The organism is Microbacterium plantarum (assembly GCF_035231185.1).
Lineage (GTDB): Bacteria > Actinomycetota > Actinomycetes > Actinomycetales > Microbacteriaceae > Microbacterium > Microbacterium plantarum.
This window is the reverse complement of sequence record NZ_CP141117.1, coordinates 3,196,349-3,306,190: the sequence shown is the minus strand read 5'-3', so window position 1 is coordinate 3,306,190 and position 109,842 is coordinate 3,196,349. Positions and strand designations below refer to the sequence as shown.

The following is a 109,842-nucleotide window of genomic DNA, read 5'->3' as shown; positions in this document are numbered from 1 at the left end:
GACGGATGCCGGATGCAGGATGCGCGCGTACGCCTCGAAGCCCCGCGGCACGACGTCGTGGAACGTCCCCCGCCACGGATCGTCGACGCGTTCGCGCAGCCATTCGCCGGTCGAGACGTCCGCGGTCCACTCCATGCGCCCACGCTACCGGTGACCGGTCGGCGGGATCACGCGCGATCAGGTAAGCTGTTGTGGTTGTCCGACCTCGGTCGGGCACGTGCTACACACCCTCCTGCTTCCGGGAAACGCCCGGGAGCCGTTCTAGTCCGAAGGAGGTGGGTCAGTGACGCACACGTACCAGTACGAGCTCATGGTGATTCTCCAGCCCGAGATCGATGAGCGTCAGGTTGCTCCCAACCTTGACAAGTTCCTCAAGGTCATCACGAATGACGGCGGAACCATCGAGAACATCGACATCTGGGGCCGTCGCCGCCTGGCGTACGAGATCCAGAAGAAGAACGAGGGCATCTACGCCGTCGTCAACTTCACCGCGACGAGCGAGACCACGCAGGAGCTCGACCGCCAGCTGAAGCTGAGCGAGTCGATCATGCGCACCAAGGTCCTGCGCGCCGAGGAGGCCATCGCACAGGTCGCCGCCGAGAAGGCGCGCTCCGAGGCGAAGGCCGCTCGCAAGGCTGCCGCCCCCGCTAAGGCTGCGAAGGCGTAAGGCTCATGGCCGGCGAGACCGTCATCACCGTCGTGGGCAACCTCACGGCAGACCCCGAGCTGCGTTACACGCAGAACGGCCTGCCGGTGGCGAACTTCACGATCGCCTCGACTCCTCGCACCTTCGACCGTCAGGCGAACGAGTGGAAGGACGGCGAAGCGCTGTTCCTCCGCGCGTCCGTGTGGCGTGACTTCGCCGAGCACGTGGCGGGTTCGCTGACCAAGGGCATGCGGGTCGTCGCGACCGGCCGCCTGCGTCAGCGCTCCTACCAGGACCGTGAGGGCCAGAACCGCACCGCGATCGAGCTGGAGGTCGACGAGATCGGCCCCTCGCTGCGCTACGCGACCGCACAGGTCACGCGCGCCGCATCCGGCTCCGGTGGTGGTGGCGGCGGAAGCTTCGGCGGCGGTCAGCAGTCGCGCCCGCAGCAGCAGGTGCAGGAGGAGCCGTGGGCGACCCCGGGTTCTTCGGCTCCCGACGCGTGGAGCGCACCGGGTACCAGCGGCGCCTCCTACGGCGACGACACCCCGTTCTGAATCGGATTCCGGGTGCTGCGTGCAGCGGCATCCGATCATCACTCTCGTAAGGAAAAACAATGGCTGGAAAGGCAACCGGCGACCGCCGCAAGCCGCGGAAGGGCGCGAAGAACGCGGCCCCCGCGAAGGCGATCCGCGTCGGCGTCATCGACTACAAGGACGTTTCGACGCTCCGCAAGTTCATCTCGGAGCGTGGGAAGATCCGCGCCCGTCGTATCACCGGTGTCTCGGTGCAGGAGCAGCGTCTGATCGCCAAGGCGATCAAGAACGCGCGCGAAATGGCGCTCCTGCCTTACGCCGGCGCTGGCCGGTAAGGAGCACCGACATGGCAAAGCTGATTCTCACGAACGAGGTCGCCGGGCTCGGAAGCGCCGGTGACGTCATCGAGGTCAAGAACGGGTACGCCCGCAACTACCTCATCCCCCAGGGCTTCGCTGTGGCCTGGACCCGCGGTGGCGAGAAGCAGGTGGCGTCGATTCGCGCCGCTCGCGACGCCCGCGCGATCCACGACCACGAAGAGGCCGTGGCTCTCAAGAACAACCTCGAGTCGAACAAGGTCAAGCTGTCGGTCAAGGCCGGCGCCGAAGGCCGTCTGTTCGGTGCGGTCAAGCCCGCCGACGTGGCTGACGCCGTCAAGACCGCTGGTCTGGGCGACCTCGACAAGCGCAAGATCCACATCACCTCGCCGATCAAGGCCGTGGGCGAGCACGAGGCGACCATTCGCCTGCGTGACGACCTCACCGCCGTGATCACCCTGCAGGTGGTCGCCGCCAAGTAATCCCTGGCGCACCGTACGGATGCCGCGGACCTTCGGGTTCGCGGCATCCGTCGTTTTCGGGCGCGTGCCGCGGGCCGGGATGCAAGGTTTCCGGGCCGACACCCCGCGAGCGGATGCCGAGCCCCGGGGTGTCGGTGCAGATCCCTTGCATCCCGGTGCGGTGGCGTGCGCGTCGGCGAGGTGCCCCGCGGGCAGGCCGGAGCGGATGCCGCAGGCCGAGGGCCCGCGGCATCCGCTTTGTCCGAGACTGACTCCTGTCGGGATCAGACCGTGGCGCGACGGCGCAGAGCGACGAGGACGAGCCCCATCAGCGTCAGCGCCAGGGCGCCGATGCCGAGAGCCACCGGGGTCTCACCGCCCGTCTTGGCGAGCATCAGCGGGCGAGCCGACGCTGCCGAAGCCGACGTGCCGACCACAGCGGTGTCCGTCATGCTCGACGTGGTCGGAACCGCGGGGGCTTCGCCGTTGCCATCCGTGCCGGGCGTGGTGCCGGGGTCGGTTCCCGGGTCGGTTCCGGGGTCGGTTCCCGGGTCGGTTCCGGGGTCCGTGCCGGGGTCGGTTCCGGGGTCCGTGCCGGGGTCGGTGCCCGGGTCAGTGCCGGGGTCGGTGCCGGGGTCGGTTCCCGGGCCGGCCGGGGTGACGACCTCGGTGGTCGAGTCGCCGATCACCGAGATCGCGTTTCCGGTCAGCGAGATCGGGGCAGTGATCGGGAGCACCAGCTGGGTGCCGCCGAGGATGCTGTCCGAGCCGCTGGTCGACGCGCTGGGCGTGGTGCCCGTCGTGCCGCCGTTGCTGCCGGTGGTGGCGTCTCCGATGACGGAGATGGCGGTGCCGGTCAGGTCGATCGGTGCCGTCACGGGTGCGACGACCTGGGTGCCGCCGAGGATTCCGTCGGTGCCGTCGGTGGTGGCCTCGGGCGTGGTGCCCGTGGTGCCGCCGCCGTTGCCAGCGGTGTTGCTGCCGGTGGTGGTGTCGGTGGTGGCGTCTCCGATGACGGAGATGGCGGTGCCGGTGAGGTCGATCGGTGCCGTCACGGGTGCGACGACCTGGGTGCCGCCGAGGATGCCGTCGGTGCCGTCGGTGGTTGCCTCGGGCGTGGTGCCCGTGGTGCCGCCGCCGTTGCCAGCGGTGTTGTTGCCGGTGGTGGTGTCGGTGGTGGCGTCTCCGATGACGGAGATGGCGGTGCCGGTGAGGTCGATCGGTGCCGTCACGGGTGCGAGCACCTGGGTGCCGCCGAGGATTCCGTCGGTGCCGTCCGTGGTTGCCTCGGGCGCGGTGCCCGTCGTGCCGCCGTTGCCGGCCGTGTTGCCGGTGGTGGTGTCGGTGGTGGCGTCCCCGATGACGGAGACGGCGGTGCCGCTGACCTCGATCGGTGCCGTCACCGGGGCCACGACCTGGGTGCCGCCGAGGACGCTGTCCGAGCCGCCGGTCGACGCGTCAGCCGTCGAACCGCCGTTGCCAGCGCCGTTGCCGCTGGTGGTGGTGTCGCTGGTGGCGTCTCCGATGACCGAGACGGCGGTGCCGCTGACCTCGATCGGCGCCGTCACCGGAGCGACGACCTGGGTGCCGGAGGCGACGCCATCCGACCCGTCCGTTTCGGCAGCGGGTGCGGGAGCGGGCTGCGCCGGAGCGGGAGCCGACTCGGCGGGTGCGCTGCCGCTGTCCGTCGACGACGTGCTGTCGCCGACGACGGCGACGGAGGTGCCCTCGACCGTCACGGGCACGGAAACGCTGATGAGCGCCTGCGACCCCGAGCCGACGCCGTCCGAGCCGCTCGTCGAGCCGCTGGGCGCCGGTGCCGATTCCGGTGCACTCGAGCCTGACGTCGAGCTGTCCGCATCACCGAGGACGGCGACCGATGTTCCGCTGACCGTGATCGGGGCGTCGACGGAGACGATTCCTTGGGTGCCCGAGAGCAGCCCGTCCTCTCCCGTGGTGTCGGCCGCGTGGGCGACCGATGCGCCGAGGATCGTGATCCCCCCGGCGACGAGCGTGCCCCAGATGGCACGCGAGACGATGGTGTTCATGATTGTTCTCTCCTTGAGAATGACGAATGGATGGCGCTGCGCGCCGATGGTCGTGCCGCTCGAGCGCGGCCGGCCGTTCGTCAGTCAGGAGAGACGTCGGTGGGGTAGACGGGCGAGATCGGGCCCGTCGAGTTCGTGAGGCGTCCGCGGCGTCCGGGGAGCAGGAACGCTGCTCCGGCGAATGCGAACAGGGCTGCGGCGATACCGCCTCCGGCAGCGGCGGCGCCGGCCGAGGCCGCGCCCGGAGCGCTGACGGCGAGGCCACCCGACGCCGGTGCGCCCAGAGCGAGCGCATGACCCGCGACGGCGGGTGCCGCGCTGGCCGCCGCGGCGAACAGTTCGGATGAGGGCGCGAGAACCTCGGCCGACGTCGCCAGGACGCCGAAAATGCCGAATGGGCCGTCGGTCGACGTGGACGTAGCCAGGTCGCGTGCCAGACCGAGGGCGACGGCGGAAAGCGCGTCCAGCGGCGAGCTGGTGGCGATTCCGGGCTCCGGCGTCTCGCCGGGAAGCAGGGGGACGAACGGCTGCGAGCCGCCGGGTACAACGGCATCCGTGATCGGGACGATGACGGGAGTCAGCGCGTCCGTGACGGGCGCGAGGGCATCGGTCACCGGAGCGAGCACCGCCACGACGGGTGCCAGGGCGCCGTCGAGGATGCCGAGCACGGGAGTCACGGGGGCGCCGACGGCATCGGTCACCGGAGACAGTGAGCCGACGATCGGTGCGACGACAGGCGCGAGGTTCTCCGTGACGGGCGCCGCGACATCCGAAACGGGCTCGACCACGTCTGCGACCGGCTGCACAGCCGGTGCGACGACGTTCTGCGCGACGGGCTCGACCACCTCGCGGACGACCGGTTCGACGACCGGCGCGACGGCGGGAGGGGCCGACTGCACGACGGGGGCGACAGCCTGCACGACGGGATCTGCGACGCGGGCCACAGGCTGGACGACAGTGTCGAGCACCGGAGCGACGACGTCTTCGACGGCACGGTCGACCGGGTCGGTGACGGCGGAGACGATGCCCTGCAGGGGCCCAGTCTCTTCGTCGGCCGCGTAGCTCGCGGGCGCGAGTGCGAGGGAGAGCGCCGTCCAGGCGAAGGCGAGACCGACGCCGGTGCCGAGGATCGGCACCCAGCGAGGCGCACGGCGGTGCTGGGCCATGACGAGCGATCACCTCCCCCGAGAGCGTCGACATCGTTCGCACGGGAGACCCCGTGCCGTCGGGTACTGCTTGGCGAAGAAAGATACTCCTGTCTCGGGCGACTGTCTAGGGTTCCGCTGAGTTCGTCATGAGCCCGTCCTGAGGATGCCGCGCCGGGGGCGCGGAGTCGACTTGACAAGGCGGGCGTTTTACACAAGTGAGTCCCCAGATGAACAACCTTCAAGTGAGACTTCAACCACGATCTTCATCCACAGGTTGGGGAAACTTAAACCCCTGATCAACGGCTAATTACTCGTAGACTTTCCACGTATCCCCGGGCGTTTTCCACAGGACTTCTTCACAACCGTCGCGGCGTTTCCCGCATCCTCTCCACAGAGTTATCCACAGGCCGGTTTGCGGGTGTCGGATGCCCTCCATACCGTGTACTCCGGCTCGGTCACAGGCCAGGATGCGGGGGTGCGGATGTCGATCGCGGACATCTCTGACGACAGGCTCGGCGGACGGCGCGAACCCGATCGCACCCCGCCGCACGACATGCTCGCCGAGCAGAGCACGCTCGGCGGAATGCTGCTGTCGAAGGATGCCGTCGCCGACGTCATCGAGACGCTCCGGGGCACCGACTTCTACGTGCCGAAGCACGAGCTCATCTACGAGGCGCTGCTCTCGCTGTACTCCCATGGTGAGCCGACCGATGTTGTGGCCGTCACCGACGAGCTCATCAAGAACGGCGAGCTGCAGCGCGCTGGCGGGGCCGACTATCTGCACACGCTGACCTCCATCGTCCCGACCGCGGCGAACGCCGGCTACTACGCGACGATCGTCAACGAGCGCGCCCTGCTGCGCCGCCTCGTCGAGGCCGGAACCCGCATCGTCCAGATGGGCTACAACGGCCAGGGCGACGCGGTCGACCTCGTCAACAACGCACAGGCCGAGATCTACTCGGTCACCGGTGCGGAGAAGGCCGAGGACTACGTCCCCCTCGAGGTCGCCGTCACCGCTGCCATCGACGACATCGAAGCCGCACGTGGTCGCGATGGCCAGATGACCGGCATCCCGACCGGCTTCTCCGGGCTCGACCAGCTGACCAACGGCCTGCATCCCGGTCAGATGATCGTCGTCGCGGCGCGTCCCGCCATGGGTAAGTCGACGCTCGCGCTCGACTTCGCCCGCGCCGCCGCGATCAAGAACAACTCGCCCACGATCTTCTTCTCGCTCGAGATGGGGCGCAGCGAGATCGCGATGCGCCTCATGAGCGCCGAGGGCGCCGTGCCGCTGCAGTCGATGCGCAAGGGAACCCTCGACTCACGCGACTGGACCACCGTCGCCGCGACGCGTGGCCGCATCAACGACGCTCCGCTCTACATCGACGACAGCCCCAATATGACGCTCGTCGAGATCCGCGCGAAGTGCCGCCGCCTCAAGCAGCGCGTGGGCCTCAAGATGGTCGTGATCGACTACCTGCAGCTGATGACCAGCGGTAAGCGCGTCGAGTCGCGTCAGCAGGAGGTCTCGGAGTTCTCGCGTGCGCTCAAGCTGCTCGCGAAGGAGCTGCAGGTTCCCGTCATCGCGCTGTCGCAGCTGAACCGTGGTGCCGAGCAGCGTGCCGACAAGAAGCCGGCGATCAGCGACCTGCGTGAGTCGGGCTCGATCGAGCAGGATGCCGACATCGTCATCCTGCTGCACCGCGAGGCGGCCTACGAGAAGGACAGCCCCCGTGCCGGCGAGGCCGACCTCATCGTCGCGAAGCACCGCAACGGTCCGACCGACACGGTGACGGTGGCGTTCCAGGGTCACTTCTCGCGGTTCACCGACATGGCCGTGGGGATGGACTGAACGGTCAGCCGACGACCGTTATAGTCCAGTGCGCGGAATCACGCGCATCCGCCCTCGGCCCGTTGGGAGCCTGATGCCGTTCCGCAGTAAAGAGACGCTCGAGCGCTGGCTCGGCGAGTTCCACGAGCAGCGGGGAGCGGGTGAGCTCATCCGCGTCCTCGTGCAGGACGGTTCGGAGGGATCGGACACGGGGCTCGTCGTCGTGCCCCTCGCGAACTCCTCCGTGTCGGTGTTCATGGAGCCCATCGAGATCGGCGATGCCCGCTGGCGGATCACCATCGAACCGCAGCCCGACTTCACCATTCTCAGCAGCTTCCAGATGCACTCGCTCGCGGCCGAGTTCACCGTCGCCGCCGAGCTCTGCACGTTCCTCGAGGCGAAGTCGATCGGTCACGACGAAGGCGACCTCGACGAGTCGTGACACCTCGCCATCATGGCGTCCGCTGGCGCGAGCGCAGCCGGCTGGTTCGGATGCTGCGCCTGTGGCGCACCCGCAATCCGATGACGTTCCGTGAGAAGGTGCGGTACAAGATGCTGCGCGACCGCCGCAGCCTCATCGTCACCTTCGCGGACAAGGCCGCTGTGCGCGACTACGTCGCCGCGGTCATCGGCGAGCAGTACCTGCCCCGCGCCTACGCGATCATCGAAGATCCGCAGAGCCTGCTGGACCTCGACTGGCCCGATGCCTACGTCGTGAAGCCGACGCACGGGAGCGGCGCTGCGATCGTCGTGTCCGCCGCCGCCTCCGCGGATGCCCGGCTTCCGGAAGCGCGCTGGGGCTGGGTCTATCGGCACGTGCGTCCGGAGTTCGCGAACCCGCACGACCTCGCGGCGATCGCCGCGGGCTGGCTCGCCAAGCTCTACGGTCAGGGCCCGAATCGCGAGTGGGTCTACGGACAGGTGCCGCGCCGAGTCATCGTCGAGGAGTTCCTGGTCGGTGCCGACGGCGGCATCCCGGACGACTACAAGTTCTTCGTCTTCCATGGGCGATGCCACTTCATCCAGGTCGACGGCGGACGCTTCGGCGGTCGCACGCAGGACTTCTTCCGACCCGACTGGAGCCGCATCCCGATGAGTGGCGGCCCGCCCTGGGCTGATCCCGAGCGCTCGCGGCCGGCGCATCTCGACGAGATGATCAGCATCGCCGAGCGGCTCGGCGAGGGCACCGACTTCGTGCGCGTCGATCTGTACGACGTCGACGGTCGCGTGGTCTTCGGCGAGCTCACGAGCTTCCCCGCCGGCGGCGACAGCCCGTTCGATCCGGAGTCGTACAACACCGAGTTCGGCCGCCCCTGGACAGTGCCGCGGCGCTACCGCTGACGTCGTGCCTCACCCGTGCGCCGGATGCTCGCGCGCGAGGGTTCCGCCGTACGGCGGAGGCGCGGCCCACTCAGCCCGCATAGCGTCGTATCCATGAGCACTGCCCTCGCCAACCAGCCCGCCGACCGTGCGACGCGAGAGGCGTCCCGCCTGCAAACGGCGAGGACCTGGCTGCCGGTCGGATCGGCCATCGCGCTGCTGGCTCTCATCGCCTGGGCCATCGTGGCCGGCATGAGCGGGTCGCCCGCCGGGATCATCGCGTCGACGTCGGGTGCCGTGGCCGTCACGGTCGCGTGGAGCACGGGCCTCGTCGGCATCACCGCGCGCCTGCGTCAACTCGACGAAGCGCGGGCTTCGTAGCCGACGAGTGAGAGGAGGCTGCGCAGCCCGGCCTCCGTTTCCGACGCTCGTGTGCGTCTGGGCACGGAGGTGAGGCTACCGCCTCGCCCGCGGTCGGCCGCGCGGTCGGGGTCTGGGCTCATCCGCGGGTCTGCTGTCAACCCGCTACGGGTTTCGGGATTCCGCGATCTAACGTTCGCGGAATGAGCAAGACCGATACCCCCGTGCCCACTCGCCTTCGGCGAGGAATCGGCGGACCGCTGCTGTTCGCTTTCATCCTCGGTGACGTTCTGGGTGCAGGTGTCTATGCACTGATGGGGGTGCTGGCCGAGCGTGTCGGCGGAATGCTGTGGGCGCCCCTCCTCGCCGCCCTCGTGCTCGCGCTGCTCACCGCCGGGTCGTACGCCGAGCTGGTGACGAAGTACCCGCGGGCCGGCGGCGCGGCCGTCTTCGCCGAGCGCGCGTTCAAGAACAGGCTCGTGTCGTTCCTCGTCGGCTTCTGCATGCTGGCCGCGGGTGTCGTGAGCGCGGCGGGGCTGTCGATCGCCTTCGCCGGTCAGTACTTGCAGACGTTCGTCGAGGTTCCCGTGGTGCCGGTCGCCATCGTGTTCCTCGCCGTGCTCGCGGCTCTCAATGCCCGCGGCATCCGGGAGTCGATGGGCGCGAACTTCGTCATGACCGCCATCGAGGTCTCCGGGCTGGTGATCGTCGTGGTCGTGGTCGGGTTCCTCCTCGCCGGCGGTGGCGGGGATGTCTCGCGCGTCACGCAGGTGCCCGAGGGCACCGGCGTCGCGTCGGCCGTGCTCGCCGGAGCGATCATCGCGTATTACTCCTTCGTGGGCTTCGAGACGTCGGCGAACATGATCGAAGAGGTCAAGGAACCCTCGAAGATGTACCCGCGAGCGCTGTTCGCCGCTCTCGGTGCAGCCGGGCTGGTCTACGTGCTGGTCGGCCTCGCGAGCAGCATCGCTCTGCCGCCCGAAGAATTGTCGAGCTCGAGCGGCCCCCTCCTCGCTGTCGTCGAAGCGAGCGGCGTCGCCATCCCCTCGTGGCTGTTCAGCCTCATCGCGCTCATCGCCGTCGCCAACGGTGCGCTGCTGACGATGATCATGGCGAGCCGTCTCACGTATGGCATGGCAGAGCAGGGGCTGCTGCCGCGCGCTCTGTCGCGGGTGCTGCCCGGGCGGCAGACGCCGTGGGTGGCGATCCTCGCCACGACGCTCGTCGCGATGCTGCTGACGCTCGTGGGCGACCTGGCGCTGCTCGCCGAGACGGTCGTCCTGCTGCTGCTCTTCGTCTTCCTGAGCGCGAACATCTCGGTGCTCGTCCTGCGCCGCGACCGCGTCGATCACGATCACTTCCGCGTCTGGACGTTCGTTCCCGTGCTCGGCGTCGCGTCCTGCCTGTTGCTGCTGAGCCAGCAGACCCTCCGGGTATGGATCTTCGGCGCCATCCTCATCGTGGTCGGCGTCGGGCTGTACTTCCTGGCCCGGTGGGCGCGTGGTCGCGGGGAGCTTCCGTCGTGACCGCAGCAGATCTCCTCGGCTGTAAGCCGGCTCAGGCCGGATGCCGCTTGAGCAGCTTCGCCGCGACGATCATCGCGCCGCCGAGCACGGCGGGGATGCCGCCGCCCGGGTGGACCGAGGCGCCGACCCGCCAGAGCCAGGGTGCGCGGAGGTCGTGCTGCGCGGGCTGGTGCAGCGGGCCGCTCATCCACAGCGGTCGCGATGCGCCGTAGAGGGCGCCGTGGGGCTCGCCGAACGAGCCGAAGTAGCGGGGGTCGAGCACGGTCGTCTCGGTCATCGCATCGGTGAGGAGTCCGTCGAGGCCCATGGCGCGCGAGATGCGCTCGATCTCGCGCGTCACGAACGGGTGGTCGAGCGAGTAGCCCTGGCCATCGGCGGGGCTGGTCAGCAGGACGGCGAGCGTGCTGCGGTCGTTCGGGTAGATCTCGCCGGCACGGTAGTGGTTGACGAACGCCATCGTGTCGGCGGGCTCGTCGCCCGCGGCGAGACTGCGGTGCAGGGCAGCGGGCTTCGTCGGCAGGATGACGCTGTGCGCGGCGATCCGCTCGGGGAGAGGCTTCTCGAGCACACCGTAGACCGCGACGGCCGAGCACGACAGCGACGGCGAACCGGGAATGAGGCGCCGCTGCCCCAGCAGCCCGTCGAGTCGTGACGCGTCGAGACCGCTGACGACGACATCCGCCTCGTGCACATCGCGCTCGGTCGTGACCCGCCCGCGTTCGATGCGCGTGACGCGCTCGCCGGTGCGGATCTCGACGCCCGCGGCATCCGCCAGCCGCTGCAGGGCGACGACGATCTCGAACACCCCGCCACGGGGCACCCAGACCCCGTCGGCGGCCATGACGGCGGGCATGCTCGCGTACAACGCCGGGGTGCGGGAGGGGGAGACGCCGGCGTTGAGGGTGTGGATCGCGATGATCTCGCGCAGTCCCTCGGGCATCCAGGTGAGGCTGTCGAGGTAGGCGCGGGTGCTGAGGCGTCGACCGTACACGGCGAGCAACCGCTGCAGCGCGGGCAGCGACGCGCGATCGAGCGGGTCGGCGACGAGCAGCGCGGCGACGTCGCCCGCGAGGGGTGCGTGCTCGTCGCTGAATCGCTTCCATGCCGGGTACCAGGGGTGCCCTTCCGGCACGGGCAGCGACACCTCTTCGCCCCGGTAGTAGTAGCGGCCGACCTCATCGAGACGGACGAGGTCGAGCCCACCGGCATCCGTGCCCGTTCGCGGCCCGGCGCCCAACCGGCGCAGCAGCTCATCCCAGACGGACGGGAAGGTGACGAGGGATGGTCCCGTGTCGATGCGCTCGCCGTCGAGCTCGATGCGCCGGCTCTTGCCGCCGACGGTCTCGGCCGCTTCGAGCAGCGTCACGCGGTGGCCGGCGTGGGCGAGCAGGGCGGATGCCGCGAGCCCGCCGAGGCCCGCGCCGACGACGACGATGCGGCTCATGGATAGATCCCCAGGAACATGGCGGCGAGCAGCAGCCCGCTCGCGACCGATCCCGCGATGTACGGGAAGGCGACGGACAGCGGATACAGCCTGCGGCCGGTCGCGGGTGTCGGGCGCAGCAGCATCCAGGCGACGAGGGTCCCGGCGAGGGCGAGGTTGACGAGCGCGACGGGCACGCTGACGAGCGCGAAGAGCGCGGTCGAGATGAGCCACCAGGCGCCACTCCACAGGGCGGTGCCGCGCGGGCCGAGCAGTACCGCGGTGGTGGTGATGCCCGCCTCGCGGTCTTCCTCGATGTCCTGCACGGCGTCGTAGGCGTGCTTCGCGACGCTCCAGGCGAGCAGCCCGACGACGGCGGGCCAGACCGGCGGTGCCTCGAGGGCGACCGGCAGGATCAGCAGCGGCAGGCCGTAGGCGGCGTTGCTCAGCGAATCGAGGAACGGTCGCGCCTTGAACCGCAGCGGTGGGGCGGAGTAGAAGACGAACACGCCCGCGTAGAGCAGGATCAGCCCGACGGCGGCGAGCGGAAGCGCGATGACGAAATAGATCAGGAACGGGATGTTGGTGACCGCCACCGCCCATGCGATGAGCTTCACCTCGCGCGGCTCGATGCGCGCGCCCTCGATCGAACCCTTGCGCGGGTTCAGCGCATCCGTGTCCTGGTCGAAGATGTCGTTCACGCCGTAGATCAGCAAGTTGAACGGCAGCGTCAGCCAGATCAGCAGCGGGATCGCGGCGACGTCGATGAGCTGACCGGTCAGCCACATGCCGAGCGCGCCGGTGCCGATCGTGTTGATCCACAGAACGGGCCGCGAGATGTGGACGAGGCGCGCAAGCGCCGATGTCGGACGGGTGATGGCGTCGCTCCTGGGTTCGGGTGTCGTCACTATCTCACCATCGGCCGAATGGTGGTGAATCCGCCGTCGACCGGGATCACCTGGCCGGTGATGCGAGATGCGTCGGACGAGAGCAGCCAATCCATGACCGCGGCGACCTCGTCGGCAGACTGCACGCCGCCGAGCGGGTACTGCTTCTCGGCGCTCTCGCGCAGCATGGGCGCCGAGAGCATGCCGGCGGTCAGAGGGGTGTCGGTTATACCGGGTGCGACGGCGTTCACGCGGATGCCGCGAGCGGCGTAGGTCGCGGCGGCGCTGCGGACCAGCGCCTCGACGCCGCCCTTCGCCGCGGCGATCACCTCGTGGTTGGCGACGCCGATGCGGGCGACGACCGAACTGGCGAACACCGCGGCGCCCGGCGCCTTGCCCGTCGCCCCGAGCCAGGCGTGCAGCATCCAGAGGCTGCTCTCGAGGTTGACGCGCAGCACGTCGCGGGCGTCCTCGGTCTTCGTCCGGTGCAGCGGCGTGATGAGGGTGCTGCCGACCGCGTGAGCCAGGAGCGCGGGTGCCCCGCCGAGCTCGTCGCGGCACTCCGCGAACGCCCGCGCGGCACCCTCGGGTGTCGTGACGTCGGTCTCGATGTGCGCGTCGGCGTCGACGTCTGCGAGGGAGGCGGTATCCCGGCCGACGGCGGCGACACGCAGGCCGCGGGCGCGCAGGCGTGCGACGAGCGCGCGGCCCACCCCGCCTCGGGCGCCGGTGACCAGCGCGATGTCGTTCTGTGCGGCGTTCCCGTCGGTCATCGGATTCCCCCCGGTGCGGTGACGTCGCCGCGCCGGATGGCGTCGGCGCGGTCGCGGATCTGATCGATCTCGTCGTCGCCCAGGCGGCCCAGGTTCTTCACCTGCAGCGCCATGCGGTGGTTCTCGGCGAGGGGCGCCTCGTGCCGGATGAGGTAGTCCCAGTAGAGAGTGGTGAAGGGGCAGGCATCCTCGCCGATCCGCTTCGCCGGGTCGAACGGGCACGTCTTGCAGTACGGGCTCATGCGATCGATGTACTTGCCGGTCGCGGCGTACGGCTTGCTGCCCATGAGCCCGCCGTCGGCGTACTGGCTCATCCCGAGCGTGTTCGGAAGCTCGGCCCACTCGACCGCGTCGACGTAGACGGCGAGGTACCAGGCGTGCACCTCGCGCGGGTCGACACCGAGCAGCATCGCGTAGAGCCCCGTGACCATGAGGCGCTGGATGTGGTGCGCGTACCCGTTCTCGAGTGTCGTGTCGATGGCATCCTTCAGGCACGCCATCGGCGTATCGCCCGTCCAGTACCAGTCGGGCAGCGGCTCGAACGCCTCGAACGCGTTCCGCTGGATGTAGCCGGGCATCTGCGTCCAGTAGATGCCGCGCACGTACTCGCGCCAGCCGAGGATCTGCCGGATGAACCCCTCGACCGCCGCAAGAGGCGCACGTTGCGACCGGTAGGCCTCCTCGGCGGCCGCGACGACCTCGCGAGGATGCAGCAGCTTCAGGTTCATCGACGATGACAGGTGCGCGTGCCACAGCCAGGGCTCGCCCGGCCACATCGCGTCCTGCGCATCGCCGAAGCCCGGCAGCCGCTCGTCGATGAAGAGGTCGAGCGCTTCGAGCGCCTGCGCGCGAGTGACCGGCCACGCGAACGTGTCGAGCGAACCGGGGTGCTCGGCGAACTCCGTGTCGACGAGCGCGATCACCTCGCGCGTGATCTCATCGGGCGCGAAGGTCGCGCGGGGCGGCACGAGACCGGGACCCTGCTTCGGGAACGCCTTGCGGTTGTCGGCGTCGTAGTTCCATTCGCCGCCGACGGGCTGCCCGCGCCCGGTCATGAGGATGCCGTGCCGCTTGCGCATCTCGCGGTAGAAGTACTCCATCCGCAGGGTCGCCCGGCCCTCGGCGTGCTCGGCGAACTCGGCGATGGTCGAGAAGAAGTGCCGGTCGATGCGGATGTCGAGCGGGATGCCGGCGGCATCCGCCGTCTGCTGCAGCGCTTCGCGCACGCGCCACTCGCCGGGCTCGGTCATCACGAGCGCCTCGGGCTTCAGCTTCTCCAGGTCGGCGGCGAGCTGGCCGGCGAATGTGCCCGAGTTCCCCCGTGCGTCGAGCTCCGCGTAGTGCAGGGTGTGCCCGGCGTCGCGCTGGTCCTCGGCGAAGTGGCGCATCGCGGCGAGGAACACCGCGGTGCGCGGCTTCGAGCTCCAGACGTGGGTGGACTCTTCGGCGACCTCCGCCATCCAGACGGCATCCTGCGCCGGGTCGAAGTCGTCGAAGGCGCTCGCGTCGGGGTCGAGCTGGTCGCCCAGGACGATCACGAGGTTTCGGAGCACGGTGTCAGCGTAGGAAGGGCCTCGGATGCGGCCTATCGGTTGTGCGTGAGGCGGGCCTGCGCTAGTCGTGTGCTTCGCCGAGCAGTCCGCCGAGGAACCGGGCGATCTCGCCCGGCCCGGATGCGTGAGCCGAGGCCTCGACGTCGGGGTTGTAGTTCGTGTTCGTGTTGAGGTCGTAGGTGACGAGTCGCCCCTCGATCGTCTCGACGAACTCGATTCCGGCGATGCGGATGTCGACGGCGCGGAGGAAGTCGCGGTGCTGCACGACCAGGGGATGGTCGGCGGTGATCTCGTCGCGCAGCGCGAAGGGCGGATAGGCCGGGGTGGCGCCCGTGCCCGCGGCGGGGTCGACGACGCACGCATCGGCGGGGCAGAGCTCGAAGCTGCCGGCGCTCGTGTCGACGCGCACGGCGTAGACGAACTCGCCGCCGACGTACTCGGCGCGGGTGACGAACGGCTCACGGGCGAACAGGAACTCCTGGATGAGTGTGATGCCGTCGGGGGATGCCTCGAACTCGGGGCCGTCGACCCAGGCGTCGAACTCGTCGTGGGAGTCCCAGCGGCGGACGCCGAGACCCTTGCCGCCCTGGTTGTGCTTGCTGATGAACGGCACCGGGAACTCGCGTGCGCGCTCCTTCAGGTCACCGGTGCCGAAGACGGCGACGGTGTGCGGGACGTCGATGCCGCTCGTCCGCAGGGCGGCATGCTGGGCGACCTTGCTGACCTCGAACTCGAGGACGTGGCTGCCGCCGATCACCGTGCGGCCCCACGACTCGAGCCAGCGGAGCACCGCGCGGCCGTACTCCTTCGACTGCGCGTGATCGCGCGTGTGCGCCGATGCCGACAGCCGCGACCAGAAGACCCCCTGCGGCGGCTCGGCGGACAGATCGATGGATCCGTCGGTGAGCAGCCACTGCTCTGCGGGGACGTCCTCGGCGGCGAACGCGGCCGCGAAGGGCGCCCACCACTCGGGGTTCTCGTGGATCACGTACACCTTCGGCGACAACGACATCCCGTCAGGCTAAGCCGATCGGGCTGGGTCACGGGCTGCGTGACCGACGATGACGCCCCCTGCTCGGGCATCTGTCAACGGCCCGCGCCGACGTCCGGAATGCGCGCAGACTGGGCGCGTGTCCCGATCGTCCAGCCGCGCAACCGCCCCCACCCCGCCGCCGAAGACGTGCGCGTCGTGCGGTCGCGAGATGCAGTGGCGCGCGAAGTGGGCGAAGAACTGGGACGAGGTCCGCTACTGCTCGGATGCGTGCCGCCGTCGCGGCATCCGAACCGTCGACGCGCAGCTGAGCGAGAAGATCCTCGAGCTGCTGAGCGCTCGCGCCGCGGGGGCGACGATCTGCCCCTCCGAGGCGGCGCGCGCCGTCGGCGGCGAGGAGTGGCGCGACCTGATGGAACCCGCGCGCCGTGCCGCGCGGCGGCTCGTCGCCGGCGGTGAGGTCGAGATCACGCAGCGCGGTGCCGTCGTCGACCCGTCGACGGCGAAGGGGCCGATCCGCATCCGCCGCGCCCGTCGGTAGCCGCGAGGAGCGACTCGCTCTAGCCTGTCGGCATGGCGGACGTCTTCGGCTGGGGCACCATCGTGTTCGTGCTCTCGTTGCCGTTGGTCTTCATCGGCTCCGCGTTCGCGACGCGCCGCCGAGACGAGGCGGATCGGCCGTCGTCAGGAGGTTTGCTCGGTTTCGACGAGCTGTTCCACCCCGCGGCGAACAACGCCCGGCTCACCTGGGAGGTCGAGCAGGAGCTGCCGGTTCCCGCGCCATCGCCGGACAAAGGGCCTGGCGTGATCGACGCCGGGCGCCGGATCGTCATGGAGGTCGACCCGCAGCAGTGACGCCGCCGCTCCGTTAGGCGCCCGCCCGCGCCGCCCACACGTCGAGCGCCCCGTCCCGGGCGGCTTCGGCCGCTCCGGCGACGGCCCCGACCACGACGACGTCGGCGCCGAGATCGGATGCCACGAGCTCGGGCGCCGGCAGGTCGAGGTCGGTGGGGAGGAACCGGCGCGCAGCGGTGACGACTTCCTCGACGCCCGCGGAGATGCCACCCGAGACGACGACGCGCTGTGGGTCGAACATGCTGCCGAGCACGCTGACGATGCGGGCGAGCGTCATTCCGACGCGTTCCGCGATGCGCAGGGCGTCGGCGTCACCGCGGGCGGCCAGCTCGAGCACGATGCGGGCATCGAGATCGGTGGATGCGAGGTCCGAGAGCGGACTCGCGGGCGAGAGCTCGCCGCCCGCGGCGGCTTCCCTCGCCCACTGGACGGCGCGAGTGCCGAGCCCCTCCGCGTTCCCGACCCCCTCGACGTGGTCGAAGGCGACCATCTCGCCCACCCCGCCGTGTCGTCCTCGCAGCAGGTTGCCGTCGACGACGACACCCGCCCCGAGGCGCGTTCCCGCGAGCAGGGCGATGAAGTCGCGGCATCCGGCCGCGGCGCCGACGGAGCCCTCGGCGACGGCGGCCAGCGAGGCGTCGTTGTCGACTCGCACGATCGGCGCCCACGACAGCTCGGCGACGAGGCCGGGGTTCATGCGTGCCCAGAACCCGCGGGGGTGCTCAGGCGAGCGCCCGTCGCCGTCGACGGGTGCCGGCACGCCGACGCACACGGCGAGCACTTCGCCACGCGTTCGCCCGGCGGCGTCGAGTGCCGCGTCGATGACGGCGATGATCCGCCGGGCGCGGGTCCTGGCATCGTCGCCGTCGAGCACGAGAGTCGCGCGCTGCGTGGCGAGGCTGCGCGAGCGGAGGTCTGTCACGGTCGCGGTGAGGTGTACGTGCCCGGCATCCACGCCGACCAGCACGGCAGCATCGTCGCGGAGCGCGAATCGGCGGGCAGGGCGTCCCTTGCGGTAGTCCCCCGCGATGCGTGCGTTGGGGAGCTCTCGCAGCAGCCCGAGCTCGACGAGCGCGTCGAGCGCGTCGATCGTCGTTGAGCGGGTCAGCCCGGTCGCGGCGATGACGTCGGTCGCGGTGAACTCCGCCGAGGTCCAGGCGAAGGCGAGGATCGCGTCGTGGCTCGCGGGGCGCGCGGCCACCGTCGTCATCGTCGTCGACATATGTGTGTTGACCTTTCTGATCCGGCCCTGCCATACTGCCGTTCAGCAATTGATTTGGCGAGTAAATTTACTCGGCGACGATTCGAGCCGCAATGAGGCGATCGGAGGACTCAGGTGACGGAGCCGGTGTGGAACAGGGCGAGGCGAGCGAGGCGCATCGTCGCGTCGACGGCGGTGGCCGCGCTCGCCGCGACGCTGCTCGTGGGGTGCTCGGCGGACGGGCGGGAGACGATCCGCTTCACCTTCAGCAAACGCGAGGCGCTGACGTTCATGCAGGACGTGGTCTCGCAGTACAACGCCTCGCAGGACCGCGTGCGCGTCGAGATGGACACGTCGGGTGTGGATGTCGTCTCCGCCAGCTTCGTCCGGGGCAATCCTCCCGACATCATGCTGGCCAACTACAACTACGAGGTCGCCCGATTCGTCCAGCGATGCGCGCTGACGGACCTCGCCGGCACCGACGCCGCCGCGAGCACCCGCGAGGACCTGCAGCCGCTCATGGACCAGTACGGCACGTGCCCCGGACGCACGAGCGCCCTGCCCTATTCGGTCATGGCGTCGTCGGTCATCTACAACACCGCGATCTTCGAGGAACTCGGCCTCGAGGTCCCGACGACGTGGAGCGAGCTCATCGCGGTGTGCGACGCGCTGGAGGCGGCCGGGGTCACCCCGTTCTACGCGACCTTCAAGGACGACTGGACCATCGGTCAGGGCTGGTACGACTACGCCGTGGGCGGCTCGGTCGACGTCCTCGACTTCTTCGACCGGCTCGCGACGGAGGGCGCGGATGTCGGCCCTGAGTCCTCGACGTCGTTCGAGAAGGACTTCGCCGAGCCCGCAGAACGGATGCTGCAGCTGGCCGGCGCCTACGTCAGCCGTGACGCTGCGAGCCGCGGCTATGGCGACGGCAACCTGGCCTTCGCGCAGGGCGAGGCGGCGATGTACCTGCAAGGCCCGTGGGCGTTCAGCGAGATCGCGAAGACCGCCCCCGACCTCGAGCTCGGTACCTTCCCTCTGCCGATGACCGACGACCCGGCCGACCGCGCGGTGCGCGTGAACATGGACCTTGCGGCGATGATCCCCGAGGGATCGCGCCACCAGGACGCCGCCCGCGACTTCCTCGAATACCTCTTCCGACCCGAGATCATCGAGGCCTACAACGCCTCGCAGCTCGGCTTCAGCCCGACGACGGATGCCGCACCGCCGGACGATCCGCGCATCGCGGGGATGCAGGAGTTCTACGACGCCGGGCGCGTCTACCAGGGTCCCTCGGTCCTGGTGCCGAAGACCATCCCTGTCTTCGGGTATGCGCAGGCGATGGTCTTCGGCGACAGCCCGGCATCCGTCCTCCGCACGATGGACACCGACTGGGCGCGACTGGCTTTCCGCCAGCCCGCGCTTACGAACGAGGCGGAGGGCGCGCGATGACCGCGACGACGAGTTCCACGACGACGATCCTCACCGGCGGCGACCGCCGCGCCCGCCGGAGCCACCGCCGGGTCGAGCCGATCTACTACCTGTTCCTGCTGCCCAGCCTGGTGCTGTTCACGCTCGCGATCACGGTGCCCGGCCTCATCGGCATCTTCTTCAGCTTCACCGATTCGATCGGTATCGGCGAGTGGCGCTTCATCGGGCTGACGAACTACATCGCGCTCTTCAGCGACCCGGCGATCCTGCAGAGCTATCTGTTCACCGCCGGCTTCGCGATCGCGACGGTCATCGTCGTGAACGTCGTCGCGTTCCTGCTGGCCGTCGGCCTGACCGCGCGCATCCGTTTCAAGACGGGCTTGCGCACCGTCTTCGTCATCCCGATGGTGATCTCGGGCATCATCATCGCCTACGTCTTCAACTTCCTCTTCTCGAACTCGCTTCCCGCCGCGGGCACGTCGTTGGGCCTTCCCTGGCTCGAGACGAGCCTCCTGGCAAACCCCGACCTCGCGTGGGTCGCGATCGTGATCGTGACAGCGTGGCAGGCGATCCCCGGCACGCTCCTCATCTACATCGCCGGGCTGCTGTCGGTTCCGGGCGACGTCTACGAGGCGGCAGACCTCGACGGCGCATCGAAGACGCAGCAGCTGCTGCGCATCACGGTGCCGCTCGTCGCGGGATACGTCGTCATCAACGTCATCCTCGGGTTCAAGGGCTTCCTCAACGCCTACGACATCATCGTGGGCCTGACCAACGGCGGGCCCGGAACGGCGACCCGCAGCGTCGCGATGACGATCATCGCGGGCTTCAACGGCGGCGACTACGCCTACCAGATGGCGAACGCGACCATCTTCTTCATCGTCGCCGTGCTCATCTCGCTGCTCCAGCTCTCGCTCACGCGCGGAAGGAACTCGTTCTGATGTCCACCTCTCAGCCCGCGCTCGCTTTCGAGCAGGCGGATGCCGTCACCGTCGACGCCCGCCGTCGCACCCGTCCGACCCGCGCGGCACGCACCGGGAAGGGCGAGCGCATCAACTGGTCGGCGACGGTCATCCTGATCCTGTGCGCCGTCACGGTGCTGCTGCCGCTGTACGTCACGATCTCGATGGCGTTCAAGACAACCGGTCAGGCCGTCGACGGCAACGCATTCTCGCTGCCGGCGCCCTTCAGCATTGACGGGTTCGTGCAGGCGTGGAACCTCACGAGATTCCCGGTCGGAGCGGCGATCTCTTTCTTCGTCACCGCAGGCACCGTCGTCGCGACCATCATCCTCGCCGCTTTCGCGTCGTACGCGATCGTCCGCAACTGGGACCGCCGGCTGTTCCGCTACTCGTTCTTCTACCTGCTGGCGGCGATGTTCATCCCGTTTCCCGTGGTGGCCCTGCCGCAGATCCAGCTGACCGGTCGACTCGGCCTCGACAACCCGGTCGGCGTGGTGCTGCTGGCGACGATGTTCCAGCTCAGCTTCAGCGTGCTGCTGTTCACCGCCTTCCTGCGCTCGATTCCGATCGAGCTGGAGGAGAGCGCGCGCATCGACGGCGCGTCGACGTGGCAGACCTTCTGGAAGCTGATCTTCCCGCTGCTCGCGCCGATGAGCGCGACGGTCGGCATCTTCGCCTTCCTCTACGCCTGGAACGACTTCATGCTGCCGTCGCTGATCATCTCGGACCCCGCCATGCAGACCCTGCCGGTGCGGCAGAACCTGTTCCAGACCCAGTTCAGCAACAACTACAACGTCTCCTTCGCCTCGTACCTCATGGCGATGGCGCCCGCGATCCTGGCCTACCTGTTCACGCAGCGCTGGGTCATGGAAGGCGTCACCCAGGGTGCGGTCAAGGGCTGACCACGCCGACCCCACGAAAGGACACATCTCCGTGACAACCTCGCTCGACCTCGCCGCCGCCTCCGACGCCGACAGCGTCCTCGGTGATGAGACCGCCCCGTGGTGGCGGCAGGGGGTGGTCTATCAGATCTATCCCCGGAGCTTCTCCGACGCCAACGGCGATGGGCTGGGCGACCTTCCGGGCATCACGGCTCGCGTCGACTACCTGGCGGAGCTCGGGGTGAATGCCGTCTGGCTCAGCCCGTTCTATCCCTCCGAGCTCGCCGACGGTGGCTACGACGTCGCGGACTACCGCAACGTCGACCCGCGTCTCGGAACGCTCGAGGACTTCGACGCGATGCTCGCGGCGCTGCACGAGCGCGGCATCCGTGTCGTCGTCGACATCGTGCCGAATCACACCTCGGACCAGCACGTCTGGTTCCAGGAAGCGCTCGCTGCAGGCCGGGGATCCGCCGAGCGTGAGCGCTACATCTTCCGAGAGGGCACGGGCCCGGAAGGTGCCGAGCCGCCGACCGACTGGCTGTCGGTGTTCGGCGGATCGGCCTGGGAACGCGTCTCGGACGGGCAGTGGTACCTCCACAACTTCGCCCGCGAGCAGCCCGATCTGAACTGGGACCACCCCGAGGTGCGGGCCGACTTCGTCCAAACGCTGCGATTCTGGTCCGACCGCGGAGTCGACGGGTTCCGCATCGACGTGGCGCACATGCTCACGAAAGACCTCACCGAACCGCTTCCCTCGCGTGCCGAGCTCGACCTCTTCCCGCGCGACGGCAACCACCCGCTGATCGACCGGGATGACGTCCACGAGGTGTACGCGGAGTGGCGCGCCGTCTTCGACTCGTACGACCCGCCCCGCACCGCGGTCGCGGAAGCGTGGGTCGACCCGGCGCGCATCCACCTGTACGCGCGCCCGGAGAGCCTCGGCCAGGCATTCAACTTCGACCTGCTCGAAGCGGATTTCGACGCCGCGGCCTTCCGCCGGATCATCACGGACAACCTCGCTCTCGCGCGTCAGTCGGGGTCGTCGAGCACGTGGGTGCTCTCGAACCACGACGTCGTCCGGCACGCCACGAGGTATGGGCTGAAGACGCCGACCGCGGAGACGACCATGCCCTCGCGGCATGGCGGGCAGTGGCTCATCGACGGCGGCGACGAGGCGGGCCTCGACCGCGATCGAGGCCTGCGCCGAGCCGCGGCCGCGACGATGTTCATCCTCGGCCTGCCGGGGTCGACCTACATCTATCAGGGCGAAGAGCTCGGACTGCACGAGGTCGCCGACATCGCGGCACCCGATCGCCAGGACCCCACCTTCTTCCGCACCGAGGGTGCCGAGATCGGACGCGACGGATGCCGTGTGCCGTTGCCCTGGACGAAGACCGACCCGTCGTTCGGGTTCGGGGACGGCGGCTCTCACCTACCGCAGCCCGCCTGGTTCGCCGAGCATGCCGTCGCGGCTCTCGACCGCGCACCCGCGTCGACGCTGAACCTCTACCGCGAGGCACTCCGACTGCGAGCCCTCTTCCAGGCCGGGGAGGAGCTGAGGTGGATCGAGACAGGTCGCTCCGACGTGCTGCATTTCGAGCGGCCCAACGGATGGCAGGTGGTGACGACATTCGGCGAGGAGCCCTACCCGGTGCCGGATGGGGAGATCGCGCTCGCGACGCAGCCGCTCGTCGACGGCCGGCTCGCCGGCGAGGCGACCGTCTGGCTCGCGCCGGCCGGAGTTGGCCAGACCCGCGTCTGACACCACCTATCTCAAATCGGTCACGCCCGATATCATCGCTTCGTGGTGATGAATGGATCTCTCGATGCTGGTGTCCCGGTGGAGCTGGACGCGCGCGCGACCGAGGTCTACGCACATCTCTTCCAGGCGCTCGCCGACCCGACCCGGCTCGCCGTGCTGCAGCATCTGTCGTACGGCGAGCACCGTGTTCGCGATCTCGTCGAGCATGTCGGGCTCGCGCAGTCGACCGTGAGCAAGCATGTCGCCTTCCTGCTCGAGTGCGGGCTCGTCTCGGTGCGACCCGACGGGCGATCGTCCTGGTACGCCCTCGCCGAGCCGGAGGCGACCGCGCGACTCATCAATGCGGCCGAGGCGTTGCTGGGCGCGACGGGGACGAGCGCGACGCTGTGCGGGCACCTCCGGCGGCCCCGCGCGATCGCCGGCGAGGCCGAGGCCAGCTGATGGGCGCCGGACACGACCATGGCCCCGTGAACGCGGCGCAGGCGGGACAGCCCGCCGACTTCCGGGTGAGGCTTTGGATCGCCTTCGGGATCACTGCGGCGATCGTCGTGACCCAGGCGGTGGGTTCGATCGTCACAGGCAGCCTCGCGCTGCTCACCGACACCGCCCATGCCCTCACCGATGCCTCGGGTCTGCTCGTCGCGCTCGTGGCCGCGAACCTCATGATGCGGCCGGCCAACGCCCGCCGGACGTGGGGCTTCCGCCGGATCGAGGTGATCGCCGCTTTCGCCCAGGCAGCGCTGCTGCTCGTGGTGGGCGTGTACGCCGCGATCGAGGGCATCCGTCGCCTGTTCGAGCCGCCCGAGGTTCCCGCCCTGGAGCTGCTGGTGTTCGGCGTCGTCGGCCTCGTCGCGAACATCGTCGCGATCGCGGTGCTGTCCTCGAGTCGCGGCGCGAACTTCAACATGCGCGCGGCGTTCCTCGAGGTGCTCAACGACGCGCTCGGGTCCGTCGGCGTCATCGTCGCGGCGATCGTCATCGCGACGACCGGATTCGCGCAGGCGGATGCTGTCGCCGGGCTGTTCATCGCCGCCCTCATCGTGCCCCGCGCCGTGAAGCTCATGCGCGAGACGGCGTCGGTGCTGATGGAGTTCACGCCGCAGGGGCTCGATCTCGACGACGTCCGCGCGCACATCCTGCGCCTGGACCACGTGACCGATGTGCATGATCTGCATGCGTCCACGGTCGCGTCGGGGCTTCCGACCATCACGGCGCACGTCGTCGTCGAGGACCGGTGCTTCACCGACGGCCATGCGGCCGAGGTGCTGCAGGAGGTGCGCTCGTGCGTCGCGGAGCACTTCGAGGTATCGGTGCTGCACTCGACGTTCCAGATCGAGAACGAGCGCATCCGCGACGAGGAGCCCGATTCGGTGCGGCACGACTGACGTCGGGCGTGGGGACCTCAGTCGTGCGCGTCCAGCACCGTCCGCGCCAGCCGGGTCGAGCCGGCGACGGCGGCCGGCATCGCGACGACGGCCCCGAGCGGAACGAGGAAGCACAGCTGCGTAGCCACGCCGAAGCCCAGGAACCGGGCGCGGTGCGTACGGCGGAGACGGCGCCGGTCGGCGGCCAGGATGCCGCGTGCGGACAGGGCGCGCGAGGTCAGCTCATCCGCGAGCAGCCAGCCGGTGAGCGACACCGCCGTGACCGACCCCAGCACGCCGCCGACGACGGGGATGAGGCCCACGAGGGCCGCGATGACCGCCGCGAGCAGACCGCGGGCGATGAGTCCGACCGCGTCGCCGACCGAGCGCCAGAATCCGCTCTCGCTGTCGGGAACGGGACCGCCGAGGTCGGCTTCGGCGGCTCGCCAGATGCGGTCGTAGAACGGCTCACCCACCATGAGGGCGAGCGCCGTGAACGACACCGCGACGAGCACGATCGCGCCGCCGAGCACCGCGGTGCCCGCGGCGACGCGCACGAGCGTCGCCCACAGCTCGGGCCATGCGTCGGCGAACGGGGTGAGGGCGTCGACGATCTGAGACAGAAAGGCGCCGAGCGCGATGAGGCCGCCGAGCAGCACGAGCCCGACGATCGCGGCGGGGATCAGGCCGAGCGCCATGACCCCCGGCCGGCGCGACCAGAAGCCGAAGCCGCGCGCGAGGTCGGCGGCGCCGCGGAGGAACGAGCGAGCGGGGGCATCGGACATGTCTCACATCCTGCCTGTATCGGGCGCCGCCCCGTGGCAGGTGCACAATCACAGATCACGCGCCGACGCCAGGGGTTGTCGGAATTCGGGGTGAGGCGCTGAAGTGATGCGATGACCAACGACACCAGTGCGCTGATCGCCGACGATCGGCCTGGACTGAAGCGGGCCATCGGAACCCCCCTCCTGTTCGCCTTCATCGTGGGCGACACCCTCGGCGCCGGCATCTACACGCTCGTCGGAACGATGGCGACGGACGTCGGCGGTGTGATCTGGCTGCCGCTGCTGATCGCGCTCGTCGTCGCGCTGCTCACCGCCGGCACCTACGCGGAGCTGATCACGAAATACCCGCACGCGGGCGGCGCCGCCCGTTACGTCGACAAGGCGTTCGGCATCCCGTTCCTGTCGTTCCTCGTGGGCTTCCTCATGATGGCGTCGGGCATCACGACGGCGGCGGCGCTCGCGAACGCGTTCGCGGGCGACTACTTCGCCGCGCTCTTCGACATCCCGCCGATCCCCGTGGCGATCGCCTTCATCGCGGTACTCACCCTCATCAACCTGCGGGGGGTGCGCGAGTCGCTCGCCACGAACTTCGTGGCGTCGATCATCGAGGTCTCGGGCCTGGTCATCGTCATCTTCGTCGCGGCGATGGTCTTCGCCGGGGGCGGTGGCGAGCCGGCGCGCATCTTCGAGTTCGCCCCGGATGTGCCTCCGCTGCAGGGGGCGTTCGCGGCATCCATCGTCGCCTTCTTCTCGTTCCTCGGCTTCGAGGCGGCGGCCAATATGGCGGAAGAGGTGAAGAACCCGTCGAAGTCGTACCCGCGAGCCCTCTTCGGCGCCATCATCACCGCGGCGGTCGTCTACCTGCTCATCGCGATCGGCGCCGTCATCGTCGTGCCGCCGGCCGAGCTCGCCGAGTCGACCGGCCCGTTGCTGGATGTCGTGACCGCGAGCGGCGTCGCCATCCCGCCGTGGCTGTTCAGCCTCATCGCCCTTGTGGCCATCGCCAACGGTGCCCTGCTGTTCATGGTCATGGCCAGCCGCGTGGGCTACGGTCTCGCCGAGTCGGGTCTGCTGCCGCACGCCTTCGGCCGTGTGCTGTCGAAGCGCCGCACGCCGTGGGTCTCGATCCTCGTCGTCGCCGGTGCCACGATGCTCCTCACGGTCCTCGGCGACATCGGAACGCTGGCCGAGACGACGGTGCTGCTGCTCCTGCTGGTCTTCCTGTCGGCGAACATCAGCGTCCTGGTGCTGAAGAAGGACAAGGTCGAGCACAAGCACTTCTCGGTGCCCCGGGTCGTGCCCGTGCTCGCGATCATCGCCAGCGTCGTGCTGCTCACCCAGCAGACGGGGCCGGTGTGGCTGGGCACCGCCGGTTACATCGTGGTCGGGACGATCCTGTTCTTCATCGCGCGGGCGGGGCGTCGCCGCTCGGACCGCAAGGCTCAGGCCGGGCCCTGATAGCCGAGGCCCGAGCTGATGCGGTCGGCGGTTTCGACGACCGTGCGGCCCAGCTCCGCGCCGCGGGCCTCGAGATCGATCGCCGTGAGCGGACCGGAGATGGATACGGCCGCGACGATCTTCCCGCTGCGGTCGAGGATCGGCGCGGCGGTCGAGGCCCGTCCGAGCACGAACTCCTCGACCTCGATCGCGTAGCCGCGTCTCGCGGTCAGCGCGACCTCGCGGTCGAGCGCTTCGTGCGTCGTGATGGTCGCCTCGGTGAAGCCGGGCAGCTCCGGCAGCAGTCGCAGGCGCTTCTCGCGATTCGTGCCGATGAGCGTGGCCTTGCCGATGCTGGTCGCATGCAGCGGCACGCGCTGCCCCATCAGCGTGTGCGACTTCGGTGACAGCGGCCCTTCGAAGTTGCAGAGGTAGACCAGCTCCGCGCCGCGGAGGAGGGCGATGTTGACGCCGAGACCGATCTCTCCGGCGAGGCTCTGCGCGATCTGACGGCCGACTCGGTGTACCCGGTTCTGATTGATCGCGATGCCCGCGAGGGTTATGAGCTCGGCGCCGAGGAAGTACAGCGACGTCTGCGGATCGCGCTCGACCAGCCCGCCGGCCTCGAGAGTCGCGAGCAGGCGGGACGCGGTCGACTGACCGATCCCGGCTTCGCGCGCGACATCGCTCACGCGCATGGGTTCACCCCCCGAGAAGGTCTCGAGAACCGTGATCGCCTTCTCGACGCTCTGATTGGCGCCCTTCTCCGCAGCCATGCTTCCTCGCTTTCGCCGCCGATGTCCGTCACCCCATTATGCACATAGTGCATGACAGTTGCGCACTATGCGCACGTCGTGCACTCTGAGTTCGGCGACGCGGATAGTCGCCACCCCCGGGAGTCGCAGACGACGGCCCGGACGACGAAACGAAGGACGACGATGACCTCTTCGAGCGTGACCGCTCACGAGAGCCCCGGGCGGGGCCGACTCGGCTCGCGGCTGAGCGAGCGCACCTTCCTGGTCTTTCTGCTGCTGCCCGGGTTCGTGCTGCTCTGCGCGATCGTGCTCTACCCGCTGCTGCGGTCGCTCGTCTCGGCGTTCTTCGACGAGAATCTGCTCTATCCGGGCATGGAGTTCGTCGGGCTCGAGAACCTGTCCGCCGTCCTCGCAGATGATTTCGGTCGGCTCGTCTGGCAGACCCTCATCTTCACCGTGGGAGCGACCATCGCGCCGTTCCTGATCGGGCTCGCGCTCGCGCTCGTGCTGAATCAGCGCTTCCCGGGCCAGCGCATCCTGCGGGGCGCCTTCCTCATCCCGTGGCTGATTCCCGGCGTCGTCGTCTCGTTCCTCTGGATGTGGATCTTCGACGCCAACTACGGTGTGCTCAACGGCATCCTCATGAGCCTCGGCGCCATCGACAGTCCGGTCGCCTGGCTCTTCCAGACCGACACTGCTCGCGGCGCGCTCATCATCGCGAAGACGTGGAACACCTTCCCCTGGGTGATGGTCATGCTGCTGGCCGCACTGCAGACGGTCCCCGGCGAACTGCACGAGGCGGCCTCGATGGACGGAGCCGGAGTCGTCCGCCGATTTTTCGCCGTGACGTGGCCGCACATCCGCGGCGTCGCCGCTCTGGTCGTGCTGCTCGAGTTCATCTGGAACTTCCAGCACTTCGACACGATCTTCGTGCTGACCGGCGGCGGTCCCGCGGGCACCACCAGCACTTTCGCCACCGAGGTGTACGACACCGCTTTCCGCGGTTACGACCTGGGTCACGCCGGCGCGCTCGGCATCGTCTGGATGGCGCTGCTGACGGTGCTCGTGGTGGTGTACGTCTGGCTCTCCGAGCGCGGCGAGAAGGAAGGCTCACGATGAGCACCATCACCCCCGTTCCCACGCCCGCACCCGCGGCATCTCACTCGGCCGCCCCGGCGCAGCCGGCTCCGACCCGCCGCCGACGCGGTCGCATCCGCTGGGGCATGTGGACCGCGCTCGCGGTGATCGTCCTCTTCGGCTTCGCCCCCGTGTACTGGCTCCTCGTGACTTCGCTCACCCCGAGCGACCGCGTGTTCGCCTTCCCGCCGTCCCTCTTCCCCACACAGGTGACGTTCGAGCACTACGCGACGGTCTTCGGCAACGAGCAGATCTTCGGCTACCTCCGCAACAGCGTGATCGTGTCGGTTGTGACCGCCGTGCTGTCGGTCGTGGTGTCGATGTACATGGGATACGCCTTTTCGAAGTATCGCTTCGCGGGCCGCAAGTCGCTGATGTACTTCGTGCTGTCGAGTCAGATGTTCCCGCAGGCGCTGCTGCTCGTCACGCTCTACCTCGTCTTCGCGCAGTTCGGTCTCCTGAACACCTACCTCGCGCTCATCCTGTCGTTCACGACCTTCACCCTGCCGCTGTGCGTCTGGATGCTGAAGGGCTTCTTCGACGCGCTTCCCGACGACCTCATCGAGGCGGCGCGCATCGACGGCGCCGGTCCGTGGCGCATCTTCCACTCGGTCGTGTTCCCGCTGGCGGCGCCGGGGTTGGTCGCGGCCGGCCTGTTCGCCTTCGTCCGCGGGTGGAACGACTTCATCTTCGCGCTCACCCTCGCCGGGCCCGATCGGCAGACGCTGCCGCCCGGCCTCGTGAACACCTTCATCTCCGAGGCCAGCACCTCGTGGCCCGCGCTCATGGCGGCATCCCTCGTGGTGTCGGTGCCCGTGTGCGTCGCGTTCATCCTGCTCCAGCGCTTCCTCGTCGGCGGCATCACCGCCGGCGCGGTCAAGGGCTGATCCACCCACCCGATTCGAAGGAGAATTCATGGTCCAGGACATCTCGCGGCGCACGCTGCTGCGGTACTCGGTGTTCGGCATCGGCGGCGCCGCCGTGCTCGGGCTCGCCGGCTGCGCCCCGGGAGATTCCGGTGCGCCTGCCGCGACACCCGGCGGCGGCACCGCCACCGACTTCACATTCTCGTCGTGGAGCCTGTCGGAGGAAGCGGCGAAGCCGGCGATCGAATCCGCCCTGTCGAGCTTCCGGCAGGCCGAGGGCATCGAGATCGACACGGTCGCCTATCCGTACAACGATTACCTCAATCAGCTGACGCTGCAGGTGCGAGGCGGTCAGTTCGCCGGTGCCGCGCAGCTCGACGTCGCCTGGCTGTCGGCGCTCGCCGCACTCGGGAAGCTCACCGACCTGTCCGCGTTCACGCAGGGCAAGGGGTACACCGACGCCGCACTGGGGGCGGGCAAGTCGGACGGCAAGCAGCTCGGACTGCCCTGGACGATCGGCGCCGTCGGCCTCATCGGCAACGCCGAGCTGTTCGACCGTGCCGGGGCGTCGCTCACCCCCGCCACGATCGAGGAGTTCGAGGAGGGCCTGCGTGCGCTCAAGGGGATCGGGGTGATCCCCTACGCGGCGAGCACGAAGGCCGCGCAGCTCAAGGACATCGTCGTGTGGATGCAGACCTTCGGATCGCCGATCGTCGACGGCGACGAGTCTGCGATCGGAGACGAGGCGTCGATCAAGGCCGTCGAGTGGTATAAGAAGCTCTACGACGAGGGGCTCATCGCCCCCGACGTCGACCGTGCCGCGGCGCGAACCCTCTTCGCCCAGGGATCTACCGCGATTTACGACGATGCCCCCGTGGGCAAATCCGCCGTGCTCTCGCAGTCGCCCGATGCTTCGCTCGGCGACAAGATGACCCCGATCGCGCGGCCGGTTCTCAAAGCCGGTCAGACCCCGCAGCATGTCCTCTGGGGACACCTGGTCGTCGTCGTCGACGGCGACGGGGCGCAGACCGCCGCCGACTTCGCGTCGTGGCTCACCAGCGACACCGCGCAGAGCGAGACGTACTTCACGGCGCTCGGTCTGCCGCCGACGACGGATGCCGCTCTTTCGTCGGACGCGGTCACCTCGAACGCGTTCGTCGAGGCGTTCACGTCATCGATCACCGCGACGGCGAAGCCCAGCCCGCTGTGGAAGTACCCGGCGTACGGACAGATGGAGACCGCGATCGCCGAACAGGTGCAGGCGGTCCTCATCGGCCAGGCCCAGCCTGGGGCGGCGATGAAGAGCGCGGGGGAGGCGATCTCCCGCCTGCTCTGAGCCCGTCCGTCCCACCGCTCGACCAGACCGTCGTCCGACCGGCGGGAGCCGTCTCGCTCCCGCCGGTGATCCCCCCTGCCCTGAAGGAACCATGCGCACTCAGAACATCGAATCCGACATCACCGTCGTCGGCGGCGGCCTCGCCGGCGTCTGCGCGGCGATCAGCGCCGCGCGGCTGGGGAAGCAGGTGGCGCTCATCGGCAACCGGCCGGTGCTGGGCGGCAACTCGTCGTCGGAGGTGCGGGTATGGGTCGTCGGCGCGACGTCGCACGGAATCCAGCGGTTCGCCCGCGAGAGCGGCGTGATCGGCGAGCTCTACGTCGAGAACCAGTACCGCAACCCGGAGGGGAACCCCATCATCTGGGACGAGGTCGTGCTCGACGCGGTGCGGGCCGAGCCCAACATCCGGTTGTTCCTCAACACGGATGTGCGCGAGATCGACACCGACGACGTCGACGGCGAGCGGGTCGTGACCGCCGTCCATGGGTGGACGATGGGCTCGGAGATCGCCACGACGTTCCGGAGCCCGTACGTCCTCGACTGCACCGGCGACGGTCTCATCGGGTACCTGGCCGGCGCCGACTTCCGGATCGGTCGCGAGGCCCGCGGCGAGTTCGGTGAGGCGTGGGCGCCCGAGACGGCCGATGACGAACTCCTCGGTTCGACGATCCTCTTCTACACGAAGGATGTGGGACGACCGGTCGACTTCGTCGCGCCGGACTCGGCGAAGGACATCACGGCCACCCCGATCCCGACGTCGCGGATCCTGCGGTCCGGCGACTCGGGCGCGCACTACTGGTGGATCGAGTGGGGCGGCCACCTCGACACCGTGCACGACAACGAGGCGATCCGCGACGAGCTGCGCTCCGTCATCTTCGGCATCTGGGACTACATCAAGAACTCGGGCCGCTTCGACGCCGACACCCTCGATCTCGAATGGGTCGGCACGATCCCGGGCAAGCGCGAGTACCGCCGATTCCTGGGGGACCATGTGCTGACCCAGAACGACATCCTCGATCAGGTCGACCACCACGACGCGGTCGCGTTCGGCGGCTGGTCGATCGACCTGCACCCGGTCGAGGGCATGTACGCCACCGAGGCCGGGGCGCACCAGCGGTACTCGAACGGCATCTACGGCATCCCGTTCCGCAGCTACTACTCGCGCAACGTCGCGAACTTGCTGGTGGCGGGGCGCGACATCTCGGCGAGCCATGTCGCGTTCGGCTCGACCCGTGTCATGGCCACATGCGGCGCGGGCGGCGAGGCGGCGGGAACCGGAGCCGCGCTCGCGCTCGACCTCGGGGTGCGTCCGCGCGCGCTGGCTGCCGACCACGCCGACGAGCTGCGTCAGGTGCTCCTGCGCCAGGATGCCTCGGTGTTCGGCGTGCGCAACACCGATCCGGCCGACCTGGCGCGGCAGGCCCGCGTATCGGCGTCATCGGTGGCGACCACGCTCGACCCCGTCGAACTCGTGCCGGATGCCGCTGTCGCCGAGCACCCGCTCGACTCCGACCTCGGCGTGCTCGTCCCGGTGGACCCGCAGCTCGACGGCGTCGACGTTCTGCTGAAGGTGGCCCGCGCTGCCACCCTCACCGCCGGGCTGTGGACCACCGGGCGGCGGCAGAACGCGGTTCCCATCGACGAACGGATGCGGGTCTCGGTCGACGTGAGGGCAGCCGCCGACCCGCAGTGGGTGCGGTTGCCGCTCGTGTGGACTCCGGATGAGCCCGAGAACGTCGTCGTGGTCCTGGGCGCCGATCCCGATGTGAGCGTCGTCCTCGCCGAGGCGCAGGTGCCGGGAGTGCTGACCCTGCCGCACCGACCTCAGGCCGACGGTGATCAGAACGTCGCCGTCGACGAGTCCGAGAGCGTCATCGCGTGGCCGGCGATCCCGATGCGAGGACGCACGCCGCGCGTGCGCCTGCATCCCCAGACGTCGGCCTTCGCGGCCCAGCAGGCGGTCGGCGGCTATCAGCGGTTCTTCGGCGGTCCGAACCTGTGGATGTCGCGTCCCGACGACGCGGCGCCGCACCTCGCCCTCGCCTGGGATGACGAGCAGTCGATCACGGCCGTGCGACTGGTGTTCGATGACGACACCGACGTCGAGCTCAACACGCTGCATCACCACCGCACGCCCGACCGCGTGTTCCCCGAGCTGGTTCGCGACTACGTCGTGGAGACCTGCGGCGCCGACGGCGTCTGGGTCGAACGGGTCAGCGTGACGGCGAACCGCCGACGACAGCGTGTTCACGACGTCGAGGTCGACGGGGTCAGGGGCCTGCGGGTGCGGGTGACGGCCACGAACGGTGCCGCGCAGGCGCGGATCGTGTCGCTGCGCGTGATGTGAACACCGAAGACCCCGACGAAAGGTACGACATGAAGAATCGATGGAGATTCTCGCTCGCTGTGATCGGAGTCGTCGCGCTCGCGATACCGGCTCTGCCCGCGGTCGCCGCTGCGGCCCCGTCCGCGACGATCGAGGACGGGTTCGACGAGCTGACTCCCGACTGGCTGCCCGCAGCCGGAACATGGGAGGCGGCGGACGGCGTCGCCAGAGTCGTGCAGCCGGGGGCGTCACGCGGGTCGATCCTGGCGCTGACCGGCCGCGGCCTCGACGGGGAGGCGACGGCGACGGTGACCTTCGCCTCTGCGGGCGGGGGAGCCAGCGCGTGGGCGGGCTTCACGGTGCGGCGCACCGGCACGGCCGATGACTACACGCAGTCCGGTTACACCGTTTTCGTCCGCAACAGCGGCGAGCTGGCGGTCATCCGCGCCGCCGGCGACGGGCAGGTCGCCGTGCTCGGCACAGCGCAGACCGATGCCCGCCCCGGGTCCGGCCCGGTCACGGTCACGGCGTCGCTCGACGGCGAGCGGATTCGGGTCGGCCTCGGCGACGTCGGCGAGGCGACGACGCTGATCGATGTCACGGACGCCGCCTTCTCGGGTAGCGGGTTCGCGCTCGCGGCGCATCGCGACGTCCGGATGTCGGTCGACTCCGTGCAGCTGTCGGGCGTCATCGACCGCGCTGAGCCAGTGCCGACCGACTGCGTCGGCTGGTCGGGTGCACCGGTGACGGATGCGGGTCGCGGCGAGGTGCTCGTCAGCGACGCACGCATCGAGGCGGTGTCGGCGCGCATCGCGGCGGGGGAGCAGCCGCAGACGTCTGCGTACGCGCGTCTGCTCACGGCCGCCGACGCGGGTCTCGAGCGAGCACCTGCTCCTCCGACGACCTTCTTCGTGCCGTTCTTCTACAACGATCCGACCGCGCACCGTGCGGCGCGGGACGGGCTGCAGAACGACGCGAACACCGCCTACGAGCTCGCATTGGCGTATCGCCTGTCGGGTGATGCCCGCTACGGCGCGCACGCCGCGCAGTTCATCGATTCCTGGACCACGACGGTCGAATGCGTTCGCACCCGTGAGGACTCCGCGCTCGCCTTCAGCTACCACTTCCCGGCCTTCGTTCACGCCGCGGAGCTGCTGCGCGGCACGTCGGTGTGGAGCGCGGCGTCCGAGGCCGTGTTCGCCGGCTTCCTGCGTGAGACGGCGACGCCGGTCGCGGCGTCGATCCTGCATCGGACGAACAACTGGGGCAGCTGGGCCCTCGAGACGACGACCGCCGTCGCGGCCTACCTTGACGACGAGGCGGAGCTCGCCGCTGCGAACGCGCGCGCCGTCGAGCTGCTCGAGCACCAGATCGACGAGAACGGGCACCTTCCGGAGGAGGTCGACCGGAACAACGGCGTCGGCGATTACGGCATCTGGTACACGCACTTCTCCCTGCTGCCGCTCTTCCTCGTCGCCGAGACGCTGTCGGCGCACGGTCTGGACGTGCTCGATCACGTCAATGCGAACGGGCGCGGGCTCGCGGATGCCGCGGACGCCGCGACGGGATGGGTCGCCGACCCGGCATCCTTCCCCTACTACACGGGCGACCCAGCGAAGCTCGCGAACGTGCGCACGATCGATTACCTGCGTGACGCGGGGTTCACGGCGCACAGCATGAGCTACTTCGAGCTCGCGCAGAACCACTTCCCGACCGACGAGCGCGCAGCGCTGCTGGCCGAGGAGGGGCCCATGACGACGATCCACTCGGCGCCGTACCTGAGCCTCACCCACGGTGGACTCGCCGACGTCACGGCGGCTCCCGGCGAGGGTGAGCCGGGCGCGGGTGAGCCGGGTGCGGGAGAACCAGGAGGGGGAACCCCCGGCGACACGGGTTCGCCGGGAGGCTCGTCGGGAGGGTCGTCGGGCACCGGTCCGGCCGGGGCGCCGGGCGGTAGCTCGGATGCCCGGGCGGTCGGCTCGCTCGCGGCATCCGGTGGTGAGGTCTCGCCCGCGCCGCTGGCGCTCGCGGCAGGGCTGAGCCTCGTCGGCCTGCTCCTCATCGTCGCCCGGGTGCGCCGGCGAGCGGTCACGACGCGGCGCTGAGCCAGGTCTGCCGCGGTCCCGCATGCAAGGGATCGCGGCAGACGCGCCGTGCCGGCGGCATCCTCGACGGCGTGTCGGATCGGATGCCGTGCATCCCGGTACCGGTCAGAGCGTGAGCAGCACCTTCGTCGCGCGGCGCTCGTCCATGGCCCGGTAGCCTTCGGCGGCGTCGTCGAGGGGCAGGGTCAGGTCGAACACGGCACCCGGGTCGATCGTCCCCGACATGATGAGGTCGATCAGTTCGGGCAGGTACTGCCGCACCGGGGCGGGGCCGCCGTGCAGGTGCACGCCCGATCCGAAGAGCTCGGCGCCGGGCAGCTCGACGTCGTGCGAGACGCCGACGTAGCCGACGTGGCCGCCGGCGCGGGTGGAGCGGATCGCCTGCATCATCGATTCCTGGGTTCCGACCGCCTCGATGACGGAGTGCGCGCCGAGGCCGTCGGTGAGCTCCTTGATTCGCGCGACGCCGTCGGCGCCCCGCTCTTCGACGATGTCGGTGGCGCCGAAGCGGCGGGCGAGGGCCTGGCGGTCGGCGTGACGCGACATCGCGATGATGCGCTCGGCCCCGAGCTGCTTGGCCGACAGGATGCCGAGAAGTCCGACGGCGCCATCGCCGACGACCGCGACGGTCTTGCCGGGGCCGGCCTCTGCGGCGACGGCGGCGAACCAGCCGGTGCCGAGCACGTCGGATGCCGCCAGGAGGCCGCGGATCTGGTCGTCGGTGGGCTCGCCCGGGACGACGACGAGGGTGCCGTCGGCGAGGGGCACGCGCAGGCGCTCGGCCTGCGAGCCGAGGCGGCCCATGGGAACGCGGTCGACGCAGTGCGACTGGTAGCCGTCGCGGCAGATCTCGCACGTGTTGTCCGAGGCGATGAACGAGCCGACGACGAAGTCGCCGACCGAGAGCCCGCTGACGTCGTCCCCGATCTGCTCGACGACGCCGACGTACTCGTGCCCCATCGGGATGGGACGCTCGATGGGGTCCTCGCCGCGATAGGGCCACAGGTCGGAGCCGCAGATGCAGGCCGCGGCCACCCGGATGACGGCATCCGTGGGCTTCTCGATCGTCGGGTCGTCGCGTTCCTCGACGCGGACGTCGCCGGGGGCGTGCATGATGACTCCGCGCATGGTGGCTGTCCTTCCGTAGCGGTTCTCCCATTCCACCTCATGCGACGGCTGCCGGGGTGCTTCTGGCCTCCGGTGCGGCATGCTGGCATGATGCGGGCGCTCGCGGTGATCGAACGGCACCAAGCGGCGATGTTCCTGGTGGCGCTGGTCGTGGGCGGGGTCGTGGGGCTCGCGATGCCGCGCTTCGCTGAGGCGATCGAACCGGCGCTCACCCCCGTGCTGGGCGTCCTGCTGTTCCTCACGTTCCTCTCGATCCCGCTCGTCGGGCTGCGGGAGGCCGTCCGTGACGCACGGTTCATCGGGGCCGTGATGGTCGCGAACTTCGTCGCGGTCCCGGTGGTCGTGTGGCTGCTGTCGCGGTTCGTCGCCCATGACGCGGCGCTTCTGCTGGGCGTGCTGCTGGTGCTGTTGACACCCTGCGTGGACTACGTCGTCGTCTTCGCGGGCCTCGCTGGAGGATCGCGTGAGCGGCTGCTGGCGGCGACGCCGCTGCTCATGATCACGCAGCTGCTGCTTCTGCCCGCGTACGTGTGGGCGATGGCCGGGGGCGAGGCTGTCGCAGTCATCGATCCGCGCCCGTTCGCCGAAGCGTTCGTTCTGCTCATCGTCGTTCCGCTTGCGCTCGCCGCCGTCGCGCAGGCGGCAACGCGCCGTTCGCCGCGCGTCGGGTCGGTGTCGTCCGGGCTGCTGCGTGCCATGGTGCCGGTGATGATGCTGACGCTATTCGTCGCGGTCGCCTCGCAGACGGCCGCGGTCGGGGATGCGATGGTGTCGCTGGCGCCCGTCGTGCCGATCTTCGTCGCGTTCGTGCCGTGCGCAGTGATGGTGGGGATTGTCGCGGGCCGTCTGGCCGGACTCGATGTCTCGCGCCGGCGGGCGGTGGTCTTCAGCACTGTGACGCGCAACTCTCTCGTCGTCCTGCCGCTCGCACTCGCCCTGCCTGCGTCATTCGCGTTGACTCCGCTCGTAGTGGTCACGCAGACGCTCGTCGAGCTCGTCGCGATGGTTGTGCTGGTCGCGGTCGTGCCCCGGCTCATGCGCGGCCGCGGCGCGCAACGGTCAGGGTCGGCGGGGTGAGACCCCGCCCGGAGCGGCGCCCGCCGCGGGGGTCGTCGTCGTGTCGACTCGAGCGGTGAGCGAGACGACGTATCCGGATGTCGTGTCGCCGGTGACGGTGGCCAGCTGGAGGGCGCCTGCATCGTCGCCGAACACGTTGTCGGAGGCGAGCGAGACCTGCGCAAGATTGCGCGCGGAACCGCTGTAGGCGGGGAGCGCGTAGACGGTGCTGCAGACGTCCCCGGGGAGGGCGACCTGTGACGTCGCGATGGCATTCGCGGCGTCGGTCATCGCCGCCGCGTCCGGGTAGACCTCGAAGTGGATGTGCGGCCACCGGCCCGTGTAGCAGGCGGGAATGATCGAGGTGAAGGTGACGACGCCGGACGCGTCGGAGACCTGCACCCCTCGCAGGTAGGTCTCGTTCTCGATCCCGTTCGAGTACATCGAGTACCCGCCGTCGGCGTCGCAATGCCACACGTAGACGGCGGCCCCGGCGAACGGCACATCACCTCGGGCGGTGTCGAGGATCGTGAGCCGGAGGGTCATCGGCACGCCGTCCGCGGTCGCGCCGCCCTCCAGGGACGATCGGATGTCGCTGCGGACGATGCCGGAGCGCTCGAGGACGTCAGGCCCGTTCGAGCCGTCGCCGGGGTAGGGGCCGGCGGTCTCGTCAGGGATCTCGCCGGCGGGCAGGCCCGAGTTCGCGACGGCTGTCGCGGACGGTGTTGCGGTGGGTGTCGCGGTCGGTGTCGCCGTGGGTGATGCGGCGGGCGAGGCCGTCGCCGTGGGAGTGCAGGCCGCGAGAGCCGCGGCGCCCAAGCCGAGGCCGGCGAGGCTCAGCATGGAACGCCGGGTCATCAGCGTGCGGATGTCGAACGGGGCGCCCTGATCGACGACCTCGTCGTCGGCGCGGTCGAGCAGGCGGCCCTCGTAGGCCGGTCCCGCAGGCGTGTGATCGGGTTCGGGGATGCGGCTCACGTCTGACTCCTCGGTCGGTTGTGCACCGAGCATCGCCCGCCAGCCCATCCGTATCGTTGGATAGACCTATGCGCCGGATATGAGACCCACGCGAGACGGCCGCGCTGTCAGAAGGGTGGTCTCTCCGGTGGTCCACCCGTGTCGATGGTGAAGCAGACGGCCGGTATGGGAACGTCTTCGCGATACACCCGGCCGAGGGGTGAGGTCCATTCGAGAACGCCTCCGCCGAGCTGTCGGACTTCCCATTTCGTGAATTGCTTCATGGAGTGGTGTCGCTGGCACAGATGGGCGAGATTGAAGATGTGGGTATGCCCACCCAGGGCGTAATCGATCGTGTGGTCGAGCTCGCAGCGGATCGCGGCCCGGCGGCATCCCGGGAACCGGCAGTGCTGATCCCGCGCCACCAGGAGCTTCTTCATCGAAGCCGCGGGCCGGTAGGTGTCGATCTCGACCGGGGTACGGGTGACCGGGTCGATGAACAACCGGTCCCACTCGCTGACCTGCCCGGCGAGCTCGCGCGCCGTATCAGCATCGATCAGCGCAGCGCCCACCGCTTCGGCGGGGTTCTCGTCCTTGCCTATCAACGTCTCCGCGGTGACGGCGACCTGAACGCGGGCGCGGATCGCGCCGAGCCCACCAGCTCGGTCGGTTCCGTAGGTCGGGTCGACCACGGGCGCCCCGCCGAGGACGAGGTCACCGAGGATGTCGGCCCGCAGCTGATCCATCGACCGTGTGTCTGCGGAATCACTCTCCGCCCGGGCGTCCTTCACCGACTGCCCCATCTGCGTCAGCCGGTCGAGCATCCCGGCGGCGATGACCGTCGGGAGGTTGGCGACGAGGTTCGACATCCCGTCCGTGCCGTGGAACACGCGCACGCACCGCTCCGCCGCCGCGGCCTTGTGCCGCTCGGTGAAGTTCTGCGTATGCAACCGGGCCGCCAACGCGTCCAGCGCACCGCGCACGCGGGAGGGCACATCCCGCTCGCACACCGCGATCGCGGCCTCCGCGAACGACCCCCGGACCTCCGCAGGCACTCCGGCACCGACCCGCACGACCACATCCACGTGTCCGCGTTCGATCCGCCGCTGCACCCACGCCTCGAACACCGCGGGGTAGTCGTCGATGACGGTCATCGCGTGGTCGATCTCGCCCTGCAGGCGCCGGTCCGTCAACCGCGCCATCCCCGCCGCTTCGGCTGCCACCGACCGCAGCTCCATGTCCGACGCCATGCCTCGCACGCTGTCACGGCGCGCCTCACGCAGAGCCGACCGCCCCAGCTCCGCCAACGCCCGCATCCGCGCGACATCCCCGACGTGAAAGAGGTCGAGGGCCTCAGCGAAACCCGCGAAAGCCGCGGCGTGCGACGATCCACCCGGTACGCCGCCGCGCCCGAATTCCCGATCGTCGTTCGATGTCATGTTCCCATAATGTCAGCATCCTCCGACATCCGCATCGGATATTTGTTCCACGGTGGATAAGTCGCTGAGCAAGCGAATTGTGCAGGGAACGCCCAACCTGCCGACGACAAAAACCACGAAAAGGCGGCATAAACGCGCTGACTCATCGTGCTGTCAAGAGGATGCGGCCGGGCAGACGCCGCGGGCACCATCGCACCATGAGCGACGACGACGACCAGACGCGGCACGACTTCCGCGACGCTGTGAACATGAGCCCCGCCGAGCTCGAGAAATGGCTCGAGACCGACGAGTCGAAGGAGGTCGGTCAGAAGGACGGCGGCGGTGAATCGACGGGCCACCAGTCGGGGCGGCGCATCGTCGACCTCCTGCGGACGAAGAAGGACGACCTCACCGAATCGGACCTGAAGCACATGCGCAAGGTCGTCGGCTACGTCAACCGGCACCTCGCACAGCGCCCCTCGGGCGACATCACCGAGACCGCCTGGCGCTACTCACTCATGAACTGGGGCCACGACCCCGCGAAGAAGTGACCGCCTCCGCCGAGCAGGCCTCCGCCGAGCAGGAGAATGGAACCGTGAGCATCCCCGCGTCCTCCGGTCTGACCGAGCTGCCCGAACCGCGATTCGTCCTCGTGGGCGAGGACGGCCACCGCATCGCCACCTACTCGTGGGGAGAGGACGACCTTCCGACGGTGGTCGTCGTGCACGGCTTCGCGTCGAACACGAAGGACAACTGGGTCTCGACCGGTTGGGTGCGCGACTTGCAGCGCGCCGGTTTCCGCGTCCTTGGCCTCGATCAGCGAGGACACGGTGCAAGCGACAAGCCGCATCGTGCCGCCGACTACGACCTGCACCAGCTCGCCTCCGACGTCGAGGCGGTGCTCGACACCTACCTCGTCGACACGGCGATGTACGTCGGATACTCCCTGGGAGCGCGCGTGGGCTGGGAGGTGCTGCAGGACTTCTCCGCGCGCATCACCCGCGGCGTGCTGGGCGGCGTGCCCGACGGCATCCCGCTCGCCCGCCTCGACATCGATCAGGTGCGAGCGCTCGTCGAGAACGGTACCGAGGTGACCGATCCGGTCACGCAGAACTACGTGCGGCTCACCGAGCGCGTTCCCGGCAACGACCTGCGCGCGCTGCTCGCGATCGCCGGCGGGATGCGCGCCTCGGGCACGGTGGACCCCGACCCCGCCAACGCGCCGGAGCAGCCCGTGCTGTTCGCCACAGGTTCTCGTGACGCGATCATCGAGGGATCGAAGGCCCTCGCCGCCGCCACCCCGCAGGGACGCTTCGTCGAGATCCCCGATCGGCATCACTTCAATGCGCCCGGCTCGCGGGTGTTCCGTCAGACCGCGATCGAGTTCCTCACCGGAGGATGACGCGGCGGCGGACGTCGCCTCACGACGACGCCCGTCGGTAGGCGTCGCCGAGCCAGCGGTCGTAGGCCAGCCACGGCTCGGATGCCGCTGCCCGCAGCGTCTCGATGTGCGCGGTCAACGGACCGGTGAGCGTGAACCACTCGCCGCCCTCTCGCAGTGCCGCGAACTCGCGGTGTCGCTGCTGTTCGAGGGGCCGACCGCCGCGCTCGAATGCGAGGAGCTCGTCATGTCGGATGGCGGCGAGCCGCTGCCGTGGCCGCTCGCTCGTACCGATCTTCACGCGGGCGCCGAATCGCAGGTAGTAGACGACGGCCACGACCGGGCGGGGCAGGTCGGCATCGAAAGCGTCGCCGAGTCGCCACCCGCAGCGCCCGCAGATCCAGTGGTCCGTCGCGGTGCTGATCTCGCCCACGCGCCCGCCGCAGACGCGGCACGGAAACGGCATCTCGGATATCGAGGAGGCGGGCACGACTCCAGGATCGCGCCCGCCTCCGACATCCACGCCCGTCAGACCGTGACGACGATCTTGCCGCGGGTGTGCCCCTCTTCCAGACGCGCGTACGCCGCCGCGGCGTCGTCGAGCGGGAAGGTCTCGGCGACCTCGACCCGCAGCGAGCCGTCGGCCGCAAGACGCGCGAGCTCGGCGAGCTGGGAGGCATCCGGGCGCACCCAGATGTAGTTGCCGCCGAACTCGGATGCCGCGCGCGGGTCGGCGATCGAGGTGACGACGCCGCCCTCGCGCAGCAGGTCGTTCGTGGAGTCGAGCGAGCTTCCGCCGGCGAAATCGAGCACGACGTCGACGCCCTCGGGAGCGATCTCGCGCACCCGGTCGGCGAGGCCGTCGCCGTAGACCACGGGCTCGGCGCCGAGCTCGCGGAGGTAGTCGTGGTTGCGCTCCGACGCGGTGCCGATCACGCGCGCGCCGCGCAGGCGCGCGAGCTGCACGCCGAACGAGCCCACGCCGCCGGCCGCGCCGTGGATGAGCACGGTCGACCCCTCGCCGACGGCCGACCGCTCGATCGCCTGCAGCGCGGTCAGGCCGGTGAGGGGGATCGCGGCGGCCGCGGTGAACTCGAGACCCTCCGGCTTGCGCGTGGCGGTGCGCACGGGAACAGCCATGTATTCGGCGACCGATCCGCCGCTCACGACATCGGCGCGCGCGTAGGCCAGCACCGGGTCGCCGACCTGGAACTCGGGAGTGTCCAGTCCCACCTTCTCCACGACGCCCGCGACATCCCAGCCCGGCACCGCCGGCAGCTGAACGTCGAGCAGGCCCTGGAGGTATCCCTCACGCACCTTGTAGTCGACGGGGTTCAGGCCCGCGGCCACCACGCGCACCACGAGGGTGTCGGGTCCGATGTGGGGCATCTCCCGATCGGTGATCTCGAAGCGGTCGTTGCCGCCGAACTCGTTGTACGTCAGTGCCTTCATGCGCAGGACAAACGCCGGGGCGGCCGGCAGGATTCCCGACGGGATGCCGCTGACGGGCGCTCTCTCGGGGCGGACGCGTAGAATCGGGGGCATCCCGTTCTGAAACGCGAGAGTCCGCCGTGTCTGCAGCATCCGCCGCCCGCACCTTCGAGGTGCGGCATGTCCAGCTCGCGCGCGCCCTTTTCGCGGCCGTCGCCGCCGTCATGATCACGTTCTCGCCCGATCACTCCGCCGCCGTGGGCATGTCGGTGTTCGGCGGGTTCGCCACCGCGACGGCGATCGTCTTCTTCGTCGGAGCGTGGCTGACGCGCCGCGCGGGCCGCCGTGCGCTGCCGATCGCCCTCGGGGCGGTCACCCTCGTCGCCGCGATCCTCGCCGGCATCCCGCCGTTGCGGACGACGACCGGCTTCTTCGTCATCGTCATCTCGTGGGCCGCGATCACGGGGGCCATAGAGCTGATCGGCGGCATCCGCGGTCGCCGCTCCGGAGCTCCGGCCGCGCGCGACGAGGTGCTCATCGGTGCGATCACCCTCCTGCTGGTGGTCGGCCTGCTGCTGGTCAACCCGGCCTACCGCCTCGATTACGTCATCGAGGAGGCCGGCGCCTTCACGCTCACCGGCATCACCATCGGCGTCGGGCTGTTCGGCGGCTACGCCGCGATCGTGGCGGTCTTCCTCGGAATCGCCGGCTTCTCGCCGCGGCGCGAGGAGCTCGCGCCCGCGGCATCCGTCCCGTCATCCCCCTCGTCCGATCCGGAGGTCGCATCGTGAGCGGCGAACACCCCACCCGCCGCGAGATCATGCGTCCGGTCCAGCTGCTGGGCCTCGCGTTCGTCGCGGCGATCTTCTCGGGTGTCATCACCCTCGTGTCGATGGGCGCGTTCCAGGCGCTCCCGCGCGAGTCCGTCGAGCGTGCCGTGGTCGTCGCCCTGATCGTGGCGGGGATCGCCTTCATCGCGACGCTCGTGATCATCGCGCTGCTGATGCTCGCCGTCGATCCTGCTCAGGTGAGCAAGCGCGTCGACCGCCCCGTGCTGTACCCCGACGAGTCGGAGACCCCCGACGACTCGGCGTCCGGCTCGTCGCCCCGGCGCTGATTCAGCCGCCGAGCGCGTACCGTTCACACGAAAACGCACCGCCCCCCCGAGCGTTCTCGGCGGGGCGGCGCGTTTTCGGCGTCAACCGAGGCGTGAGACCAGGTCGTCGGCGAGGCCGGCGTAGCCGGCGGGGGTCAGGGCGAGCAGGCGCTCCTTGGCGGCATCGCCGATGTCGAGGCCGCGCACGAACTCGGCGAGCTCCGGTCCGCCGACGCGGCGACCGCGGGTCAGGTCCTTGAGGAGCGCGTACGGGTCGGTGATCCGCGAGCGACCGGCGGCGATCTCGGCGCGGACGACGGTCTGGATCGCCTCGGCCAGCACCTCCCAGTTGGCGTCGAGATCGGCCAGCAGCACGTCGCGCGACAGCGAGATCTCGGTGAGCCCGCGCTGCAAGTTGTCGAGGGCGAGCAGCGAGTGGCCGAAGGCGACGCCGATGTTGCGCTGCGTCGTCGAGTCGGTCAGGTCGCGCTGCATCCGGCTCGTGACGAGCGTCTGCGCGAGCGTCGAGAACAGACCGCCGGAGATCTCGAGGTTCGCCTCGGCGTTCTCGAACCGGATGGGGTTGATCTTGTGCGGCATCGTCGACGACCCGGTCGCGCCGGCGACGGGGATCTGCGCGAAGAAGCCGAGCGAGATGTAGGTCCAGACGTCCGTGGCGAGGTTGTGCAGGATGCCGCCGGCGTGCCGCACCCGGTCGTAGAGCTCGACCTGCCAGTCGTGCGACTCGATCTGGGTGGTCAGGACGTTGAAGTCGATGCCCAGTCCCTCGATGAACGAGCGCGAGAGCTCGGGCCAGTCGACGTCGGGCTCGGCCGCGAGGTGCGCGGACCAGGTGCCGGTCGCGCCCGAGAACTTCGCGAGGTACTCGCCGCCCTCGATCTGCTTCGCGACGCGGGCGAGGCGCCACGCGAACACGGCGATCTCCTTGCCCATCGTCGAGGGGGTGGCGGGCTGGCCGTGCGTACGCGAGAGCATCGGGGCGTCGCGGTGCTCGCGGGCGAGGTCGCCCAGTGCGTCGATGACGGCATGCAGCTTCGGCAGCCAGACGTTCTCGACGGCGCGCTTGACGGTGAGGGCGTAGGAGGCCGAGTTGATGTCCTCGCTCGTGCACGCGAAGTGCGTCAGCTCGGCGATCGCGTCGAGGCCGAGGGTCGACAGCCGGTCGCGGACGAGGTACTCGACGGCCTTCACGTCATGGCGGGTGACGGCCTCCTTGGCGGCGAGCCAGTCGATCTCGGCCTGACCGAAGTCGCGGTAGAGCCCACGGAGCTGGGTTTTCTGCTCATCAGAGAGCGGTGAGCTGCCGAACAGGCTCCGGTCGGTGAGGGCGATGATCCACTCGACCTCCACCTCGACGCGGGCGCGGTTGAGACCGGCTTCCGAGAGGTAGTCGGCGAGGGATCCGACGGCGGCGGCATACCGGCCGTCGAGCGGGCTCAGGGGCTGCGGGGGCAGAGAGGTCACGAGGCTCCATTCAGTGTGAACGGGCGCTCAGGACGTGGTGCGGATCGCGGGTTCGAGCTGCCGGAAGAGCGCCCGGCTCGCGCTCTCGATCATAGCGAGCACCTCGTCGAACATTCCGGCGTCGCCGTAGTAGGGGTCGGGGACGTCCAGATCGCCTCCCGCTTGCGCGTCGAACGACATCAGCAACCCGAGCTTGTCGGTGTCGGCCGTCGTGCGCGCCCAGTTCGACAGCACGCGCTCGTGCGACCGGTCGAGCGCGACGATCAGGTCGGAGCGATCGAAATCCGTCAGCGTGAAGCGACGGGCCCGATGCCCCCGCCCGTCGTAGCCGCGGCGTTCGAGCGCCTCGAGCGTGCGTCCGTCGGCGGGCTCGCCGACGTGCCAGTCGCCCGTTCCCGAGCTCGCCGACACGACGCGGTCGCCGAGCCCGGACTGGTCGATGAACCAGCGGAAGACCACGTCGGCCATGGGGGAGCGGCAGATGTTCCCCGTGCAGACGAACATGACGCGGAAGGGCTCGGCGCGTCGGGTCACCGTCCCATTCTGGAGGATCGAGCCTTTCCTGCACAGACGTATCGGCGCACGCGCTCGTCCCCGGTGGCGTCGAATGAGGATGCCGCGTCCGCGCGGGCGGGCATCGTGGCGGGATGACCTCGCCTCTCGTCCTCTCCTCCGGTCTCGGACGCGAGTCCGCCGCAGCGCGGACCCTCGAGATGATCGCGTCGTTGCGGGCACGGCTTCCCGCTCTGCGCGACGAGCTCGACGTGATCCGTCGCGGCGCGGCGGATCTCGACCACGACACCGCCTGGCGCGCCCGCGCGGCCCGCGGCTACCGTGACCGCCTCGCCGACTGGCGCGCGCGAACGGATGACGCCTCCGCTCGAATCGAACGCCTCGACGACGAACTGCGCCACGTGCAGGCTCGCCTCGTGATGGGTGGCCCGTGAGCGATGACTCCCTCGACATCCGCGATGGCGGGGTCATCGCGGTCGACACGGAGCGGCTCCGGATGGCGGCCGCCGTGCTCGTGAGCCTGTCGACGGGCTGCGGTGGACTGGGCCGCGCCTTCGAGACCACGACACGCGAGCTCACCGCGCACGAGGCGACCGCGTGGCCCGCGGCGGCGCTCGGCGCCGACCTCGCACGACTCCTCGACGAGCTCTCGGCCGAGGCATCCGCCCTCGCCGGAAAACTGCGGGATGCCGCAGACGTCTATGACATCGTCGAGCTCGAGGCGGCGCGTCGGGCCGCTGCCGGCGGTGACCGGCGGGTGACGGATTCGCTCGACCGGCGCATCGATGAGGCGCGCGAGCGTTCGTCCGGGGCGGCCGCACGCGCCGACCTGCTGTTGACGACGTGGCCCCTGCTGCGGCACGGTGAGCTCCAACGCCAGATCGGCGGCGCTGTCGTGCCGCTCGGGCTGCTGGGCGGGGCCGCCGTCGCGGGTAGCGGCCTCGCGTTGACGGCGCTCGGCGCCCTGGGCCTGGGGCGTGCGACGCCCGACCGGGGCGGGAACGCGTCGCCGCCGGTCGTCGAGGTCACGCGATCAGCGGCGCCCGTGGCGGGGGCGGCTCCGACCACGCTCGCTGCTCTCGCTGCTCGCATCCCTCAGGAAGGCGACCAGATCCGTGTCGAGCGCTACGGAGGTGACGGAAGTGAGCGCCGCTTCGCCGTCTACGTCGCGGGGACCCGATCGCCGCTCGGGTTCGGCGGCCGCGAGCCCTTCGACATGTCATCGAACGTGCAGCTCTACGCGGGCCGCAGCTCGGCGTCGTATGAATCGGTCGTCAGCGCCCTCCGCGCAGCCGGCGCACGGCCGGGAGACGCCGTGCTCGCCGTCGGGTACTCGCAGGGCGGCGCGATCACGTCACGGCTCAGCGTCGGCGGACCTTTCCGCGTCGTCGGCAACGTGACCTTCGGCTCTCCCGTGCAGGCGGATCCCGGCGACGCCACGCTGCAGGTCACGGTGCGGCACACCGACGATCTCGTCCCGGCCCTGCAGTCGGGCGGCCACCCCGATCGTGCCGGCGCGGCGGGCAGCATCGTCGTCGAACGGGTCGCCGATCCGCCGCCCGGCATGGCGGACGTCGCGCTCGGCGCTCACTCGATCGACGCCTACGGCGACACCGCCGCCCTCGCCGACGCCTCGGGCGATCCCCGCGTCGATGACGTCCAGGAGCGCATCGCGGCCTTCGGGGGCGACGAGTCCGCCGAGGTCACGACCTACCGCGTGCGGAGGCCCGACTGATGGTGCGTGCGTGCGGGCGTCAGCGGCGGTCGCGGTCGCGACGAGGACGGAACAGGATGCCGGCGACCCAGTTGATCAGTGCGATGACGATGGCCGCGAGCACCGCGAGCCAGAAGCCGCCGATGCGCAGGCCCCAGTCCCAGCCCGAGGTGACCCAGCCGGTGAGCCACAGCAGGAAGCCGTTGATGATGAACGAGATCAAACCGAGGGTGAGGATGTACAGCGGGAACGCCAGCACCTTCAACACGGTGCCGACGATCGCGTTGACGAGTCCGAAGATGAGCGCGATCAGCAGCAGCGTGAGGACGAGCTGCAGGTCGCCGCCCGGCGGGAACGCCACGACCGACACCTCCAGCGCCGGGATCAGCGTCACGATCCAGACCGCGAAGGCGTTGACGATCAGGCGGATGATGAGGCTCATAGTGCCGACAGTCTCCCACGGGGCCTTCGATCCGTCATCCGGCGGAGGTGGCGGCATCCGTAGACTCGCATCGTGACCGACCTGCCCGTGCGCATCCGACCCGAGATCGCGGCGCTGCCCGCATACCGCCAGGGCCGTCAGGCCTCCGCCGACGCCTTCAAGCTGTCGAGCAACGAGAACCCGTTCGACCCGCTGCCCGGCGTCGTCGAGGCCGTGCGCGCGGCGACGACCTTCAACCGCTACCCCGACGCCTCGGCGGGTCGGTTGCGCGCGCGGCTCGCGGATCGCTACGCGGTCGCGCCCGACGGCGTGCACGTCGCCGCCGGTTCGGTGTCGATCCTCTACCAGCTCGCTTCGGCGACGAGCGGCCCGGGCGACGAGATCATGTTCGCCTGGCGATCGTTCGAGGCCTATCCCGGGCTCGCCGCCGTCGCCGGGGCAACCGCCGTCGCGGTGCCGCTGACCGCCGACGCCGGGCACGATCTCGACGCGATGGCGGATGCCGTCACCGACCGCACGCGGATGATCATCGTCTGCAGCCCCAACAACCCCACCGGTCCCGTCGTGAGCCAGGCGGCGTTCGATGCGTTCGTGGCGCGCGTCCGCTCCGACGTCCTCATCGTCCTCGACGAGGCCTACGCCGAATTCGTGACCGATCCGGATGCCGTGACCGGCGCTGCCGTGCTCGCCGCGGGCCACGCCAACGTGGTGGTCCTGCGCACGTTCTCGAAGGCATACGGTCTTGCCGGACTGCGCGTCGGGTACGCCATCGGCGACCACCGCATCCTCGATGCGGCGCGCAGCACCGGCATCCCGCTCTCGGTCACGGCCCAGGCTGAGGAAGCCGCGCTCGCGAGCCTCGACGCCGAGGACGAGCTGCTCGAGCGGGTGCGCCACATCGCCGTGCGACGCGATGCGCTCGCCGACCGGTTGCGCGAGGCGGGGTGGGACATCCCAGTCGCGCAGGGCAACTTCGTGTGGCTGCCCGCGGGCGAGCGAGCCCTCGAGATCGCCGAGGCTTTCGATGCGGCCGGACTGATCGTGCGAGCGTTCGCCGGCGACGGAGTGCGCATCTCGATCGGCGAGGAGGAGTCGATCGAGCGGATCGTCGCGGCCGCGGCATCCGTCGTCGGCTGATCAGCGCGGCGCGGCCGCGGCTCGCTAACGCCCGGTACGGCCGCCTCGGCTCAAGGCGCTGAGGTAGCGCGTTCGCACGATCACCTGCACGACGCGGACCGCCGGATAAGCGAGCCGCCAGAACCAGGTCGGCGCCGGCCGCGAGAGTGATCGCAGCGTGAAGAGCACCTCGTCGCCGCGCCGGGTGATGAGGAACGTCTCCTCGCCTTCGAGCGGGTGGCCGGGCAGCGCGAGGTAGACGTACCCGACTCGATCCGGCTCGTCGACGAATGCGACGACCTCGACCGGCTCGCGGAGTGTGAGAGGCCCGTATCCGACCTCGAGCCAGTGCCGCCCGCCGACCACGGCAGGAACGTCGGGCACCACCCGGAATCCGCTGCGGGTCTTGACGCGCCAAGCCAGGAGGTCGGCCCGGGCCTGCCGCCACGCGGCATCCCCCGATCCCACGCGCACGGTTCTCTCGAATCGACGGAAGCCTCGCGGGCCGGCGTTCCACTCATCGCGGTGCGACAGGCTCATGCGACCAGCATCCCACCCCACGCCCCCGGCGCCTGTGCGCGGATGCAAGACCCCGCCGGCGACACCCGGATCCGGATGCCGTGGCGGCGGGGTGTCGGTCAGGATCCCTTGCGACGGGGCACGCGCGCGACGCGGGTGCGCAGAGCCCCGGGTCAGCCGGACAGCGTCGTCGCGAGATGCTCGGCCCGCCGGGTGAGGAGCCGGCGCAGATAGGGCACCAGCACGAGGCGTTCGGCGAGTCGGCCGAGGACGGGCGACGCGAGGGTGACCCGGTCGGTCATGACCGTCATCCCGTCGCGCTCGACGTAGAGGTGCTCGTGCCGGAAGAGGCGGAACGGGCCGGCGATCTGCTCGTCGACGAAGCGGTGCGGACGGTCGAGCGCGGTGACCCGCGACGTCATCCGGAACGGGATGCCGAAGTGCCACGCGCGCCACGTCACCGTCTCGCCCAGGCCGATCAGGCCGCTCGTCACCCCATCGACCGCGCGCTCGCCGGTGCCGCGCATCGAGGCGACGTGGGCCCCGATGTCACGCGATGCGTCGAACAGCGCCTCCGCGGGCACCGCGGCGCGGGTCACGATCTCGAACGACGACGTCATCCGCCGATCCTCCCACCCGTGCCCGGATGCTCTGAATCTGGCGTGACACCCCGGTGCGGATGCCGCCGCCTCGAGGTGTCGTTCACGATCCCTTGCATCCCGGCACGGCAGTCGGACCGAGCGGAGACGGCGTCCGGGGTCAGTCGTCGAGCTCGGTGCGGAGGACCGAGCCGTCGGTGCCGACGGTGACGTCGACGACGCCGCGGTCGGCGGTGAGCACCGAGACGTCGAAGGGTGAGCGGGGGTCGTCGTCCGCGTCGACGTCGATGATGCGGCCGTCGGCCTCGCTCAGTGCCGCTTCGATCACGGTGCGCAGCGTCGCGACGTCGAGGACGTTCTCCGCCGCGGTGTCGTCGGCCTCGGCTGACTCGGTCGCCGTGACCGTCACGATGCCGTCGACGTCGACGCGGACGTCCGTTTCGGAGCCGTCTGCTGCGACGAGCTGCACGTCCCACGTGCCGTCGCGGTCCGCATCGAGTGACACGACGTCGCCGTCGGCGGCCGCGCGCGCCGCGTCGGCGATGGCGGTGAGCTCGTCCGCGGATGCCGCACCGTAGGCCTCGGTCGAGATGGACCCGGCCTCGCCGCCCGTCGGCGCGTCGTCGCGGTCACCGTCCGCGCGAGCGCCGGCGAGGCCGTCCGACGATGACAGGCTGGCCGCTCGGTCCTCGTCGTCATCGTCGTCGGCGATCGCCGCCCCCACGGCCGCACCGCCTCCGACGAGCAGCGCTGCCGCGACGACGGCTCCGCCGGCGAGCAGCGCTGTGCGGCGACCGCGCCGACGCGGCTCGGCAGGCACCGCGGCAGGCCCAGCGGCAGGCGCAGCGGAGGGCGCGTCAGCGGGCGCGGCGTCGGACGGCGAGAGGGGGAGGGTCGGTGCGTCGGCGGGGATCGGCTGGTCCTGGGGGGTGCGCTCGTTGTCGTTCATGCCTCGATGGTGTCGGCCGACCGCTGAAGCACGGCTGAAGCGACCTGAAGCCGCGTTCAGGGAACCTCGTGCTCCGCGCTCCGCGCTCCGCGCTCCTCGCTCCGCGCTCAGTCGCCCGCGCGCAGGATCACAGTGAACCGCGCGCCTCCGAGCGGTGATGCGGAGACCGTTACGGAACCGCCCGAGGCCTCCGCGATGCCGCGGACGATCGCGAGCCCGAGGCCGCTGCCGCCGGCATCCCGCGCGCGGGCCTCGTCCAGACGGACGAAGCGTTCGAACACCCGCTCGCGTTCCTCCGGCGCGATACCGGCGCCGTCGTCGTCGACGTGCAGCACGGCGTGACCGGCGTCGACATCGACGACCGTGGTCAGCGCGATCCGCGAGCGTGCGTGTCGCACGGCGTTGTCGGCGAGATTGCGCACCAGGCGCGCCAGCAGGCGGGGGTCGCCCATCGCGCGCGCTGCGCCGATCCCCGACGTGTCGACCGAGATCGCGTCCGCCCGGTCCCTCGCGGATGCCGCGCGGAGGCGCGCAGCCTCCGACAGGGCGAGGTCGTCGAGGTCGATGCCCTCGCGACGGGTCGGTGCGTGCTCGTCCAACCTCGCGAGCAGCAGCAGGCCGTCGACGAGATCCTGCATGCGGAGGCCTTCGGCCGAGACGACTTCCGCGAGATCGTCGAGTGACGTGGCCGCGGGGTGCGCTCGCGCGAGTTCGGCATGCTGGCGCATCGTCGCGAGTGGTGACCTGAGCTCGTGCGAGGCGTCGGAGACGAAGCGACGCTGCGCGGCAGCCGCGTCGTCGAGGCGCGCCAGCATCCGGTTCATCGTGCCCGCCAGGGCCGCGATCTCGTCGCCCGATGCCGGCTCGGCGATGCGCCGGTCGAGCCGGTCGGCGGTGATCTCGTCGACCTCGGCGCGGATGCGCGCGACGGGACGGAGCGCCCGACCGACGACCCACCACGTGACGCCGGCGACCAGGGCGATGACGAGGACGGTCGACGCCGCTAGCAGCGCGGCGACCGTCGCGAGGGTCTCGGCCGCGTCATCCGCGGGAACCGCCAACACGAGCCGGCGTCCGTCGTCGAGCTCCTCGGTCGCGATCAGCACCCGGTCGCCGTCGTACCTCGCTTCCTCCCCGTCGCGGTCTGCGGCGGGGAGCGGCCCGTCGTCGGCGTCGCTCGAGGCTACGACGACGCCCTCGGCATCCTGCAGCTGCACGATCTCGTCGTCGAGGGAGCGGACGGCTGCGGGTCCCTCGGCCTCGACACGTGCGGCAATCTCCTCGACGCGCACCTCCGCCGCACGATCCGCGGCGGCGTGGATGCTGGCGTTCAGCACGGCGTGGAAGGCGATCGAGCCGAGCACCATCACGAGCGCGACCGTCGCCGTCGCGAGCAGTGTGATGCGTCCCCGCAGTCCGCGAGGCCGGCGCCGCCCTGCGTCGGACACCGTCAGCCCCCGTCCGCCGCGAGTCGGTAGCCGGCGCCGCGGACGGTCTCGATCGCCTCGCGCCCGAACGGTCGGTCGAGTTTGCGCCGCAGGTGTGCGACGTAGACCTCGACGATGTTGGGGTCGCCCGCGAAGTCGTCATCCCACACACCCGCGATCAGGTCGCGCTTGGAGATCACCTGACCGCGGTGCCGGATGAGGTGATGCAGCACGGCGAACTCGCGAGAAGTCAACTCGACCTCCGTCTCTCCCCTCCAGACGCGGCGCGACGCGGGGTCGAGGCGCAGGTCGCCCGCCTCGAGTGCCACAGGCCGCGCTACCCCGCCCCGGCGGATGAGGGCACGCAGCCGGGCGACCAGCACGGGATACGAGAACGGCTTCGTGACGTAGTCGTCGGCGCCGGCCTCGAGCGCCTCGACCTGATCCCACTCGCCGTCCTTCGCGGTGAGCATGAGCACGGGCGTCCAGTTCTCCTCGGCCCGCAGCGTCTCGCACACCTTCCAACCGCTCATCCCCGGCATCATCAGGTCGAGGACGACCGCGTCGTACCGCGTCTCTCGCGCGCGCCAGAGTCCATCGACCCCGTTATGGGCGACGTCGACGGCGAAGCCCTCGGCCTCGAGACCCCGACGGATCCCGTCGGCGAGGCGGACTTCGTCATCGACCACCAGCACGCGCATCGCTCCCAGTGTGACGCGTCTCTGCTGAAGCGGGCCTGAAGCGAGCTCGAAGCGGGATCGAAGCGGGATGAAACGGTTTCGAAGCCGACCGGCAGCGCCGCGACGTCCCTGATGGGCCGCCCGGCTTGTGCCGCGCCCACCGCGAATCGCGGCATCCGTTGTCGACCGCATGCAGATGGGGCCATACCGGGGGCGTTAGCGTGGGAGGGTGACCGACGCAGAACTCGATCCCGCTCTCGTCCGCGTCCTCGCGGCCGACGGCTCACTCGACCCGTCGCCCGAAGCCGAACGCTACCTGCCGGTGATCGAGGCGCTCTCCGAGGCCGAGCTCGAGACGTTCTACCGCGACATGGTGACGGTGCGGGCCTTCGACCGCCAGGCGACGAACCTGCAGCGCCAGGGGCAGCTCGCCCTCTGGCCGCCGTCCTTCGGGCAGGAGGCCGCTCAGGTCGGCTCCGCGCGTGCGGCCCGACCCCAGGACCACCTCTTCCCGTCGTACCGCGAGCACGTCGTGTGCACGATCCGCGGCGTCGATCCGATCGACATCATCCGGCTCATGCGCGGCCTCACGCACGGCGGGTGGGACCCGACAGACCCCAAGAACGGCAACACCCACATCTACACGCTGGTGCTCGGCTCGCAGACGCTGCACGCATCCGGCTACGGCATGGGCATGGTCTTCGACGGACGCACCGGCACGGGCGACCCCGAGCGCGACGAAGCGGTCATCGTCTACTACGGCGACGGCGCGTCGAGCCAGGGCGACGTGCACGAGGCGATGGTCTTCGCCACGAGCTACAACACCCCGCAGGTCTTCTTCCTGCAGAACAACCACTGGGCGATCTCGGTGCCCGTCTCGACGCAGTCGAAGGTCCCGCTGGTGCGGCGCGGCGCCGGATACGGGATGCCGTCGATCCGCGTCGATGGCAACGACGTGCTCGCCAGCTACGCCGTCACCAAGCTCGCCCTCGACGAGGCCCGCTCCGGCGAGGGGCCGCGCGCGATCGAAGCGCTGACCTATCGCATGGGCGCGCACACGACGAGCGACGACCCGACGAAGTACCGCACGAGCGACGAAGAGGCCTTCTGGGCGCAGCGCGACCCCATCGCCCGCATGCGCGCCTATCTCGAGGGCCGCGGCGCGTCGGCATCCTTCTTCGACGACGTGGATGCCGCGGCCGCGGCCTACGCCGACGATGTCCGGGTCCGGACGAACCAGCTCACCGCTCCCGAGGCCGACAGCATGTTCGCGCACGTCTACAGCGAGCAGCATCCGCTCGTCGACCGGCAGCGGAAGTGGCTCGCCGACTACGAGGCATCCTTCGAGGAGGGACGCGCATGAGCGTCGAGACGCTGCCGTTCAGCAAGGCGCTCAATGCGGGCATGCGCGCCGCGATGCAGCAGGACGACCACGTCCTCATGATGGGCGAGGACATCGGCCGCCTCGGCGGCGTGTTCCGCGTCACGGAGGGGCTGCAGGCCGAGTTCGGCGACCGTCGCGTGCTCGACACGCCCCTCGCCGAGTCGGGCATCGTCGGCACCGCGATCGGCCTCGCGATGGCCGGCTTCCGCCCGGTGTGCGAGATCCAGTTCGACGGGTTCGTCTTCCCCGCGTTCGACCAGATCACGACGCAGCTCGCGAAGCTCACCAACCGGCACGACGGACGGATGTCGTTCCCCGTCGTCATCCGCATTCCCTACGGCGGTCACATCGGCGCCGTCGAGCACCATCAGGAGAGCCCGGAGGCGTACTTCACGCACACCGCGGGCCTGCGGGTCGTGTCGCCGTCGACGCCGAACGATGCCTACTGGATGATCCAGGACGCCATCGCCTCGAACGACCCGATCGTGTTCCTCGAGCCCAAGTCGCGCTACTGGTCCAAGGGCGAGGTCGACCTCATCGCACGCGCAGTGCCGCTGCACGCCTCGCGCGTGGTCCGGCGGGGCACCGACGTCACGCTCGTCGGGCACGGCGCGATGGTGAACGTGCTGCTGCAGGCCGCCGCGCTCGCCGAGGGCGAGGGCGTGTCGTGCGAGGTCGTCGACCTGCGGTCGCTGTCGCCGGTCGACTACGGCCCGATCGTCGAGTCGGTGCGCCGCACGGGGCGGATGGTCTACGGGCAGGAGGCCCCCGGCTTCACCTCGCTGGGGTCCGAGATCGCCGCGACCGTCACGGAGCAGGCGTTCTTCTCGCTCGAGGCTCCCGTGCTGCGGGTGTCGGGCTTCGACGTCCCGTTCCCGGCGGCGAAACTCGAGGGCGCCTACCTGCCCGATGCCGACCGCATCCTCGAGGCCGTCGACCGCGCCCTCGCCTACTGACCATCCGACGCGCCTGCGAGAGGATTCCCTCATGAGCACCCAGACCTTCCACCTGCCGGACGTCGGCGAAGGCCTCACCGAGGCCGAGATCGTGCAGTGGCGCGTGGCCCCGGGCGACGAGGTCGCGGTCAACGACGTCCTCGTCGAGATCGAGACCGCGAAGTCGCTCGTCGAGCTGCCGTCGCCGTTCTCGGGAACCGTCGGCGAGCTGCTCGTCGACGAGGGGACGACCGTCGAGGTCGGGGCCGCGATCATCACGATCGCCCCGGGGGGTGGGTCTGGAGGAGCGGATGCCGCGAGCAGCCCGGCCGTCCCTGCCGAGAAGCCTGCGGCAGCCGGCGACGCCTCGGAGGAGAACGGGTCGGTGCTCGTCGGATACGGCGGAGCCGGACAGGTGCAGTCGCGCCGCCGCAAGCCCGCCGAGCCCCCCGTGCGCGCGGCCGTGGGCGTCGTGGCGAAGCCCCCGATCCGCAAGCTGGCACGCGACCTCGGCGTCGATCTCGCCTCGGTCACGCCGTCGGGTGCCGCGGGCGAGGTGACGCGCGAGGACGTCGTGAACCACGCGTCGCAGGCATCCGTCTTCCGGAACCTCCAGACGCCCGCCCGACCCGAGGTGCGCGAGCAGACGATCCCCGTCCCGCCGGCCGTCATCTCGGCCGAGCCGGCCGACGACCGCGAGGAGACGATCCCCGTCAAGGGTGTCCGGAAGGTCACGGCCAAGCACATGGTCGACTCCGCGCACACCGCACCGCACGTGTCGGTGTGGACCGACGTCGACGCGACCCGCACGATGGAGGTCGTCAAGCGGATGAAGGCGTCGCCCGACTTCGCCGACATCAAGGTCTCGCCGCTGCTGATCATGGCGCGCGCGGTCGTGTGGGCGGTGCGCCGGACGCCGATGGTGAACGCCGCGTGGGTCGATACCGAGAACGGCGCCGAGATCCGGGTGCGCCACTACGTCAACCTCGGCATCGCCGCCGCGACCCCGCGCGGCCTTCTCGTGCCGAACATCAAGGACGCGCAGGACCTCAACATGCGCGGCCTGGCCCGCGCTCTCGAGAAGCTGACCCTCACTGCCCGCGAGGGCAAGACCGCGCCCGCCGAGCAGCAGGGCGGCACGATCACGATCACGAACATCGGCGTGTTCGGCATGGATGCCGGTACCCCGATCATCAACCCCGGCGAGTCGGGCATCGTCGCGATGGGAACCATCCGGCAGAAGCCGTGGGTCGTCGACGGCGAGGTGCGTCCCCGCTACGTGACGACCGTGTCGGGCTCGTTCGACCACCGCGTCGTGGACGGCGACGGCATGAGCCGGTTCATCGCCGACGTGGCATCCGTCCTGGAGGAGCCCGCGCTGCTGCTCGACTGAGCTGGATGCGCTCGAGAACGGTATGTTCTCGGCGGTGGGCGGGGGAGTAGCCTCGGCGCATGAGTGAGAAGGGGCCGGCGTCGTACTTCCCGAGCATCGAGAAGAACTACGGACTGCCGATTCAGCACTGGCTCGACATCGCGGCCGACCAGCTCTCGGCGGGGACGCCGCACATGCAGGTCGTCAAGTCGCTCAAGACCGAGCACGGACTCGGCCACGGACACGCGAACGCGGTCGTCGCGTACGCGAAGGCGAAGCTCGCCGGCTGAGCCGCGGCATCCCTCCTTCGGAGAATGTCGCGAAGCTCGGACTGCTCGCGCGTACGGATCCGAGGTACGCGCGATTCTCCGAGGCCCGCGAGCGCGAGCCGCGAGACTAGCCGGCGACCAGGTGCTCGATGAGGATCTGGGTGCCGATGCCGATGAGGACGATGCCGCCGATGATCTCGGCGGGCTTGCGCCACCGCGTGCCGATGCGGTGGCCGATCAGCACGGCGACGAACGACAGGGCGAACGTGACGAGGCCGATCGAGACGACCGCGATCCACAGCGGCACGTCGAGGAAGGCGAAGGACAGCCCGACGGCGAGGGCGTCGATGCTCGTCGCGAGAGCGAGCAGGATGATCTCGCGCGCCGACAGGCCGGATGCCGCGTCCGCGTCGTCATCGTCGGGGCGGAACGCCTCCCACAGCATCTTCGCGCCGATGGCGGCGAGCAGGACGAAGGCGATCCAGTGGTCGAACGGGGCGATGGCCTCCGCGAAGGTGCTGCCGAGCAGCCAGCCGATCAGCGGCATCACCGCCTGCGCGAGGCCGAAGGCGCCGGCGATGAGGAGTGCGCCGCGCACGACGTGAGCCCGCAGCTGCAGGCCTTTCCCGAGAGCCACGGCGAAGGCGTCGGCCGAGACGCCGACGGCCAGGATGAAGAGCGCCCAGGGCGACATGGCTCCTCCTCGAAGCGGGATGACGGGATGGCGGGCGATCGTCCCGGGCACCGTCGAACGGAGATCGGCCGCTCTCGAGCTTGCCAGCCGCAGGCCGTCGAAAATGACGAAAAGCCCTGATTGACAGCATTTCGGGCGAGCGAATCCTTCGGTCGCCCGAAATCACGCGCGCCTCCTCCGGCCGTCAGATCACCCGGTCGTTGCCTCCGTCGACGCTCAGGTGCGCGCCGGTCGTCGCCGGCAGCCGCTCGCAGAAGACGGCGACGGCCTCGGCCACCATGGCGCTCGTGACCTCGACGCGCAGGAGGTTCCGCGTGCGGTACTCCTCGACGGTCAGCCCGTAGCTGGCGGCGCGTTCCGCGAGCAGCTCGGGCGTCCAGATCGCCGTGTCGAAGACCGCATCCGGCTCGACCTGGTTCACGCGGATGCCGTCGGCGGCCCACTCGAGGGCGGCGACCCGGGCGAGCTGTGCCGCCGCCGTCTTGCTCGCCGAATACGAGGCGACGCCCGGCCCGGGCGCCGCGACGTTCTTCGTCGACACGAGGACGACTCGGCCGCCCCGCGGCGAAACCGCGAGGTGGGGATGGGCCGCCCGCATCAGGCGCAGCGGCGCGGTGGCGTTGACGCGCAGGGCGCGCTCCCACGTCGCGTCGTCGACGTCGGCGATGGCCTCACTGCGCGGGAAGATCCCCGCGGCGACGACGAGCATGTCGACACCGCCGTAGGTGCGGACCGCCTCGTCGAGGATGCGCTCGATGACCGCCGGGTCGGCGACGTCGCCGACGACACCGCGCCAGGCGTCACCGGCGAAGGTGCGCCGCACGCCCGGGTCGAGGTCGACCCCGACGACGGCGGCGCCGTCGGCGAGCAGTCGTTCGGCGGTGGCCCGGCCGATGCCCGAGGCGGCGCCCGTGACGATGGCGACCTCGCCCGCGAGCGGCGCACGCCGGCGGCCCGCGAGCTTGGCCTGCTCGAGCGACCAGTACTCGATGTCGAACGTCTGCGCCTCGTCCAGCGACCGGTAGCCGCCCATCGCGTCGGCCGCTTCGATGACGGCCATCGTGTGCTCCGCGATATCGGCCGCGATCCCGACATCCCGCACGGTGTCGCCCGCCGTCAGCATCCCGAGCCCCGGGTCGAGCACGACGCGGGGAGCGGGGTCGAGGGGAGTCACCGGCCCGTCCTGGCGGTGACGGTTGCGCTCGACGTAGGCCCGGTAGGCGCTCGCGTAGGCGGCGACATCGCGCCCGACGAGCGGATGACGCTTGGTGTAGATGACGTGCTCGGGGGTCGCGGTTCCACGAGTCGTCACTGCCTCGAGGTCGGGGCGCGCAGCGAACGCTGCGGCGCGCTGCGATCGGCTCTGCCGCAGCAGCATGGGCCGGCCGGCGGCCCGCGCGATATCGGCGCGCAGGCCCGCGATGGTCGTGAGGGCGCCCCGAAGCGGGATGCCGCCCTCGCCGGCATCCGGTTGCTCGGCATCCGCCCGGCCGGGGGCGACGATCCTCGAGAGCTCGACCGCCCGGGCGACGAGCCCCCGGTGGCGGGCGAGCACGGCGTCGGCGTCGTCGCCGAAGGTGAACAGGCCGTGGTTGCGCAGGACGAGCGCATCCGCGTCGCCCAGGTCGGTGTCGGCCACGAGGCGCGCCAGCGGGAACCCGGGCATGACGTAGGGCAGCACGGCGACCCGCGGGCCGAGCGCCGCGGCGATCTCGTCGTCGGGCACGTCGCGATCGGTCACGGCGACGATCGCGTCGGCGTGAGAGTGGAGCGCGACGCGACCGGGGAGGTGCGCGTGCAGCAACGCCTCGATCGAGGCCGTCGGAGCCGATGCGTCGAGGGAGGCCTGGCGCAGCTCGTTCACCATCGTCGGGTCGTCGAGGTGCGGCAGGCGCAGCAGGCGCTCGAGCCGGTCGCGACGCAGTGGCGCGAATCCCGCGGGCTCGATCGTGGCGAGGTCCCACCCGCTGCCCTTGACGAGGACGAGGTCGACGGGCTCGCCCGTGACGTCCTCGCCCCGCGCGGTGATCGACGTGTTCCCGCCGCCGTGGAGGACGAAGGAGGGATCGCCGCCGAGCGCCCGGCTGACGCGCACGATGTCGTCGAGCGCAGCCGACGCCTCCGCTGACGGGGTCATGCGTAGGCCTCCCAGACGCTCGTCATCGACGAGACGACGCGGTCGAAGCGGGCGGCCTGCTGCTGGTACGCCGTGCGGCAGATGCCCGGCTGAACGACCAGCGCGGGGTCGGGCTCGACGCCCCACGGGGTCATGTCGATCCCGACGCCCCGTGCCGCGAGCGAGGCCACGCCGCGGGCGCCCAGCTCGGTGCCGAGCTGCCGGCGCATCGCGTGCCCGATGACGTCGGCGAACATCTGGGCCCACTGCGGGTTCTTCGCCCCTCCGCCGGCGAGGGTCCACGGCGCGTCGGTGACGACAGCGCCCGTCGCGACGACCTTCTCGAGCTGCACGCGGTGGTACTGCGTGATGCCTTCGGCGACCGCGCGGGCGACGTGCGGGTAGCCGTGGCTGCCCTTGATCCCGACGAACGTTCCGGAGGCGCCAAGGTGCTCGGGTGCGCCGTGGATGAACGGCAGGAAGAGCAGCCCGTCCGCCAGCGGCGGTGCGCCGTGCGCGGCCTCGAGCAGATCGCGCGGTGTCAGCGGAAGAGTGGCGCGCGCGCCGAGCAGTCCCGACGCCCACTCGATGCTCGCCGCGGACGTCGGTGCGACCTCCATGGCCAGCATGAGGCGGGGATCGGGGAGCAGCGCGTTGATCGTGACGCGCGGGGGGACGGCATCCGTCGGCACCACCACCGCGTTGATCGCCCACGTGCCCACGATCACCGTGACATCGCCGAGGTCGGTGGAGCCTGCCCCGAGCGGGCTCGCGACGCAGTCCATGCACCCGGCGACGACGGGCGTGCCTTCGGCCAGGCCGGAGCGTGCGGCGGCGTCGGCGCTGATCGTCCCGACGACCTCGTCGCTCGCGTGCAGCGGCGGCAGGATGCGCTGGAGGTCGCGCGGCAGACCGAGCATGTCGAAGACCTCGGGCTCGTACTCCCGCTCGCGAAGGTTGACCAGGCCGCACCCCGACGAGTCCGACGTGTCGGCGCTCGCGACGCTGGTCAGGCACGCGGTGATCCAGTCTTTGCAGGTCAGCGCCCAGCGGGCCCGGCCGAGCGATTCCGGTTCGTTGTCGAGCAGCCACCGCAGCAGCACGCCCGGCTGCGCTGCCCACGGGAGCGATCCGGTGAGCAGCCGCATGCGCTCGACCGCCGCGGGGTCGAGCGCGGCGACGACGTGCTCGGCCCGGCTGTCGGTCGAGGCGATGGCGGGCCGCACCGGCCGCAGCTGCTCGTCGACGAGGTACAGGCCGTTGCCGTGACCCGTCGCGCCGACGGCCGAGACGGTCCATCCGTCGGCCGCGAGCCACGCGGTCAGGTCGCCCAGGACGTCGGCCACGACGTCCCACAGCGTGTCCATCGCGATCTCCTGCCGCTCGCGCGAGACCGCGACGCGGGGGTTCGGCGCCGAGACCGTGCGGATCTCCCGCCCGGCGTCGTCGAACGCCGCTGCTTTGGCAGACGTGAGGCCCACGTCGATGCCGATGACGCAGATCTTCATCGATCCTCGTTTCTCGCTCAGGCGGCCGTCGGCTGAGCTGATGCCGGGCGCAGGGTTCGGGGTGCGAAGCGCCGAGCGGCTTCACGGTATCGCGCCAGCTCGGCTTCCGCGCGCTCGGCGCTCCAGTCGCCGTGCGCGACGAGCACGTCCGCCGCACGGGGCGCGCAGCCGAGGCCGACGTCGCTGTTCAGCGCGATCGCGGTGCGGCGGATGAGGACGTCCTCGAGCGTGTGGGCGCCTTCCTCGCGGACGGCGTACACGACTTCCGCCGCGATCGCGCCGCTGTCGTCGTCGATGACCTCCGCCAGCGACGGATCGGATGCCGCGAGCATCTCGATCGGGCGGCTGAGGGTGCCGTACAGGTCGGCGAGACGGCGGGCGCTGCGCTCGGGGAGGGCGCTGCGGGCGACGGTGTCGGCGATGAAGCGTCCGTGATCGCCGGCCGGCGCGCCGGGGAACCGGGCGGTGCGGGTCGCGGAGCGCCGGTGACCGAGCCCGAGCGCGGTCTCGATCCGGCGCAGCGCCTGCTCGCCTAGGGCGCGGTGGGTCGTGTACTTCCCGCCGATGACGGTGAGGAGCCCCGCGGTCTCGCCCGTGTGCACGACGATCTCGCTGTCGCGGCTGACCGAGGCGGGGTCGCTGAGATCGGCGACGTAGGGGAGGGGACGCACCCCCGAGAACGACCAGAGCACGGCGTCGCGGCGCAGCCCGGCTGCGGGGATGAGGCCGTTGACGGCCCGGAGCAGATAGTCGACCTCGTCGTCGTCGACGACGATCTCGTCGATCGACCCGTCGTAGGGCAGGTCGGTGGTGCCGATCATGTACTTGCCGTCCCACCAGGGCAGCACGAACATGGGCCGACCGTCGTCGGGCGACTCGAAGAAGATGCACGTGTCGGGTGCGCCGGGGAACGCGTCGACGACGAGGTGGCTTCCCTTCGTCGGCCCGATGCGGCGGGGGTGCTCGCCCTGCAGGTCGAGCACCGCATCGACCCAGGGGCCGGCGCAGTTGACGACGACCGGGGCGCGGAGCGCCCGCTCGCGCCCGTCCTCGCGGTCGAGGTAGCGGACGCCCGCGATGCGTCCGTTCTCGCGGACCAGGTCGGTGACAGGGGTGTGGGTGAGCACCGTGGCGCCGTGGTTCGCCGCATCGATGGCGAGCTCGATGCCGAAGCGCTCGGTCACCGGAACGTGCGCGTCCTGGAAGAGCCCGCCCCACTTCACGCCGCCCGCGGCCACCGACGGCCACTCGCGAGACAGGCGGCCCGAGAAGACGATGCGGTTGCGGGGCAGCTTCTTGCCGAACGAGAGGATGTCGTGCAGCAGCAGGCCGCAGGAGAGTAGCCATCCCGGCCGCGAGGCGCCCCTCGAGAAGGGGATGAGCATGGGGTAGGGGCGCACGAGATGCGGGGCCGCGCGCAGCAGGATGTTGCGCTCACGGATCGACTCGAGCACGAGCGGGATCTCCACACGCTCGAGGTACTTCAGACCGCCGTGGATCAGGCGAGTCGAGATCGCCGACGTGCGCGCGGCGATGTCGTCCCGGTCGATGACGACGACGTGGAGGCCGCGGCTGGCAGCCTCACGGGCGATGGCGAGGCCGTTGATCCCGGCGCCGATGACGACGACGTCGGCCGAGGTCGGCTCGGCATGGGTACGAAGCGAGGGCATGCTGCATCCTTCTGGTCTCGGGGCGCCCGGGGGCGCCCCGAGAGGGTTCAGTGGGAGAGGGTCTGGAAGAGGTCGAAGGCGTCGTCCGCGCTGAGGCCGTCGTGGACGACCCCGCGGACGGCCGCGAGCATGGCGGCCGGGTGCTCCGACTGGAAGACGTTGCGTCCCATGTCGACGCCCGCCGCGCCTTCCGCCATGGCGCGTGACGCCACGCGCAGGGCTTCGCGCTCCTCGACCTTCTTGCCACCGGCGATGACGATCGGGACGGGGCATGCGCTCGTGATCGTCTCGAAGCCCTCCTCGACGTAGTAGGTCTTCACGAATGCGGCGCCGAGCTCGGCGCTGATGCGGGTGGCGAGCCGGAAGTAGCGGGCGTCGCGCACCATGTCGCGGCCGACCGCGGTGACGGCCAGGACCGGGATGCCGGTGGCCTGGCCCGCGTCGACGAGGGTGGTCATGTTGCGAACGGACTTCGTCTCGTTGTCGCCGCCGATGAAGACCTGCACCGCGAGGGCGGCGGCATCCAGTCGCACGGCGTCGTCGATCGAGACGGCGACCTCCTCGTTGGAGAGCTCCTTGAGCACGCTCGGTCCGCCCGAGGCGCGCAGGACGATGCCCTTCGCGGAGTGCGGCGGGATGGTCGTGCGCAGGGCGCCGCGCGTGCACATCAGTGCATCGGCCTGGGGGACCAGCGGGAGGATCGAGCGATCAAGCCGCTCGAGACCCGAGGTCGGCCCCTGGAAGTAGCCGTGATCGAACGCGAGCATCACGGTCTTGCCGTCGCGGGGGTCGAACACGCGCGACATCCGCGCGCGCATCCCCCAGTCCTGGCCTGCTTGGCCCTTGATGGGGTAGCCGGTGCCGGCCGCCGCGGGGCCGGAGTAGTCGGTTCCCTCACGCAGGTCGTCGAGGTCAGCCATGGATGTTCTCCTTGTTCTTCGGGGTGGGGTCGGTGTCGGCTCGTCGGGCCGAGGGAGCGGGGGCGGGGCGCTGCAGGCTCGCCCGGAGCCGGTGCAGAGAGCTGCGGCCGGTTCCGGTGGCGGCCGATGCGATCACGACGACGAGGACGACGAGCACACCCTTGAGGACGTTCTGGGCGCCGACCGACCACCCCACGAGGTTGAGCAGTCCCGACAGCAGCACGAAGAAGAGGGCGCCGGTCCAGGCGCCGGCCGGTACGGGGCGGCCGCCCGAGATGAGGGTGCCGCCGATCACGACGACGGCGATCGAGTCGAGCATGTACGAGCTGCCGAGCACGGTGCTGGGAGAGATGAAGGCGGCGAGCAGGCCGCCGACGAGTCCCGCGAGTCCCGCCGACACGAGGTAGGCGGTGACGGTCACGCCCGCCACCGGAAGGCCCGCCCGCTCGGCCGCGCGAGCGCTCTGACCGACGGCGATGACGGCCACGCCGACACGGGTCCGCGTGAGGGCGAGCCACACGATCACGGTCATGGCCGCGACGACGAGCGCGATGACGGGGATGCCGAACGCCTTGGCCGTGACGAAGGCTCGCAGGCCCGCGTCGGCGCCACCGCGCGCGGCATCCGCCAGCAGGAGCGTCGCGGAGGTGACGATGAGGCTCGTCGCCAGCGTCGCGATGATTGGCGGCACCCGCAGGAGGAGGATCGCGGCGACGCTGACCGCGCCGGCGGCGAGCCCGGAGCCGACGCCGGCCGCGAGCCCGATCACCGGCCCCGCCGTCGCGCCCACGCCGACCGAGACGTACGAGGCCATCGAGATGACGGTGCCGACCGAGACGTCGATGTTGCCGGGGCCGAGGGTGATGACGAGCATCTGCCCGAGGGCGACCAGCACGAGGAACGGAGCGAGCGAGAGCGCCTGGGCCATCGGGTCGAGGGGTGATCCGGGCCGCACGGCGATGATGACGGCCCACACGGCGAGTACGCCGAGGAGCGACCAGCCCCAGGCCGGCCAGGCGGGGCCGCGGCGGACGGCGGGGAGCGGGATGGAGGCGGAGGTCATCGCGCGATCCTCTCGGTGATCATGCGGCCCGCGAGCACGGCGATGACGATGACGCCTTGTGCGGCCGATTGCAGGGCGGACGGGAGGTTGATGAGGCTGAGCAGGACGGTGATGAGGCCGAGGGTGATCGCGCCGAGCGTCGTCCCGATCGGCAGCGCCCGGCCACCCGAGAACGTGCCGCCGCCGAGGATCACCGCGGCGATCGTCATGAGGGTGTACTCGCCGGCGGCGTTGATGTCGCCCGACCAGGTCTGCGAAGCGAGCAGCAGGCCCGAGACGACGAGCAGCGCGGCTGCGGCGACGTACGCGGTCGCGCGGGTCGCCACGAGCGAGGCGCCCGTCTTCTCGAGGGTCGCGGCCTGCGAGCCCAGCGCCCGCATGCGGGCGCCGGCGAGCGAGCGCCGTGTGATCCACCAGCCCAGCGCCGTCGCCGCGGCGATGAAGATGAGCGGTGCCGGGAACCACGTCGGCCGCCAGGTCGACAGCGCCGAGAGCCAGTCGGGGGTCTGTCCGCCGGGGGTCGGCCGGATCTGCAGGCCGATCCCCAGCCACACGAACGACATGCCCAGCGTCAGGATGATCGAGGGCACCCCGCGGCGCTGCACCACCCAGGCGAGCAGGGCGTAGACGGCGAGGACGCCGGCGATCATGGCGACCGCGAGGGCCGGGGTCTCCCGCAGCAGCGTCGCGGCGATCACCGTGATGAGCCCGACGAGGTAGCCGACGCTCAGGTCGATGTCACCGACGGCCATCATGATCATCTGCGCCTGGGCGGCCAGCACGAGCGGGACCGACGACATCAGCATGAGGGTGAGGCCGGGAACGCTCAGGATGCCGGGCTGCAGCACCGCGGTCAGCGCGAAGATGGCGATGAGCGCGACGAGGGCGAGGAGCGCGGGCGACCCGTTGACAGCAGAGGCGCGCAGGCGCTGCGGCGCGGTGGGCGGGGCGAGCACGTCGGTGGTCATCGGTCCTCCTGGACTGTCTCGGCGTCGACTCCGAAGGAGTCGGCGATGATGCGCTCGTCGGTGATGTCGTCGCCGGAGAGTTCGCTCACGACGCGTCCCGAGCGGAAGACGTAGACGCGGTCGCAGTGGGCCATCTCGCCGTTCTCGGTGGAGTACCAGACGATGGAGCGGCCGCGTGCCGCCTCGACGCGCATGAGGGCGTAGAGCTCGTTCTTCGTGGTGACGTCCACGCCGCGGAAGGGGTCGTCGAGCAGCACGAGGGGCGCATCGGTCGCGAACGCCCGCGCCACGATCACCTTCTGCTGGTTCCCGCCCGACAGCGACGTGATCGGGGCCCGAGCGCCGCCCTTGACGTTCAGCCGTTGCACCCATTCCTCGGCGAGCCGTCGCCGTCGCGACGGCGGAACGATTCCCGCCGTCGTGAGATGGCGCGTGGCGGAGACGGTGAGGTTGTCGGCGACATTCCAGAGCGAGAAGATCCCGCTGGTCTGCCGGTCGCCGGGAACGTAGGCGCGCCCCCGGACGACTCGGACGCCGCGCGCGTTCGACCAGAGCCGGCGCAGCAGCTCGTCCTGACCGTGTCCGGCGAGGCCCGCGAGGCCCACGATCTCACCCGGCGAGACCGAGAACGGCACGTCGCCCCCGTCGATCCGGGCGACGGTGCCGGGGGCGTCGATCTCCGGCGGAGCGCCCGCGGCGCTGACCCGGCGCACCGTCGCGGTGTCGGCGTGGACTTCGCCGCCCATGGCCGCGAGCAGCGCGTCCTCGTCGGTCTGACTCGCCGAGACCACCTCGACCACGCGCCCGTCCTTCATGACGGCGATCCGGTCGGCGTGGGCCAGCACCTCCTGCATCCGGTGGGAGATGAGGACCATTCCGACGCCCTCGGCGGCGAGGTCGCGAAGGGCGGCGTAGAGCTGGCGAGTCGCGTTGATGCTGAGCGATTCGGTCGGCTCGTCGAGGATGAGCAGCGACAGCGACGGCGTGCACAGGGCGCGCACGATCTCGACCATCTGCCGCTGCGCCATCGTGAGGTCGCCGGCCCGCCGCAGTACCGAGACGCCGTGTCCGGGGAAGACCTCGTCGAGTCTCCGTGACACGCGTCGCTCGGCGCGACGGTTCCAGCCCGCTCCGCGAGTGCTGGCGTCGGAGAGGGCGATGTTCTCCGCGACCGTGAGATCGGGGCAGAGGGCGAGCTCCTGGTAGATCATCCGGACACCGGGCTGCTCGGTGCCGGGCTTCGCGGTGGCGGCGCCGGTCTGCCAGCGGATGCTGCCGGCGTCGGGCTGCTCGCGACCGGCGAGCACCCGCATGAGGGTGCTCTTGCCGGCGCCGTTGTGGCCGACCAGGCCAAGGATCTCGCCCGCGGCGACCGAGATGTCGATCCCGGCCAGAGCCGTCGTGTTTCCGTACCGTTTGGCGACGGCCTCGGCCGTGACGAGCGCCACGTCCGAGGGGTTGGTCGCGGGGGTGTGCGACAGGGTTGTCATCGGGTCTCCTGGTTCGAGCTGGTCGGCCACGGTGTCACCGGGCGTCAGGGCAGCGCGGGCACGGCGACGTCGTCGCCGGCGAGCAGAGCCGCGATCGCGGCGTCGGTGGTCTCCTCGTCCCAGGCGTTCGCGGCGTATTCATCGGTGCCGAGGGCGTCGACCCAGTAGTCGAGGTTCTCCTGCGTGACCTGCACGAGCGGCAGGACCACCTCGTCCGGAACCTCGTCGCCGCGCAGCTTCGCGATGGCGGCGTAGAGGGCGGCGACGATCTGTCCGGGGTCGGTCAGCGCGGCGAACGAGCCGTTGTCGATGCCGCTCTCCTTCCAGAACGACAGCGACTTGCCGTCGGTGTCGAAGACGACGACCGGGATGTCGCGCCCGGCCGACTGGAACGCCTGCACGACGCCCATACCGCCGATGCATCCGGGGACCGCGGCGATCGTCGGCATGGAGCCGAGGATCGCGACGATCTCCTTCTGCGCCGTCGCCGCGTCGCAGAATCCGTTCACCTCGGCAGCGACCTTCACATCGGGGTAGTCGGCGAGGATCTCCTGCTGGCGGGCGTAGAACGCCTCGTCGGGCTGCGAACCGATGACTCCGCGGTTGAGAATGATGTCGCCCTTCCCGTCGATCGCGTCGAGTGCGGGCTGAAGCGAGTCGGCGCCCCACTGCCCGTAGTCGTTGCGCACGACGATGCCGCAGCTGGTGTCCATGTCGGCGTCGACGATCACGACCGTGATGCCGGCGGCGCAGGCCTCCTCGACGACGGGGACGAGCGCGCTCGAGGACGCCGGGATGACCATCAGCACATCGGGGTTCTGCAGCATGAGGCTGCGGATCTGAGATGCCTGCTCGGTCGCGCTGTTCTCCCCCGGAGCGTTGACGACGCTGTAGTCCGAGACGACACCGTTTTCCTTGAGCTTCGCGGCCTCCGTCTCGAATTTGTCGATCAGGGTCAGGCGCCAACCGTTGACGAACCCGTTCGACAGGGCGACCTTCAGGCCCTGGGGTTCACCCCCGGCAGCGGTGTTGTCGGTCGGGCTGCCGGCGCAGCCGGCGAGCACGAGAGCGGAGATCGCTGTCGCGGCCGCTGCGGCGAGCATGCGGCGGGTGGTCGAGAACGTCATCGTTGTGCCTCCTGGTGTCGCATCGTTGCGAGGTGCCGATGTCACGAGGGCGTGCGGGCTGCCAAACTCGTAACAACCAACCTGTCATGACAAGTTGGTGATGACTAAGATAGGGAGCGGGCCGCCGGGTGTCAACACGGCGCCGATACGCTCGCCGTGACGGCCCGATCGAGGAGGCTCCCATGACCGCAGCGACGACGCTCGACCGCTCGTCCGATCTCCCGCTGTGGCAGCAGCTGTCGCTCGCGCTGCGCGGGGAGATCGAGTCGGGGCGCCTCCGGCCGGACCAGGCGCTCCCCTCCGAGTCGGAGCTGATCGATCGGTTCGGGGTCTCGCGCACCGTCGTCCGCGAGGCACTGGCCGACATGGTGCGCGCCGGTCTGATCTACAAGGTGCGTGCCCGCGGGTCGTTCGTCTCGCCGCAGCGCCCGGATCTCAGGTTCGTGGGCTCGATGGCCGGCTCGTCGGACGACCTGGCCGGAACCGGCCGGGTGGTCACGACGCGCGTGCTCGACTTCGCCGTCGGAACCGCGGATGCCGCGGACGCCGAGGCTCTCCGCATCCCGGTCGGGGCGCCCGTGGTGCGGCTGCGTCGCCTGCGGCGGGTCGACGAGACGCCCTGGCTGCTCGTCGACACGGTGCTGCCCCACGACCGGTTCCCCACGCTCGCGCGCGCCAACCTCGAGAACCGGTCGCTCTACGAGCACCTCCGGCGCAACTTCGGGGTTCAGCCCAGCGGCGCCGATCGCTGGCTCAGCGCGGTCGTCCCCGGGCCGGCGGACGCCGAGCTCCTCGAGCTCGCCCCGGGGCAGCCGGTGCTGTCGATCGAGTCGATCGCGTGGGATGCCGAGGGGCAGCCGTTCGAGCGTTACCTGGCCCTTCACCGCAGTGACGAATCGCGCTTCTACGTGGGAATCCGTTGATCTCCCGCTCCGGCGGTCGAGAGAACGATTATCAGTAACGTACAATCGACGGCATGACCCGTCGACTCCTCCCTGCCGCCGCGCTCGTGGCAGCGGCATCCCTCGCTCTCGCCGGCTGCGCCGGCACCTCGTCGCCGGCCGCGAGCGGTTCGGACGACGGCAAGATCAGCGTCGTCGCCTCGACCAACGTGTACGGCTCACTGGCCGCCGAGGTGGGCGGCGACGCCGTCGAGGTGACCTCGATCGTGACCTCACTCGCGCAGGACCCGCACTCGTACGAGGCGTCGGCGCGCGACCAGCTGACGGTGTCGCAGGCCGACCTCATCATCGAGAACGGCGGGGGCTACGACTCGTTCCTCGACGGGCTCGTCGAGTCGAGCGGCAGCACGGCTCCGGTGCTCACGGCGGTCGAGTTCTCGCACGACTTCCCCGGCGCCGAGGGCCACGACGACCACGCCGACGAGCACGCCGCGGATGAGCACGCCGCGGACGAGAGCGCCGAGGCCGAGCACGACCACGAGCACGACCATGAGGGTCACGACCACATCGAGGGCTTCAACGAGCACGTCTGGTACGACCCGCACACGATCGCTCACCTCGTCGAAGACATCGCGCACGAGCTCGGTGAGCTCGACGCGGCCCAGGCCGACACGTTCGAGGCGAACGCGAAGGCGCTCATCGAGCGGATCGACGGCCTCGAGACATCCCTCGACACCATCTCGGCGGCGCACCAGGGCGAGAAGATCTTCGTGACCGAGCCGGTGCCGCTGTATCTCGCCGCTGCGGCGGGTCTGGAGAACGCGACTCCGGAGGCGTTCAGCGAAGCCGTCGAAGAGGGGCAGGACGTGCCTCCCGCGACCCTCCTCGAGGCGCAGCAGATCCTGCGTTCGGGCGAGGTGCGCATCGTGATCGTCAACGCGCAGACGGGCGGCGCTGAGACCACGGAGATCACGAAGGTCGCCGGAGAGCTGAACATCCCCGTGCTCGAGTTCACCGAGCTCATGCCCGACGGCGTCGACTACGTCGGCTGGATGCAGCAGAACATCGACGAGATCTCGGGCGCCCTCGCGGGCTGACCCGCCGCCGTCATCCCTCTCAGTCCGCCGTCGGGGCCCCGCCCTGGCGGCGGACGAGTGCGTTCAGGAGCGCCGCCTGGTCGTCTGCGGACGTGCGGGCGGCCGAGACGTTCTCGGTCTCGACGGCCGCCACGATCTCGGCGCGCTGGATGCGGGTCGACCGCGGCGCTTCGATGCCGAGCCGGATGCTGTCGCCCTTGACCTCGAGCACCGTGAGCTCGATGTCGTCGCCGATGAGCACCTTCTCACCGACTCGTCTCGTCAACACCAGCACTCGATCACCCTACTTTCCGGAAGCCGTGCCCGCCCCGCGCGCTCGACGCGAGTCTCACGCGGGCGTGATGGCATGCGCGTCGCCGATCGTGTCTCGGACGACGCCCACCGTGTCGATCGCCAGGCCCCCGGCCGTCGCCTCGGTGTACGACAGCACCGGCAGCCCGTCGGTCTGCGACGAGATGAGGCGCCGCACGGCGGAACGCAGCGACGGCGCACACACGAGCACGGGCTCGGGGCCCGGGCCGGCCGCTTCGAGGGCGGCGCGAGCCGAGGCCACGACCGCCTCGAGCCGGTGCGGGTCCAGGGCGATGTGCGGACCGTCCTCGCTCGGTCGCATCGCCTCGAGCATCGACTGCTCGAGCAGCGGGTCGATCATGACGATGCGTAGCCGCCCCTGTTCGGCGAAGCGCGTCGCCACGGCGGGACCGAGCGCGAGACGTGCCGCCTCGATCAGGGCGTCGGGGTCGGTCGTCGTCTTGGCGCGCAGCGCGAGCGCCTCGTAGATCCGTGTGAGGTCGTTGATCGGGATGCGCTCGGCGAGCAGGCCCTGCAGCACGCGCTGCACCTCCGCCAGCGAGAGCAGCGCCGGCGTGAGCTCCTCGACCGCTGCCGGGCTGGACTGGCGCAGCGTCTCGGTGAGCTGACGCACGTCCTCTCGGCTGAGCAGCCGGGCGGCGTGGGCCTGGATGACCGCGGACAGGTGGGTGATGATGACGCTCGCGCGGTCGACGACGGTCGCTCCGGCGAGCTCGGCGCTGTGCCGCATCTCGAGGGGAACCCACTTCCCGTCGATGCCGAACACGGGGTCGGGCGACGCCCGCCCGGGCAGGGTCTCGAGGCCCGAGCCGAGCGCGAGGAGCGAGGCGCGGGGCGCGACGCCGCGACCCGCCTCGATCCCCGCGACCCGGATGACGTAGGTCGAGGGCGGCAGCTCGATGCTGTCGCGCGTGCGCACGGGCGGAACGATGAGTCCGAGCTCGAGCGCGGTCTTGCGCCGCAGCGACCGCACGCGTCCGAGCAGGTCGTCGGGACCGCCGGTGACGAGGTCGACGATGTCTGGAGCGAGCAGGATCTCGAGCGCGTGGACCCGCATCCGCTCGGCCAGCTCCTCGGGGGTGTCGACGGCGCCGCGCGGGTCGACAGCGGGGGCGTCCTCGGCCGCCTGCGTCTGCTCGCGCCGGCCGACCCGCTGCGCGATGAGCAGCAGGGTCGCGCCGATGACGAGGAAGGGCAGCATCGGCATCCCGGGGATGAACGACATCACGATCGCCGCGCCACCCGCGATCGACAGGGCGTTGCGCGACTGCGTCAGCTGCGCCGCGGCGGCCGAGCCCATGTCGGACTCCGCCCCCGACCGGGTGACGATCATGCCCGTCGCGACCGCCATCAGCAGCGCGGGGATCTGCGTGACGAGGCCGTCGCCGATCGTCAGGAGGGCGTAGGTGTTGAGGGCCTCGCCCGCCTCCATGCCCTTCGAGAGCATGCCGATCGCGACGCCGCCGACGAGGTTGATGATGATGATGACGAGTCCGGCGATCGCGTCGCCCTTGACGAACTTCGAGGCGCCGTCCATCGCGCCGTAGAAGTCGGCCTCCGCCGCGATCTCGGCGCGCCGGCGCCGCGCTTCGGCGTCGCTGATGAGGCCGGCGTTGAGGTCGGCGTCGATCGCCATCTGCTTGCCGGGCATGGCGTCGAGGGTGAACCGGGCGCCCACCTCGGCGACGCGCTCGGCGCCCTTCGTCACGACGACGAACTGGATGACGATGAGGATCAGGAACACCACGATGCCGATGACGAGCGATCCGCCCACGGCGATCGCGGCGAACGCGTCGATGACCTGCCCCGCGTGCGCCTCGCCCAGCACGAGCTTCGTCGAGGCGACGTTCAGGCCGAGCCGGAACAGCGTCGCCACCAGCAGCAGCGAGGGGAAGACCGCGAAATCGAGCGGCCGCTTCACGAACATCGCCGTCAGCAGGATGAGCAGGGCGAACAGGATGTTGGTGATGATCAGGACGTCGAGGATCGGCGGCGGCACCGGCACGATCAGCAGCATGATGATGCCGACGACCCCGATCGGCACGAGCGACCTTCTCAGGATGTTCATCGGGGTGCCTTCCTCTCGGGAACGGTGTGGACGCCGCGCGCCGCGCCGCGGCGCTTGAGCCCGTCGACGAAGACGAGCACGCGGGCGACGGCGGTGTAGAGATCGCCGGGGATCTCCTGGCCGAGCTCGCACGCGCCGTGCAGGGCGCGTGCGAGCGGGATGTCGCGGACGAGCGGGACGCCGGCCTCGTGCGCCCGCTCGCGGATGCGCTCGGCGATGAGGCCCTGCCCCTTCGCGACGACGCGCGGCGCCGACTTGCCCGGCTCGTAGCGCAGGGCGACGGCGATGTGCGTGGGGTTCACGAGCACGACATCCGCATCTCCGACGGCGGCGATCATGCGGTTGCGGCTCATCGCCATCTGCCGGGCGCGGCGCTGGCTGCGGATGAGCGGGTCGCCCTCGGAGTTCTTGTGCTCGTCGCGCGCTTCCTTCTTGGTGACGCGGGTGTGCTTGCGGTTGCGCCGCATGACGACGAGGACGTCGATCGCGGCCAGCAGCACGCCGACGGCGACCGCGGTGATGAGCAGCGCGGTCACGACGTTCGAGGCGATCTCGAGCAGCCGGGTGATCGGGTGGGCACCGCTCATCGTCAGCACGGGCATGAGCCCGGCGACGACGAACCACAGGGCGAGGCCGATCGCGGCGGTCTTGAGCAGCGCTTTCGCGCCCTCCCACAGTGCCTGCACGCCGAACAGCCGTTTGACGCCGTTCAGCACGTTGAACTGCTCGAAGCGCGCCGGCACGCCGCGCAGATGGATGCCGCCCTGGGCGACCGACCCGACGATCGCGACGATCGCGACGGCGAGCAGCGCCGTGCCCAGGATGGCCGGGATGCTGCCGAGCGCCGACGACAGGACGGCGACGGCGTGCTCGGGGTCGGGGTGGCGGATGACGGCGGCGATCTCGACGAACTGCGCGGCCCCGGCATCCGCACCCGCTCCGATCATGGCGGGGAGGACCAGCGCGACCGTGCCGATCGCGAGCCAGGCGGACAGGTCCTGGCTGCGCGACAGCTTGCCCTTGCGGTGTGCCTCGCGCAGCTGCCGGCGGCTGGCCTGCTCGGTGCGTTCCCCGCTGTCGCTGCTCATGACGCGCCGCCGTTCATCGGGTTCCGCCGATCAGCAGCCCGGTCGCCTGGTCGGTGAGCGCCCCGACGACGGCGGGCAGGGCGAGGATGACGCTTCCCGCGAGGAGGAAGGTCAGGATGATCTTCAGGGGGAAGCCGAGCGCGAACGCGTTGAGGGCGGGGGCGACGCGGCTGACGAGCCCGAGCGCGATGTCGGCGAGGAAGAGGACGAGCAGCAGGGGACCGGCGATCTGCAGCGCGGCGACGAGCAGCTGCGACGCGGTGTCGACCAGCAACTCGGCCGGGCGGGCGAGGTCGAGGACCCCATCGACGGGGATCGCCGTGAAGCTCCGGGCGAGCCCCGCGAGGATGAGCTGGTAGCCGTTGCTCGCGAAGAGCAGGGCGAGGGCGATCATCTGGAACAGGCGCGTGAACTGGGCGCCGTTGACGTTCATCTGCGGATCGAAGGCCTGCGCGAGCTGAAAGCCGCCGAAGACGTCGATCAGCCCGCCGGCCGACTGCACGACGGCGAAGCACGTCATCACGAGGAATCCGAGCAGCGCCCCCGTGACGACCTGAGCGGTCAGGGCGAGGAAGAACGGGCCGGTGCCGAGGCTCTGGTAGCCCGGCGCCACCGTGCCGCTGAGAGCGAGGGCGACGCCGATCGCGACCATCGCCTTGATGCGCGCGGGGAAGGCGCCGTACGAGAAGGGTGGGGCGGTGAAGACGAAGGCGGTCGTGCGGACCGCGGCGAGTCCGGTGGCCTCGATCCAGGCGAAGTCGAGCAGCAGCTGCATCTCAACCGCCCGAGAGCAGGTGCGGGATGCGGTCGAACATGGTGTGGGTGAAGGCGATCGCCTCGGCGATCATCCAGTGCCCGCACACGACGAGTGCGATCGCGACGGCGACGGCCTTCGGCACGAACGAGAGCGTGACCTCCTGGATCTGCGTGATCGACTGCAGGAGCGAGATGGCGAAGCCGACCACGAGTGCCGTGATGAGCAGCGGAGCGGCGAGCTTCGCGGCGAGCACGACGCCCTCCATGCCGATGTCGAGGACGGCCTCAGGGTTCACGCGTACCCCCGGTCATCCGCCCGCTCCGTAGCTCTCCATCAGGGTGCGGAGGATGAGTCCCCACCCGTCGACGAGCACGAACAGCAGGATCTTGAAGGGAAGCGAGATCATCACCGGCGGGAGCATCATCATGCCCATCGACATCAGCGCTGCGGCGACGACGAGGTCGATGACGAGGAACGGCACGAAGATGACGAAGCCGATGATGAAGGCCGCGCGCAGCTCCGAGATCATGAACGCCGGGATGAGGGTGATCATCGGGACGCTCGCCGGGTCCTCGGGGTTCTCGGCGCCCGCGAACCGGGTCATGAGCGCGAGATCCTCCTCGCGCGTGAACGACAGCATCCAGGTGCGCAGTGGGTCGGCGCCGACGCCCACGGCATCGGTGAACGTGATCGAGCCGTCGACGTAGGGCTGGACGGCGACCGTGTTGATCTCGGTCAGCACCGGCCACATCACGAAGAGGGTGAGGAACAGGGCGAGGCCGGCGAGCACCTGGTTGGGCGGGATCGTGGGCAGCGAGAGGGCGTTCCGGGTCATCGCCAGCACCACGAAGATCTTCGTGAACGACGACATCATGAGCAGCAGTGCCGGGGCCACCGACAGCAGCGTGATGCCGATGAGGGTCAGGACCGACGACGAGGGTGTGCCGTCGATGCCGTTGATGTCGACGGAGATGCCGCCGTTCGGCGGGGGCGTCGAGGCGGCGACGAGCACGAGCGCGCCGAGCGCGCCGCCGGAGATCACGCGCCCAGGGCCCGGCGCAGCACCTGTGCGGCATCACGCGCGGTCATGGTCGCCGGGCGGGTGGTGCGGGCAGTGCGTTCGGCGCGGGCCTGCGCACGGAGCAGGGGCACGGGCGGTGCGAGGGGCGCGTCGTCCGCGACATCCCGCAGGACCGGGCGCGCCGTGTCGTCGCCGTGCGCGGCATCCGCTGTCGCGTGGGGCCCCGTCGTGGTGCCCGGCGTCGAGTCGATGCGGTCGAGCATCGACACCCCGCCCTCGGTGATGCCGAGCACGTAACGGGCCCCATCGATCTCGACCACGGCGACCTGGGCCTTCGGCCCGATGCCGCGCTTGGCGACGACGGTGATGTCGGCGACGGCATCCGTACGTGTCGACTTGAGGCCTCGCGGGCGGTTCGCGCGTGCTCCGTTAGCGCTGCCGCGAGAGAAGCGACGCTGCAGCACCCACACGATCGCGAGCACGACGCCGAGGGAGACGACGACGCGCAGCGCGAGCAGCAGATCGTCGATCTCAGGCCTCCGCGTTCTCGATGATGCGCGTGATGCGCACCGCGTAGTCCTGGTCGACGACGACGATCTCGCCATGGGCGATCAGCCGCCCGTTGAGCTTGACGTCGGCGGGGGCGCCGGCCGAGCGGTCGAGCTCGATGATGCGCCCGGGCTCGAGATCGAGCACGTCGCGGACGGTCATGCGGGTGCGACCGACCTCGACGGTCAGCTCCATCTCGACGCCGGCGATGCGCTGCAGGCGGCGCGGCGAGGCCGCGGCGGGGTGCGACACGCGCACGGCGAGGCGTCCGATCACGCGGGCATCCTCGTCGACGAGGTCGAACACCTGCGCGGCGGGGTGCGCGAAGAGCGCCGAGGCGTCTCCGATCGTCGCCTCGCCGAGCACGCTCGGGCCGAAGGCGGTCGCCGCGGCGTCGAGCGCGTCACGGAGTCGTTCGGGCAGCGGCAGGGCGGCGTCCGCGCCGAGGAGCGCCGACTCATCGAGGACCACGACCGCGAGCGCGGCGCTCGTGTCGCCGACCGACGAGACGATGACCGCGTCGCCGGTCTCGCCCGCGCTCGTCCCGGGGCGGGCGGTGATGCGCGAGGCGGTGGGCAGCCGGTCGGCGAACGCGGCTGCGGCTGCGGCCTCGTGGGTGGTGGTGCTGGTCATGGCGACTCCTCGGACAGTGCGGGGGAGAGATCGGATGCCGTCACGACGCACGCGAGCCGCGCGCCATGAGATCCCACGGCGGCGGAAGCGACGACCTGCTCGTCGACGGTGAGATCGAGGGGGCGGTCGGCGGCGTGCGCGAGCGAGATGACATCGCCGACGGCGAGGTCGAGCACCTCGGCGGGGCGGACGGCACGCGGCGCGAGCCGCAGCGTCACTTCGACGGGCGTCTGCTCGACGTGCCGGCGGACGAGGCCCGGGTCGTTCGTCGCCCGCGGCGCCGAGGCGCTGTCGGACAGGCGCTCGAGCAGCGTCGCGGCGGGGAGGGCGATCGTCGCGGTCTCGGTGCGGTCGGCCAGACGCATCGAGAAGCGGGCCACGACCACGAGGTCCTGACCGCCGACGACCTGAGCGAAGGCCGCGTTGTACTGCACCGCGCCGACGCTCAGCTCGCGAGGCAGGAGGGAGCCGAGGGCTGTGCGCAGGTGGCCGAGGGTCTCGTCCATCAGCGACCGGATGAGCGCCTGCTCGATCGCCGTGAGGGCGCGGGCCTCGGGGCGCTGCGAGCCGTCGCCGCCGAGCATCTTCACGATCCACGACAGGGCCGACGGCAGCGGGAACTCGATGACCGCACGATCGTCCGAGGTCGCATCCGAGCACAGCACGAGCGTCGTGGTCGGCGGGATCGTCGCGACGTACTCGTCGTAGGTCTCGAGGCTCACCCGTTCGAGGGCGATGTGCGCGCGCACGCGGGCCTTCGCGGCGAGGAGCATCGCCCACTGGCGCGCGAACGCGTCGAAGGCCCCCGCCAGAGCGCGCGTGTGCTCACGGGACAGTGCCGCGGGTCGCCCAAAGTCGTAGCGTTCCGGGGCCGCGGTCGCGGCATCCTCGGTTCGCACGCTCGGGGCGATCGGCACGGTCTGCACGCCACGGACTATCGGTCGCGTGTCGCCCGCGGTTAGGCCCGGGCCTCGCGGGTGGGTGTGAGCTCAGGTTGGGTTGGCAGTTTGTGCCCACTCAGGGCTGGGGATGGGGCGGGAACTGCCAGGTGGGTCCTGGCGGTGACGTGAGCTCAGGTTGGGTTGGCAGTTTGTGCCCACTCAGGGCTGGGGATGGGGCGAGTTCCGCCAGGTGAGACCCCGGGTGGGCGCGGGCTCAGGTTGGGTTGGCAGGTTGTGCCCACTCAGCGCACGGGATGGGGCGGGGGCTGCCAGGTGGGCCGAGCCCGGAGTCAGCCGTCGGCGGCGGCGAGAGCGGGGAGCTCGCCGCGCACCTGGGCGTCGGCGTCCGAGAGCACGACGATGTCGACGCGACGGTTCTGCGCGAGGGCCTCGGCGCTCGAGCCCTCCGCGAGCGGTCGCGACGACCCGAACCCGACGGAGCTGATGCGCTCCCTCGCGACCCCGCGTGCCTCGACGAGGTAGCCGAGCACACCGTTGGCCCGCGCGGTCGAGAGCTCCCAGTTGTCGGCGAACGGCGCGATGGCGGGGCGGGCGTCGGCGTGGCCCTCGACCGAGATGAGGTGCGCGTCGGCGGCGAGGACGGACCCGGCGGCGTCGAGCACGGCCCGGGCACGGTCGCTCAGGTCGGTGCTGTTGGTGTCGAAGAACGTCTCGGCGCTCACGAGACCGATGGTGAGGCCCCGGTCGTCGATCGTGAAGGTCGCGGCGTCACCGAGGCCCTGCTCGGCGAGAGCGCCCTCGAGGCGTGAGCGCAGGTCGTCGAGCGAGCTGTACTCCTGCTCGGCCGGGGTCGGGGCGGTCGGGGTCTCGACGAATCCCTCGCCCTCCTCCTCGACCAGCTCGGGCGGCACGACGACGCCCTCCGAGACGTCGCGGGTCTCGGAGATCTCCGAACCGAACCCGGTCGCGAGCGAAGCGCGCAGCTGCTCGAACTTCTCCTGGTCGACGTTGGACATCGCGAACATGACGATGAACATGCACATCATCACGGTGATCATGTCGAGGTACGACGCCATCCAGCGCTCGTCGGGGCCCTCGTGCGAGGACTCCATGACCCGGCGGCGACGAGGCGCGCTCATACTCCGGCGTCCGCGGGCTCGTCGGCCGACGCCTTCGCGCGGCCGCGCCCGGGCTTGGTCTCGGGGGCGAGCGCCCGCAGACGCTCGGCGACGAGCATCGGCGGGTTGCCCGCCTGGACGGCGAGCATCCCCTCGGTCACGAGCGTCATGCGGTCGACCTCGATCTCGGCGAGGCGCTGCAGCCGCGTGCCGATCGGCAGCCAGATGAAGTTCGCCGACAGGAGGCCCCACAGGGTCGCGACGAAGGCGGCGGCGATGAGGGGCCCGAGCTGGTCGGGCTTGTCGAGGTACTCGAGCACGTGGGTGAGCGAGACGACCGTGCCGACGATGCCGACCGTCGGGGCGTACCCGCCGAGGGCCGAGTAGAAGCGCGAGGCCGTGCGACGCTCGGCGGCGACGGTGGCGACGCGGTCTTCGAGGACGACGCGCAGGTCTTCGGCATCCGTTCCGTCGGCGATGCTCTGCAGGGCATGGCGAAGCAGCGGGTCCTTCTCGTCTGCCACGGCGCTCTCGAGCGCGAGCAGCCCCTCGGCGCGCGCCTTCTCGGCGTATCCCACGACGGTGTCGATGAGCGCCTCGGTGGATCCCTTGATGCCGACGAAGGCCCGCGGCAGCGCGCGCACGGCGCCCGCGGCATCCCGCAGCGTGCCGCCGGCGATGCCGATCGCGATCGTCGCGCCGAAGACCAGCACCATCGGCGCGGGCAGGAGCAGGGCGTTGAGGCTGGCCCCCTCCAGCTGGATCATCGCCCACAGGCCGCCGAAGGCCAGCAGGATGCCGATGAGGAGTGACGGATCCATCAGCGCTGACCCTCCGGCGCGGCGGCGGCCGTGGAGCCCGACTGGGATGCGGACTCGGATGCCGCCGCATGGCCGAGCGCCGTCGCCAGCACGCGGGCGCGGAACTCGACGATGCTCTGGATGACGGCATCCATCGTCTCGGCGACGACGAACGTCGCCCCGTCGACCAGTGTGAGCGTCGTGTCGGGGCTCGCCTGGATGCGTTCGACGAGGTCGGGGTTCACGGCGAACCGGTGACGGTTCAATCGTGTGAGAACGATCATGTCGCCCTTCTCGTCGGTCAGCGCGCGGGGGAAAGGGTCGTCGCGGGTACGGCGGCTCCGAGGAGACTGTCGGCAGCGGGGGGCGGTCGGTTAGCGTTGCGCTCGTGTCAGCGTCGTCATCGGAGCCGTCGTTCTTCCGACCCGTCGAGCCGCGGGAGATCCCCGGCGACGACCATCCGCCGCTCGACATGCCGGCGTGGATGGGGCCGCCCTGGCATGTCGCTCCGGCGATCGTGGCGCTCGACCGGGAGGTGGGTCGCTCGTCCGACACGGTCGTGTCGCTGGAGCTCGCGCGCGTGTACCGCGAGGGCGTCGTGCTGCGGTTGGCGGTGCGCGTGGCCGAGACCGGCCGGGTCGCGCGGCAACGGATCTGGGGATACCTCGATCGTGCGCACGGCCGGGGGCAGCTCGATGACCGGTTCGATCCGACGGGCCTGCGCTGGGGCGTCCGCTTCGCCGATGGGCGGACGATCACGACGCAGGACGATTCGCCGTGGGCACGGGGAGACGTGACCGACGCGCAGGTCGAGGGGCCGGTGATCGAGGGGCTCGGCCGCCCGCAGGGTTATGCCGACAGCTGGGCGCGCGAGTTCTGGGTCTGGCCGACACCCCCGGTGCCGAGGTTCGAGGTCGGCGTCGAATGGCCGGCCCGCGGCATCCCCGAGACGGTGACGGCGCTCGACGCCGCTGCGCTCCGCAAGGCCACAGCGCGAGCGCTCCCGCTGTGGCCCTGACCGGCCGCGCACAACTCCTCAGAAACCGTCGTGACCGGCGCCGCGCGCGGGCCGCGAGGCCGAACCAGCGGGGATTCTGAGGAGTTGCGGGCCGCGCCCGCGATCAGCGCTTGAGGTTGGTCAGCTCTTGCAGCACCTCGTCGCTCGTGGTGATGATGCGGGCGTTCGCCTGGAAGCCCCGCTGAGCGACGATCAGGTTCGTGAACTCCTGCGAGAGGTCGACGTTCGACATCTCCAGAGCCCCGCTGACGAGCCCGCCGCGGTCGTCGGTGCCCGCGGTGCCGACGGCGGCCGCGCCCGAGTTGGCGCCGGCGCGGTACTGCGACGACCCGGCCTTCTCGAGCCCCTCGGGGTTGTCGAACGATGCGAGGGCGATCTGCGCGAGCACCGATGTCGCTCCGTTGCTGAAGGCGCCGACGAGGCTGCCGTCGGCCGACAGCGTGTACGACACGAGGCTTCCGGGCGCGCGGCCGTCCTGACCGCCGAGCTTGACGGTGCTGAGGTCGGCGTAGCCGGTGATGGCCGAAAGGTCGACTGCGACACCGCCCGAGGCGATCGTCGCGGGCGTCGTCGTCAGGCGTCCGTCGGCGAAGGCGAGCTGCGTCGTCGTGGCGCCGTCGGTGACGTCCCAGCCGCCCGCGGTGCGGGTGAAGGTGAGTGCGAGCTGGCGGGACTCGCCCTGCGCGTCGTAGACGGTGACGTCGCGGACGAGCTTCTCGCCGACCGCGGCGCCCGAGGGCAGGTTGCCGGTCACCGCGGCGGACGTCGTCGCGCGCCCGGGCGAGGTCGCGCCCACCGGGAGCGCGATGTTGCCGACCGGCCCGCCCGTCGGCACGACACCGTCGACGGCGGTCCAGCCCTGCACGAGCGCGCCGTCCTTGGTGGTCAGGCGACCCGCGGAGTCGAAGCCGAACGAGCCGTTGCGCGTGTAGAGCGTCTCGGCGCCGTTGCGGACGACGAAGAAGCCGTCGCCCGCGATCATGAGGTCGGTGGGCACGCCGGTGGCCTGCTGCGATCCCTGCGTGAAGTTCGTGCGGACCGCCGCGACCTGGGTGCCCAGACCCACCTGCGCGGCGTTCGTGCCTCCGGCGTCCGCCTGAGCGGCGCGGGAGTTCTGGACGATCTGCGAGAGCGTGTCCTGGAACTGCACCGAGCCCGCCTTGAACCCGACGGTGTTGACGTTGGCGATGTTGTTGCCCGTGACGTCGAGCATGGTCTGGTGTGAGCGGAGACCGGAGATTCCGGCGTAGAGCGAACGAAGCATGGGGTGTCCTTCGGTGAGGGGCTGACGTGGTCGTGGGGTAGCCGGAGTGGCCGTGGCTCAGGATGCGGATGCCGCGGGCGGCGCCGTCGCGGCATCCGACACCGCGATGCCCGAGACGACGTCGAGGGGGACCGCGGTGCCGCCGATCGTCACGAGCGGCACGCCCTTCTCGAACGACACCTGGGTCACGCGACCGCTGCGGGTCGTGCCGTCGGCGTCGACGTACGAGGCCTGCTGGCCGACGAGCGCGGCGGCGGTCTGGCGCATCGTGAGGGCGAAGTGCTCCGACGAGGTGGTGGTGAGCGCGACGAGCTGCTCCATCATGGCGAGCTGCGTCGTCTGCGCCATCATCTCGTTGGTGTCGAGCGGCGAGCTCGGGTCCTGGTTCTTCATCTGCGCGACGAGCAGCTGCAGGAAGACCTCGGAATCGAGGGTCTGCTTCGGCGCGGGCGGCGGGGCGGCTGCCGTGGGCGTGGCACCCACGACGCCGACGGGCGGAATGCTGCTCATGGTGGTTCTCCGATTCAGGCGTAGAGGTCGATGCGACCGGCCTCGAGAGGCGCGGGATGGGCTGGGTCGTCCGTGCGGTCCGCGGGAGCGGCAGGCCACGCGGGCCCGTGACCGGGGCGCCCGCCGCGGCCCGGATCGTCGGCGGTCTGCTGCGGCGTCCGGCCGGATGCGCCGCCGTCCGATGGGTGGCCGCCCGACCCGCCTGCTCCGCCCGCCGCCGCATGCTGTGCCAGGGCCGGGAGCGACGACGACGCCCGTGACGGATCGTCGCCCGGGGTCAGGCTCACGGAGGAGAAGGGCGCGAGCGCGGCGAGCTCGCGGCGCAGGTCGCCGAGGACCGCCCGGATCGCGTCGTGCGCCGCCGCCGTGCCCGAGCTCAGCTCGACGGTGATGGAGGACCCGGAGATGTGCGCCGTGACGGTGATCGGTCCGAGGCTCTCGGGCGAGACCCGCAGCACCATGGTGTGGCGGCCGGGCTCGGCGGCGACGAGCGAGAGGACGGGGCCGCGCAGCTGAGGCGCGAGGGCCGGCGCGGATTGCGCATGAGCGCCTTGCGTGGGTGTGGGCGCAGGCGCGGACTGAGCCGGGCCGGGCTGAACGGACGCGGGCTGCGAACCGGGCGACGGCGTCACGGATGCCGTTGCGGACACGTCCGCGGATCCCGGCACGGGCTCCGGTGCGGTCCGCGCGGTCGGCGCGGCCACGGCGGGGATCGTGCTCGCTGCGTCCGGCGGTGACGCGCTCATCGCTGCGGGTGTCGCCCCGGCGGACGTCGTCTCTCGTGCTGGTGTTCTCTCGGGTGCCGTCGCCGTCGCCGTCGCAGTCGCGGCAGCCGTCACCGTCGCCGTCGCGGTTGCCGTCTCCGCCGTCGCTGCCGTCTCCGGCGCTGTCGGCGCCCCTGCCGCCGGCGCGCCCCTCGTTCCTACCAGCGCTCCTCCTGCCAGCGCTCCTCCGGCCAGCGGTGTCGCGCGATCGGCGGCGACCGGCACAGTCGCGGTCGACGTCAGCGTCTCGGTACCGAGTTCTCTGCTCGTCATCCCCGCAGCCGGACCCGCATCATCCGAGACCCCGGTGCCCGACATTCCGCTCGTGGGCCGGCCGCCTGTGCCCGTACTGATGACGGCGAGCAGCGCTGCCGCATCGCCCGTTGCCGCGTCCGCGTCGTCATCGAGTGCTGCAGCCTCCGCCGCGTCGGACGAGCCGGAGCCCGAACCCTGCTGTGCGCCCGTGTACGGGTCGATGCCGAATGCCCCGCCGCCCGCTCCGACGCCGGCCCCGGCAGCGTCCACTCCGCCCACGGGCACCACGACCGCGGCCTGCCCGGCGAGCACGAGCGCGAAGGCATCCGATGCCGTCGCGCCGTCGCCCCCGTCGTTCGAGGCTCCGCCGCCCCGCGGACGCACCGCAGCGCTCGTCGTTCCGAGTGCGAGACCCCACAGACTCATGACGCCCCCTCTGTCCGGTCCGGCGCGTCCGGTGCGCCCGACGTCCCGCTCGCCGAGCGCAGCGCGATCTCGTCGAGAACGGCCTGCTCGGCGGCATCCCGTCTCGCGCGTTCCCGTTCGTGGAAGGCATCGGCCAGCCGCTCGATGCCTCGCTCGGCCCGGCGGGCGTCGTCGAGGCCCGCGCGAGCCGCGTCGACTTCCGCGCGCTGCGCTCGCCGGAGCGTGTCGAGGTCGGTCAGCAGGCTGCGCGCGGCCACACGGCTGGCGGCGAGGGCCGCGAGCGTGCGGATGTCGCCGGGCGTCTCGGCCGACGTCGTCAGGGCCGCGCGCAGCTGCCGATCGCGCGCCTCGGTGCGCTGCTCCTCCATCGCGGCGCGCGAGAGGTGCGCTGCCGCGGCACGCTGCTGGATGCCGCGGATGCGCAGCAGCCCGGCCAGGGGGAAGCCCCGCTTCATGAGACGTCCCCGAACGATGCGACGAGCTCCCCGAGGCGGCGCCACGACTCGGCTGCGGGGGAGCGGTCGTCGAGGTCTTGCCGGAGGAAGGCGTCGATCGCCCGTGCCGAGGCGACCGCGGCGTCGACCCGCGGGTTCGCTCCCGCCTGGTAGGCGCCGACGCCGATGAGGTCCTGCGCCTCCTGGCGTGCCGCGAGCACCGAGCGCAGCGTCGTCGCGAGGCGTCGCTGATCACCGGTCGCGACCTTGCCCGCGAGCCGGGACACCGATCCGAGTACGTCGATCGCGGGGTGGTGCCCGGTGACGGCGAGCGTCCGGTCGAGTACGAGGTGTCCGTCGAGGATCGAGCGCACGGTGTCGGCGACGGGCTCGTTGTGGTCGTCTCCCTCGACGAGCACCGTGTAGATCCCCGTGATCGAGCCGTGCCGGTCGGTGCCGGCGCGCTCGAGCAGCCGCGCGAGCACGGGGAAGGTCGAGGGCGGGTAGCCGCGGGTCGCGGGCGGTTCGCCGGCGGCCAGTCCGATCTCGCGCTGCGCCATGGCAACGCGGGTCAGCGAGTCCATCATGAGCACGACGTGCTGACCGTCGTCGCGGAACGACTCGGCGATGCGCGTCGCGGTCGAGGCCGCCCGCAGGCGCGCCATGGCGGGCTGATCGGAAGTCGAGACGACGACGACCGAGCGTGCGAGCCCCTCCGGCCCGAGATCGTCCTCGAGGAACTCGCGCACCTCGCGGCCGCGCTCGCCGACGAGCGCGATGACGTTGGCCGAGGCCGACGACCCCCGCGCGATCATCGACAGCAGGGAGGACTTGCCGACGCCAGATCCGGCGAACAGCCCCACGCGCTGGCCGCGGCCGAGCGGCGTGAGGGTGTCGATCGCGCGCACGCCCGTGACGAGCGGCTCGGTGATGCGCTCGCGTCCCATCGCCGAGGGAGGCGCATGGTCGAGGTCGACGCGAGGCGCGACGAGAGGGCCGCGACCGTCGATGGGTCGGCCGAGCCCGTCGAGCACGCGCCCGAGCACGGCGGCGCCGACCGGCACGCGGGCGCGGCCGGAAAGAGCGCGGGCCGTGTCGCCGACGCGCAGTCCGTCGGTGACGCCGAGCGGCATGCAGCGCAGGATGCCGCGGTCCGCGGCGACGACTTCCGCGGGCATGCCGGCGGCCCCGCGATCGGCCGTCCCGCCGAGTTCGACCAGGTCGCCGACGGCCCCGTGCACGCCGCGGATGTCGACACCGAGCCCGACGATGCGCGAGACCGTGCCGGTCGGCAGCGGACGCGCCGCCTCGATGACCGCCGGCCAGCCCCCGCTCACGCGCTCTCCTCGAGAGCCCGGCGGGCCCGCGCGAACGCGGCGGCGATCCGCAGGTCGATCGCGCCATCGGCGAGACGGATCGTCGCGTCGCCGGGCGCGAGTCCCGGGTCGACCTCGACCTCGACCGATCGCGGCAGCGTGGCGGTCCCGCTCTCGGCGGCATTCGCGGCGCCGGTGAGGATCGCCGCGTCCGCGGGGGAGAGCCGGACCACGGGCGCCTCCGCAGCCTCGAGATCCGAAACGGCGTTCCCCACGCGTGCCGCGGTCGTGAGCGCCGCGCGCACGGGGTCGGACAGCTCGCGCTCGACGATAGCCTGCGCCAGCTCGATCGCCATCGCGTGAAGCTCGGCGACGACGGGCGCCGTCAGTTCGGTCGCGCGCGCGTCGAACCGGGCGGACGCGCGCTCGAGCGCCGCGATGGCGGCAGCCACGCGCGCCCGGGCGGCTGCGTCCGCCGCCTGCTCCTGTTCGGCACGTTCCGCTGCCTCGCGTTCGGCGTGGGCCGCGGCCTGCCGCATCCCCTCGGCGTACCCGGCGGCGTGACCGCGGGCGCGGGCCCGATCGCGTTCCTCGGTGAGAGCCGGGCCCGACAGTCGGGGGATCTCGAGGCGGGTGAAGGCGTCAGACGACATACTCCTCCTCGACCCGTTGCACTCGGATGTCGCCGGCGGCCTCGAGCTCGCGGATCGTCCGGACGATCGCCGCGCGCGCCTCCTCGACCTGCGAGACGCGCACGGTGCCGAGCAGACGCGACTCCTCCTGCAGCGCCTCGCGGTTGCGCTCGGTCATATTGCGGAGGATCACGTCGGCCACCGGGCCCGACGAGCCCTTCAGCGCCAGAGCGAGCACACGGACGTCGATGCCGCGCAGCACGCGCTGGGCGTCGCGATCGTCGAGCACGACGATGTCGGCGAAGGTGAACATGCGCGAGCGGATATCTTCGGCCAGGGCGCTGTCGCGCGCCTCGATGCTCGCGAGCAGGGCCTTCTCGACGGTCGCATCCGACCGGTTGATGATGTCGACGAGGGGCTGCACGCCGCCGAGGGTCTCGCGGGCGTCGCGAGTGGTCAGCGCCCCCGAGCGAGCGCGCAGCGCGGTGGCGACGACGGCGACGGCATCCTGTGTCGCGGTTCCCATCGTCGCGATCGCCTGCGCGACATCGGTGCGGGCGGGGTCGGCGATCTCGGCCAGGACGGCCGCGGCGCGCTCCACCGGCAGGTGCGCGATGACGAGCGCGACGGTCTGGGGCAGCTCGCCGTCGAGGATGCTCGCCACCTGGGCCGGCTCGACGGCGGTGAGGAACTCGAACGACGAGCTCGTCATCGACGACGACACCTTCGTCAGCACACCGGCGGCGCGCTCGGGGCCGAGCGAAGCCTCCAGCAGTCCCGTCGCGAGGTCTCGCCCGCCGCGGACGGGCGGCAGGTGTCCCCGCACGACCCGCTGGAAGTCGGTCAGGGCATCGCGCGTGGTCTCGAGGTCGAGGTCGCGCAGCCGGATGATCTCCGCCGCGATCGCCTCGGCCTCGTCGTCGGAGAGGTGCTTGAGGACTTCGACGGCCTGCGCCCGGTCGAGGTTCATGATGACGACGGCAGCCGTCTGGGTTCCGGTCAGCTCGCTCATGCGTCGGTCGAGTCCCGGACGAGCCGGCGCAGCAGGTCCGCGGTGCGGGCGGGATCGCGGCGGGCGAAGTCGCCGATCTCGGCGCGGCGGCGGTCGAGGGCGACCTGCACGGGCTCCGGGTCGGGCTCCGGCTCGGGGTCGATCGCCATCGCGGGCAGGGGGACGGTCGGAGCCTCGTCGAGGAGCGGCGTCGCGAGGCCCCGGGTGAGCGCGTCGAACCGGTCGAGCGGCTCGTCGACGGGGGTCAGCGTCATGACCGGCTCTTCCTCCGCCGCGGCGCGTCGGCGGCGGACGATCACGACGCCCGCGATCGTCGCTCCGATGAGGCCGAGCACGACCACGACGGCGATGATCGCGGTGCGGAGCGTCTCGGCGGCGCGCTCGGCCTCCTCCGCCTCGCGCGCGGCGTCGAGCGCCGCCTGGGCGGCCGCGGCGCCCTGATCGCTGAAGGCGACGAGCTCGACGGTCACCTGGTCGCCGCGGGCCCGGTCGATGCCGGCGGCCGAGGTGACGAGGGCTTCGAGCTGCGCGACGTCGACGACATCGGTGCCGTCGGCGTTGACCGCGACGGCGACGGTCTGCCGCGCGACGGCCCCCGCCGGCGTCGAGGTGCTCTCGACGGTCTTGTTCACGACGTTCGAGCGGTTCGTCTGGGTCGACTCGTAGGTGCCCGCACCGCCGACGCCGGTCGGAAGCTCGGTGCCCAGCACGCCGGTCTGTCCGCCGGTGCCCGTGTAGGTCTCGGTGCTCGACTCCTCGGTGGCCGGCAGGGCACCTTCGACCGGCGTGTAGGTCTCGTCGACGCGCTCGGTCGCGGCCTGCTGCATCTCGGCGGCGACCGACACGGTCGCGTTGCCGGCGCCGAGCACGGTGTCGAGCATCTGCTGGACGCTCGCCGTCATGCGGGTCTCGTACGCCCCCGCCTGCTGGTCGGCGTTGCGCGTGCCATCGCCGCCGATCGCCGACAGGGTGCGGCCTGCGGCATCCACGACCGCGACGTTCTCGGGCTTCATCCCGCTGACGGCCGCCGAGGTGAGGTGCACGATCGCCTCGACCTGCTCGGGCGGCAGCGCGACTCCGCGGGAGGTCTCGATGAAGACGGATGCCGTGGGCTCGACCTTCTGCGAGACGAACACGCTCTCCTCGGGCAGCGCGAGCTGCACCGAGGCCGTCGTCACGTTCTCGAGGGCGCCGATCGTGCGGGCGAGCTCGCCCTCGATCGCGCGCTTGTAGGTGACCGACTGCTGGAACTCCGAGCTGGTCACGCCCATCTTGTCGAAGAGCGAGTACCCCGACGACTCGGCGCTGGGAAGTCCGGCCGCGGCCGCGGCGAGGCGCTGCTCGTACACCGCGGTCTCGGGCACGAGCACGGTCGAGCCGCCGTCGGTCAGCTCGTAGGGGATCGAGCCCGAGCGCAGCTGCTCGACCACGGCGCTGGCGTCCGAGGCCGACAGACCCGAGAACAGCGGGGTGAGGGTCGGACGCGACATCCAGCTCGCCAGGGCGAACACGCCCATCGCGAGCACCGCGATGCCGATGATCGCGATCGTGCGCTGAGCCAGGGTGAACCCGGCGATGGTCGTGCGCAGGCGCGTCCAGAGCGACGTGACGGCGGCGGGCATCAGGCCTGCATCCGCATGATGTCGTTGAACGCCTCGATGCCCTTGTTGCGTACGGCGGCGACGAGCTCGAGGGTCACCGACGCGCGCGACGACGCGATCATCGCGGAGTGGATGTCGTCGAGGTCACCGGTGACGGCCGCGACGGCCAGCTCGTTCGACGTCGACTGCATCGCGCGGAGCTCGTCGACGGCGCCGGTGATGCTCGCGCCGAAGTCGGCGCCGTCGGTCTGCTGGGGCGGGCGGGTGCTCGACGTGAGGGCGGATGCGGCCGCGCCCAGGGCGTCGATGCCCGACAGCGGCGGCATCAGCGGCGTCCGATCTGGAGGGCGGCTTCGTAGGTGGTCTTCGCACGGTCGACGACCGCCGCGTTGGCCTGATAGCCGCGCTGCGCGAGGATCAGCTGGCTCATCTGCTCGCCGAGATCGATGTCGGGGTAGCGCACGTAGCCGTCGGCGTCGGCGAGCGGGTTGTTGGGCTCGTGCACGAGCCGGCCCTCCGTGCCGCCCCAGACGGCGCCCGCGACGCGCACGCCGCCGGGATCGCCGGCCGACTCGACCGCGATGTAGCGCTGGCGGAACGCGTCGTCGCCGGGCGCGACGGCGGTGTTGATGTTGGCGATGTTGTCGCTGAGCGCGTCGAGCCAGGTGCGGTGGGCCGTCAGGCCCGACCCGGCGATGCCGATGGCGTCGAAGGTCATGAGGTCCTCATCGCGGTCTGGAGCGAGCTGAAGGTGCCGCCCACGGCCTGCGCCGCGAACTGGTACCGCAGCACCGCCTCGATGTTGGCGAGCGTCTCGGTGTCGAGGTTGACGTTGTTGCCGTTGAGCCGGGTGGGGGCGGTCGACTCGCGGACGGTCGCCGTCACGGCGCCGTCGCCGCGCTCGACCGAGCGAGCCAGAGCGCTCTCGAAGCTGACGACCTTGGCCCGGTAGCCGGAGGTGTTGACGTTCGCGATGTTGTCCGCGATGGCGCGCTGGCGCTCGGCGAGGCCCGAGAGGGCGCTCGTGAGCGCGGTGGTGGTCACAGATTCGAGCACGAAGGCGTCTTCCGTCGAACGATGTGGCCGATCCCTGGCCGATGGATGAGCGATCCGTGCTCAGCATCCCCTATCGGCCGCCGCAGCGACGCCGTTAGACGGGCATCCGGCGATCCGCGCGCCCGGTCAGCCGTCGACGTCGAGGTAGACGGCGTCCGGCTGTGACTGCGGGATGCGATCGAGAGCGTCGAGGTGTCGGCGCAGGGCGTCCCGTTCGGCGCGCAACGCCCGCGCGCGATCGGCCTGCGCGCGCAGGATCGCCCGGGCCCGCTCTTCGAGGTGCGCCGGGATCGGGCCGAGATTCGCGGGCGCGTGCCACGGCTGAGCCGGGGAGGTGTCTGCAGCGAGCTCCGCCTCGAGCCCGTCGAGCAGGTCGGACCAGGTCACGCGGGCGCCGCTTCCGCCGCGCCGTGCCACGCCTCGCGCAGGGGAGCGATGAGATCGCGGCATTCGCGGGTGCGCTCGGGATCGCGGCCGATGTTGGCCCCGATGAGCGTGCGGGTGATGTAGTCGTAGACGGCCCGGAGCGCCGCCGATCCGCTCCAGCTGTCGTCGAGCGAGCCGGTCAGCTCGACGAGGATCCGCTGCGCGTGCTGCAGCTGATCGTTGGCCGTCTGCCAGTCTCCCGACCGCTGCGCCGCCTCTCCGCGTTCGACGTCGAGGAGCAGCCGGTCGAACAGGAGCGTGACGAGGCGCGACGGGCTCGCCGAGAGGATCGTCTCTTCGCGGTAGCGCTGCTGCGCGCGGAGCGCGGCGTTCACTTCTTCGCCGTTCCCGACAGGGCCGACAGCTGCGACTCGAGGTACGACGACTGGGTCTGCAGCCGCGAGAGCATCGTCTCCATTGCGGCGTACGTGCGTTCGAGGGTCTCGCGGCGCTGCTCGAGCCGCAGGTCCCAGCGCGACAGCTGCTCGCCGAGCATCTTCACCTCGGACTCCTGCCCCGTGATGCGGGCCGTGAGCAGGCCCTCGTACTTGTCGGAGTAGCGCTCGGCGACATCCTGAACCCGCGCCGCGACCCCCGCGAAGACCTGCTGCACGCCGGCAGGATCGTCGGCGAGGGCTTTCGTGAACGCCTCCTGGTCGAAGGTCAGCGCGCCCCACCGGTCGACGCTCAGGCCCATCGTCGAGGGGGCGACCCCGTCGAGCGGCAGCTGCACGGCGCCGGTGAGCGCCTGGTGGAGCGCGCGCACGGTGCTGTCACCCGTGAACACGCCGAGGGTCGTCTGCTGGCCCGGGGTCGTGGCGGCCGTGGCGGTGGACCCGCGGGCGATGCCAGCCAGCAGCGTGCCGATCTGGGTGACGAACGCCTTCGCGGCGGCCGCGCTGCCATCGGCGTCCGCGGCCACGGTGACCGAGACCGGCGTGGCCGCGGCCCGGGTCACCGTCACGTCGACGCCGGCGAACAGGGACCTGAAGGTGTTGCTCGCCGAGGTCACGGTCTGCTCGGCGGCGGTTCCCGCCCACAGACGCACCTGCGCATCCGCGCCCACCGTCACGATCGCCGATCCGGGTTCCGTGGCGAGGTCGCTCGCCGTGCCTGCCGCGACCGCTGCCGCGTCGCCGCGGAACACCTGGAACGTGTTCTCGGCGCCCGTCTCGGTCGCGGTGATCTGCAGGCGCCACAGGGCCTGGCCGTCAGCATCGACGCCCGCCGACACCGCCGACGCGGTGATGCCGGTGCCGGTCGCGCTCAGCGCGTGGGCGATGTCGGCTGCGGCGCCCGACGTCGGGCGGACCTCGACGGGCTTGCCGTCGGCGCCGAGCACCGTGAAGACGAGCGGATCGTCCGTTGCCGAGCCGAAGGCCCCCGTGACGACGCTGTGGGCGGTGGCGACGCGGTCGACGACGACGTCGGCGCGCAGGACGGGGGCCCCCGCGGATGCCGTCACCGTGAGGCTGTCGTCGGAGCTGGTCGCCGTCCGCTGCAGGAGCGCCGTCGGGCCGGCGGCATCCTTCGCCTTCGTCGCCAGGGACTGCAGCGACGCATTGAGTGACTGCAGCTGGGCGATGACGGCTTTGCGGTCGTCGGACTTGGCGCTGAGGATCGTCCGCGGCAGGCGCTCGACGTTCATGAGCGCGTCGATGATCGCCTTGGTGTCGAGTTTCGAGGCGAGGCCGTCGATCGAGATCGCCATGTGCCCGTCCTGTCGTTCGTCGGTGCGGCCGCGTGCGCGCCGTCCGTTGGCTCTATCGACCGTGCGGGCGGGATCGTTAGCCGGCGCGACGCGTCAGAGCGCGACGGATGCCGCCGGCGCCACGCCGCGGCCGCTGCGGGGCACCATCGCGGTGATGCGGGCGAAGTACGCCTCGCGCGTCTCGACCGAGACCCGTGAGATGGGTTCGGCCTGCTCCTCGGCCGCGAACCGCTCCAGGGCGTCGCGGAGCAGCCGGATGGCTTCGGCACGCTGCTGCGAGACGGCGGAGTGCGAGACGCCCAGCTCGGCCGCGATCTCCTTGACGGGGCGCTCGTCGATGTAGACAGCCTGAACGATGGTCCTCATGCGCTCGGGGAGAGCCGCCACGGCGCGCTCGAGCACGTCGCGCCGTTCGCGGAGCACGGCGGCCTCGTCGGGCAGGACCATCGGGCTCGGCACCTCGAGCGCCGTCGCGTCGTCGATGCTCGTGACCGTGCGCGCCGCGTCGTCGAGGGCTTCGACGACCGCGGCACGCGGCAGGCCCATCGTGGCCGCGATCTCGTCGACGCCGGCGACACGGCCGAGGCGAGCGGTCAGGGTGTCGCGGACGGCCGTGGTCTCCTTGATGCGCTTGCGGGTGCCGCGGGAGGCCCAGTCCATCGATCGCATCTCATCGGCGAACGCTCCGAGGATGCGGCGCCGTGCGTACGCGCCGAAGGGGACACCGAGGGCGGCGTCGAACGCGTCGGCGGCCGTCACGAGGGCGAGGGCGCCGACCGACGCCAGCTCCTCCAGCGGCACGTGCGTGGCCCGCGAGTGCAGATCCCGCGCCAGATAGCCCACGAGGGGCAGGTTCTCTTCGATGAGTCGATTGCGTTCCGCGTGACCGAGGATGTGCAAGGGGGGCCTCTTTCGTGGCGTGCACCCGCTTCCGCGGCCCGAATTCGCGGAAGCCGTCACGCCGGCTGAGGCCATCATAAGCAAAATGAGAAACATCTCATACGGAATCCTGAGCAGATGTAACGGGATCGACTCATCTGCCGATAGACGAGGATGATCGCTTCAGAACGGTTCGTCAGAAGAGCGAGTCGTTCGATGCGGTCCATGGGGGGCTGCTTAGGTAAGGGGGACACCTTGGGAGCTAACGAACTGTCGATGCAGCTGTGGCGCGAGCGCGAGCTGCTCGAGATGCTGATCTTCAAACTCGAGGAGCAGCGCCTGCTGCTCGAGGCCGGGAACACGCGCTGGATCCATCTCGCGTCACGCGAGATCGAGCGCGTCCTGGAGGAATTGCGCGAGTCGGGCCTCGGCCGTGACGTCGAGGTCGCGGCGGTCGCGCGCGAGTGGGGCGTGCCCGAGGCCGCCACGCTGTCGGAGCTGCTCGATTCGGCCCCGACCGGCACGTGGCGGGACGTCTTCGCCGAGCACCGCGCCGCACTCACCGAACGCATGGCCGAGGTCGCACAGCTGAAAGAGGCCAACGAGACGCACCTGCGCGCAGCCAGCCGCGCAGTGGATGAGACGCTCGCCGGACTCGAGTCCGGGACGGGCGAGTACACCACCGGCGGTGGGCGAGTCCGCGAGGACACCGCGCGCATCGTCGACCGGGAGATGTGAGGACGCAGATGTCGACATTCAGCGGGTTGGGGACCGCGGCGAGCGCGCTGGCCGCGGCGCGGCGCGGCATGGACCTCGCGGGGCAGAACGTCGCCAACCAGCTGACGCCCGGATACACGCGGCAGCGGCTGGAGACGTCGGCGGTCGCGCCGCCCGCGGGTGCGACGCGCTTCGGACCGGTCGCCGGTCAGGGCGTCTCCGTCGACGGGATCGCGCGGCTGGGGGATGCGGTGCTCGATGCGCGGGTCCGCGACACTCTCGCGGCATCCGGCTACTGGTCCGCCCGTGCTCAGGCCGCGGTGCGCGCCGAGGCCTCGCTCGCCGAGCCGGGCAAGAACGGCCTCGCCGACCAGCTCTCGCAGCTGTGGACCGCATGGCAGGACTTGTCGAACGCTCCCGACTCCACGGCGGCGGCCGCCGCCGTCGTGACCCGGGGTGAGACCCTCGTCGCACGGATCGCGGACGGATACCGCTCCGTCGCCGAGCAGTGGTCGTCGGCGCGCGACGCCGCCGAGCTGACGGTCGATCAGATCAACGGCGCCGCGGCCGAGATCGCCGAGCTCAACGCCGGGATCCGCGAGGTCGGCGTCGCGGGCGGCTCCGCGAATGAGCTCATCGACCGGCGGAACCTGCTCGCGCAAACGGTCTCGCGGCTCTCCGGCGCTGTCGGCACGGTGGAGTCCGACGGCACCCTCACCCTGAGGGTCGACGGGAACGCCCTCGTCTCGGGCACGCGAGCCCGTGAGCTCGAGGTCACCGGCCCCCGCTCCATCGGCGCGGACGAGCCGGTCGTGCTCTCCTGGCGGGAGCCCGGTGCGCCGCCCGTCGGGGTCTCGAGCGGCGAGCTGGCAGGCGCCCTGTCGGTGCTCGCGCCCGCCGACTCGGGGGGAGTGCTGGCCGGGCTGGCATCGTCGTACAACGATCTCGCGGCATCCCTCGCCGCCACCGTCAACGCTCAGCATCGGCTCGGGTCGACCGCGTCGGGCGCGCCGGGCGGCGACTTCTTCGCCGTCGCCGCGAACACGCCCGCTGCGCTCGCGCTCAGCGTCGTGCCCCGCGGCCGCGACGACCTGGCGATCGCCGCTCCCGGTGCCGGCGCTCTCGACGGCGGGAACGCCGACGCCCTCTCGGGCATCGGGAAACGGTCCGACGGACCCGACGCGCTGTGGAGCGATGTCGTGTCGCGCCTGGCCGTCGCCACCGCCGCCGAGTCGGGACGGGCCGCGCGCGCCGAGACGACGGCGGTCGCCGCGGCGGCCGCGCAGCAGTCGGTCGCCGGCGTCGACAACGACGAGGAGACCATGAGCCTGCTGACGTATCAGACCGCGTACCAGGCGGCCGCTCGTGTACTCACCGCCGTCGACGAAGCCCTCGACATCCTCATCAACCGCACCGGCCTCGTCGGCCGCTGACATCCGGAGCGCCATGATCAGCCGAGTCACATCGCAGACGCTCGCGCAGTCCGCCCTGCGGAACCTGCAGTCGGGCCTGAACGACCTGTCCCGCCTCCAGAACCAGGCGACCTCGCAGCGGGCGTTCGCCGCCCCGTCCGACGACCCCGCCGCCGCGTCGGCCGCTCTCGACCTCCACGCGGCCCAGCACCGGAACGCCCAGTACGCGCGCAACATCGGCGACGGCCTCACCTGGGTGACGACCGTCGACAACGCCATCTCGGCCTCGACGTCACTGCTCGGGCGTGCGCGCGACCTCACCCTGCGCGGCGCGAACTCGGGGGCACTCGACGCCAACGCGCGCGAGGCGATCGCGCTCGAGCTCGAGACCATCGCCGATGAGCTCTTCGCCCAGGCGAACACGACGCTGCTCGGACGCTCCGTCTTCGCCGGCACCACCGAGGGCAGCGCCTTCGCAGCCGACTTCACGTTCGCGGGCGTGCCGGGCAGCGAGGTGCGCCGACGCGTCGCCGACGGCGAGACGGTGCGCGTCGACGCGAGCGGCGCGGAGGTGTTCGGCTCGGGCGAGGACTCGGTCTTCGCCCTGATCGGATCGATCGTCGCCGATCTGCGCGGCGGAGCCGACATGCGCGGCCGCATCGACCAGATCGACGACCGCATGAACGCGATGCTGGGGGTGCAGGGCACGGTGGGGGCGAGGCAGAATCAGATCATGCGAGCCAAAGACGCGGCGGCCGACGCGACGGTGTCCCTCGAGGCGCAGCGCGCGGCGGTCGAGGACATAGACACCGTCGAGGTGCTCGTCGCCCTGAAGTCGCAGGAGCTCGTCTACCAGTCCGCACTCGCCGTCACCGCGCGGGTGATGCAGCCGACGCTGATGGACTTCCTCCGATGACCGCGCTCCAGTTCGTGACACCGCCCCCCGGGCTGTCGCCGCACACGTCGTTCTCCCTCGACGAGGTCGACAGCGCTGGAGGCCTCTACGCGCTGACGGCCGCCGACGACCCGGGGGTGCGGCTGTTCGCCGTCGATCCGGGGGCCGTCATCGACGACTACGCGCCGACGCTCTCCGACGCGAACGTCGCCGACCTGGGACTGTCCGAGCCGGCGGATGCCCGGGTGCTCGTGGTGGCGCGGATGACGGACGAGGGCATCGGCGTGAATCTCCTCGCCCCCGTCGTGATCAACCGGCGCACCGGCGTCGCGGCGCAGGTCATCCTCGAGGGGCAGGACCTGCCCGTTCGGGCCCTGCTGGCCTGACCCCGGCCCGGCCCGTCTCAGGCCGCGGCGCGCGCCGCGGCCGTCCGCGGAAGCGATGACGCCGACCCGGCGGCATCCGCATCGATCGCCGCGAGATAGCGCGGCTTGTGTCCCGTGCGGATCCCGGTCGCGCTCGGCTTGTTCTCGTAGACGCCCGCCGCCCAGTTGCCCTCGACGAGCACGGGGCCGGTCGGGGAGACCGCGATGTCCCAGCCGACGTAGCGCACCTGGGGCACGACGCGCGCGAGTCGGTCGACGAAATCGAGCACCTCGTCGAACATCGGCAGGCGGAAATCGGCGATGCGGATGCCGCTGTCGGGATGTGTCGGGTACACGCGGTCGTTCGAGTCGTAGCCGTCTCCCGTGGCGCGGCCGGTCTCGTCGAGCATTGCGTAGAAGCCGCCGAAGGCGTTCTGGTCGCTCACCGCGCCGCGGCCGAACTTCTGGGCCATGGCGAGCACGTGCGTCCGCTCGCCGTCGAAGTAGGTCGTCACGCGCGTCGTGTTGACGGTGCCGGGGCAGAGGGCCGCGAGCTCGTCGTGCTGGCGGATGACCTCTTCGACGAGTGTCTCGCCCCGCTCCAGCAGTCCGCGGTGGAACAGCGTCCAGTCGGTGACGTCGTGGGCGACGTAGCGATGCACGCCGAGGCCTGCGCGTCCCATCGGCTCCTTCGTGACGATCGTGCCGTGCCGCAGTGCGAAGGCGCGCACGTCGTCGACATTGTCGGCAGTCACGACCAGCCACTCGCGCTGCAGGTGCGGGGCGAAGGTGTCGTTGAAGGCGATCTTGTCGTGGAAGAGGTGCCGGTAGGCCGGATCGTCGAACCGCACTGCGAGGCGGTGCGAGACGGGGCTCGTCATGTAGGTCGCGCGCTCAGCACGGGTGAGCATGGCGAAGTCGTAGTCGATGTAGTCCTGGAACCCGACGCCCCGCGCCCCGGCCTGCCAGAGCATGTCGAGGACGACGCCGAGCGTGCTGCGGCCGTGCCGCTGTCCGGCCCGCCGCGCGCGGGCGACGAGGCTGCTCGGGTTGACGCGTCGAGCCCGCTCCCACAGGAAGGGGAGACCGGGCGTCAGGGTTCGGGGGGATGTCATCGGGTTCCTCGTGTGGTTCTCAGGCGCGTTCCCGCGGTGCGCCCGCGACGGCGATGGGTCCTGCGTCGGGCGGCGCAGGACCCACCGTCGCGAGGCTTACCGGAGCAGCTGGAGCACGCCCTGGTTGGCCTGGTTCGCCTGCGCGAGCATGGCGGTGCCCGCCTGCGACAGGATGTTCGCCGCGGTGTACTTGACCATCTCGGCCGCCATGTCGGTGTCGCGGATGCGGCTGTTGGCCGCCGACAGGTTCTCCGCCGACACGTTCAGGCTGTTGATGGCCGACTCGAAGCGGTTCTGCGCAGCACCCAGGCCCGACCGGGCGCTCGACACGCTCTTGATCTGCGTGTCGATCGTGTCGATGGCAGCAAGTGCGGTGGCAGCGCTCGTGATGCCAGTGGCCGCCGTCTCGTCGGCGAGGCTCTTGATCGTCGCCCCGAGGCCTGAAAAGTCCTGCAGGGTGACGTCGATCTGGTCTTCGGCTTGGACCGAGCCAGCACCCACCTGGAAGGTGAGGCTTGCGTTGTCGCCGTTCAACAGCTTGATGCCGTTGAAGTTGTTGCTCTCGGCGACACGCGTGAGCTCATCGCCCAGCGCGCTGATCTCGGTGCGAATCGCGTCGCGAGAAGCCGGGTTGTTCGAGTCGTTTCCGGCCTGAACAGCCAGGTCGCGCACGCGCTGGAGGATCGAGTGGACCTCCGTCAGGGCGCCTTCCGCGGTCTGGATGACCGAGATGCCGTCCTGAGCGTTGCGCGCGGCCACGTTGAGCCCGTTGACCTGAGACTTCAGGCCCTCCGAGATCGCGAGGCCGGCGGCGTCGTCCGCGGCGCGGTTGATGCGCAGACCGCTCGAGAGCTTCTCGAGCGACTTCGACACATCGTTCTGCGTGCTGGACAGGTTGCGGTAGGCGTTGAGCGCGCCCACGTTGGTGGCGATCTGCATTCCCATGGTTCATTCCTCCGTGATTGGGATGAGCGGGAGCCCGTCCTGGGCTCCCGGAGTCCGTCCGTGGACTCCTGGATGCCTCTATCGACCGCTCATCGTCATCGGTTAGGCGGGTACGCTGACCCGGTGAGCCTGCTCGATATCCGTGGTGCCGCGCTGCGGCGTTCGGGCCGCGAGCTGTGGAGCGGTCTCGACCTCACCGTCGAGCCGGGCGAGCTCATCGCGGTCCTCGGTCCGAGCGGTTCGGGCAAGACGACGCTGCTGCGCGCGATCCTCGGTCTCGAGCGTCTGAGCGAAGGGTCGATCACGGCGCTCGGCCGGCCCGTCAAGCACAAGGGCAACCGATCGATCGGCTACCTGCCGCAGGCGCGGCCCCTGCCGCGCGACACCGCGCTGCGCGCCCGCGACCTCGTCGCCCTCGGCGTCGACGGTCACCGCTTCGGTCTGCCGCTCCCGCGGAAGCGCGACCGCGAGCGCGTCGATCGCCTGCTCGACGGCGTCGGAGCGGCGTCCTTCGCCGATCGCCCCGTGGGGGTGCTGTCGGGCGGCGAGCAGCAGCGCCTGCGCGTCGGCCAGGCTCTCGCCGACGACCCGCAGCTCCTGCTGTGCGACGAGCCGCTGACGAGCCTCGACCTGGCGAACCAGCAGGCCGTCGTCGGGCTCATCGACCAGCATCGGCGCTCGGGCGCCGGGGTGCTGCTCGTGACCCACGACATCAACCCGGTGCTCGGCAAGGTCGACCGGATCCTCTACATCGCGAACGGCCGCTTCACGCTCGGCACCCCGAAGGAGGTGCTGACCTCGCCCGTGCTCACCGACCTGTACGGCGCGCCGGTCTTCGTGCTGCGGGCGGGCGACCGGCTGGTCGTCGTCGGGGCCCCCGACGCCGACGCGTCGCACCACCACCACGACCACGGAGACCACGCATGAACTGGGCCGACGTCTGGGACGCGATGTTCGGCGGCCTCCCCGTCTACGGCGACATCCTCGCGCTCGTGCAGAACTCGGTGTGGGCCGGAGCCGTCCTCGGGCTCGTCGGCGGGCTCATCGGGGTCTTCGTGCTGCAGCGCGACATGGCCTTCGCCGTCCACGGCATCAGCGAGCTCTCTTTCGCGGGAGCCGCCGCCGCGCTCCTCATCGGCGTCGATGTGGTGACGGGATCGATCGTCGGGTCGATGATCGCCGCCGCCCTCATCGGGTGGCTCGGGTCGCGCGCCCGCGATCGCAACTCGATCATCGGCGTGCTCATGCCGTTCGGTCTGGGGCTCGGCATCCTGTTCCTCTCGCTCTACGACGGCCGCAGCGCCAACCGGTTCAGCCTGCTGACCGGACAGATCGTGTCGGTGCAGTCCGGTCAGCTGGGGTGGCTCATCGGCATCGGCGCGTTCGTGCTCATAGCCCTGCTGCTGATCTGGCGTCCGCTGCGCTTCGACTCGCTCGACCCGCAGTCGGCCGCGGCGCGCGGTGTTCCGACGGTCGCCGTCTCGCTCGGGTTCATGCTGCTGCTCGGCCTCATCGTCGCCGTCGCGGTGCACATCATCGGCGCGCTCCTCGTGATGGCGCTGCTCGTCACGCCCGCCGCCGCGGCCGTGCGGGTCGCGACGGGGTCCCTCGCCGTTCCGCTGCTCGCCGCCCTGTTCGGCGTCGTCTCCGCCGTCGGCGGCATCCTGCTGGCGGTCGCGGGAACGCTGCCGGTCAGCCCCTACATCACGACCATCTCGTTCACGATCTACGTGGTGTGCCGCATCGTCGGCGCGCGCCGCGGGCGGGTGCTGCGCACCCAGCCGACCCTGAGGCGCGCCGAGTAGACTCGCCGCCATGGCTCAGCGGAACACCTGGCAGCGCGAGCGCGTGCGCACGGCGCTGTCCGACGCCCGCGGGTTCGTCTCGGCCCAGGATCTCCACGCGTCGCTGCGCGACGACAACACCGGCATCGGGTTGGCGACGGTCTACCGTGCCCTCGCGACCCTGGCCGCCTCGGGTGAGGCCGATCAGCTCCAGAGCCCCGATGGCGAGGCCATCTACCGCGCCTGCTCGAGCGACGGTCACCACCACCACCTCATCTGCCGGTCCTGCGGTCTGACCGTCGAGATCCAGGCGACGGATGTCGAGGAGTGGGCGCACCGCACCGCCGCCGCCAACGGTTTCACGCAGGCCGAGCACATCGTCGACATCTTCGGAGTCTGCGCCGCGTGCTCCGCGGCCCGAGCCGATGAGAAGCGTGGCGGGGCCTAAGACCGCACGGCTCGCGCCCTCTCCCGCGACGCGTTCCGCCGTCGCGCTCGGGATCGGTGCGGCCGTCGTCGTCGCCCTCGTCGCCCTGGCCGCGCTCACCCCCGGGCCCGCGCTGCCCACGCGTGCGCAAGACGGGGTCACCCTCGGGCTCAGCGTGCTCATCGAGTCGCTGCCGTTCGTCCTGCTCGGTGTCGCGCTATCGATCATCGTGCAGGTGTGGGTGCCGCCGGGAGTCATCGAGCGCTGGATGCCGCGCCGGGCGTGGGCTCGCCGCGCCGTGCTCTCGCTGCTGGGAATGCTCATCCCCGTCTGCGAGTGCGGCAACCTGCCATTCGCGCGCGGCCTCATGATCCGCGGTTTCTCGGTGCCCGAGACGATGACCTTCCTCATCGCGGCGCCGATCGTGAACCCCATCGTCATCATCACGACCCACCAGGCGTTCGGACTCGACGACGGCATCCTCATCGCCCGGCTTCTCGGCGGGTACGCCGTCGCGAACCTCATCGGGTGGCTGTACTCGCGGCATCCCGATCCCGACGGCCTGCTGACCGATCGGTTCCTCGCGGCCTGCGAGCTCGCGGCCGAGGACCCGGGCGGGAAGGGCCGCCGGAGCCTCGCCCAGTTCGTGGTGGAACTGCGGGCCGTGATGCCGGCGCTGATCCTCGGCTCGGCGATCGCGGGCGCCGTCCAGGTGCTGGTGCCGCGCGACACGCTGCTCGCGATCGGGTCGAACCCGGCCCTGTCGATCCTCGCGATGATCCTGCTCGCGATGATCGTGTCGATCTGCTCGAACGTCGACTCGTTCTTCGCCCTGTCGTTCGCCTCGACCTTCACGCCCGGCTCGATCGTGGCGTTCCTCCTCGTCGGCCCGCTCGTCGACGTGAAGATGCTCGCGCTGATGCGCACGACGTTCCGCTCGCGGGTGCTCGTCGCGCTCGTCGTGATCGTCGTCCTCTTCGCGATCGCCGTCGGAGGGATGGTGAACCTCCTTGCCTAAGTCATCGGCCCTACTGACCCGGCTCTTCGGCGTCGGGCTCGCCGCCGCGCTCGCCGCGATCACCGTCGCTCTCGCTGCCACGGGCCGTATCGGGCTCTACATCAACCCCGAGTCGGCCTGGTTCGCCGTCGGCATGTCGGTGCTCGGCCTCATCGGAGCCGTCGTGAGCTTCGCGCTGCCGCTCGGCGCCGAGGCCGATCACGGGCACGACCACGGCGAGCTGCACGGGCACGGACGCGAGCACTCGCACGAACACGAGCACTCGCACGAGCACGAACACATGCCGTCGGATGCGGTGCCGACCTCCCGTCGCGCCGCCCGCGCCGCGTCGCTCGCCGACGCCGCTGCTCTCGCCGGTGACACCAGTGCGCCCGGCGCCGCGGTCGCACCGGTGCGTCCGCGCCCCGACTGGCGGCTCGTGCTGGGGTCCGCGGCTGCGGGAACCGGTGGGCTGCTCGCGACCGGCATCGTCGCGGTCGTCCTCGTGACGCCGCCGGCGACCCTGTCGGCCGAGCTCGCGATATCGCGCGACACGGGGACGCCGCCGCTGTTCCAGGGCGCCGACACGGTCGCGCTCGCAACGACCGGTGACACCTCGTCGTTCGGCGTCGGCGAGTGGGCGAGCGTCTTCGCGACGGCGACGAACCCGGAGGCCTTCGAAGGCGACGAGATCAGCCTGACCGGCTTCGTGACTCCGTCGAGCGCGGGAGGCTTCGGGCTGACGCGGCTCGTGATCACCCACTGCGTCATCGACGCGCAGCCCGCCAGCATCCCCGTCGGCGAGACAGCCGACATCCCCGCGACGGGGGAGTGGGTCACCGTCACCGGCGTGATCCGCGACCGTGACGGCGCGCTCGTCGTCGAGGCCACGGGCGTGCAGTCCGTCGGCGAGCCCGAGGACCCCTATGAGTACTGATCGACGGGCCGGGGTCTCGCGCCGCGCGCGCACGCAGGAGCGCCGATCGCGGCGCTTCGTCGTCGCGATGGCGGCGGTGATCGGCGCGCTCGCGCTCGTCGGCGGAGCGAGCGGCGTGCTGACGACCGTTCAGGGGCCGCGGGCGACGGCGACGAGCGTCGACCCCCGGGCCGGGATCGAATCGGCGGGGTCGCGGCTGATCGTCACGACGACTCAGTCGCTCGAGGAGATCGATCCGGCGCAGGTGCACATCGAGCCGGCCGCGGACTTCACCGTCGACACATCGGGCCGGCAGATCGGCATCCGATTCACCCTGCCGCTGCGGGACGAGACCGACTACACCGTGCGGATCGACGGCGTGCAGGGCCTCGGCGGAGGGCCGGCGGCGACGATCGAGGAGTCGTTCTCGACGCCGGCGCTCGAGACCTACATCCTGCAGCGCGGCGGCGACGAAGACACCATCTTCCGCACCGGGATCGACGGTGAGAACGCGGTGCCGGTGTTCGCGGATCCGCATATCGAGGACTTCCGCGCCACGTCGACGCATCTCGCGATCGTGACCGCCGATGACGAGGGCGTCTCGACGCTGATCGTCACGGACCGCGACGGCGAGGGGGCGCGCGAGCTCGGCCTGCCGGGTCGCGGGTTCGTGACCAACCTGCAGACCGCCGACCGCGGCGACCTCATCGGTTATACCTACACCGACGCGGGCATCGGGTCGGCGGGCGGTCTCGAGAGCGCCCTGTTCACCGCGTCTCTCGCCGACGGTAGCGCCGACGATGAGCCCACGCAGCTGCAGTTCGCCGGCGGTGACGCGCGCGTCGACGACTGGCGCTTCGTGCCGGGGACGGATGCCGTGCTGCTGCTCGGCTTCGACGGGGCCCTGACGCTCGTTTCAGCTGCTGGAGGCGAGCCTGTCTCGCTCGGCAATGCGATCACGATCGACGGCATCGCCCGCGGCTCGACGGAAGCCATCGTGCAGCGGGCGACCGGCCTCGTCGCGATCGATCTCGCGACGGCGGAGGAGCGGCCGTTGAGCGCCGCGGATGCGGCAGCCGGCGAGACCCAGTCGGTCACGGCGTTGCCCGGCAACGCGGATGAGACGCTGCGCGTGCTCTCGCGGCTCGACGGGTTCACGGTGCTGTCGACGACGGCTGCCGTCGTCGGAGCCGACGGTGCGACCCGCGACGTGTTCACGGTCGCGCCGGATGACCTGCTGCTGCACACGTGCGTGTCGCCGAGCAGCCGGTACGCCGCGTTCCTCATCGCGCCCGACGCCGTCTCGAACTCGTATGACGCGTATGCGCTACCGCTGCCTGAACGCGTGCAGACCCACATCGTCGACCTCGGCACCGGCGAGGAGGTGTCGGCGCTCACCGGTTTCGACATCTCGTGGTGCCAGAGCGCGCCGCGGCCGTGAGCGCCGGGTTCCATCCCGCGGCCCGTGAGGAGCTCGCAGCGCTGCCCGTGCAGGTCGCGCCGCGCCTGCTCGGCGGGCTGCTCGAGGTCGCGGTCGACGGTGCGCGCGTCGTCGCGCGGCTGACGGAGGTCGAGGCGTATCACGGTCGCGATACGGGAGACCTGCCCGACCCCGGGTCGCACGCGCGCATGGGTCAGACCGCGCGCAACGCCACGATGTGGGGCGAACCCGGCCACCTGTACGTCTATCTCAGTCACGGCATCCATTCGTGCGTCAACGTCGTCTGCGGGCCGGCCGGGGTTGCCGGCGGTGTGCTGCTGCGCGCCGCGGAGATCGTGGAGGGCGCGGATGTCGCCCAGCTGCGGCGGGCTGCGGCTCGGACCCACCGGGATCTCGCTCGGGGGCCCGGGAGGCTCGGCGAGGCTGTCGGTCTGCGGCATCCTGCGCACGACGGCATCGACGCTGTTTCCGGGCTCGAGCGCGCCGGCGCCGTCGCCCGGCTGCTGCTTCGGGACGAGCCGGAGCGCGACGTTCTGACGGGCCCGCGCGTCGGGGTGGCCGGTGTCGCGGGAACGGAGGCGTTCCCGTGGCGATTCTGGATCGCGGGTGACCCGACGGTCTCACCGTTCCGCTGGGGGCGCGGCGCCGCCGAAGCAGCCGCAGAGGCCGGATCGTCCGCCCGCTGATCCCCGCGCTCTCGTGGCGCTTGCGGCGCTCGTGGCGCGCGTGGCTTTCGTGGCTCGCGTGGCTTTCGTGGCTCTCGTGGCGCGCTCGCGACTGATCGCGGACCACTGACGACCGCAGACGTAAGGGCAACGTGGGAACGCGGCTCGCGGTCGAGGCATGACCTCGAGGGGTGCGTCGCTGCAGCACGGGGTGAGGGGCGAACCCCGTCAGAACGGCGGCGCAGATCCCGGAGGCGTATCGAGGCGACCCGGTGATCGCGGTGGTGGGGAGGGCGCGCCGGGCGGTTGTTGATCGTCCCGTCCATCGGGTGGACTCGCCGCGGTGAAGGCGACCGTGAATGCGACGAGGGGTGGTGGTGCGTCTTCGCGATAGATCCGTCCGGTGGGTGAGGTCCAGATCAGCCTTCCGCCGGGGAGTTGTCGTACTCGCCATCGGGTGTGGTGTTTGACGTCGTGGTGTCTCTTGCAGAGGTTGGCGAGGTTGCACACGTGGGTGGCACCGCCGTCGGATGCGGCGATGGTGTGGTCGAGTTCGCAGCGGATGGCGGGTTGCCGGCATCCGGGGAACCGGCAGTGCCGGTCCCGGGCTCGCAGCAGCCTGACCATGGCGGCGGTGGGCCGGTAGCTGTCGCATTCGAGGACGGTTCCGGTGACCGGGTGGGTGAGAAGCCGGTCCCAGGAGGTCGCGTTGCCGGCGAGTTCGCGTGCGGTGTTCGCATCGATGGGGGAGCGCCCCGCCAGATCCGCGGGCCCCTCATCTTGACCCGTCAGCGTGAGTGCCGATACGGCGACTTGCACGTGTGCCCGGATCGCCCCGAGCGTTCCGCCGCCGTCACCGGTGCCAGTCGGGTCGAGCGCCGGCGATCCAGTCAGGAGGAGGTCGGAGAACACGTCGGCGCGGACCTGATCGATCGTGCGGGCATCGTCGACGAACGACGACCCGTCGCGAATCGTCGTGTCGGCGCCGGGCGCGCGCCGGTGGCGTCGGCTCGCGTGTCGGCTCGAGCGTCACGCAAGTCGGCTCGAGCGTCAGCGCCGCCACCCGCCCCGTCAGCCTGGGCCCGCGCATTGATGATCTCCCGCGCCTGCCGCGTGAGCCGGTCCACGATCCCGTCGGCGATCACGGTCGGCAAGGTCGCGATCAGGTCCGACATCCCATCCGCCCCGACCTGCACTCGCACGCACCGCCCCGCCGCGGCCTCCTCGTGCCGCTCGGTGAACGACCGCGGGTGCATCTGCTCCGCCAGCATCCGCAATGTCTCCAGCACCCGGTTGGGCCTCTCGCCCTCGCACCGCTCGATCGCGACCCGCTCGAACTCCGCCCGGCCCTCTGCGGGCACGAGGCATCCCGTCTCCTGAATCACCCGGACATGCCCGCGGACGATGCGCCCGGCTTCCCAGGCCGCCATCGTCACCGGGTAGTTCTCAACCAGATCGCGCGCCTCGTCGATCCGCCGTTGCAAAGTGCGGTCGGTCGTGACGAACACTCCGGCAAGTTCCGCGGCGATGCCCCGCAGCGCCATCTCGCGCGCCTTGACCTTCTCCGACGCACCCGCGGCCTGCCTCTCAGCCAGCACCCCGGCCGCGGCAAGCACCCGAACCTCACGGATCTGCGTCAACCGCCCAGCATCCGAAACGCTCTCGGCATCCGCGACGAGCTGAGCGAGGGCGTCGACATCGCTGTCGCTGCCCACCCCGCTGCCGAGCCCGCCATTCGAATGCATGTTCTAATGTTGCCACGGACCCCCGACATCGCGCCCCGACTTTCCACAGACGCGCGCGGGGCACCGAACCCGCCCGGTCAGCCCGACAATGCACCGTGCCCGAGCCCGCCACCGCGCCAAAACGTGCACCGCGCCAGAGTGCTCCACCGCGTCAGTCCCAGCGTTCGATGACGGCGAGATCTCCCGCCACCGCGCCCCCGCGACGCGCCTCTGCCAGGAGGGCGAGTGCTTCCGGGCTGTCGACGAAATGGAGCGTGCACGGACCGACGGTCCGCTGCCAATCCTCCGCGAAGGAGCGCAGACGCCCGCCGGCCATGCCGAACGACGCGGGCACGGCCAAGAACTGCGACCGGCCCTGCCCGCCACCCCCGCCGCGCGCACCGCTCCCGACACGGGCGCGCTTCAGCAGCCACCGTACGAGTGGCGACCGGCCGCCGGCATCCACCTGCAGCAGGAATCGCGGCGTGCGTATCGGCCCGAGCAGCTCCGACATCGCTTCGGCGAAGGCGTGCTGCTCCGCGAGGGTGGCATGTGTCAGGCGCAGTTCGAGGTGCTCGACGCTGCCCGCATCCGTCGGCCGCTCGACGATCACCTCCGGCGTCGCCCCGTCGCCGATGCGTCCCACGCGCTGCAATGCGGCCACGACGGTGCGCGCGATGCGTCGGTACAGCTCCGGCGCCTCTGCATGGGCTCGACGCGAGCGCCACCAGGTGCGGGCTACCGGCGCACCGCCGGCCACGGCGCCGGTCAGCGCCACCGCCCCGGCCGCGACCCCGGCCACGCCGACCGCGCCGACCACGCCGGCGACCATGAGCGCGAGCGCCGCCGCGGCGACGATGCCCGCCGTTGCCGTGCCGGCCCCGAGCACGGCATTTGCTCGGCGCCGCGTTCGGAAGGTGGGGTCGGCGGCGCGCCGGACGATCACGGTCTCCGTCGACTCCCGGTCCAGGTAGTCCGTTCCGATCTGCCATGACCCCCGCGAGAGTTCTCGCGGCTCGACGACCGTCAGGGAATCGAGCTCGTCCGCCGACGGGAGAGAATCCGGCGCGAGCAGGCGTCGCTGCTCGGCCGTCAGTGCGCCGGCGAGGCCGCGGACGATGCGGCGGGGATCGTCGCGGTGCACGCCCCACAGGCGCGCCTGCTTGCGCCGCAGTCGCGAGAGATCGGGGGCCGCGTCGATCGGCGACGACGGCGGAAGCAACGCGGTGACCGTCCAGATATGCGCGACTTTCTCGGGCCAGTCCGGGTCGAGGCGCAACGCGCGTCCGCGCAGCTGCTGCGTCGCGGGGGCTGTCGCCACCGATGACAGATCGATGAGCGTGTTCACCGCGGGACAGTCCCACCCCTCGCCGAAGAGGCCGCGGGTGCCGACGACGACGTCGAGCTGGCCGCGGCTCAGCAGGGTCGCGGCGGCACGGACGAAGCCCGCGGCACCGACGCCGGGAGCGGAGATCTCGGTCACCGCCGGATTCTCGGCGACGGCCGCGGTCGCCACCTCGACCCCCAGGGCCGCCGTCCACGCTTCAGCCAACGAACCGGCGTGGCGCGTCGCGATGCGCGTCGTCGATCCGGTGACCAGGGCACCGCGCAGGTCGGCGGTCGCGGCATCCGTCGCCAGGACGTCGAAGGTCCGCAACGCGCCCGCGCGGCTGACGAGTCCACCGTGGCGGTTGCCGTGCTCGCTGAAATCGGACACGACCAGTGCGCGCAAGCGCGTGCCCATCCGGTCGCGTTCGAGGCGGAGGATGTCGCACACCGCGCGGTCCTTCGACAGCGATGACGCCAGCATCGTGTCGATGGGGTCGCGCGTGCGGCGCAGGCCACGGTCGGTCAGCGAGAAGCCGAAGTCGGCGAGTGCCGACCGGATCCGATCCCACCGGTCTCGGGCGGCCGGGTCGGGCAGCACGCGGTCGAGCGCGAAACGGCCCAGCAGTCGCAGCGACTCCTCCGTCGTCGGCTTTCGTCGCGCTGCGGTCGGCAGGCGTGCGACGAGTGGATGGTCAGGATGGACGGTCGCGAGCATCGCCGCCGCAGCCTCGGCGCCCGCGAAATCGTCGGCGAAGGCTCGTGCGAGGCGGATGTCGGCGTCGTTCGGCGCCGCGCGTGCGGATGAGGCCGGCGGCGGGGGAGAGAGCGCCGGCCCCGGCGTCTCGGCGTCGCCTTCCGCATCCGCGCCGGCCTTGCGCTCGGCCGGAGGCTGGAGCATCCCGATGAGATGTGCGGCCCCGTCGCCGTGGGCGAAGGTCGAGCGGATGAGCACGGCGAGGCCGGTGGCGGCGCCCGACAGGAACGCGAGCTCGTCCGTCGTCGGCTCGACGAACCGCGCGTACTCGCGGTACGGGGCGAGATTGCCCTCGCGGACGACCGCAGGGATCGGCACCTCGTAGTCGACCTCGCCGAGGAGCGAGGTGTAGTTGTCGTACGCGTTGCCGTCGTCGGGCGAGGGGAGCGTCGCGGTCAGGCCGACCACGAGCGGAGACCTGCCCGCGTCGCGCAGCCGTGCCACCAGAGCCGCGACGACGAGCGCCCAGTGGTCGAGCAGGTGATGGCACTCGTCGAGGACGACGGTGTCGACGCCGTGGTCGACGAGGCTCTCGATCAGCGCGCGAGCATTGGGGTGCAGTGCGCGCGACAGGGCGCCCGGGTCCTCCTGGGCGATGCGGCGTCGCAGCGTGCGCGAGCGCCGGGCTATCCCGGCGGCGTACGCGCGGTGGTTGCCCGAGCGCAGAGCGTCGAGCCAGGCGGATGCCGCATCCGTCGACCGGCCGTCCGCCTCGAGTTCGCGCAGCCAGCGCTCGTGGGCGAGCGCTGCGAGGGGATTCTCGCCGTCGAGCACGCTCAGCGACTGGTATGTCAGCGCCGTCAGTTCGCCCGGGGCTTCGCTCGTGGTCGAGACGGCGCCGGCCTCGGGGGCCAGCCGCCGCGCCTCGGCGGCCCACTGGTCGCGAATGGTGATCGTCGGGGCGAGGACGAGGGTCCGCGTCCCGCGCCGCATCGCGAGCAGGAGCCCGAGCAGGGTCTTGCCCGAACCGGGCGGAGCGACGATGTGCAGCGGACCGGAGCCGGAGGGGTCGACCCGTTCGAGCACGTCGGCCTGATAGTGCCGCAACCGTCCGTCGAAGAGCCAGCGCCGAAGGGGAGCCTCGACCTCCGGCGACATAGCGGCAGTATGGCAGACCGTGCCGACGCGGCATCGGCGGGTCTCCTCCGGCCGCCCGCCCGGTCAAGGCGACACGCCGCCGCGTGCTAGACTGACTGTTTGTCTGCGCGCACTCCAGCACGCAGTACGTACCCACTCCCCATCACAGGCCCGAAACGGCCGGATGAGGCGCGGGTGCAGACAAGGGATCTTGGGTGGCACCGTCCGGTGTCACGGTACTAAGGAGAATCACTATGGCAGCAGTGTGCCAGGTGACC

General features: G+C 70.9%; 115 protein-coding genes (2 of these 115 only partly in view). 50 read left to right on the top strand and 65 right to left on the bottom strand.

Annotation, left to right across the window (positions count from 1 at the left end; translation table 11 throughout):
- A protein-coding gene (locus tag VC184_RS16100) for a hypothetical protein (RefSeq protein WP_323986897.1) crosses the window boundary here: on the bottom strand, positions 1 to 135 show its beginning. The gene continues 852 nt to the left of window position 1, outside the view; 135 of the gene's 987 nt are visible here — the first part of the coding sequence; its start codon is at positions 133 to 135; the stop codon falls past the left edge of the window.
- 175 nt (positions 136 to 310) lie between these two features.
- Here VC184_RS16100 and rpsF point away from each other — a divergent pair, with 175 nt between their 5' ends.
- From rpsF to rplI, 4 genes are read left to right on the top strand one after another with little or no spacing between them, the layout of a single operon-like run.
- On the top strand, positions 311 to 667 hold the full coding sequence (rpsF, locus tag VC184_RS16095) for a 30S ribosomal protein S6 (RefSeq protein ID WP_036305492.1): 357 nt from the start codon (positions 311 to 313) through the stop codon (positions 665 to 667).
- Positions 668 to 672: 5 nt separating this feature from the next.
- Positions 673 to 1,203, top strand: coding sequence for a single-stranded DNA-binding protein (locus VC184_RS16090; RefSeq protein WP_023953543.1), 531 nt, complete (start codon positions 673 to 675; stop codon positions 1,201 to 1,203).
- A gap of 59 nt (positions 1,204 to 1,262) precedes the next feature.
- Entirely contained in the window at positions 1,263 to 1,517 is a 255-nt protein-coding gene (rpsR, locus tag VC184_RS16085; protein WP_023953545.1) for a 30S ribosomal protein S18, read from the top strand.
- Positions 1,518 to 1,528: 11 nt separating this feature from the next.
- On the top strand, positions 1,529 to 1,981 hold the full coding sequence (gene rplI / locus VC184_RS16080; RefSeq protein ID WP_023953547.1) for a 50S ribosomal protein L9: 453 nt from the start codon (positions 1,529 to 1,531) through the stop codon (positions 1,979 to 1,981).
- A 263-nt stretch (positions 1,982 to 2,244) separates the two neighbouring features.
- On the opposite strand, the gene VC184_RS16075 is transcribed toward rplI, so the two are convergent.
- Together VC184_RS16075 and VC184_RS16070 are read right to left on the bottom strand one after the other, a co-directional pair.
- The gene (locus tag VC184_RS16075) at positions 2,245 to 4,008 is read right to left on the bottom strand and encodes a chaplin family protein (RefSeq protein ID WP_323986894.1); all 1,764 of its coding nucleotides are present in this window, start codon (positions 4,006 to 4,008) and stop codon (positions 2,245 to 2,247) included.
- 80 nt (positions 4,009 to 4,088) lie between these two features.
- Positions 4,089 to 5,174, bottom strand: coding sequence for a hypothetical protein (locus tag VC184_RS16070; protein ID WP_323986892.1), 1,086 nt, complete (start codon positions 5,172 to 5,174; stop codon positions 4,089 to 4,091).
- A gap of 463 nt (positions 5,175 to 5,637) precedes the next feature.
- Here VC184_RS16070 and dnaB point away from each other — a divergent pair, with 463 nt between their 5' ends.
- The 5 genes from dnaB to VC184_RS16045 all read left to right on the top strand — a co-directional run bounded on the left by dnaB (position 5,638) and on the right by VC184_RS16045 (position 10,193).
- Positions 5,638 to 7,008 (top strand): replicative DNA helicase, encoded by a 1,371-nt coding sequence (gene dnaB / locus VC184_RS16065; protein ID WP_036304736.1) that lies wholly within the window; start codon positions 5,638 to 5,640, stop codon positions 7,006 to 7,008.
- Positions 7,009 to 7,081: 73 nt separating this feature from the next.
- The gene (locus tag VC184_RS16060; protein ID WP_274179158.1) at positions 7,082 to 7,429 is read left to right on the top strand and encodes a hypothetical protein; all 348 of its coding nucleotides are present in this window, start codon (positions 7,082 to 7,084) and stop codon (positions 7,427 to 7,429) included.
- Positions 7,426 to 8,328, top strand: coding sequence for an ATP-grasp fold amidoligase family protein (locus VC184_RS16055; RefSeq protein WP_323986891.1), 903 nt, complete (start codon positions 7,426 to 7,428; stop codon positions 8,326 to 8,328). The genes VC184_RS16060 and VC184_RS16055 overlap by 4 nt, the downstream gene beginning before the upstream one ends.
- 93 nt (positions 8,329 to 8,421) lie before the next feature.
- Positions 8,422 to 8,688: a hypothetical protein gene (locus VC184_RS16050; RefSeq protein ID WP_274179160.1), complete on the top strand. Its 267-nt coding sequence runs from the start codon at positions 8,422 to 8,424 to the stop codon at positions 8,686 to 8,688.
- 182 nt (positions 8,689 to 8,870) lie between these two features.
- Positions 8,871 to 10,193, top strand: coding sequence for an APC family permease (locus tag VC184_RS16045; RefSeq protein WP_274179161.1), 1,323 nt, complete (start codon positions 8,871 to 8,873; stop codon positions 10,191 to 10,193).
- A 31-nt stretch (positions 10,194 to 10,224) separates the two neighbouring features.
- Here the strand turns inward: VC184_RS16045 and VC184_RS16040 are convergent, their stop codons facing one another.
- The 5 genes from VC184_RS16040 to VC184_RS16020 all read right to left on the bottom strand — a co-directional run bounded on the left by VC184_RS16040 (position 10,225) and on the right by VC184_RS16020 (position 15,841).
- Positions 10,225 to 11,637 (bottom strand): phytoene desaturase family protein, encoded by a 1,413-nt coding sequence (locus tag VC184_RS16040; protein ID WP_323986890.1) that lies wholly within the window; start codon positions 11,635 to 11,637, stop codon positions 10,225 to 10,227.
- Positions 11,634 to 12,524 carry a UbiA family prenyltransferase gene (locus tag VC184_RS16035; protein WP_323986888.1) on the bottom strand — a complete coding sequence of 297 codons (891 nt, stop codon included), beginning with the start codon at positions 12,522 to 12,524 and terminating at the stop codon, positions 11,634 to 11,636. The genes VC184_RS16040 and VC184_RS16035 overlap by 4 nt, the downstream gene beginning before the upstream one ends.
- Positions 12,524 to 13,276, bottom strand: coding sequence for an SDR family NAD(P)-dependent oxidoreductase (locus VC184_RS16030; protein WP_323986886.1), 753 nt, complete (start codon positions 13,274 to 13,276; stop codon positions 12,524 to 12,526). The genes VC184_RS16035 and VC184_RS16030 overlap by 1 nt, the downstream gene beginning before the upstream one ends.
- The gene (locus VC184_RS16025) at positions 13,273 to 14,829 is read right to left on the bottom strand and encodes a cryptochrome/photolyase family protein (protein WP_323986884.1); all 1,557 of its coding nucleotides are present in this window, start codon (positions 14,827 to 14,829) and stop codon (positions 13,273 to 13,275) included. Before VC184_RS16025 ends, VC184_RS16030 begins: the two co-directional genes overlap by 4 nt.
- A gap of 61 nt (positions 14,830 to 14,890) precedes the next feature.
- Positions 14,891 to 15,841, bottom strand: a complete 951-nt coding sequence (locus VC184_RS16020; RefSeq protein ID WP_323986883.1) for an ATP-grasp domain-containing protein — start codon at positions 15,839 to 15,841, stop codon at positions 14,891 to 14,893.
- A gap of 190 nt (positions 15,842 to 16,031) precedes the next feature.
- Between VC184_RS16020 and VC184_RS16015 the strand changes: the two genes are divergently transcribed.
- On the top strand, positions 16,032 to 16,361 hold the full coding sequence (locus tag VC184_RS16015) for a DUF3253 domain-containing protein (protein ID WP_323987786.1): 330 nt from the start codon (positions 16,032 to 16,034) through the stop codon (positions 16,359 to 16,361).
- A gap of 32 nt (positions 16,362 to 16,393) precedes the next feature.
- Complete coding sequence (locus tag VC184_RS16010) at positions 16,394 to 16,675, top strand: hypothetical protein (RefSeq protein WP_323986881.1); 282 nt, start codon at positions 16,394 to 16,396, stop codon at positions 16,673 to 16,675.
- Between the two features lie 13 nt (positions 16,676 to 16,688).
- On the opposite strand, the gene VC184_RS16005 is transcribed toward VC184_RS16010, so the two are convergent.
- Positions 16,689 to 17,885: an ROK family protein gene (locus VC184_RS16005; RefSeq protein ID WP_323986879.1), complete on the bottom strand. Its 1,197-nt coding sequence runs from the start codon at positions 17,883 to 17,885 to the stop codon at positions 16,689 to 16,691.
- A gap of 138 nt (positions 17,886 to 18,023) precedes the next feature.
- Between VC184_RS16005 and VC184_RS16000 the strand changes: the two genes are divergently transcribed.
- From VC184_RS16000 to VC184_RS15975, 6 genes are read left to right on the top strand one after another with little or no spacing between them, the layout of a single operon-like run.
- On the top strand, positions 18,024 to 19,325 hold the full coding sequence (locus tag VC184_RS16000; RefSeq protein ID WP_407667148.1) for an ABC transporter substrate-binding protein: 1,302 nt from the start codon (positions 18,024 to 18,026) through the stop codon (positions 19,323 to 19,325).
- Positions 19,322 to 20,245: a carbohydrate ABC transporter permease gene (locus VC184_RS15995; protein ID WP_323986877.1), complete on the top strand. Its 924-nt coding sequence runs from the start codon at positions 19,322 to 19,324 to the stop codon at positions 20,243 to 20,245. Before VC184_RS16000 ends, VC184_RS15995 begins: the two co-directional genes overlap by 4 nt.
- A complete protein-coding gene (locus tag VC184_RS15990) occupies positions 20,245 to 21,168 on the top strand; it encodes a carbohydrate ABC transporter permease (protein WP_323986876.1) in 924 nt (307 codons plus the stop codon). The genes VC184_RS15995 and VC184_RS15990 overlap by 1 nt, the downstream gene beginning before the upstream one ends.
- Positions 21,169 to 21,199: 31 nt before the next feature.
- Positions 21,200 to 22,912 (top strand): glycoside hydrolase family 13 protein, encoded by a 1,713-nt coding sequence (locus VC184_RS15985; protein WP_323986874.1) that lies wholly within the window; start codon positions 21,200 to 21,202, stop codon positions 22,910 to 22,912.
- 48 nt (positions 22,913 to 22,960) lie between these two features.
- Positions 22,961 to 23,353, top strand: coding sequence for an ArsR/SmtB family transcription factor (locus VC184_RS15980; protein ID WP_114587591.1), 393 nt, complete (start codon positions 22,961 to 22,963; stop codon positions 23,351 to 23,353).
- The gene (locus tag VC184_RS15975; protein ID WP_323986872.1) at positions 23,353 to 24,297 is read left to right on the top strand and encodes a cation diffusion facilitator family transporter; all 945 of its coding nucleotides are present in this window, start codon (positions 23,353 to 23,355) and stop codon (positions 24,295 to 24,297) included. Before VC184_RS15980 ends, VC184_RS15975 begins: the two co-directional genes overlap by 1 nt.
- Before the next feature lie 17 nt (positions 24,298 to 24,314).
- Here the strand turns inward: VC184_RS15975 and VC184_RS15970 are convergent, their stop codons facing one another.
- Complete coding sequence (locus VC184_RS15970; protein WP_323986870.1) at positions 24,315 to 25,061, bottom strand: EI24 domain-containing protein; 747 nt, start codon at positions 25,059 to 25,061, stop codon at positions 24,315 to 24,317.
- Positions 25,062 to 25,172: 111 nt separating this feature from the next.
- On the opposite strand from VC184_RS15970, the gene VC184_RS15965 reads away from it, so the two are divergent.
- Positions 25,173 to 26,519 (top strand): APC family permease, encoded by a 1,347-nt coding sequence (locus tag VC184_RS15965; RefSeq protein ID WP_323986868.1) that lies wholly within the window; start codon positions 25,173 to 25,175, stop codon positions 26,517 to 26,519.
- Here VC184_RS15965 and VC184_RS15960 read toward each other — a convergent pair.
- Positions 26,504 to 27,274 carry an IclR family transcriptional regulator gene (locus tag VC184_RS15960; protein ID WP_323986866.1) on the bottom strand — a complete coding sequence of 257 codons (771 nt, stop codon included), beginning with the start codon at positions 27,272 to 27,274 and terminating at the stop codon, positions 26,504 to 26,506. The two genes, VC184_RS15965 and VC184_RS15960, sit on opposite strands and share 16 nt — an antisense overlap.
- A gap of 162 nt (positions 27,275 to 27,436) precedes the next feature.
- On the opposite strand from VC184_RS15960, the gene VC184_RS15955 reads away from it, so the two are divergent.
- From VC184_RS15955 to VC184_RS15935, 5 genes are all read left to right on the top strand, one after another.
- Entirely contained in the window at positions 27,437 to 28,372 is a 936-nt protein-coding gene (locus VC184_RS15955; protein WP_023953611.1) for a carbohydrate ABC transporter permease, read from the top strand.
- Positions 28,369 to 29,277, top strand: a complete 909-nt coding sequence (locus tag VC184_RS15950) for a carbohydrate ABC transporter permease (protein WP_269268368.1) — start codon at positions 28,369 to 28,371, stop codon at positions 29,275 to 29,277. The genes VC184_RS15955 and VC184_RS15950 overlap by 4 nt, the downstream gene beginning before the upstream one ends.
- 28 nt (positions 29,278 to 29,305) lie before the next feature.
- Entirely contained in the window at positions 29,306 to 30,592 is a 1,287-nt protein-coding gene (locus tag VC184_RS15945; RefSeq protein WP_323986864.1) for a sugar ABC transporter substrate-binding protein, read from the top strand.
- 91 nt (positions 30,593 to 30,683) lie between these two features.
- Positions 30,684 to 32,939, top strand: coding sequence for an FAD-dependent oxidoreductase (locus tag VC184_RS15940; protein ID WP_274179193.1), 2,256 nt, complete (start codon positions 30,684 to 30,686; stop codon positions 32,937 to 32,939).
- 29 nt (positions 32,940 to 32,968) lie between these two features.
- Positions 32,969 to 35,023, top strand: coding sequence for an alginate lyase family protein (locus tag VC184_RS15935; RefSeq protein ID WP_323986862.1), 2,055 nt, complete (start codon positions 32,969 to 32,971; stop codon positions 35,021 to 35,023).
- 105 nt (positions 35,024 to 35,128) lie between these two features.
- Here the strand turns inward: VC184_RS15935 and VC184_RS15930 are convergent, their stop codons facing one another.
- Positions 35,129 to 36,151, bottom strand: coding sequence for a zinc-dependent alcohol dehydrogenase family protein (locus tag VC184_RS15930; RefSeq protein WP_274179195.1), 1,023 nt, complete (start codon positions 36,149 to 36,151; stop codon positions 35,129 to 35,131).
- A gap of 87 nt (positions 36,152 to 36,238) precedes the next feature.
- Between VC184_RS15930 and VC184_RS15925 the strand changes: the two genes are divergently transcribed.
- Positions 36,239 to 37,228 carry a bile acid:sodium symporter gene (locus tag VC184_RS15925; RefSeq protein WP_274179196.1) on the top strand — a complete coding sequence of 330 codons (990 nt, stop codon included), beginning with the start codon at positions 36,239 to 36,241 and terminating at the stop codon, positions 37,226 to 37,228.
- On the opposite strand, the gene VC184_RS15920 is transcribed toward VC184_RS15925, so the two are convergent.
- Together VC184_RS15920 and VC184_RS15915 are read right to left on the bottom strand one after the other, a co-directional pair.
- The gene (locus VC184_RS15920; RefSeq protein WP_269268360.1) at positions 37,211 to 38,185 is read right to left on the bottom strand and encodes an intradiol ring-cleavage dioxygenase; all 975 of its coding nucleotides are present in this window, start codon (positions 38,183 to 38,185) and stop codon (positions 37,211 to 37,213) included. The genes VC184_RS15925 and VC184_RS15920 overlap by 18 nt on opposite strands.
- 107 nt (positions 38,186 to 38,292) lie before the next feature.
- Complete coding sequence (locus VC184_RS15915) at positions 38,293 to 39,603, bottom strand: HNH endonuclease signature motif containing protein (protein ID WP_323986860.1); 1,311 nt, start codon at positions 39,601 to 39,603, stop codon at positions 38,293 to 38,295.
- Positions 39,604 to 39,800: 197 nt separating this feature from the next.
- Here VC184_RS15915 and VC184_RS15910 point away from each other — a divergent pair, with 197 nt between their 5' ends.
- Positions 39,801 to 40,133 carry a DUF3140 domain-containing protein gene (locus VC184_RS15910; RefSeq protein ID WP_112615287.1) on the top strand — a complete coding sequence of 111 codons (333 nt, stop codon included), beginning with the start codon at positions 39,801 to 39,803 and terminating at the stop codon, positions 40,131 to 40,133.
- A gap of 44 nt (positions 40,134 to 40,177) precedes the next feature.
- Positions 40,178 to 40,984, top strand: a complete 807-nt coding sequence (locus VC184_RS15905; RefSeq protein WP_269268355.1) for an alpha/beta fold hydrolase — start codon at positions 40,178 to 40,180, stop codon at positions 40,982 to 40,984.
- A gap of 19 nt (positions 40,985 to 41,003) precedes the next feature.
- Here the strand turns inward: VC184_RS15905 and VC184_RS15900 are convergent, their stop codons facing one another.
- Positions 41,004 to 41,396 (bottom strand): GIY-YIG nuclease family protein, encoded by a 393-nt coding sequence (locus VC184_RS15900; protein ID WP_274179518.1) that lies wholly within the window; start codon positions 41,394 to 41,396, stop codon positions 41,004 to 41,006.
- A gap of 95 nt (positions 41,397 to 41,491) precedes the next feature.
- Complete coding sequence (locus tag VC184_RS15895; RefSeq protein WP_282501708.1) at positions 41,492 to 42,415, bottom strand: NADP-dependent oxidoreductase; 924 nt, start codon at positions 42,413 to 42,415, stop codon at positions 41,492 to 41,494.
- Between the two features lie 119 nt (positions 42,416 to 42,534).
- On the opposite strand from VC184_RS15895, the gene VC184_RS15890 reads away from it, so the two are divergent.
- Together VC184_RS15890 and VC184_RS15885 are read left to right on the top strand one after the other, a co-directional pair.
- Positions 42,535 to 43,185 (top strand): acyl-CoA synthetase, encoded by a 651-nt coding sequence (locus VC184_RS15890; protein WP_269268352.1) that lies wholly within the window; start codon positions 42,535 to 42,537, stop codon positions 43,183 to 43,185.
- Positions 43,182 to 43,511 (top strand): amino acid transporter, encoded by a 330-nt coding sequence (locus VC184_RS15885; RefSeq protein WP_112615279.1) that lies wholly within the window; start codon positions 43,182 to 43,184, stop codon positions 43,509 to 43,511. The genes VC184_RS15890 and VC184_RS15885 overlap by 4 nt, the downstream gene beginning before the upstream one ends.
- 81 nt (positions 43,512 to 43,592) lie before the next feature.
- Here the strand turns inward: VC184_RS15885 and purB are convergent, their stop codons facing one another.
- On the bottom strand, positions 43,593 to 44,975 hold the full coding sequence (purB, locus tag VC184_RS15880) for an adenylosuccinate lyase (protein ID WP_274179515.1): 1,383 nt from the start codon (positions 44,973 to 44,975) through the stop codon (positions 43,593 to 43,595).
- A 27-nt stretch (positions 44,976 to 45,002) separates the two neighbouring features.
- Positions 45,003 to 45,479 carry a low molecular weight protein-tyrosine-phosphatase gene (locus tag VC184_RS15875; RefSeq protein ID WP_112616901.1) on the bottom strand — a complete coding sequence of 159 codons (477 nt, stop codon included), beginning with the start codon at positions 45,477 to 45,479 and terminating at the stop codon, positions 45,003 to 45,005.
- Positions 45,480 to 45,622: 143 nt separating this feature from the next.
- On the opposite strand from VC184_RS15875, the gene VC184_RS15870 reads away from it, so the two are divergent.
- Positions 45,623 to 45,922: a hypothetical protein gene (locus VC184_RS15870; RefSeq protein ID WP_274179514.1), complete on the top strand. Its 300-nt coding sequence runs from the start codon at positions 45,623 to 45,625 to the stop codon at positions 45,920 to 45,922.
- Positions 45,919 to 47,223, top strand: a complete 1,305-nt coding sequence (locus VC184_RS15865; RefSeq protein WP_323986857.1) for an alpha/beta hydrolase family protein — start codon at positions 45,919 to 45,921, stop codon at positions 47,221 to 47,223. The genes VC184_RS15870 and VC184_RS15865 overlap by 4 nt, the downstream gene beginning before the upstream one ends.
- 19 nt (positions 47,224 to 47,242) lie before the next feature.
- On the opposite strand, the gene VC184_RS15860 is transcribed toward VC184_RS15865, so the two are convergent.
- Positions 47,243 to 47,644 (bottom strand): phage holin family protein, encoded by a 402-nt coding sequence (locus tag VC184_RS15860; protein WP_323986855.1) that lies wholly within the window; start codon positions 47,642 to 47,644, stop codon positions 47,243 to 47,245.
- A gap of 72 nt (positions 47,645 to 47,716) precedes the next feature.
- Here VC184_RS15860 and VC184_RS15855 point away from each other — a divergent pair, with 72 nt between their 5' ends.
- On the top strand, positions 47,717 to 48,781 hold the full coding sequence (locus VC184_RS15855; protein ID WP_112615269.1) for a histidinol-phosphate transaminase: 1,065 nt from the start codon (positions 47,717 to 47,719) through the stop codon (positions 48,779 to 48,781).
- 24 nt (positions 48,782 to 48,805) lie between these two features.
- Here VC184_RS15855 and VC184_RS15850 read toward each other — a convergent pair whose 3' ends face one another.
- The 5 genes from VC184_RS15850 to VC184_RS15830 form a co-directional block, all read right to left on the bottom strand.
- A complete protein-coding gene (locus VC184_RS15850) occupies positions 48,806 to 49,300 on the bottom strand; it encodes a DUF1990 family protein (protein ID WP_112615267.1) in 495 nt (164 codons plus the stop codon).
- Between the two features lie 152 nt (positions 49,301 to 49,452).
- Positions 49,453 to 49,899 carry an SRPBCC family protein gene (locus tag VC184_RS15845; RefSeq protein ID WP_274179510.1) on the bottom strand — a complete coding sequence of 149 codons (447 nt, stop codon included), beginning with the start codon at positions 49,897 to 49,899 and terminating at the stop codon, positions 49,453 to 49,455.
- Positions 49,900 to 50,038: 139 nt separating this feature from the next.
- Positions 50,039 to 50,827, bottom strand: coding sequence for a hypothetical protein (locus tag VC184_RS15840; protein ID WP_282501704.1), 789 nt, complete (start codon positions 50,825 to 50,827; stop codon positions 50,039 to 50,041).
- 107 nt (positions 50,828 to 50,934) lie between these two features.
- Positions 50,935 to 52,275 (bottom strand): sensor histidine kinase, encoded by a 1,341-nt coding sequence (locus tag VC184_RS15835; RefSeq protein ID WP_282501703.1) that lies wholly within the window; start codon positions 52,273 to 52,275, stop codon positions 50,935 to 50,937.
- A 2-nt stretch (positions 52,276 to 52,277) separates the two neighbouring features.
- Complete coding sequence (locus VC184_RS15830) at positions 52,278 to 52,955, bottom strand: response regulator transcription factor (RefSeq protein ID WP_274179506.1); 678 nt, start codon at positions 52,953 to 52,955, stop codon at positions 52,278 to 52,280.
- Positions 52,956 to 53,163: 208 nt separating this feature from the next.
- On the opposite strand from VC184_RS15830, the gene VC184_RS15825 reads away from it, so the two are divergent.
- Genes VC184_RS15825 through VC184_RS15810 form a run of 4 tightly spaced genes read left to right on the top strand, consistent with a single transcriptional unit; the run spans position 53,164 to position 56,915 of the window.
- Positions 53,164 to 54,297 (top strand): thiamine pyrophosphate-dependent dehydrogenase E1 component subunit alpha, encoded by a 1,134-nt coding sequence (locus VC184_RS15825; RefSeq protein ID WP_282501702.1) that lies wholly within the window; start codon positions 53,164 to 53,166, stop codon positions 54,295 to 54,297.
- Positions 54,294 to 55,274: an alpha-ketoacid dehydrogenase subunit beta gene (locus VC184_RS15820; protein WP_323986852.1), complete on the top strand. Its 981-nt coding sequence runs from the start codon at positions 54,294 to 54,296 to the stop codon at positions 55,272 to 55,274. Before VC184_RS15825 ends, VC184_RS15820 begins: the two co-directional genes overlap by 4 nt.
- A gap of 31 nt (positions 55,275 to 55,305) precedes the next feature.
- Complete coding sequence (locus tag VC184_RS15815) at positions 55,306 to 56,646, top strand: dihydrolipoamide acetyltransferase family protein (protein ID WP_323986851.1); 1,341 nt, start codon at positions 55,306 to 55,308, stop codon at positions 56,644 to 56,646.
- 59 nt (positions 56,647 to 56,705) lie between these two features.
- On the top strand, positions 56,706 to 56,915 hold the full coding sequence (locus VC184_RS15810; protein WP_282501699.1) for a DUF4287 domain-containing protein: 210 nt from the start codon (positions 56,706 to 56,708) through the stop codon (positions 56,913 to 56,915).
- A 106-nt stretch (positions 56,916 to 57,021) separates the two neighbouring features.
- Here the strand turns inward: VC184_RS15810 and VC184_RS15805 are convergent, their stop codons facing one another.
- The 9 genes from VC184_RS15805 to VC184_RS15765 all read right to left on the bottom strand — a co-directional run bounded on the left by VC184_RS15805 (position 57,022) and on the right by VC184_RS15765 (position 68,450).
- On the bottom strand, positions 57,022 to 57,588 hold the full coding sequence (locus VC184_RS15805) for a manganese efflux pump MntP (protein ID WP_269268339.1): 567 nt from the start codon (positions 57,586 to 57,588) through the stop codon (positions 57,022 to 57,024).
- A gap of 184 nt (positions 57,589 to 57,772) precedes the next feature.
- Positions 57,773 to 59,725 (bottom strand): SDR family NAD(P)-dependent oxidoreductase, encoded by a 1,953-nt coding sequence (locus VC184_RS15800; protein WP_323986850.1) that lies wholly within the window; start codon positions 59,723 to 59,725, stop codon positions 57,773 to 57,775.
- Entirely contained in the window at positions 59,722 to 61,212 is a 1,491-nt protein-coding gene (locus VC184_RS15795) for an FGGY-family carbohydrate kinase (protein ID WP_282501697.1), read from the bottom strand. Before VC184_RS15795 ends, VC184_RS15800 begins: the two co-directional genes overlap by 4 nt.
- Positions 61,213 to 61,229: 17 nt before the next feature.
- A complete protein-coding gene (locus VC184_RS15790) occupies positions 61,230 to 62,882 on the bottom strand; it encodes a glycerol-3-phosphate dehydrogenase/oxidase (RefSeq protein WP_282501696.1) in 1,653 nt (550 codons plus the stop codon).
- A 47-nt stretch (positions 62,883 to 62,929) separates the two neighbouring features.
- Complete coding sequence (gene lsrF / locus VC184_RS15785) at positions 62,930 to 63,802, bottom strand: 3-hydroxy-5-phosphonooxypentane-2,4-dione thiolase (protein WP_282501695.1); 873 nt, start codon at positions 63,800 to 63,802, stop codon at positions 62,930 to 62,932.
- Complete coding sequence (locus VC184_RS15780; RefSeq protein ID WP_282501694.1) at positions 63,795 to 64,865, bottom strand: ABC transporter permease; 1,071 nt, start codon at positions 64,863 to 64,865, stop codon at positions 63,795 to 63,797. The genes lsrF and VC184_RS15780 overlap by 8 nt, the downstream gene beginning before the upstream one ends.
- Entirely contained in the window at positions 64,862 to 65,833 is a 972-nt protein-coding gene (locus tag VC184_RS15775; protein ID WP_282501693.1) for an ABC transporter permease, read from the bottom strand. Before VC184_RS15775 ends, VC184_RS15780 begins: the two co-directional genes overlap by 4 nt.
- A complete protein-coding gene (locus VC184_RS15770) occupies positions 65,830 to 67,323 on the bottom strand; it encodes a sugar ABC transporter ATP-binding protein (protein WP_323986847.1) in 1,494 nt (497 codons plus the stop codon). The genes VC184_RS15775 and VC184_RS15770 overlap by 4 nt, the downstream gene beginning before the upstream one ends.
- Positions 67,324 to 67,367: 44 nt before the next feature.
- Complete coding sequence (locus VC184_RS15765; RefSeq protein WP_282501691.1) at positions 67,368 to 68,450, bottom strand: substrate-binding domain-containing protein; 1,083 nt, start codon at positions 68,448 to 68,450, stop codon at positions 67,368 to 67,370.
- 182 nt (positions 68,451 to 68,632) lie between these two features.
- Between VC184_RS15765 and VC184_RS15760 the strand changes: the two genes are divergently transcribed.
- On the top strand, positions 68,633 to 69,373 hold the full coding sequence (locus tag VC184_RS15760; RefSeq protein WP_282501690.1) for a GntR family transcriptional regulator: 741 nt from the start codon (positions 68,633 to 68,635) through the stop codon (positions 69,371 to 69,373).
- A gap of 53 nt (positions 69,374 to 69,426) precedes the next feature.
- A complete protein-coding gene (locus tag VC184_RS15755) occupies positions 69,427 to 70,449 on the top strand; it encodes a metal ABC transporter solute-binding protein, Zn/Mn family (RefSeq protein WP_274179500.1) in 1,023 nt (340 codons plus the stop codon).
- Positions 70,450 to 70,468: 19 nt separating this feature from the next.
- On the opposite strand, the gene csrA is transcribed toward VC184_RS15755, so the two are convergent.
- The 12 genes from csrA to VC184_RS15695 form a co-directional block, all read right to left on the bottom strand.
- Complete coding sequence (gene csrA / locus VC184_RS15750) at positions 70,469 to 70,717, bottom strand: carbon storage regulator CsrA (protein WP_323986845.1); 249 nt, start codon at positions 70,715 to 70,717, stop codon at positions 70,469 to 70,471.
- 60 nt (positions 70,718 to 70,777) lie between these two features.
- Entirely contained in the window at positions 70,778 to 72,829 is a 2,052-nt protein-coding gene (locus VC184_RS15745; protein WP_282501688.1) for a flagellar biosynthesis protein FlhA, read from the bottom strand.
- On the bottom strand, positions 72,826 to 73,917 hold the full coding sequence (locus VC184_RS15740; RefSeq protein ID WP_269268335.1) for an EscU/YscU/HrcU family type III secretion system export apparatus switch protein: 1,092 nt from the start codon (positions 73,915 to 73,917) through the stop codon (positions 72,826 to 72,828). The genes VC184_RS15745 and VC184_RS15740 overlap by 4 nt, the downstream gene beginning before the upstream one ends.
- Before the next feature lie 13 nt (positions 73,918 to 73,930).
- A complete protein-coding gene (locus tag VC184_RS15735) occupies positions 73,931 to 74,692 on the bottom strand; it encodes a flagellar biosynthetic protein FliR (RefSeq protein ID WP_112615241.1) in 762 nt (253 codons plus the stop codon).
- Position 74,693: 1 nt separating this feature from the next.
- Positions 74,694 to 74,969, bottom strand: coding sequence for a flagellar biosynthesis protein FliQ (fliQ, locus tag VC184_RS15730; RefSeq protein ID WP_023953659.1), 276 nt, complete (start codon positions 74,967 to 74,969; stop codon positions 74,694 to 74,696).
- A 12-nt stretch (positions 74,970 to 74,981) separates the two neighbouring features.
- Positions 74,982 to 75,716 (bottom strand): flagellar type III secretion system pore protein FliP, encoded by a 735-nt coding sequence (fliP, locus tag VC184_RS15725; protein WP_114588711.1) that lies wholly within the window; start codon positions 75,714 to 75,716, stop codon positions 74,982 to 74,984.
- Entirely contained in the window at positions 75,713 to 76,177 is a 465-nt protein-coding gene (locus tag VC184_RS15720; protein WP_282501687.1) for a flagellar biosynthetic protein FliO, read from the bottom strand. The genes fliP and VC184_RS15720 overlap by 4 nt, the downstream gene beginning before the upstream one ends.
- Before the next feature lie 49 nt (positions 76,178 to 76,226).
- The gene (gene fliN / locus VC184_RS15715; protein ID WP_269268333.1) at positions 76,227 to 76,877 is read right to left on the bottom strand and encodes a flagellar motor switch protein FliN; all 651 of its coding nucleotides are present in this window, start codon (positions 76,875 to 76,877) and stop codon (positions 76,227 to 76,229) included.
- On the bottom strand, positions 76,874 to 77,803 hold the full coding sequence (locus VC184_RS15710; RefSeq protein ID WP_282501686.1) for a flagellar motor switch protein FliM: 930 nt from the start codon (positions 77,801 to 77,803) through the stop codon (positions 76,874 to 76,876). Before VC184_RS15710 ends, fliN begins: the two co-directional genes overlap by 4 nt.
- Before the next feature lie 305 nt (positions 77,804 to 78,108).
- A complete protein-coding gene (locus VC184_RS15705; protein ID WP_274179498.1) occupies positions 78,109 to 78,918 on the bottom strand; it encodes an OmpA/MotB family protein in 810 nt (269 codons plus the stop codon).
- Positions 78,915 to 79,718 (bottom strand): motility protein A, encoded by an 804-nt coding sequence (locus VC184_RS15700; protein ID WP_323986842.1) that lies wholly within the window; start codon positions 79,716 to 79,718, stop codon positions 78,915 to 78,917. Before VC184_RS15700 ends, VC184_RS15705 begins: the two co-directional genes overlap by 4 nt.
- Positions 79,718 to 79,981 carry a flagellar FlbD family protein gene (locus VC184_RS15695; protein WP_323986841.1) on the bottom strand — a complete coding sequence of 88 codons (264 nt, stop codon included), beginning with the start codon at positions 79,979 to 79,981 and terminating at the stop codon, positions 79,718 to 79,720. The genes VC184_RS15700 and VC184_RS15695 overlap by 1 nt, the downstream gene beginning before the upstream one ends.
- A gap of 104 nt (positions 79,982 to 80,085) precedes the next feature.
- Here VC184_RS15695 and VC184_RS15690 point away from each other — a divergent pair, with 104 nt between their 5' ends.
- Positions 80,086 to 80,715, top strand: a complete 630-nt coding sequence (locus VC184_RS15690) for a hypothetical protein (protein WP_274179496.1) — start codon at positions 80,086 to 80,088, stop codon at positions 80,713 to 80,715.
- Between the two features lie 103 nt (positions 80,716 to 80,818).
- On the opposite strand, the gene VC184_RS15685 is transcribed toward VC184_RS15690, so the two are convergent.
- From VC184_RS15685 to VC184_RS15615, 15 genes are all read right to left on the bottom strand, one after another.
- Entirely contained in the window at positions 80,819 to 81,979 is a 1,161-nt protein-coding gene (locus VC184_RS15685; protein WP_269268330.1) for a flagellar hook protein FlgE, read from the bottom strand.
- Positions 81,980 to 82,036: 57 nt separating this feature from the next.
- On the bottom strand, positions 82,037 to 82,489 hold the full coding sequence (locus VC184_RS15680) for a flagellar hook assembly protein FlgD (RefSeq protein ID WP_323986839.1): 453 nt from the start codon (positions 82,487 to 82,489) through the stop codon (positions 82,037 to 82,039).
- A 14-nt stretch (positions 82,490 to 82,503) separates the two neighbouring features.
- Positions 82,504 to 83,934, bottom strand: a complete 1,431-nt coding sequence (locus VC184_RS15675; RefSeq protein ID WP_323986837.1) for a flagellar hook-length control protein FliK — start codon at positions 83,932 to 83,934, stop codon at positions 82,504 to 82,506.
- On the bottom strand, positions 83,931 to 84,389 hold the full coding sequence (locus VC184_RS15670) for a hypothetical protein (RefSeq protein ID WP_269268327.1): 459 nt from the start codon (positions 84,387 to 84,389) through the stop codon (positions 83,931 to 83,933). The genes VC184_RS15675 and VC184_RS15670 overlap by 4 nt, the downstream gene beginning before the upstream one ends.
- Complete coding sequence (locus tag VC184_RS15665; protein WP_323986835.1) at positions 84,386 to 85,705, bottom strand: FliI/YscN family ATPase; 1,320 nt, start codon at positions 85,703 to 85,705, stop codon at positions 84,386 to 84,388. The genes VC184_RS15670 and VC184_RS15665 overlap by 4 nt, the downstream gene beginning before the upstream one ends.
- Positions 85,702 to 86,337: a FliH/SctL family protein gene (locus VC184_RS15660; RefSeq protein WP_274179491.1), complete on the bottom strand. Its 636-nt coding sequence runs from the start codon at positions 86,335 to 86,337 to the stop codon at positions 85,702 to 85,704. Before VC184_RS15660 ends, VC184_RS15665 begins: the two co-directional genes overlap by 4 nt.
- Positions 86,327 to 87,328 carry a flagellar motor switch protein FliG gene (gene fliG, locus VC184_RS15655; protein WP_274179490.1) on the bottom strand — a complete coding sequence of 334 codons (1,002 nt, stop codon included), beginning with the start codon at positions 87,326 to 87,328 and terminating at the stop codon, positions 86,327 to 86,329. The genes VC184_RS15660 and fliG overlap by 11 nt, the downstream gene beginning before the upstream one ends.
- The gene (gene fliF, locus VC184_RS15650; RefSeq protein ID WP_323986833.1) at positions 87,325 to 88,950 is read right to left on the bottom strand and encodes a flagellar basal-body MS-ring/collar protein FliF; all 1,626 of its coding nucleotides are present in this window, start codon (positions 88,948 to 88,950) and stop codon (positions 87,325 to 87,327) included. The genes fliG and fliF overlap by 4 nt, the downstream gene beginning before the upstream one ends.
- Positions 88,950 to 89,255, bottom strand: a complete 306-nt coding sequence (gene fliE, locus VC184_RS15645; RefSeq protein ID WP_269268323.1) for a flagellar hook-basal body complex protein FliE — start codon at positions 89,253 to 89,255, stop codon at positions 88,950 to 88,952. The genes fliF and fliE overlap by 1 nt, the downstream gene beginning before the upstream one ends.
- A complete protein-coding gene (locus tag VC184_RS15640) occupies positions 89,255 to 89,647 on the bottom strand; it encodes a flagellar basal body rod protein FlgC (RefSeq protein ID WP_323986831.1) in 393 nt (130 codons plus the stop codon). The genes fliE and VC184_RS15640 overlap by 1 nt, the downstream gene beginning before the upstream one ends.
- Entirely contained in the window at positions 89,644 to 89,985 is a 342-nt protein-coding gene (locus tag VC184_RS15635; protein WP_023953676.1) for a flagellar basal body rod protein FlgB, read from the bottom strand. The genes VC184_RS15640 and VC184_RS15635 overlap by 4 nt, the downstream gene beginning before the upstream one ends.
- A 126-nt stretch (positions 89,986 to 90,111) precedes the next feature.
- Complete coding sequence (locus VC184_RS15630) at positions 90,112 to 90,372, bottom strand: hypothetical protein (protein WP_323986830.1); 261 nt, start codon at positions 90,370 to 90,372, stop codon at positions 90,112 to 90,114.
- Positions 90,369 to 90,746 (bottom strand): flagellar export chaperone FliS, encoded by a 378-nt coding sequence (gene fliS, locus VC184_RS15625; protein WP_274179487.1) that lies wholly within the window; start codon positions 90,744 to 90,746, stop codon positions 90,369 to 90,371. Before fliS ends, VC184_RS15630 begins: the two co-directional genes overlap by 4 nt.
- Entirely contained in the window at positions 90,743 to 92,122 is a 1,380-nt protein-coding gene (gene fliD, locus VC184_RS15620; protein ID WP_323986829.1) for a flagellar filament capping protein FliD, read from the bottom strand. The genes fliS and fliD overlap by 4 nt, the downstream gene beginning before the upstream one ends.
- 93 nt (positions 92,123 to 92,215) lie before the next feature.
- Complete coding sequence (locus VC184_RS15615) at positions 92,216 to 93,016, bottom strand: sigma-70 family RNA polymerase sigma factor (RefSeq protein WP_407667146.1); 801 nt, start codon at positions 93,014 to 93,016, stop codon at positions 92,216 to 92,218.
- Positions 93,017 to 93,256: 240 nt separating this feature from the next.
- Between VC184_RS15615 and flgN the strand changes: the two genes are divergently transcribed.
- The 4 genes from flgN to VC184_RS15595 are packed head-to-tail and all read left to right on the top strand — an operon-like array spanning position 93,257 to position 96,411.
- Positions 93,257 to 93,739 carry a flagellar export chaperone FlgN gene (gene flgN, locus VC184_RS15610; RefSeq protein ID WP_323986827.1) on the top strand — a complete coding sequence of 161 codons (483 nt, stop codon included), beginning with the start codon at positions 93,257 to 93,259 and terminating at the stop codon, positions 93,737 to 93,739.
- 8 nt (positions 93,740 to 93,747) lie between these two features.
- Positions 93,748 to 95,151 carry a flagellar hook-associated protein FlgK gene (gene flgK / locus VC184_RS15605; protein WP_323986826.1) on the top strand — a complete coding sequence of 468 codons (1,404 nt, stop codon included), beginning with the start codon at positions 93,748 to 93,750 and terminating at the stop codon, positions 95,149 to 95,151.
- Between the two features lie 13 nt (positions 95,152 to 95,164).
- Positions 95,165 to 96,046 carry a flagellin N-terminal helical domain-containing protein gene (locus tag VC184_RS15600; protein ID WP_112615201.1) on the top strand — a complete coding sequence of 294 codons (882 nt, stop codon included), beginning with the start codon at positions 95,165 to 95,167 and terminating at the stop codon, positions 96,044 to 96,046.
- Positions 96,043 to 96,411, top strand: coding sequence for a flagellar assembly protein FliW (locus VC184_RS15595; RefSeq protein ID WP_112615199.1), 369 nt, complete (start codon positions 96,043 to 96,045; stop codon positions 96,409 to 96,411). The genes VC184_RS15600 and VC184_RS15595 overlap by 4 nt, the downstream gene beginning before the upstream one ends.
- Positions 96,412 to 96,428: 17 nt before the next feature.
- Here the strand turns inward: VC184_RS15595 and VC184_RS15590 are convergent, their stop codons facing one another.
- Both VC184_RS15590 and VC184_RS15585 read right to left on the bottom strand, forming a co-directional pair.
- A complete protein-coding gene (locus tag VC184_RS15590) occupies positions 96,429 to 97,505 on the bottom strand; it encodes a sugar-transfer associated ATP-grasp domain-containing protein (RefSeq protein ID WP_282501676.1) in 1,077 nt (358 codons plus the stop codon).
- Between the two features lie 96 nt (positions 97,506 to 97,601).
- Positions 97,602 to 98,450, bottom strand: a complete 849-nt coding sequence (locus VC184_RS15585; protein ID WP_114588723.1) for a flagellin N-terminal helical domain-containing protein — start codon at positions 98,448 to 98,450, stop codon at positions 97,602 to 97,604.
- 72 nt (positions 98,451 to 98,522) lie between these two features.
- Between VC184_RS15585 and VC184_RS15580 the strand changes: the two genes are divergently transcribed.
- From VC184_RS15580 to VC184_RS15550, 7 genes are read left to right on the top strand one after another with little or no spacing between them, the layout of a single operon-like run.
- Positions 98,523 to 99,377, top strand: coding sequence for a metal ABC transporter ATP-binding protein (locus tag VC184_RS15580; protein ID WP_114588855.1), 855 nt, complete (start codon positions 98,523 to 98,525; stop codon positions 99,375 to 99,377).
- On the top strand, positions 99,374 to 100,255 hold the full coding sequence (locus VC184_RS15575; protein WP_112615193.1) for a metal ABC transporter permease: 882 nt from the start codon (positions 99,374 to 99,376) through the stop codon (positions 100,253 to 100,255). The genes VC184_RS15580 and VC184_RS15575 overlap by 4 nt, the downstream gene beginning before the upstream one ends.
- Positions 100,256 to 100,265: 10 nt before the next feature.
- Positions 100,266 to 100,682, top strand: coding sequence for a Fur family transcriptional regulator (locus VC184_RS15570; protein ID WP_112615191.1), 417 nt, complete (start codon positions 100,266 to 100,268; stop codon positions 100,680 to 100,682).
- Positions 100,660 to 101,679 carry a permease gene (locus VC184_RS15565; RefSeq protein WP_323986823.1) on the top strand — a complete coding sequence of 340 codons (1,020 nt, stop codon included), beginning with the start codon at positions 100,660 to 100,662 and terminating at the stop codon, positions 101,677 to 101,679. The genes VC184_RS15570 and VC184_RS15565 overlap by 23 nt, the downstream gene beginning before the upstream one ends.
- Positions 101,672 to 102,595, top strand: coding sequence for a TIGR03943 family putative permease subunit (locus tag VC184_RS15560; RefSeq protein ID WP_323986822.1), 924 nt, complete (start codon positions 101,672 to 101,674; stop codon positions 102,593 to 102,595). Before VC184_RS15565 ends, VC184_RS15560 begins: the two co-directional genes overlap by 8 nt.
- Complete coding sequence (locus tag VC184_RS15555; RefSeq protein WP_282501673.1) at positions 102,585 to 104,015, top strand: hypothetical protein; 1,431 nt, start codon at positions 102,585 to 102,587, stop codon at positions 104,013 to 104,015. Before VC184_RS15560 ends, VC184_RS15555 begins: the two co-directional genes overlap by 11 nt.
- A complete protein-coding gene (locus VC184_RS15550; RefSeq protein ID WP_404568508.1) occupies positions 103,988 to 104,701 on the top strand; it encodes a DNA-3-methyladenine glycosylase in 714 nt (237 codons plus the stop codon). The genes VC184_RS15555 and VC184_RS15550 overlap by 28 nt, the downstream gene beginning before the upstream one ends.
- A 207-nt stretch (positions 104,702 to 104,908) precedes the next feature.
- On the opposite strand, the gene VC184_RS15545 is transcribed toward VC184_RS15550, so the two are convergent.
- The 3 genes from VC184_RS15545 to VC184_RS15535 all read right to left on the bottom strand — a co-directional run bounded on the left by VC184_RS15545 (position 104,909) and on the right by VC184_RS15535 (position 109,585).
- Entirely contained in the window at positions 104,909 to 105,592 is a 684-nt protein-coding gene (locus VC184_RS15545) for an HNH endonuclease signature motif containing protein (protein ID WP_407667120.1), read from the bottom strand.
- Positions 105,571 to 106,425, bottom strand: coding sequence for a DUF222 domain-containing protein (locus tag VC184_RS15540; protein WP_323986820.1), 855 nt, complete (start codon positions 106,423 to 106,425; stop codon positions 105,571 to 105,573). Before VC184_RS15540 ends, VC184_RS15545 begins: the two co-directional genes overlap by 22 nt.
- A 151-nt stretch (positions 106,426 to 106,576) precedes the next feature.
- Entirely contained in the window at positions 106,577 to 109,585 is a 3,009-nt protein-coding gene (locus tag VC184_RS15535; protein ID WP_323986819.1) for a DEAD/DEAH box helicase family protein, read from the bottom strand.
- A 233-nt stretch (positions 109,586 to 109,818) separates the two neighbouring features.
- Between VC184_RS15535 and rpmB the strand changes: the two genes are divergently transcribed.
- Positions 109,819 to 109,842: the 5' end (the start) of a 50S ribosomal protein L28 gene (gene rpmB, locus VC184_RS15530; RefSeq protein WP_005051771.1), read on the top strand. The gene runs 213 nt beyond the window's last position; only the first 24 of its 237 coding nucleotides appear in the window; the start codon lies at positions 109,819 to 109,821; the stop codon falls past the right edge of the window.

Bases quoted from the DNA above. Each gene is read 5' to 3' on its own strand.
- VC184_RS15925 (WP_274179196.1), top strand. From the start codon at position 36,239: ATGATGCGGGCGCTCGCGGTGATCGAACGGCACCAAGCGGCGATGTTC.
- VC184_RS15845 (WP_274179510.1), bottom strand. From the start codon at position 49,899: ATGACGTCGTCGTTCGAGATCGTGACCCGCGCCGCGGTGCCCGCGGAG.
- VC184_RS15810 (WP_282501699.1), top strand. From the start codon at position 56,706: ATGAGTGAGAAGGGGCCGGCGTCGTACTTCCCGAGCATCGAGAAGAAC.
- VC184_RS15700 (WP_323986842.1), bottom strand. From the start codon at position 79,718: ATGGATCCGTCACTCCTCATCGGCATCCTGCTGGCCTTCGGCGGCCTG.
- VC184_RS15910 (WP_112615287.1), top strand. From the start codon at position 39,801: ATGAGCGACGACGACGACCAGACGCGGCACGACTTCCGCGACGCTGTG.
- rpsF (WP_036305492.1), top strand. From the start codon at position 311: ATGGTGATTCTCCAGCCCGAGATCGATGAGCGTCAGGTTGCTCCCAAC.
- VC184_RS15895 (WP_282501708.1), bottom strand. From the start codon at position 42,415: ATGAAGGCACTGACGTACAACGAGTTCGGCGGCAACGACCGCTTCGAG.
- VC184_RS16090 (WP_023953543.1), top strand. From the start codon at position 673: ATGGCCGGCGAGACCGTCATCACCGTCGTGGGCAACCTCACGGCAGAC.
- lsrF (WP_282501695.1), bottom strand. From the start codon at position 63,802: ATGGCTGACCTCGACGACCTGCGTGAGGGAACCGACTACTCCGGCCCC.
- VC184_RS16030 (WP_323986886.1), bottom strand. From the start codon at position 13,276: ATGACCGACGGGAACGCCGCACAGAACGACATCGCGCTGGTCACCGGC.
- VC184_RS15870 (WP_274179514.1), top strand. From the start codon at position 45,623: ATGACCTCGCCTCTCGTCCTCTCCTCCGGTCTCGGACGCGAGTCCGCC.
- VC184_RS15950 (WP_269268368.1), top strand. From the start codon at position 28,369: ATGAGCACCATCACCCCCGTTCCCACGCCCGCACCCGCGGCATCTCAC.
- VC184_RS15945 (WP_323986864.1), top strand. From the start codon at position 29,306: ATGGTCCAGGACATCTCGCGGCGCACGCTGCTGCGGTACTCGGTGTTC.
- VC184_RS15555 (WP_282501673.1), top strand. From the start codon at position 102,585: ATGAGTACTGATCGACGGGCCGGGGTCTCGCGCCGCGCGCGCACGCAG.
- VC184_RS15580 (WP_114588855.1), top strand. From the start codon at position 98,523: ATGCCTCTATCGACCGCTCATCGTCATCGGTTAGGCGGGTACGCTGAC.
- VC184_RS15780 (WP_282501694.1), bottom strand. From the start codon at position 64,865: ATGACCTCCGCCTCCATCCCGCTCCCCGCCGTCCGCCGCGGCCCCGCC.
- VC184_RS15600 (WP_112615201.1), top strand. From the start codon at position 95,165: ATGATCAGCCGAGTCACATCGCAGACGCTCGCGCAGTCCGCCCTGCGG.
- fliG (WP_274179490.1), bottom strand. From the start codon at position 87,328: ATGAGCGAGCTGACCGGAACCCAGACGGCTGCCGTCGTCATCATGAAC.
- fliE (WP_269268323.1), bottom strand. From the start codon at position 89,255: ATGCCGCCGCTGTCGGGCATCGACGCCCTGGGCGCGGCCGCATCCGCC.
- VC184_RS15565 (WP_323986823.1), top strand. From the start codon at position 100,660: ATGAGAAGCGTGGCGGGGCCTAAGACCGCACGGCTCGCGCCCTCTCCC.
- VC184_RS15970 (WP_323986870.1), bottom strand. From the start codon at position 25,061: ATGTCCGATGCCCCCGCTCGCTCGTTCCTCCGCGGCGCCGCCGACCTC.
- VC184_RS15660 (WP_274179491.1), bottom strand. From the start codon at position 86,337: ATGTCGTCTGACGCCTTCACCCGCCTCGAGATCCCCCGACTGTCGGGC.
- VC184_RS16040 (WP_323986890.1), bottom strand. From the start codon at position 11,637: ATGAGCCGCATCGTCGTCGTCGGCGCGGGCCTCGGCGGGCTCGCGGCA.
- rplI (WP_023953547.1), top strand. From the start codon at position 1,529: ATGGCAAAGCTGATTCTCACGAACGAGGTCGCCGGGCTCGGAAGCGCC.
- VC184_RS16070 (WP_323986892.1), bottom strand. From the start codon at position 5,174: ATGGCCCAGCACCGCCGTGCGCCTCGCTGGGTGCCGATCCTCGGCACC.
- VC184_RS15860 (WP_323986855.1), bottom strand. From the start codon at position 47,644: ATGAGCCTCATCATCCGCCTGATCGTCAACGCCTTCGCGGTCTGGATC.
- VC184_RS15535 (WP_323986819.1), bottom strand. From the start codon at position 109,585: ATGTCGCCGGAGGTCGAGGCTCCCCTTCGGCGCTGGCTCTTCGACGGA.
- VC184_RS15875 (WP_112616901.1), bottom strand. From the start codon at position 45,479: ATGTTCGTCTGCACGGGGAACATCTGCCGCTCCCCCATGGCCGACGTG.
- VC184_RS16020 (WP_323986883.1), bottom strand. From the start codon at position 15,841: ATGTCGTTGTCGCCGAAGGTGTACGTGATCCACGAGAACCCCGAGTGG.
- VC184_RS15770 (WP_323986847.1), bottom strand. From the start codon at position 67,323: ATGACAACCCTGTCGCACACCCCCGCGACCAACCCCTCGGACGTGGCG.
- VC184_RS15685 (WP_269268330.1), bottom strand. From the start codon at position 81,979: ATGCTTCGTTCGCTCTACGCCGGAATCTCCGGTCTCCGCTCACACCAG.
- VC184_RS15680 (WP_323986839.1), bottom strand. From the start codon at position 82,489: ATGAGCAGCATTCCGCCCGTCGGCGTCGTGGGTGCCACGCCCACGGCA.
- VC184_RS15965 (WP_323986868.1), top strand. From the start codon at position 25,173: ATGACCAACGACACCAGTGCGCTGATCGCCGACGATCGGCCTGGACTG.
- VC184_RS15915 (WP_323986860.1), bottom strand. From the start codon at position 39,603: ATGACATCGAACGACGATCGGGAATTCGGGCGCGGCGGCGTACCGGGT.
- VC184_RS15930 (WP_274179195.1), bottom strand. From the start codon at position 36,151: ATGCGCGGAGTCATCATGCACGCCCCCGGCGACGTCCGCGTCGAGGAA.
- VC184_RS15745 (WP_282501688.1), bottom strand. From the start codon at position 72,829: ATGAACATCCTGAGAAGGTCGCTCGTGCCGATCGGGGTCGTCGGCATC.
- VC184_RS16005 (WP_323986879.1), bottom strand. From the start codon at position 17,885: ATGACGACGGTGGCCGCGCGCCCCGCGAGCCACGACGCGATCCTCGCC.
- VC184_RS15755 (WP_274179500.1), top strand. From the start codon at position 69,427: ATGACCCGTCGACTCCTCCCTGCCGCCGCGCTCGTGGCAGCGGCATCC.
- VC184_RS16075 (WP_323986894.1), bottom strand. From the start codon at position 4,008: ATGAACACCATCGTCTCGCGTGCCATCTGGGGCACGCTCGTCGCCGGG.
- VC184_RS15960 (WP_323986866.1), bottom strand. From the start codon at position 27,274: ATGGCTGCGGAGAAGGGCGCCAATCAGAGCGTCGAGAAGGCGATCACG.
- VC184_RS15975 (WP_323986872.1), top strand. From the start codon at position 23,353: ATGGGCGCCGGACACGACCATGGCCCCGTGAACGCGGCGCAGGCGGGA.
- VC184_RS15850 (WP_112615267.1), bottom strand. From the start codon at position 49,300: ATGAGCCTGTCGCACCGCGATGAGTGGAACGCCGGCCCGCGAGGCTTC.
- VC184_RS15940 (WP_274179193.1), top strand. From the start codon at position 30,684: ATGCGCACTCAGAACATCGAATCCGACATCACCGTCGTCGGCGGCGGC.
- VC184_RS15695 (WP_323986841.1), bottom strand. From the start codon at position 79,981: ATGATCGTTCTCACACGATTGAACCGTCACCGGTTCGCCGTGAACCCC.
- VC184_RS15805 (WP_269268339.1), bottom strand. From the start codon at position 57,588: ATGTCGCCCTGGGCGCTCTTCATCCTGGCCGTCGGCGTCTCGGCCGAC.
- VC184_RS15705 (WP_274179498.1), bottom strand. From the start codon at position 78,918: ATGAGCGCGCCTCGTCGCCGCCGGGTCATGGAGTCCTCGCACGAGGGC.
- VC184_RS15740 (WP_269268335.1), bottom strand. From the start codon at position 73,917: ATGAGCAGCGACAGCGGGGAACGCACCGAGCAGGCCAGCCGCCGGCAG.
- fliD (WP_323986829.1), bottom strand. From the start codon at position 92,122: ATGGCGATCTCGATCGACGGCCTCGCCTCGAAACTCGACACCAAGGCG.
- VC184_RS15765 (WP_282501691.1), bottom strand. From the start codon at position 68,450: ATGACGTTCTCGACCACCCGCCGCATGCTCGCCGCAGCGGCCGCGACA.
- VC184_RS16015 (WP_323987786.1), top strand. From the start codon at position 16,032: ATGCAGTGGCGCGCGAAGTGGGCGAAGAACTGGGACGAGGTCCGCTAC.
- VC184_RS15790 (WP_282501696.1), bottom strand. From the start codon at position 62,882: ATGCCCTCGCTTCGTACCCATGCCGAGCCGACCTCGGCCGACGTCGTC.
- VC184_RS16045 (WP_274179161.1), top strand. From the start codon at position 8,871: ATGAGCAAGACCGATACCCCCGTGCCCACTCGCCTTCGGCGAGGAATC.
- VC184_RS15935 (WP_323986862.1), top strand. From the start codon at position 32,969: ATGAAGAATCGATGGAGATTCTCGCTCGCTGTGATCGGAGTCGTCGCG.
- fliF (WP_323986833.1), bottom strand. From the start codon at position 88,950: ATGCCCGCCGCCGTCACGTCGCTCTGGACGCGCCTGCGCACGACCATC.
- VC184_RS15815 (WP_323986851.1), top strand. From the start codon at position 55,306: ATGAGCACCCAGACCTTCCACCTGCCGGACGTCGGCGAAGGCCTCACC.
- VC184_RS15840 (WP_282501704.1), bottom strand. From the start codon at position 50,827: ATGAACGACAACGAGCGCACCCCCCAGGACCAGCCGATCCCCGCCGAC.
- VC184_RS15820 (WP_323986852.1), top strand. From the start codon at position 54,294: ATGAGCGTCGAGACGCTGCCGTTCAGCAAGGCGCTCAATGCGGGCATG.
- VC184_RS15585 (WP_114588723.1), bottom strand. From the start codon at position 98,450: ATGGGAATGCAGATCGCCACCAACGTGGGCGCGCTCAACGCCTACCGC.
- VC184_RS15955 (WP_023953611.1), top strand. From the start codon at position 27,437: ATGACCTCTTCGAGCGTGACCGCTCACGAGAGCCCCGGGCGGGGCCGA.
- VC184_RS15980 (WP_114587591.1), top strand. From the start codon at position 22,961: ATGAATGGATCTCTCGATGCTGGTGTCCCGGTGGAGCTGGACGCGCGC.
- VC184_RS16010 (WP_323986881.1), top strand. From the start codon at position 16,394: ATGGCGGACGTCTTCGGCTGGGGCACCATCGTGTTCGTGCTCTCGTTG.
- VC184_RS15670 (WP_269268327.1), bottom strand. From the start codon at position 84,389: ATGAAGCGGGGCTTCCCCCTGGCCGGGCTGCTGCGCATCCGCGGCATC.
- VC184_RS15800 (WP_323986850.1), bottom strand. From the start codon at position 59,725: ATGACCCCGTCAGCGGAGGCGTCGGCTGCGCTCGACGACATCGTGCGC.
- VC184_RS15590 (WP_282501676.1), bottom strand. From the start codon at position 97,505: ATGACATCCCCCCGAACCCTGACGCCCGGTCTCCCCTTCCTGTGGGAG.
- VC184_RS15735 (WP_112615241.1), bottom strand. From the start codon at position 74,692: ATGCAGCTGCTGCTCGACTTCGCCTGGATCGAGGCCACCGGACTCGCC.
- VC184_RS15575 (WP_112615193.1), top strand. From the start codon at position 99,374: ATGAACTGGGCCGACGTCTGGGACGCGATGTTCGGCGGCCTCCCCGTC.
- dnaB (WP_036304736.1), top strand. From the start codon at position 5,638: ATGTCGATCGCGGACATCTCTGACGACAGGCTCGGCGGACGGCGCGAA.
- VC184_RS15540 (WP_323986820.1), bottom strand. From the start codon at position 106,425: ATGCATTCGAATGGCGGGCTCGGCAGCGGGGTGGGCAGCGACAGCGAT.
- VC184_RS15760 (WP_282501690.1), top strand. From the start codon at position 68,633: ATGACCGCAGCGACGACGCTCGACCGCTCGTCCGATCTCCCGCTGTGG.
- VC184_RS15995 (WP_323986877.1), top strand. From the start codon at position 19,322: ATGACCGCGACGACGAGTTCCACGACGACGATCCTCACCGGCGGCGAC.
- VC184_RS15675 (WP_323986837.1), bottom strand. From the start codon at position 83,934: ATGAGTCTGTGGGGTCTCGCACTCGGAACGACGAGCGCTGCGGTGCGT.
- VC184_RS15830 (WP_274179506.1), bottom strand. From the start codon at position 52,955: ATGCGCGTGCTGGTGGTCGATGACGAAGTCCGCCTCGCCGACGGGATC.
- fliN (WP_269268333.1), bottom strand. From the start codon at position 76,877: ATGACCAGCACCACCACCCACGAGGCCGCAGCCGCAGCCGCGTTCGCC.
- flgK (WP_323986826.1), top strand. From the start codon at position 93,748: ATGTCGACATTCAGCGGGTTGGGGACCGCGGCGAGCGCGCTGGCCGCG.
- VC184_RS15640 (WP_323986831.1), bottom strand. From the start codon at position 89,647: ATGACCTTCGACGCCATCGGCATCGCCGGGTCGGGCCTGACGGCCCAC.
- VC184_RS15990 (WP_323986876.1), top strand. From the start codon at position 20,245: ATGTCCACCTCTCAGCCCGCGCTCGCTTTCGAGCAGGCGGATGCCGTC.
- VC184_RS16050 (WP_274179160.1), top strand. From the start codon at position 8,422: ATGAGCACTGCCCTCGCCAACCAGCCCGCCGACCGTGCGACGCGAGAG.
- VC184_RS15570 (WP_112615191.1), top strand. From the start codon at position 100,266: ATGGCTCAGCGGAACACCTGGCAGCGCGAGCGCGTGCGCACGGCGCTG.
- VC184_RS15775 (WP_282501693.1), bottom strand. From the start codon at position 65,833: ATGACCACCGACGTGCTCGCCCCGCCCACCGCGCCGCAGCGCCTGCGC.
- rpsR (WP_023953545.1), top strand. From the start codon at position 1,263: ATGGCTGGAAAGGCAACCGGCGACCGCCGCAAGCCGCGGAAGGGCGCG.
- VC184_RS16060 (WP_274179158.1), top strand. From the start codon at position 7,082: ATGCCGTTCCGCAGTAAAGAGACGCTCGAGCGCTGGCTCGGCGAGTTC.
- VC184_RS15595 (WP_112615199.1), top strand. From the start codon at position 96,043: ATGACCGCGCTCCAGTTCGTGACACCGCCCCCCGGGCTGTCGCCGCAC.
- VC184_RS15795 (WP_282501697.1), bottom strand. From the start codon at position 61,212: ATGAAGATCTGCGTCATCGGCATCGACGTGGGCCTCACGTCTGCCAAA.